This is a genomic window from Dickeya sp. ws52, assembly GCF_007210685.1.
Classification (GTDB): Bacteria; Pseudomonadota; Gammaproteobacteria; order Enterobacterales; family Enterobacteriaceae; genus Dickeya; species Dickeya chrysanthemi.
Window position 1 is genome coordinate 1 of sequence record NZ_SZVX01000022.1, and the last position, 84,121, is coordinate 84,121.

Annotated in this window: 82 protein-coding genes, 1 pseudogene, 1 riboswitch and 1 other annotated feature; of the genes and pseudogenes, 43 read left to right on the forward strand and 40 right to left on the reverse strand. The window is 52.3% G+C overall.

Annotated features, from left to right (window positions below; all coding sequences use genetic code 11):
* The coding region (locus FDP13_RS18115; RefSeq protein ID WP_370512560.1) for a hemagglutinin repeat-containing protein at positions 1 to 2,760 on the forward strand (2,760 nt) is incomplete at its 5' end.
* Positions 2,757 to 3,020: a hypothetical protein gene (locus FDP13_RS18120; protein WP_143840075.1), complete on the forward strand. Its 264-nt coding sequence runs from the start codon at positions 2,757 to 2,759 to the stop codon at positions 3,018 to 3,020. The genes FDP13_RS18115 and FDP13_RS18120, both read left to right, overlap by 4 nt.
* Before the next feature lie 65 nt (positions 3,021 to 3,085).
* On the opposite strand, the gene FDP13_RS18125 is transcribed toward FDP13_RS18120, so the two are convergent.
* The gene (locus tag FDP13_RS18125; protein ID WP_199886354.1) at positions 3,086 to 3,307 is read right to left on the reverse strand and encodes a SymE family type I addiction module toxin; all 222 of its coding nucleotides are present in this window, start codon (positions 3,305 to 3,307) and stop codon (positions 3,086 to 3,088) included.
* 48 nt (positions 3,308 to 3,355) lie between these two features.
* Entirely contained in the window at positions 3,356 to 3,664 is a 309-nt protein-coding gene (locus FDP13_RS18130; RefSeq protein WP_370512562.1) for a hypothetical protein, read from the reverse strand.
* Between FDP13_RS18130 and FDP13_RS18135 the strand changes: the two are divergent.
* The 8 genes and pseudogenes from FDP13_RS18135 to pepT form a co-directional block, all read left to right on the forward strand.
* Positions 3,597 to 4,001, forward strand: a pseudogene (locus FDP13_RS18135) (tyrosine-type recombinase/integrase); the annotation flags it as partial. The gene FDP13_RS18130 and the pseudogene FDP13_RS18135 sit on opposite strands and share 68 nt — an antisense overlap.
* Positions 4,002 to 4,029: 28 nt before the next feature.
* On the forward strand, positions 4,030 to 4,293 hold the full coding sequence (locus FDP13_RS18140) for a type II toxin-antitoxin system ParD family antitoxin (RefSeq protein ID WP_033577905.1): 264 nt from the start codon (positions 4,030 to 4,032) through the stop codon (positions 4,291 to 4,293).
* On the forward strand, positions 4,290 to 4,601 hold the full coding sequence (locus FDP13_RS18145; protein WP_143840077.1) for a type II toxin-antitoxin system RelE/ParE family toxin: 312 nt from the start codon (positions 4,290 to 4,292) through the stop codon (positions 4,599 to 4,601). The genes FDP13_RS18140 and FDP13_RS18145 overlap by 4 nt, the downstream gene beginning before the upstream one ends.
* A gap of 445 nt (positions 4,602 to 5,046) precedes the next feature.
* Complete coding sequence (locus FDP13_RS18150) at positions 5,047 to 5,286, forward strand: FeoA family protein (protein ID WP_012769648.1); 240 nt, start codon at positions 5,047 to 5,049, stop codon at positions 5,284 to 5,286.
* 95 nt (positions 5,287 to 5,381) lie between these two features.
* The gene (locus FDP13_RS18155) at positions 5,382 to 5,609 is read left to right on the forward strand and encodes a FeoA family protein (RefSeq protein WP_012769649.1); all 228 of its coding nucleotides are present in this window, start codon (positions 5,382 to 5,384) and stop codon (positions 5,607 to 5,609) included.
* Between the two features lie 22 nt (positions 5,610 to 5,631).
* Complete coding sequence (feoB, locus tag FDP13_RS18160) at positions 5,632 to 7,956, forward strand: Fe(2+) transporter permease subunit FeoB (RefSeq protein WP_012769650.1); 2,325 nt, start codon at positions 5,632 to 5,634, stop codon at positions 7,954 to 7,956.
* A 37-nt stretch (positions 7,957 to 7,993) separates the two neighbouring features.
* Positions 7,994 to 8,215, forward strand: a complete 222-nt coding sequence (locus FDP13_RS18165; protein WP_012769651.1) for a FeoC-like transcriptional regulator — start codon at positions 7,994 to 7,996, stop codon at positions 8,213 to 8,215.
* 265 nt (positions 8,216 to 8,480) lie between these two features.
* Positions 8,481 to 9,749, forward strand: coding sequence for a peptidase T (gene pepT, locus FDP13_RS18170; RefSeq protein WP_033577530.1), 1,269 nt, complete (start codon positions 8,481 to 8,483; stop codon positions 9,747 to 9,749).
* Between the two features lie 136 nt (positions 9,750 to 9,885).
* Here pepT and FDP13_RS18175 read toward each other — a convergent pair whose 3' ends face one another.
* The 8 genes from FDP13_RS18175 to rluE form a co-directional block, all read right to left on the reverse strand.
* Complete coding sequence (locus FDP13_RS18175) at positions 9,886 to 11,007, reverse strand: cupin domain-containing protein (protein ID WP_033577531.1); 1,122 nt, start codon at positions 11,005 to 11,007, stop codon at positions 9,886 to 9,888.
* A gap of 222 nt (positions 11,008 to 11,229) precedes the next feature.
* The gene (phoQ, locus tag FDP13_RS18180) at positions 11,230 to 12,681 is read right to left on the reverse strand and encodes a two-component system sensor histidine kinase PhoQ (RefSeq protein WP_012769655.1); all 1,452 of its coding nucleotides are present in this window, start codon (positions 12,679 to 12,681) and stop codon (positions 11,230 to 11,232) included.
* A gap of 55 nt (positions 12,682 to 12,736) precedes the next feature.
* Entirely contained in the window at positions 12,737 to 13,405 is a 669-nt protein-coding gene (gene phoP, locus FDP13_RS18185; RefSeq protein WP_012769656.1) for a two-component system response regulator PhoP, read from the reverse strand.
* A 329-nt stretch (positions 13,406 to 13,734) separates the two neighbouring features.
* Complete coding sequence (gene purB / locus FDP13_RS18190; protein ID WP_012769657.1) at positions 13,735 to 15,102, reverse strand: adenylosuccinate lyase; 1,368 nt, start codon at positions 15,100 to 15,102, stop codon at positions 13,735 to 13,737.
* Between the two features lie 203 nt (positions 15,103 to 15,305).
* Entirely contained in the window at positions 15,306 to 15,938 is a 633-nt protein-coding gene (gene hflD / locus FDP13_RS18195) for a high frequency lysogenization protein HflD (protein WP_012769658.1), read from the reverse strand.
* Between the two features lie 384 nt (positions 15,939 to 16,322).
* Entirely contained in the window at positions 16,323 to 17,435 is a 1,113-nt protein-coding gene (mnmA, locus tag FDP13_RS18200) for a tRNA 2-thiouridine(34) synthase MnmA (protein WP_033577548.1), read from the reverse strand.
* Between the two features lie 179 nt (positions 17,436 to 17,614).
* On the reverse strand, positions 17,615 to 18,073 hold the full coding sequence (locus tag FDP13_RS18205) for an NUDIX hydrolase (protein ID WP_033577533.1): 459 nt from the start codon (positions 18,071 to 18,073) through the stop codon (positions 17,615 to 17,617).
* On the reverse strand, positions 18,066 to 18,722 hold the full coding sequence (rluE, locus tag FDP13_RS18210) for a 23S rRNA pseudouridine(2457) synthase RluE (protein ID WP_143840078.1): 657 nt from the start codon (positions 18,720 to 18,722) through the stop codon (positions 18,066 to 18,068). The genes FDP13_RS18205 and rluE overlap by 8 nt, the downstream gene beginning before the upstream one ends.
* A gap of 101 nt (positions 18,723 to 18,823) precedes the next feature.
* Here rluE and icd point away from each other — a divergent pair, with 101 nt between their 5' ends.
* The 14 genes from icd (at position 18,824) to ihfA (ending at position 34,901) form a co-directional block, all read left to right on the forward strand.
* Positions 18,824 to 20,077 (forward strand): NADP-dependent isocitrate dehydrogenase, encoded by a 1,254-nt coding sequence (gene icd / locus FDP13_RS18215; RefSeq protein WP_012769662.1) that lies wholly within the window; start codon positions 18,824 to 18,826, stop codon positions 20,075 to 20,077.
* An 828-nt stretch (positions 20,078 to 20,905) separates the two neighbouring features.
* Positions 20,906 to 23,074, forward strand: coding sequence for an EAL domain-containing protein (locus tag FDP13_RS18220; protein ID WP_012769663.1), 2,169 nt, complete (start codon positions 20,906 to 20,908; stop codon positions 23,072 to 23,074).
* 462 nt (positions 23,075 to 23,536) lie between these two features.
* Positions 23,537 to 24,421 (forward strand): protease HtpX, encoded by an 885-nt coding sequence (gene htpX / locus FDP13_RS18225; RefSeq protein WP_012769664.1) that lies wholly within the window; start codon positions 23,537 to 23,539, stop codon positions 24,419 to 24,421.
* 283 nt (positions 24,422 to 24,704) lie between these two features.
* On the forward strand, positions 24,705 to 25,871 hold the full coding sequence (gene ogl, locus FDP13_RS18230) for an oligogalacturonate lyase (RefSeq protein ID WP_027711949.1): 1,167 nt from the start codon (positions 24,705 to 24,707) through the stop codon (positions 25,869 to 25,871).
* Between the two features lie 212 nt (positions 25,872 to 26,083).
* On the forward strand, positions 26,084 to 26,875 hold the full coding sequence (kdgR, locus tag FDP13_RS18235; RefSeq protein WP_012769666.1) for a DNA-binding transcriptional regulator KdgR: 792 nt from the start codon (positions 26,084 to 26,086) through the stop codon (positions 26,873 to 26,875).
* Positions 26,876 to 27,042: 167 nt separating this feature from the next.
* On the forward strand, positions 27,043 to 27,333 hold the full coding sequence (locus FDP13_RS18240; protein ID WP_012769667.1) for a YebO family protein: 291 nt from the start codon (positions 27,043 to 27,045) through the stop codon (positions 27,331 to 27,333).
* 320 nt (positions 27,334 to 27,653) lie between these two features.
* A complete protein-coding gene (gene thrS, locus FDP13_RS18245) occupies positions 27,654 to 29,582 on the forward strand; it encodes a threonine--tRNA ligase (protein WP_033577535.1) in 1,929 nt (642 codons plus the stop codon).
* A gap of 3 nt (positions 29,583 to 29,585) precedes the next feature.
* Positions 29,586 to 30,128, forward strand: coding sequence for a translation initiation factor IF-3 (gene infC, locus FDP13_RS18250; protein WP_012769669.1), 543 nt, complete (start codon positions 29,586 to 29,588; stop codon positions 30,126 to 30,128).
* A 95-nt stretch (positions 30,129 to 30,223) separates the two neighbouring features.
* Positions 30,224 to 30,421, forward strand: a complete 198-nt coding sequence (gene rpmI / locus FDP13_RS18255; RefSeq protein ID WP_012769670.1) for a 50S ribosomal protein L35 — start codon at positions 30,224 to 30,226, stop codon at positions 30,419 to 30,421.
* A gap of 43 nt (positions 30,422 to 30,464) precedes the next feature.
* Positions 30,465 to 30,821 (forward strand): 50S ribosomal protein L20, encoded by a 357-nt coding sequence (rplT, locus tag FDP13_RS18260; RefSeq protein ID WP_012769671.1) that lies wholly within the window; start codon positions 30,465 to 30,467, stop codon positions 30,819 to 30,821.
* Between the two features lie 160 nt (positions 30,822 to 30,981).
* Positions 30,982 to 31,106 (forward strand) — a sequence feature (Phe leader region).
* Positions 30,988 to 31,032 (forward strand): pheST operon leader peptide PheM, encoded by a 45-nt coding sequence (pheM, locus tag FDP13_RS18265; RefSeq protein ID WP_133845469.1) that lies wholly within the window; start codon positions 30,988 to 30,990, stop codon positions 31,030 to 31,032. It overlaps the preceding feature by 45 nt.
* Positions 31,107 to 31,211: 105 nt before the next feature.
* Complete coding sequence (pheS, locus tag FDP13_RS18270) at positions 31,212 to 32,195, forward strand: phenylalanine--tRNA ligase subunit alpha (RefSeq protein WP_012769672.1); 984 nt, start codon at positions 31,212 to 31,214, stop codon at positions 32,193 to 32,195.
* A 15-nt stretch (positions 32,196 to 32,210) separates the two neighbouring features.
* Complete coding sequence (pheT, locus tag FDP13_RS18275) at positions 32,211 to 34,598, forward strand: phenylalanine--tRNA ligase subunit beta (protein WP_033577536.1); 2,388 nt, start codon at positions 32,211 to 32,213, stop codon at positions 34,596 to 34,598.
* Positions 34,599 to 34,601: 3 nt separating this feature from the next.
* Positions 34,602 to 34,901 carry an integration host factor subunit alpha gene (ihfA, locus tag FDP13_RS18280; protein ID WP_012769674.1) on the forward strand — a complete coding sequence of 100 codons (300 nt, stop codon included), beginning with the start codon at positions 34,602 to 34,604 and terminating at the stop codon, positions 34,899 to 34,901.
* Between the two features lie 18 nt (positions 34,902 to 34,919).
* Here the strand turns inward: ihfA and FDP13_RS18285 are convergent, their stop codons facing one another.
* The 3 genes from FDP13_RS18285 to nadE all read right to left on the reverse strand — a co-directional run bounded on the left by FDP13_RS18285 (position 34,920) and on the right by nadE (position 37,208).
* Positions 34,920 to 35,354, reverse strand: a complete 435-nt coding sequence (locus FDP13_RS18285) for a nitrous oxide-stimulated promoter family protein (RefSeq protein WP_143840079.1) — start codon at positions 35,352 to 35,354, stop codon at positions 34,920 to 34,922.
* Positions 35,355 to 35,402: 48 nt separating this feature from the next.
* Positions 35,403 to 36,296 carry an aromatic amino acid DMT transporter YddG gene (yddG, locus tag FDP13_RS18290; protein ID WP_081979818.1) on the reverse strand — a complete coding sequence of 298 codons (894 nt, stop codon included), beginning with the start codon at positions 36,294 to 36,296 and terminating at the stop codon, positions 35,403 to 35,405.
* An 87-nt stretch (positions 36,297 to 36,383) separates the two neighbouring features.
* A complete protein-coding gene (gene nadE, locus FDP13_RS18295) occupies positions 36,384 to 37,208 on the reverse strand; it encodes an ammonia-dependent NAD(+) synthetase (RefSeq protein WP_033577537.1) in 825 nt (274 codons plus the stop codon).
* A 223-nt stretch (positions 37,209 to 37,431) separates the two neighbouring features.
* Between nadE and osmE the strand changes: the two genes are divergently transcribed.
* Entirely contained in the window at positions 37,432 to 37,761 is a 330-nt protein-coding gene (gene osmE / locus FDP13_RS18300; RefSeq protein ID WP_012769678.1) for an osmotically-inducible lipoprotein OsmE, read from the forward strand.
* A 60-nt stretch (positions 37,762 to 37,821) separates the two neighbouring features.
* Here osmE and FDP13_RS18305 read toward each other — a convergent pair whose 3' ends face one another.
* The 11 genes from FDP13_RS18305 to kduI all read right to left on the reverse strand — a co-directional run bounded on the left by FDP13_RS18305 (position 37,822) and on the right by kduI (position 50,190).
* Positions 37,822 to 39,213: an L-cystine transporter gene (locus FDP13_RS18305; protein WP_143840080.1), complete on the reverse strand. Its 1,392-nt coding sequence runs from the start codon at positions 39,211 to 39,213 to the stop codon at positions 37,822 to 37,824.
* Between the two features lie 142 nt (positions 39,214 to 39,355).
* On the reverse strand, positions 39,356 to 39,934 hold the full coding sequence (locus FDP13_RS18310; RefSeq protein ID WP_012769680.1) for a metal-dependent hydrolase: 579 nt from the start codon (positions 39,932 to 39,934) through the stop codon (positions 39,356 to 39,358).
* Between the two features lie 84 nt (positions 39,935 to 40,018).
* On the reverse strand, positions 40,019 to 40,945 hold the full coding sequence (gene paeX / locus FDP13_RS18315) for a pectin acetylesterase PaeX (protein WP_370512561.1): 927 nt from the start codon (positions 40,943 to 40,945) through the stop codon (positions 40,019 to 40,021).
* A gap of 336 nt (positions 40,946 to 41,281) precedes the next feature.
* Complete coding sequence (kdgM, locus tag FDP13_RS18320; protein ID WP_143840081.1) at positions 41,282 to 42,001, reverse strand: oligogalacturonate-specific porin KdgM; 720 nt, start codon at positions 41,999 to 42,001, stop codon at positions 41,282 to 41,284.
* Between the two features lie 251 nt (positions 42,002 to 42,252).
* Entirely contained in the window at positions 42,253 to 43,545 is a 1,293-nt protein-coding gene (locus FDP13_RS18325) for an ABC transporter substrate-binding protein (RefSeq protein WP_033577541.1), read from the reverse strand.
* Positions 43,546 to 43,559: 14 nt separating this feature from the next.
* Complete coding sequence (locus tag FDP13_RS18330) at positions 43,560 to 44,687, reverse strand: ABC transporter ATP-binding protein (protein WP_143840082.1); 1,128 nt, start codon at positions 44,685 to 44,687, stop codon at positions 43,560 to 43,562.
* A gap of 13 nt (positions 44,688 to 44,700) precedes the next feature.
* The gene (locus FDP13_RS18335; protein WP_012769685.1) at positions 44,701 to 45,603 is read right to left on the reverse strand and encodes a carbohydrate ABC transporter permease; all 903 of its coding nucleotides are present in this window, start codon (positions 45,601 to 45,603) and stop codon (positions 44,701 to 44,703) included.
* Positions 45,596 to 46,486 (reverse strand): carbohydrate ABC transporter permease, encoded by an 891-nt coding sequence (locus FDP13_RS18340; protein WP_012769686.1) that lies wholly within the window; start codon positions 46,484 to 46,486, stop codon positions 45,596 to 45,598. Before FDP13_RS18340 ends, FDP13_RS18335 begins: the two co-directional genes overlap by 8 nt.
* A 44-nt stretch (positions 46,487 to 46,530) precedes the next feature.
* Positions 46,531 to 48,162: a pectate disaccharide-lyase PelW gene (pelW, locus tag FDP13_RS18345; protein ID WP_012769687.1), complete on the reverse strand. Its 1,632-nt coding sequence runs from the start codon at positions 48,160 to 48,162 to the stop codon at positions 46,531 to 46,533.
* A 261-nt stretch (positions 48,163 to 48,423) separates the two neighbouring features.
* Positions 48,424 to 49,185: a 2-dehydro-3-deoxy-D-gluconate 5-dehydrogenase KduD gene (kduD, locus tag FDP13_RS18350; RefSeq protein ID WP_012769688.1), complete on the reverse strand. Its 762-nt coding sequence runs from the start codon at positions 49,183 to 49,185 to the stop codon at positions 48,424 to 48,426.
* A gap of 168 nt (positions 49,186 to 49,353) precedes the next feature.
* On the reverse strand, positions 49,354 to 50,190 hold the full coding sequence (gene kduI, locus FDP13_RS18355; RefSeq protein WP_027711963.1) for a 5-dehydro-4-deoxy-D-glucuronate isomerase: 837 nt from the start codon (positions 50,188 to 50,190) through the stop codon (positions 49,354 to 49,356).
* Between the two features lie 321 nt (positions 50,191 to 50,511).
* Between kduI and FDP13_RS18360 the strand changes: the two genes are divergently transcribed.
* Together FDP13_RS18360 and FDP13_RS18365 are read left to right on the forward strand one after the other, a co-directional pair.
* A complete protein-coding gene (locus FDP13_RS18360; protein WP_012769690.1) occupies positions 50,512 to 50,844 on the forward strand; it encodes a cupin domain-containing protein in 333 nt (110 codons plus the stop codon).
* A gap of 232 nt (positions 50,845 to 51,076) precedes the next feature.
* Complete coding sequence (locus tag FDP13_RS18365) at positions 51,077 to 51,625, forward strand: YniB family protein (protein WP_012769691.1); 549 nt, start codon at positions 51,077 to 51,079, stop codon at positions 51,623 to 51,625.
* Between the two features lie 48 nt (positions 51,626 to 51,673).
* Here the strand turns inward: FDP13_RS18365 and FDP13_RS18370 are convergent, their stop codons facing one another.
* Positions 51,674 to 52,531 carry a fructosamine kinase family protein gene (locus FDP13_RS18370; RefSeq protein WP_143840083.1) on the reverse strand — a complete coding sequence of 286 codons (858 nt, stop codon included), beginning with the start codon at positions 52,529 to 52,531 and terminating at the stop codon, positions 51,674 to 51,676.
* A 1,381-nt stretch (positions 52,532 to 53,912) separates the two neighbouring features.
* Between FDP13_RS18370 and FDP13_RS18375 the strand changes: the two genes are divergently transcribed.
* The 3 genes from FDP13_RS18375 (at position 53,913) to rlmA (ending at position 55,172) form a co-directional block, all read left to right on the forward strand.
* Positions 53,913 to 54,029, forward strand: coding sequence for a DUF2627 domain-containing protein (locus tag FDP13_RS18375; RefSeq protein ID WP_071526204.1), 117 nt, complete (start codon positions 53,913 to 53,915; stop codon positions 54,027 to 54,029).
* A 39-nt stretch (positions 54,030 to 54,068) separates the two neighbouring features.
* The gene (cspE, locus tag FDP13_RS18380) at positions 54,069 to 54,278 is read left to right on the forward strand and encodes a transcription antiterminator/RNA stability regulator CspE (RefSeq protein WP_012769694.1); all 210 of its coding nucleotides are present in this window, start codon (positions 54,069 to 54,071) and stop codon (positions 54,276 to 54,278) included.
* Positions 54,279 to 54,359: 81 nt separating this feature from the next.
* Complete coding sequence (gene rlmA / locus FDP13_RS18385; protein ID WP_143840094.1) at positions 54,360 to 55,172, forward strand: 23S rRNA (guanine(745)-N(1))-methyltransferase; 813 nt, start codon at positions 54,360 to 54,362, stop codon at positions 55,170 to 55,172.
* A 243-nt stretch (positions 55,173 to 55,415) separates the two neighbouring features.
* On the opposite strand, the gene mntP is transcribed toward rlmA, so the two are convergent.
* The 5 genes from mntP to manX all read right to left on the reverse strand — a co-directional run bounded on the left by mntP (position 55,416) and on the right by manX (position 59,617).
* The gene (gene mntP, locus FDP13_RS18390; protein WP_012769696.1) at positions 55,416 to 55,988 is read right to left on the reverse strand and encodes a manganese efflux pump MntP; all 573 of its coding nucleotides are present in this window, start codon (positions 55,986 to 55,988) and stop codon (positions 55,416 to 55,418) included.
* A gap of 6 nt (positions 55,989 to 55,994) precedes the next feature.
* Positions 55,995 to 56,178: riboswitch (yybP-ykoY riboswitch) on the reverse strand.
* A 196-nt stretch (positions 56,179 to 56,374) separates the two neighbouring features.
* Positions 56,375 to 56,833, reverse strand: a complete 459-nt coding sequence (locus FDP13_RS18395; protein WP_012769697.1) for a DUF986 family protein — start codon at positions 56,831 to 56,833, stop codon at positions 56,375 to 56,377.
* A gap of 109 nt (positions 56,834 to 56,942) precedes the next feature.
* Complete coding sequence (locus FDP13_RS18400) at positions 56,943 to 57,779, reverse strand: PTS mannose transporter subunit IID (protein ID WP_012769698.1); 837 nt, start codon at positions 57,777 to 57,779, stop codon at positions 56,943 to 56,945.
* A gap of 14 nt (positions 57,780 to 57,793) precedes the next feature.
* The gene (locus FDP13_RS18405; protein ID WP_012769699.1) at positions 57,794 to 58,591 is read right to left on the reverse strand and encodes a PTS mannose/fructose/sorbose transporter subunit IIC; all 798 of its coding nucleotides are present in this window, start codon (positions 58,589 to 58,591) and stop codon (positions 57,794 to 57,796) included.
* Between the two features lie 69 nt (positions 58,592 to 58,660).
* On the reverse strand, positions 58,661 to 59,617 hold the full coding sequence (manX, locus tag FDP13_RS18410; protein ID WP_143840084.1) for a PTS mannose transporter subunit IIAB: 957 nt from the start codon (positions 59,615 to 59,617) through the stop codon (positions 58,661 to 58,663).
* Between the two features lie 595 nt (positions 59,618 to 60,212).
* Here manX and FDP13_RS18415 point away from each other — a divergent pair.
* Positions 60,213 to 61,766 (forward strand): TerC family protein, encoded by a 1,554-nt coding sequence (locus FDP13_RS18415; protein WP_143840085.1) that lies wholly within the window; start codon positions 60,213 to 60,215, stop codon positions 61,764 to 61,766.
* Between the two features lie 198 nt (positions 61,767 to 61,964).
* On the opposite strand, the gene FDP13_RS18420 is transcribed toward FDP13_RS18415, so the two are convergent.
* From FDP13_RS18420 to pabB, 3 genes are all read right to left on the reverse strand, one after another.
* Positions 61,965 to 63,326 (reverse strand): L-serine ammonia-lyase, encoded by a 1,362-nt coding sequence (locus FDP13_RS18420; RefSeq protein ID WP_012769702.1) that lies wholly within the window; start codon positions 63,324 to 63,326, stop codon positions 61,965 to 61,967.
* Between the two features lie 220 nt (positions 63,327 to 63,546).
* Positions 63,547 to 64,200, reverse strand: coding sequence for a CoA pyrophosphatase (locus FDP13_RS18425; RefSeq protein WP_027711971.1), 654 nt, complete (start codon positions 64,198 to 64,200; stop codon positions 63,547 to 63,549).
* 15 nt (positions 64,201 to 64,215) lie between these two features.
* Positions 64,216 to 65,586 carry an aminodeoxychorismate synthase component 1 gene (gene pabB, locus FDP13_RS18430; protein WP_143840086.1) on the reverse strand — a complete coding sequence of 457 codons (1,371 nt, stop codon included), beginning with the start codon at positions 65,584 to 65,586 and terminating at the stop codon, positions 64,216 to 64,218.
* A 153-nt stretch (positions 65,587 to 65,739) separates the two neighbouring features.
* Between pabB and FDP13_RS18435 the strand changes: the two genes are divergently transcribed.
* Both FDP13_RS18435 and FDP13_RS18440 read left to right on the forward strand, forming a co-directional pair.
* Positions 65,740 to 65,925: a YoaH family protein gene (locus FDP13_RS18435; RefSeq protein WP_143840095.1), complete on the forward strand. Its 186-nt coding sequence runs from the start codon at positions 65,740 to 65,742 to the stop codon at positions 65,923 to 65,925.
* 260 nt (positions 65,926 to 66,185) lie between these two features.
* A complete protein-coding gene (locus tag FDP13_RS18440) occupies positions 66,186 to 66,518 on the forward strand; it encodes a hypothetical protein (protein ID WP_143840087.1) in 333 nt (110 codons plus the stop codon).
* A gap of 84 nt (positions 66,519 to 66,602) precedes the next feature.
* Here the strand turns inward: FDP13_RS18440 and FDP13_RS18445 are convergent, their stop codons facing one another.
* Positions 66,603 to 66,950 (reverse strand): RidA family protein, encoded by a 348-nt coding sequence (locus FDP13_RS18445; protein ID WP_143840088.1) that lies wholly within the window; start codon positions 66,948 to 66,950, stop codon positions 66,603 to 66,605.
* 202 nt (positions 66,951 to 67,152) lie between these two features.
* Between FDP13_RS18445 and FDP13_RS18450 the strand changes: the two genes are divergently transcribed.
* From FDP13_RS18450 to rnd, 5 genes are all read left to right on the forward strand, one after another.
* Positions 67,153 to 69,072 (forward strand): ATP-dependent DNA helicase, encoded by a 1,920-nt coding sequence (locus FDP13_RS18450; protein ID WP_143840096.1) that lies wholly within the window; start codon positions 67,153 to 67,155, stop codon positions 69,070 to 69,072.
* 65 nt (positions 69,073 to 69,137) lie between these two features.
* Positions 69,138 to 69,839, forward strand: coding sequence for a tRNA (adenosine(37)-N6)-threonylcarbamoyltransferase complex dimerization subunit type 1 TsaB (gene tsaB, locus FDP13_RS18455; RefSeq protein WP_012769708.1), 702 nt, complete (start codon positions 69,138 to 69,140; stop codon positions 69,837 to 69,839).
* Positions 69,840 to 70,109: 270 nt separating this feature from the next.
* Entirely contained in the window at positions 70,110 to 70,739 is a 630-nt protein-coding gene (locus tag FDP13_RS18460) for a Slp family lipoprotein (RefSeq protein WP_143840089.1), read from the forward strand.
* A gap of 217 nt (positions 70,740 to 70,956) precedes the next feature.
* Positions 70,957 to 72,627: a long-chain-fatty-acid--CoA ligase FadD gene (gene fadD, locus FDP13_RS18465; protein ID WP_143840090.1), complete on the forward strand. Its 1,671-nt coding sequence runs from the start codon at positions 70,957 to 70,959 to the stop codon at positions 72,625 to 72,627.
* Between the two features lie 191 nt (positions 72,628 to 72,818).
* Positions 72,819 to 73,940: a ribonuclease D gene (gene rnd / locus FDP13_RS18470; protein ID WP_012769711.1), complete on the forward strand. Its 1,122-nt coding sequence runs from the start codon at positions 72,819 to 72,821 to the stop codon at positions 73,938 to 73,940.
* 74 nt (positions 73,941 to 74,014) lie between these two features.
* Here the strand turns inward: rnd and minE are convergent, their stop codons facing one another.
* From minE to minC, 3 genes are read right to left on the reverse strand one after another with little or no spacing between them, the layout of a single operon-like run.
* Positions 74,015 to 74,308, reverse strand: coding sequence for a cell division topological specificity factor MinE (gene minE, locus FDP13_RS18475; protein ID WP_012769712.1), 294 nt, complete (start codon positions 74,306 to 74,308; stop codon positions 74,015 to 74,017).
* Positions 74,309 to 74,311: 3 nt separating this feature from the next.
* Entirely contained in the window at positions 74,312 to 75,124 is an 813-nt protein-coding gene (gene minD / locus FDP13_RS18480; RefSeq protein ID WP_012769713.1) for a septum site-determining protein MinD, read from the reverse strand.
* Positions 75,125 to 75,144: 20 nt separating this feature from the next.
* Positions 75,145 to 75,858: a septum site-determining protein MinC gene (gene minC, locus FDP13_RS18485; protein ID WP_143840097.1), complete on the reverse strand. Its 714-nt coding sequence runs from the start codon at positions 75,856 to 75,858 to the stop codon at positions 75,145 to 75,147.
* Positions 75,859 to 75,994: 136 nt separating this feature from the next.
* On the opposite strand from minC, the gene FDP13_RS18490 reads away from it, so the two are divergent.
* From FDP13_RS18490 to FDP13_RS18500, 3 genes are all read left to right on the forward strand, one after another.
* Positions 75,995 to 76,267: a YcgL domain-containing protein gene (locus tag FDP13_RS18490; protein WP_012769715.1), complete on the forward strand. Its 273-nt coding sequence runs from the start codon at positions 75,995 to 75,997 to the stop codon at positions 76,265 to 76,267.
* A gap of 382 nt (positions 76,268 to 76,649) precedes the next feature.
* Complete coding sequence (locus tag FDP13_RS18495; protein WP_012769716.1) at positions 76,650 to 77,306, forward strand: fumarylacetoacetate hydrolase family protein; 657 nt, start codon at positions 76,650 to 76,652, stop codon at positions 77,304 to 77,306.
* 99 nt (positions 77,307 to 77,405) lie between these two features.
* On the forward strand, positions 77,406 to 77,852 hold the full coding sequence (locus FDP13_RS18500) for a YcgN family cysteine cluster protein (protein ID WP_012769717.1): 447 nt from the start codon (positions 77,406 to 77,408) through the stop codon (positions 77,850 to 77,852).
* A 155-nt stretch (positions 77,853 to 78,007) separates the two neighbouring features.
* Here the strand turns inward: FDP13_RS18500 and dsbB are convergent, their stop codons facing one another.
* Together dsbB and FDP13_RS18510 are read right to left on the reverse strand one after the other, a co-directional pair.
* Positions 78,008 to 78,538 (reverse strand): disulfide bond formation protein DsbB, encoded by a 531-nt coding sequence (dsbB, locus tag FDP13_RS18505; RefSeq protein WP_012769718.1) that lies wholly within the window; start codon positions 78,536 to 78,538, stop codon positions 78,008 to 78,010.
* 244 nt (positions 78,539 to 78,782) lie between these two features.
* Positions 78,783 to 79,085, reverse strand: coding sequence for a hypothetical protein (locus tag FDP13_RS18510; RefSeq protein WP_143840091.1), 303 nt, complete (start codon positions 79,083 to 79,085; stop codon positions 78,783 to 78,785).
* 461 nt (positions 79,086 to 79,546) lie between these two features.
* Here FDP13_RS18510 and fadR point away from each other — a divergent pair, with 461 nt between their 5' ends.
* Positions 79,547 to 80,266, forward strand: coding sequence for a fatty acid metabolism transcriptional regulator FadR (gene fadR, locus FDP13_RS18515; RefSeq protein ID WP_012769719.1), 720 nt, complete (start codon positions 79,547 to 79,549; stop codon positions 80,264 to 80,266).
* Positions 80,267 to 80,341: 75 nt separating this feature from the next.
* On the opposite strand, the gene FDP13_RS18520 is transcribed toward fadR, so the two are convergent.
* Entirely contained in the window at positions 80,342 to 81,877 is a 1,536-nt protein-coding gene (locus tag FDP13_RS18520; RefSeq protein ID WP_012769720.1) for a SpoVR family protein, read from the reverse strand.
* 323 nt (positions 81,878 to 82,200) lie between these two features.
* Between FDP13_RS18520 and FDP13_RS18525 the strand changes: the two genes are divergently transcribed.
* A complete protein-coding gene (locus FDP13_RS18525) occupies positions 82,201 to 83,451 on the forward strand; it encodes a D-amino acid dehydrogenase (RefSeq protein WP_143840092.1) in 1,251 nt (416 codons plus the stop codon).
* Positions 83,452 to 84,121: the final 670 nt, after the last annotated feature.

An 84,121-nucleotide genomic window follows, 5' to 3' on the forward strand; every position in this document is an offset into this window, starting at 1 on the left:
AGCACCGGCGGGTCGGTGAGTCTGCGTGCCGGGCAGGACGTGGCGCTGACGGGCACCGATGTGATTGCGGCGCGGGACATTCAGGTGGCGGGCAATACGGTCACCATCGATCCGGGCTACGATACCCGCCGGCAGTCGCAGACGATGGAGCAGAAAACCGCCGGACTGACCGTTGCGCTGTCCGGCGTGGTCGGGTCGGCGCTCAACAGTGCGATACAGGCGATACAGGCGGTACGGGAGCAGAGCGACAGCCGTCTGCAGGCATTGCAGGGCATGAAGGCGGTACTGTCGGGGTATCAGGCGTATCAGGGCACGCAGGTGGATACCAATAACAAGGGTGCCTCGTCGTTTGTCGGCATCAGCGTGTCGCTGGGGGCGCAGCGCGTCAGCAGCAGCCAGACCAGTGAACAGTCGCAGAGTTTTGCCTCGACGCTGAACGCGGGTCATGATATCAGCGTGGTGGCGCGTCAGGGCGATATCACCGCCGTCGGCAGCCAGTTGAAAGCGGCCAACAATGTGGAGCTGAATGCGTCCCGGGCGATTAATCTGCTCTCGGCGCGCAACACCGAGTCGATGACCGGCAGCAACAGCAGCAGCGGCGGGAATATCGGCGTCAGTTTCGGTCTGAGCGGCAACAGTGCCGGATTCAGCGTGTTTGCCAACGTCAATGCGGCCAAAGGCCGTGAGCTGGGCAGCGGCAACAGCTGGTCGGAAACCACGGTGGATGCCGGACAGCAGGTCGGGCTGACCAGCGGCGGCGACACGCGTCTGACGGGGGCGCAGGTCAGCGGCGAGCGCATTGTGGCCAACGTGGGCGGCGACCTGCTGCTGAAAAGTCAGCAGGACAGCAACCGCTATGACTCGAAGCAGACCAGTGTGTCGGCGGGCGGTAGCTTTACCTTCGGCAGCATGACCGGCAGCGGTTACCTGAGCGCCAGCCAGGACAAAATGCACAGCAGCTTTGACAGCGTGCAGCAGCAGAGCGGGCTGTTTGCGGGCACCGGCGGTTACGACATCCACGTCGGCAACCACACGCAACTGGATGGCGCGGTGATTGGTTCGACCGCCGGCGCGGATAAAAACCGGCTGGATACCGGCACGCTGGGCTTTAGCAATATCGACAACCGGGCCGAGTTTTCGGTGTCGCACAGCGGTGTCGGGCTCAGTGCCAGCCCGTCGCTGAGCATGTCGGATATGCTGAAATCGGCCGCGCTGACCGCGCCATCGGCGCTGATGTCGATGGGCCGTGGCGGCAATGCCGGCAGCACCACTTACGCGGCGGTGAGCGACGGGGCGCTGGTCATCCGCAATCAGGCCGGACAGCAGCAAGATATTGCCGCGCTGAGCCGGGATGTGGCGCACGCCAACAATGCGCTGAGCCCGATCTTCGACAAGGAGAAAGAGCAGAAACGCCTGCAGACGGCGCAGAGGGTGGGCGAGCTGGGTGCGCAGGTGATGGACGTTGTCCGTACCGAAGGCGAAATCCGCGCGGTGCGGGCGGCGGAAGCCAGAGGCGATGTGAAACGGCCGGCGGATAACGCATCCGAAAAAGACTGGGATAAATACAAGAAAGACCTGACGGAAACGGCGGATTACAAGGCGGTGATGGCGTCTTACGGCACCGGCAGCGACCTGCAGCGGGCGACACAGGCGGCGACGGCGGCGATTCAGGCGCTGGCGGGCGGGGGTAACCTGCAGCAGGCGCTGGCCGGGGCGTCGGCGCCGTATCTGGCGCAACTGGTGAAAGACGTGACGATGCCGGTGGACGAGAAGAAAGCCACGGCATCGGACATCGCGGCCAATGCGATGGGCCATGCACTGATGGGTGCGGTGGTGGCGCAACTGTCCGGCAAGGATGCGGTGTCGGGCGCGGTGGGGGCAGCCAGCGGCGAACTGACGGCGCGGCTGCTGATCATGAAAGAGCTGTACTCAGGGCGGGACACCAGCGACCTGACGGAAGCGGAAAAACAGTCGGTGAGTGCGCTGGCTTCACTGGCGGCGGGTCTGGCGTCGGGGATTGCGTCGGGGAATACCACCGGTGCCGCCACCGGCGCACAGGCCGGACGCAATGCGGTGGAGAATAACGCACTGGGTGATGGGTTCAGCCTGCCGTCAGGGTTAACGAATTATGGTCAATCTGTGGCATCACTATGGAACAATACCAATCTGACTGATGAAAATGGAAATGTGCTAAATCCTGTTACTGATGCTGAGAAGCAGGATGGAATGCATAAGTTGGTGACGGGCGTTATGCCGGAAGGGCAGGATATTTCTAAGGCTATAGTGAATGGTTATACGAGTGGTGCTCTTATTGCTGGAGGGTGGTATTTCGGGCCAATAGCAGGAACTGCTGGAGTTATTGGTGGCGGAACTCTGAGTGCGGCAACGGATGTAGCCAAACAATTCATGACAATGTCGCCAACGGATAAATATAGTTATAGCGATACGGCTATTGCATTCGGGACTGGGGCATTAACCCAAGGAAGAAATTCAGTGTTGATGAATATGTTCATTAACTCGAGTGGAGCTTATATAGGAAGCATTATTAAAGGAGAAGATCCCACGGCTGCAATGCTTGGTAATGCTGTTGGTACATATGTTGGTGACAAAGTTGGTAGCAAATTTACGCAAAGAGTAATCTCTCATGGTTATTCCAGTGATGCGGCTGACGTAGGTGGGACAGTTATCGGTGGTGTTGCTAGTGCTGCTACTGATTATCAGATTGAAAAAGCAATGAAGCATGGAGGAAGTGAAAAATGAAATGGCATATCAGGCTGAAATTTCTTCTTATGTTTGTTTCTTTTTATATTGTTGTTACACCATTAGTTGGTTTAATCGGTATTCCTATTGGTTTGGCTATTGTCTTTTTTAAAACAGGGGGGGTAGTTTTTGATATAAATAAAGAAATCGATACGTTGATATACATAATAAAAATTGGAACTGTCATCGGTTTTATCCTAGGCGCTGGTTTATGGATTATTGCGGAAATAGATCGCTATCTAAAAAACAGGCGGAAATAAGTTACTTCGGACTATTGGCTAACAGTCGATCCCTGTCTTCGCGTCGGGAGCGTTGTTTTTAACGGTCAGATCCTCAGCTCCGCCTCAATCACCAGCCGCCTGCGCTCGACGGCGACGATAACCGGCTGGCCGGTGTTAAAGCCGAGGTTTTCCAGCCAGCGGCCCTTGAGGGTGGGTTGTGGCAGGGTTGCCCGAAAAAGCTTCAGTAACCGGACAGGAAATGTTTTGTGGCCACCGCCAGTGGGCCGTGCCCCCAAAACCACCCGGTCAGGGCGATGCCCCGACACCCCCGCGTTAAAACAAACACCCCCGGCGCGGGCCGGAGGTGGTGTTGGTTACTCGGCAAACTTAAGGCCGCCGGGATAATGCTTGATCCAGTTGGCCGCCGCGTCCGGGTCAAAGGGTTCAATGCTGAGACCTTCGAGACAGTGCCACAGTTCGCGGGTGTTCTGGGCGGTGATGACCATGCAGCCGGGCATGACCCGTATTTTTAGCGGCATCCCGTCGGTAAGCCAGGCCCCTTGCAGCGACACCGCCTGAAAGCGGGCGCTGCGCTGGCTGGAGTGGTGAGGCCAGCAACTGCGGGTTAATCCGCACTGCAAGGCACTGGATGGCATCGAGGGACTGACGCCGAACGGAATCACCAATCTGGTCAGTCATTACATCAAAGCGTCGGGGATAGCGAAATGGGGAAGCTGCCACCTGTTCCGCCATGCGATGGCGACACAAATGCTGGAGAACGGGGCGGACCTGCGGTGGATACAGGCGATGCTGGGCCATGCGAGCGTGGAGAGCACGCAAATCTACACGCAGGTGAGCATCCGGGCGTTGCAGGCGGTTCATGCGAGTACCCATCCGGCGGAGCAGTCGGACAGTGATGAAACCGGGCTGCTGGCTGACCTGATGGTGGATGATGACGCGCATCAGGACGAAGGGGTTGACGGCGCAGCAAAGGAAGAAAATACTAACAGATATGAATAGATATTATCCTGTGTGGTTGGAGGCAATGATGGCAACCAGTATCGCGTTAAGTCCATACTTCGAGCAGTTTATCCGTGAACAAATCGACAGCGGGCGTTACAACAATGTCAGCGAAGTGGTCCGCGCCGGGCTGCGGGCGCTGGAAGAGCGGGAGCAGCAGATGAAGCTGGATGCGCTGCGGGCGGCGGTAGAGCTGGGCGTGAACAGCGGGCCGGGCAAGGAGGCGCAGGCGGTGTTCGGTCGTCTGACGGAGAAATACCGCCGGATGGCGGAAGGTGAGCAGCCGGAATGAACGTGAGCATATCGCCGCTGGCCGAGCAGGATATCGAGGCGATAGGCGACTATATCGCGCAGGACAATCCGGTGCGGGCGATGAGCTTCGTGGAAAGCCTGTACCAGCAGTGCATCCTGATAGGCGAAAATCCCTGGCTGTACCGTGAACGCCCGGAGCTGGGGCGCAGCATCAGAAGTTGCAGCTACGGGCGTTATCTTATCCTGTACGGCACAACGGAAACGGCGGTGCGGATAGAGCGTGTGCTGCATGGTGCGCGTGATATCGACAGTCTGTTCAGTGTGTTGCCGGACAGCCCGCAAAGTTAGCGCTCTCTGGGCGAGTCCGCCGGGAGCGGCAGACAGCCCGTCGCGCAAGGCTGCGCCTTCCGTTGTCGGCGGTGGTGTGCATTCTTCGGCTTCCTGGCCGCCTTGTGCCGCCGGAAACACCGGCGTCAGCGTTGAGCCCAGACGCCATCCGATATTCCCCCCTCGCGTTATCCTCAACATCTACCCCAAAGAATGAAGTCGGCCCGTTGGGCTTCCGCTGATTGTATTTTAACCAGAGCACTCTATTACGCGGTAAGACTAAATTCAGGGGGCTACAGACACACCTTACTCTTCTGACGTCCCACCCCAATCTTCACCTCCCTTGACGCACGTCAAGAGGCGGCTCGCGGACAGGAATATGATTGATAATCGTTATTACTTTCTTTGATGCATTACCGCCGCTTGGTCGGCGGGGTGCCGCACACTGTCAGTGAAGGAATGTCGTATGGCTCTGAGTCTTCAAACGCTGCTTGATCTCCCTCTTAACGTGAATGCCGTGGTGGCGCGAATTCGTTCAACGGGCGAATACCAGCAGCGGCTGACTGAGCTTGGCATCCGCGTCGGCGGGCAGGTGCGCGTCATTCAGCGTGATGCTAATCAACCGTTGATGCTGGCCGCCGGTGATAGCCGCGTGGCGATCAACTGGGAGATGGGCAAGCTGGTGTGGGTGTCGCCACAGCAATAATCGGCATCAATCGATCTATAACAATCAATCTATAACAACAGGTTCAGACAACAGTCGTTTCTCTGACGCAATCATGGGCATGAGGCTATACAGCGATGACACTGGAAGCATTGGCGGTGGGCACACAGTGGCGTGTGTTGGGGTTTCAGAAAGGATCGGCGGATTACCGTAAGCGTCTGCTGGCGCTGGGTGTGACGCCGGGGGTGGAGTTTTCGGTGTCGCGCGTGGCGCCGTTGGGAGACCCGATTGAGCTGCGTCTGCGCGGTGCCGCGATTAGCGTGCGTAAAGGCGAAGCACAGATTTTGATACTGGAAAAATGTTAATCCGGGCAGGTAAGGATTTTTTATGAGTACGCAACCCGTAATTTGCGTGGTGGGTAACCCGAATTGTGGCAAAACGACGTTATTCAACGTGCTGACCGGCGGTAAACAAACAGTCGGTAACTGGCCGGGCGTCACGGTGGAAAAGAAAGTCGGTAGTTACCGTTATCAACAGCAGCAGGTGACGCTGGTGGATTTGCCGGGGGTTTATTCACTGAACCCGTCTTCCGAGAGTTCGGAAGATGAGCGGGTGGCGCGTGATTACATCCTGTCCGGCGAAGCGAATCTGGTGCTGAATATCGTCGATGCTTCCAACCTGGAACGTAATCTCTATCTCACTGCGCAGTTGCTGGATATGCAGGTGCCGATGGTGGTTGCCGTCAATATGATGGATATCGCCACCGCCCGCAAACTGGACATTGATATCGCCGGTTTGCAGCAGCGATTGGGATGTCCGGTCATCCCGATTACCGCCAGCCAGAAGCACGGTATCGGGATGCTGCACGAGGTGTGTCAGGCGGCGCTGGCGACACCGGTGATTCCACCGGTATCGATTCCTTACGATGCACCGTTGAATCAGGCCGCGCAAGCGATAGCGGCACAGTTGCAGGGGTTGCCGGCCATTCGCAATCCCTACTGGTTGGCGATTCAGTTGCTGGAAGGCGATGTGACGGTGCGTGACCGGGTGCCTGCCGACGCGCTGGCGTTTGCCGATGCGCAGGTAGCCCGATTGGTGGCCGAGTATGAAGATGAGCTGGATATTTTTCTGGCCGATGCGCGTTATCAGTTCGTCGGGGCGGTGGCTCGCGAGGTCATTACCCGCCGCGGCGAAGCCTCTGCGACCCTGACCGACAAGATTGACCGCATCGTACTGCATCGTTTTTTCGGTATACCGATCTTCCTGCTGGTGATGTACCTGATGTTCGTTTTCACCATCAATATCGGCAGTGCGTTTATCGACTTCTTCGACAAGCTGTTCAGCACCCTGCTGGTGGATGGATTCGGCGAGTTGTTGCTGGCGCTGAATACGCCGGAATGGCTGAAAACGCTGTTGGCGGACGGTGTAGGCGGCGGTATCCAGACCGTGTCCACGTTCATTCCGGTGATCGGTTGCTTGTATCTGTTCCTGTCCTGGCTGGAGGACTCCGGCTATATGGCGCGGGCCGCGTTTGTGATGGACCGATTCATGCGCAGTATCGGGTTGCCGGGCAAGGCGTTTGTGCCGTTGATCGTCGGTTTTGGTTGTAATGTGCCGGCGGTGATGGCGACCCGCACCATGGAGCGTCATAGCGATCGCGTGGTCACCGTGATGATGGCGCCGTTTATGTCCTGCGGCGCGCGTTTGCCGGTATACGTGCTGTTTGCTTCGGCCTTGTTCGTCGAAGGGGGGCAGAATCTGGTATTCGGGCTGTATCTGGTGGGGATCGCCGCGGCCATCGCCACCGGCTTTTTGCTGAAAAATACCGCGCTGAAGGGTGATGCTTCCGCATTTGTCATGGAGATCCCGCCTTATCACTTGCCCAGCCTGCGCAGTGTGCTGATCCGCACTTGGGAGCGTTTGAAAGGGTTTTTGCTGCGTGCCGGTCGGCTGATTGTGGTGGTGGTGACCGTACTGGGTTTCCTTAACTCAATGGGCACCGACGGCTCTTTCGGTAACCAGAATACCCAGAAGTCGGTGTTGTCGGCGGTGGGACAAGCGATTGTGCCGGTATTTAAACCGATGGGGATTCGTGAAGAAAACTGGCCGGCGGCCGTGGGGATATTCACCGGGATCTTCGCCAAGGAAGCGGTTGTCGGTACGCTGGATTCGCTGTACGGCGCGATGGCGGCCTCGCAAGACGGCGGTAGCAAGGCGGAGGCCAAAACCTTCAGCCTGAGCGGCGGCATTCATGATGCGTTAGCGACCATCCCGGAGAATCTGGGCAAGCTGGGCGATGCCGTGCTGAATCCGTTGGGGATCAACGTTGGGGATCTGTCGGATACCACCACCATCGCCAAAGACAACAAGTTTTCCGTGACGTCGCTGACGGTGATCACGCAGTTGTTTGATGGGCGCCTTGGGGCATTCAGCTATCTGCTGATGGTGTTGTTGTACATCCCTTGCGTGGCGTCGGTATCGGCTATCTGGCGTGAGGTGGGAACCGCCTGGACGCTGTTCTGCGCCGGTTGGACCATTCAGGTTGGCTATAGCACTGCGGTGGTGGTCTATCAGATTGGGCGTTTTGGTCAGCATCCGCTGTACTCGCTGTGCTCACTGTTGGGGGTTGCTGCAATGCTGTTTATCACGGTCATGCTGTTGCGTCGTAATGGGCTGCAACGTCAGCGTGCTGTGATAGGTGAAGTGAAATAATCAGTCGGGCGGGTTTACCGCCCGCCGAGGAGAGATGATGACGCTACTCGAATTGCGGGATTTTGTCCGCGAAAGAAACAAAGTGTCGCTGCAAGACATTAGCGCGGCTTTTCGGGCAGACCCAGGCGTGGTGGAAAGAATGCTGGCGGTGTGGGTGCAAAAAGGCAAAATCCGGTTTCACGCTGGCGATGCCGCACCCAAATGCGGCGGCTGTTGCGGGTGTGATAAGCGCCTGGGCCAGTATTACGAGTGGTTGTAATCCTCCGAGGGCGGTGCTGAGCCGCCGCCCTCGGCTCCTGCCTTGTGGCGACGTGCCGTCGCCAGTCTCCTGGGATGTTGCCTGTTTATTAACTGCTTGTGGGCTTTTATGGCGAATCCGGCGCATTGCGGGCCTACAGCCCGGTGTCATGGGCGGTGTCAGGCGGTTGTGTCAGGTGGAAAACCAATAAAAACTGACCTGACGCAATATGTGGCATAGGCACCCTCTACATAATGAAACATGTGATCCATCGGAGGGGGTGATGATGGAAAAGTTACTTGATCGTTTTTTGAATTATGTTGCGTTTGATACCCAGTCCCGACCGGGCGTGCGGCAGGTGCCGAGCACGGAAGGGCAGATGAAACTGGCGCAGGCGCTGCAACAGGAATTAATTGAACTCGGGTTTGAACAGGTATCGGTCACTAAACACGGTTGTGTGATGGCGACGTTACCTGCCAATGTTGCCTGGCCGGTGCCGGTGGTGGGATTTATCGCGCATATGGATACCTCGCCGGATTTTAGCGGCAAGCACGTTAACCCGCAGATTGTAGAGAATTACCGTGGCGGTGATATCGCTCTGGGTATGGGCGACGAGGTGTTGTCGCCGGTGATGTTCCCGGTGCTGCACCACCTGTTGGGCCAAACGCTGATCACGACCGACGGCAAAACACTGCTGGGCGCGGATGATAAAGCGGGAATTGCTGAGATCATGACCGCGCTGGTGCGGCTGAAAAAACGGCAGATCCCGCATGGTGAGATCCGTGTGGCATTTACGCCGGATGAAGAAGTCGGTAAAGGCGCGCAACATTTTGATGTTGACGCATTCCGGGCCGAATGGGCTTACACGGTAGACGGCGGTGGTGTGGGCGAACTGGAGTATGAAAACTTCAATGCCGCATCGGCCGTTATAAAAATTGTCGGCAACAATGTGCATCCCGGTTGGGCCAAAGGGGTGATGGTTAATGCGTTGTCGCTGGCGACGCGGTTTCACCAACTGGTGCCGGCGGATGAAGTTCCGGAGCATACCGAGGGGTATCAGGGTTTTTATCATCTGCATAGCGCGAAGGGAACGGTAGAGCGGGCGGAGCTGCATTACAGCATTCGCGATTTTGAGCGCGACAGCTTCGAGCGACGCAAAAAAACGCTGCTGGATATCGCCGAAACGGTGGGCAAAGGGCTGCACCCGGATTGCTACATCGAGGTCACGATTACCGACAGTTACTACAACATGCGCGAACAGGTGGAGCAATATCCGCATATTATCGCACTGGCGCAGCAGGCTATGCGTGATTGCGGAGTGACACCGCTGATGCAGCCGATTCGTGGCGGCACGGATGGCGCACAACTGTCTTTCCGCGGGTTGCCCTGTCCTAATCTGTTTACCGGCGGCTACAATGCCCACGGCAAGCATGAGTTTGTGACGCTGGAAGGGATGGAAAGCGCGGTCTCGGTGATCATGCGTATTGCCGAACTGACGGCGATGCGGGCCAAAACCCGGCAAACTCACAGTGATAGCTTGTCGGTTAAAGCCTGATGACATCAATGTGAGCAACCGATGTTAGTAACAGACGTGAGTAACAGATGTGAGCAAAAAGAGACGCCGAACGGCGTCTCTTGGTTTTAGGGGGTGGGGATGACGATAATCAGTTCGTAACGCCTGCAATCAAGCATCAGTCAACAAAATACCAATAACCGCTGTTGACCAGTGCGGTTAATTGAACGAGGAAAGAAGGGTCGTCCAACGTATCGCCAAGACGTTCGGCATTCAGCACATCGTATTGCGCCAGTGCGGCGATGGCTTGCGGCGGGTGATTCCCCAACCGCTCGCCGTTGACGAAGCACTCGGCGCCGATACGTAATACCCGCAACCCGCCAAGACGACGCAACGCTTCGCCCTGTTGCAACAAGTCGTATACCTCGCCTGGTTGATAGGGCGGTTCCGGCGGCGCCAGATCCAGCTCATGACGTGATTGAGACACGAATTCGCCGAACCATTGATGGAACGCCTCTTTATGCTGAACCAGCTCCAACATCATGTGCTGGAGTTTATCCAGCTCCTGCGGCAGCACATCCGCCGGATGAGCGCGAGTGGCAATATTAGGATCGCTGTAACGCTGCCCGCCCAGCTCCCGAGACAACACATAGTCGGCAAAGCCGCTGACCAGCTCACGGGCGCTGGGCGCACGAAAACCTACCGAGTAGTTGAGGGAGTTCTCCAACGAGTAGCCTTCATGTGGAAAACCGGGGGGAATGTAGAGAATATCCCCAGGCGCCAGCTCTTCGTCAATAATGGCCTCGAACGGTTCAACCTGTAGTAAATCCGGGTGAGGGCAATGCTGTTTCATCGGCACTTTGTCGCCAACGCGCCAGCGGCGACGGCCGGTGCCCTGAATGATAAATACGTCGTATTGATCGAGGTGCGGGCCGACGCCACCACCCGGAACAGAGAATGAAATCATCAGGTCGTCAATGCGCCAGTCGGGCAACCGGCGAAAAGGACGCATCAGCGCGGCGGAAGGCTCATGCCAGTGGTCGACGGCCTGCACCAGCAGAGACCAGTTGCTCTCTCCCAGGTGATCGTAGCTTTCAAACGGACCGTGGCTGACTTCCCAACGGCCGTCACGGTGGCTGACCAGACGGCTGTCCACCTCGTTTTCCATCGCTAACCCGGCCAGTTCATCCGGACTTATCGGATCGATGAAATGCCGGAACCCCCCTTTGATGATGAGCGGTTTTTGTTGCCAGTGCCGTGTCAGAAAATCCTGCCAGTCGAGATTAAGTTGGTAGTCCATAACGCATTTCCAGTAATAGGGAGCTATCGGCAATTATAACGAAGTCGCCGTGCCGATGTTCACACTCAATTCACAAATGAAACGCACAAATGAAACGGCAGGTGGCAAAGGGCAGCCGTTTCAATCGGCTGTGAGCGGTTCGGCTGTGGGTGATAATGGTTGAGTATTGCCGGTGATGACATCGTCAATAATGTCATTGTAGGCGATGGGCGGCAGAGTGCATTACCCCTCATTCTGCCCGAGATGCTGGAGGCCAAAAATCGCTTCTACTTTGGCGCCGCCGAGCGCACTGCTACCGATCAGAATCTCTCCCTGATATTGCTCGATGATTTCTGCCGCGACCGACAACCCGATGCCTTGACCGGGACGCAACGTGTCCGCCCGTTGTCCGCGCTGGAATATCACTTCCCGTTTACTATCGGGGATACCGGGGCCGTCATCCTCAATCACCAGATGCAGTTTTTGGCCGGAATAACGCGCGCTGATCTCTACGAACTCCAGACAATACTTGCAGGCGTTATCGAGAATATTACCCATGACTTCCATAAAATCATTTTTCTCGCCGATGAACGTCAGCTCCGGCGCAATATCCATCGTCAGGACTACGCCTTTACGTTGGTACACTTTATTCAATGCAGAACAGAGCGCATCGAGTTGCGCCGGAACGGAGTGCACTTCCCGCGTGATGGACAGGTGTTCTGTTCGTACGCTGGCACGGTGCAGGTAATAACCGATTTGCTGTGAGATACGGCTGATTTGCGTCAGCATGATGGGTTCGGCCTGCTCGATGGTCAGCTCTTTGCCGGTACGCAACGAGCGCAGCGTGGTTTGTAACACCGCCAGCGGCGTTTTCAGACTGTGGGTCAGGTCGGTGAGGGTGGTGCGATATTTGTGATAACGCTGGCGCTCATTGCTCAACAGTGTATTGAGGTTACGCACCAGGCTGTTCAACTCCTGCGGCGGGTTTTCGTCCAGGTGCTCGCGTGAACCGTGCTCCAGTTCGCTAATCTGGTGAACCAAATGCTTGATTGGCCGCAAGCTCCAGTGTGCCGCCAGCCACAGTAACGGTAAAACCAGCACCAGATGCACGATAAACACATAACGAAACCACTCCCAGACTACATCCGCCTGTTGCAGCTCCTGCGGGACCCGGTCTACCACCACGATCACCAGCTTGGGTAAACGCTCCGACGCCGGGTAAACATTGACCGCGATAGAGTGGGTGAACGGCGTTTTGTCTTCCGAACTGTAGGCGTGCAACTTATCCAGCATTTGTGGGTTACTGCCTTGCAATACGGCATTACTGGTGTTGCTGTCGGCATCCAGCTCGTGATAATCCGTTTTTTCCAGCCATTCCGGTTTTATCTGGGATTCCAGCTCCGGGACGGCGCGTTCACGCCACAACAAATTGCCGTGCTTATCGTAGATAAACACCAGCGTAGGGTAATTGATGTCGATTTCTGGTGGCGTGGCGATAGTCAGTTGATTGTCATGCCACTGCGCCAGACTATAAAACAGGTTACTTTCGCCACGTAGCAGGCGGAATGATGTCTTATCAAAACTGACGCTGTATCCCACCACGGCGACAATGCCATAGGACAGCGTCAGCGCCAGTACCACTGCCGCGGTTGCGATCAGAAAACGAAAACGCAGCGAAAAAGGCGATTTTTTCAACTTACTCTCCAGAGTAAAATATATCGTCCAGAGTAAAATATATCGTCAAGAATGATTAGATATCGAAGCGGTAACCCTGCCCGCGCACCGTGGTGATGACATCATGGGAGTTGGCGGATTGCAGTTTCTTGCGTAACCGCCCCATCAGGACGTCAATGGTGTGGCTTTCCCGTAACTCGGCGTCCGGATAGAGTTGCAGCATGAGCGATTCTTTGCTGACGACCTTACCATTATTGCGGATCAACGTTTCGATGATCGTGTATTCAAACGCCGTCAGCTTGACTGCTTCGCCATGTACCAGCAATTCCCGGCGTGACAGGTCGACTTCAAAGGGCGGCAGACTGATGATTTGCGAAGCCAGGCCGCTGTTGCGGCGCATCAACGCCTGCATACGAGCAACGACCTCCTCTATGTGGAACGGCTTAGTGACATAATCGTCGGCGCCGGCTTCCAGTACCGCCACTTTTTCCTGCCAGCTTTCCCGAGCGGTGAGAACCAGAATCGGTAGCTTGACCTGATGCGAGCGCCAGCGACGGATTAAACTGGTGCCATCTTCTATCGGCAGGCCCAGGTCGACAATCGCAATGTCCGGCGCATGTTCCTGAAGAAAATAATCCGCTTCTTTCGCATCCGCTGCGGCATCAACCTGATGCCCCATTTCATTCAACTGGACATTGAGGTGATGGCGTAGCAGAACATTATCTTCAACGACAAGAATGCGCATGACGGTTTTCCTCGGTCATTTTCCTGATGAGAGCGATCCACACGTAGTCACTATTACTACGTAGTCGCTATCACTATGCAGTAACTATCACTATGCAGTAGCTGTCTAAACTTAGTGAACTACCAACGCGTTGTACAGGCTTTGCCGTGTGCATCCATACGCTTTGGCACCAGGTGGGATAGCCAACAATAGCAATGCTCTATTTTTAGCGGTTGCAGCAGCATTATCCACAGTTGTGCTCAACTGAGGTTAAACGGTTGGGCAGGAAATAATAGCCTGTCTTATATAGGCGCTAAGCCGGGCGGCCGGGTATGCCGCCCGAAGTGAGGTTAGAGTTCGTCAACCATGTTGACGGCGCGGCCGATGTAATTGGCCGGAGTCAGGGCTTTAAGACGTGTTTTTTCGTCATCCGGCAACGCCAGACCATCGATAAAGGCTTTCATCCCTTCGGCGTCGACACGTTTGCCGCGGGTCAGTTCTTTCAGTTTCTCGTACGGTTTTTCAATACCGTAACGACGCATTACTGTCTGGATCGGTTCAGCCAGAACTTCCCAGTTGTGGTCCAATTCATCCAGCAGATGGTCACGATTGACTTCCAGTTTGCTGATGCCTTTTAGCGACGCCTGATAAGCGATGACGGCATAGCCGACTCCCACACCCAGGTTACGCAGCACCGTAGAGTCAGTCAGATCGCGCTGCCAGCGTGATACCGGCAGTTTGCTGGCAAGGTGGCTCATTACCGCGTTCGCCAGCCCCAGATTGCCTTCGGAGTTTTCGAAATCGATCGGGTTAACTTTGTGCGGCATGGTGGAGGAGCCGATTTCACCGGCGATGGTTTTCTGTTTGAAGTGGTTAAGGGCAATGTAACCCCATATATCACGGTCAAAATCGATCAGAATGGTATTGAAACGGGCGATGCAATCGAACAACTCGGCAATATAGTCGTGGGGTTCGATTTGCGTGGTGTAGGGGTTCCACTGAATACCCAGCGAGGTCACGAAACTTTCGCTGAACTGGTGCCAGTCAACCGCAGGATACGCCACCATATGGGCGTTATAGTTGCCTACGGCGCCGTTGATTTTGCCCAGGATTTCCACCTGTTGCAGTTGACGGAACTGGCGCTCCATTCGATAGGCGACGTTCGCGAACTCTTTACCGATAGTCGACGGCGTAGCCGGCTGGCCGTGAGTACGGGACAGCAGCGGAATATCGCGATACTGCTGCGCCAGCTGTTTGATGGCATCAATGATATTACGCCAGAACGGTAACAGCACATCGCGACGGGCGGTGTCCAGCATCAGGGCATGGGACAGGTTGTTGATATCTTCGGAAGTACAGGCGAAGTGGATAAACTCGTTTACCGCATTCAGTGCCGGCACCGCCGCCACTTTTTCTTTCAGGAAATATTCGACTGCTTTGACGTCGTGGTTGGTGGTGCGCTCGATGGTTTTAATGCGCGCGGCGTCTTCTTCGCTGAATTCGGCGACAATATTGTCAAGGAAAGCGTTTGCGTCGGCATCAAATGCAGGAACTTCCTTGATTTCTGCACAGGCCGCCAATTTTTGCAGCCAACGTACTTCAACCTGCACACGGAATTTCAGCAGGCCGTATTCGCTGAAAATAGTGCGCAACATGCTGACTTTATCGCCGTAGCGTCCATCAATGGGGGAAACGGCGGTCAGTGAGGATAATTCCATCGCAAGCAACTCCTGGGATTGTTTTCAAATAAGTAACATAGATTGTTGCCATCCTACCGCATGACGAAAAGCATTTCATGGCAGATAACATCTCATAACAGAGCGTATCTGACGGTAGGTCGTATCTCTTGGTAAACAGTATCTCATGATGGCGGCTGAACCGGAATAAGCAGCCGCCGTCAATCAACCGGTGACCGGCCGGGTCAACTGTAACTGTGGGTCAGGATCCCTTGCGCGTGGCGCACCAGCTTGTTGCGGGAGAACATCAGTTGCAACCGACTACCGCCTACTTGTTGCCAGAGTACGGCGGCACGAATGCCGGCCAGCAACACTGCCCGAACCTTCGCCTGAGTCTGCGGGTTTTTTAGCACGTCCTGCGCGCCAGTCACTTGAATGCGCGGGCCGAGTTTGCTGATAACATCAACATAAATACCGGCGAGCACATTGATAAACGTATCCGATAACAAGTCGTAATGATCCAGTTGACGATCCAACTGATTGATGCGGTTGCCTAATTCATCCAGCGCTTCGCGGTTATTGTGCAGGCGACGTTCCAGTACCATCAGGCTGAATGTATAGCGTGAAAGCTCCGCCCCCAGACCTTCGCGTGATGAATTAAGGATCCCCAGCAGAGTTTCCAGCCCAATCTTCAGATTCTGTTCCGCATTGCCAAAGACATCCAGTGTACTGGCGGGGTTAATATTCATGATGCTTTTCAGTGACGTTTTTAATGCATCCATATTGCAACTGCCCTGATGTGCCAATTGTTGCACTAAGTGAGCAGACTGGCAGATTCCTGCCATCGCCAGCGTAATGTCATGATAATTTTTAGCCACAATTACTCCTGTCAACATCATCTGGCCGGCGTGTGAGCCCGGAATAGCCATACTGTCTGCACTTCCGCTGCGGTCCAGAAGAAAAAGCAAAACCGGCAGAAATCTCCGGCTTTTCCACTCACACAGCCTAAAAAGGCGATGATCATGCCATAAAAATCAGGATGAACCCAGCATCAACCTGGCGAAACCCAGTCTGGGCTGCAAATCTGCTGTCCTGATCGTCCGATAATTCAAAGTTTAGTGTCATGACAGCGGAAAAGGTGCCAACGCCGTGTTTTATTTGACATGGCGCACGGTGTAGCCGATAGGGTAAACGGGGAAGCGTGGAGCCTGAAATGCCAGGGGATCACACGGATTCCCCTGGATACGATATGGGTTTGCGGTTTATTGCGCCGCGCGCAGGCGTTCTTCAATGATACCGCCGCCAAGGCACACTTCGCCCAGGTAAAATACGGCGGATTGGCCCGGCGTGACGGCCGCTACCGGTTCGTCAAAACGAACTTCAATGCGGTCGGCGTCCAGCGGCGTCAGCACACAGGGAATATCGGCCTGACGATAGCGGGTTTTGACGGTGCAACGCAGTGGTGCCGCCAGAGGCTCACGATCGACCCAGTGTAACTGCTGCGCGATCAACCCGACGGACATCAGGCGTGGGTGCTCATGGCCCTGAGCGACATACAGCACGTTGCCGGCAACGTCTTTATCAACCACATACCACGGGTCGTCACCGCCTTCTTTCACGCCGCCGATGCCGAGCCCCTTGCGTTGCCCCAACGTGTGGTACATCAGGCCCTGATGCTCGCCCATCACTTTACCATCGTCGACGGACAAGATTGGGCCGGGTTGTGCAGGCAGGTAACGTGCCAGGAAGTCGCGGAATTTGCGCTCGCCGATGAAACAGATACCGGTGGAGTCTTTTTTCCGGGCGGTCGCCAGAGAGAGCTGTTCGGCGATTTTCCGCACCTGTGGTTTTTCCAATTCGCCGACCGGGAACAGGCTTTGGGCCAGTTGCTGGTGACTCAGTGTATAGAGGAAATAACTTTGGTCTTTGTTGCCGTCCAGACCGCGCAGCAGATGGCTTTTTCCATCGATGTCATGACGACGTACGTAATGGCCGGTCGCGATGTAATCCGCGCCCAAATCTTCTGCCGCAAACTCCAGGAAGGCTTTGAATTTGATTTCCTTGTTGCACAGAATATCCGGGTTGGGAGTGCGGCCGGCGCGGTATTCCGCCAGAAAATGTTCAAAAACATTGTCCCAATATTCGGCCGCGAAATTGACGGTATGCAGTTCAATTCCCAACTTGTCGCACACCGCCTGCGCATCAGCCAAATCAGTGGCGGCAGAGCAGTACTCCGTGTCGTCATCCTCTTCCCAGTTCTTCATGAACAGGCCTTCAACCTGATAACCTTGCTGTTGCAGCAGGTAGGCGGAAACCGATGAGTCAACACCGCCGGACATACCGACAATCACTTTTTTCTGGCTGTTATCTGACATGGACATCTCGCGAACTCAAACTCAATGAGGTGGTGTAAAGCGTTAAAGCAAAAAACAGGCGCAACAGGTTAACACATTTATTCTGATCACACATTTACCTGACACCCGATTATTTCTCCCGATAACCGGCCTCATACGGAAGAGGGCTCGCCGCCTGAGCTGGCGCGAGCCGGGCGGCGTCAGGCTGGATCGGGGAAAGGCCAGTTAAATGCTTCCAGCAGGCTCAGCGGGTAACGCTGTCCGCGTTGATAACAGTGCAGGCTGGCGGCGACCAAGGGCGAACGTAAACAGGATGACTGCAGAATATCCTCCGGTTTCAGCCAGTGACAACAGGCGATGTCGCTGTCGTGAGGCGTGGTGGGTAACCGCTCAGGTAAGTCGATAGTGAAACTAAAGCGCAGGAAAGGGGTGCTATCCGGCGCGATCCACTGATGTAATTGCAGAAAACTTTGCGGCGTGGCATGAATGCCGGTTTCTTCGAATAGCTCGCGCTGTGCGGCCTGAATCAGCGTTTCGTCCGCTTCCAGGTGACCAGCCGGTTGGTTCCATAGCCGGCGATGGTTGATTTCTTCCTCAACTACCAGAAAGTAGCCTTCCGCTTGAACAACGCAGGCTACGGTTACATGCGGTTTAAACATGGTCGATTTCCTTCCATTCGCCGGGAGATAACCCATCAAGAGTCTGGTTAGCCATACTGTAACGAATCAAACGCAACGTCGGATAACCAATATGCGCCGTCATGCGCCTTACCTGCCGGTTACGGCCTTCGTACAGCGTGATTTTGAGCCAGCTAACCGGAATGTTTTTTCGCTCGCGGATTGGCGGCTGGCGCGGCCACAGCCATGCGGGTTCCTCCACTCGCTCGGCACCTGCCGGCAATGTCGTGCCGTCGTTGAGTTGCAGGCCGGTTCGAAAAGCGTGAAGGGCCTCGTCGTCGGGAATACCTTCAACCTGAGCGTAATAAATTTTAGGGGTTTTCTTGCCGGGTTGTGTCAGGCGCGCCTGCAATTGACCATCGTTAGTCAGTATCATCAGACCTTCGCTGTCCCGGTCTAATCTGCCGGCAGCGTAGATATCGCGCAAGGGGACATAATCTTTCAGCGTAGCGCGGCTGCCTTCATCGGTAAACTGTGACAGGACATCGAAAGGTTTATTGAACAAAACGATGCGCGCCTGTGCCGCCGCCGTCGGCGCATTTTTTTTTGGCCGAGAGCTGAATCGTTTAAGTCGGTGATTTTTAACAGGGAATTTATTCATCTTATTACTGGCTGTGAATGACAAAACCATTATACTCGAAATGGTTTGTGATTGGCTCAGGCTAAATATTCAAGTAGTATTGACACGCATCTTACAAGTCATTAACAAAATGGCGCTCGAAGGAGAGGTTAATGGAAAGTAAAGTAGTTGTACCGGCAGAAGGGCAGAAAATCACGGTTGACGCTCAGGGTAAACTGGTCGTGCCGGCTAATCCGATCATTCCGTTTATCGAAGGTGATGGTATTGGCGTCGATGTTACGCCAGCCATGATTAACGTTGTCGATGCCGCGGTAAATAAAGCCTATCAGGGTAAGCGCAAAATTTCCTGGATGGAAATTTACACCGGTGAGAAATCCACCCAGGTGTATGGTCAAGATGTCTGGTTGCCGGATGAAACGCTGGATCTGATCCGCGAATACCGTGTAGCCATCAAGGGGCCGCTGACCACGCCGGTGGGTGGTGGTATCCGTTCTCTGAACGTAGCGCTGCGCCAGCAGCTGGATCTGTATATTTGCTTGCGTCCGGTTCGCTATTATGAAGGCACGCCGAGCCCGGTTAAACATCCTGAATTGACCGATATGGTCATCTTCCGTGAAAACGCCGAAGACATTTACGCCGGTATCGAATGGAAAGCCGGTACGCCGGAAGCGGACAAAGTCATCAAGTTCCTGCAAGATGAAATGGGTGTGAAAAAAATCCGTTTCCCGCAGCAGTGCGGCATTGGTGTAAAACCTTGTTCTGAAGCCGGGACCAAACGTCTGGTTCGCGCCGCGATTGAATACGCCATCACGAATGATCGCGACTCCGTGACGCTGGTGCACAAAGGCAACATCATGAAGTTCACCGAAGGCGCGTTCAAAGACTGGGGCTACCAACTGGCTCGCGAAGAGTTCGGTGGTGAGCTGATCGACGGTGGGCCGTGGGTGAAAATCAAGAACCCGAAAACCGGCAAAGATATCATCGTTAAAGATGTGATTGCCGATGCCTTCCTACAGCAGATTCTGTTGCGTCCGGCTGAATATGATGTGATCGCCTGTATGAACCTTAACGGCGACTATATCTCTGACGCGTTGGCGGCACAGGTCGGCGGGATCGGTATTGCGCCGGGCGCCAACATCGGCGACGAGTGCGCACTGTTTGAAGCTACGCATGGTACTGCACCGAAGTATGCCGGCCAGGACAAAGTGAACCCAGGTTCCGTTATTCTGTCTGCTGAAATGATGCTGCGCCACCTGGAGTGGTTTGAAGCAGCGGATCTGATCGTGAAAGGTATGGAAGGCGCGATCAAGAACAAGACGGTCACCTATGACTTTGAACGTCTGATGGAAGGCGCTACGCTGCGGAAATGTAGCGAGTTTGCGCAGGATATCATCAGCAACATGTAATCGATGGCGACATCGAATAAAACCTCACGGTGGCAAGACCGCCGTGAGGTTACTGTTTTGTTGTCTATACTGTTTCTCTAACGCATTATTCCGCAGCAATGTTGGGCCTTTCGGGTTTACTGTTCCGCATGTTTTTCTGTCAACGCTTTTGTTCTGTCAATTTGAGGCATCACTTTACATTCTCTTCTCTTTTATGATGCTTTTTATCCGCATTTGTCATCAGTTACTGTTTGTAATAACGCCAACACGTAAACAGAAGGGGGGGTTCTCCGCTCGTTTCAGCATCGAATTGGAATAGGATTGGTGTCTGATATAACACCAATAAGGTAATTATTATTTTGGTTTTACGTGCCGATTTTCTTAAAGAAAAAGCGTTTTCTTGTATTTAAGTCTGTGGCGAAAAGGTATCTAGCGTATTGGTTCGCGGTGAAAGGTAACAGATTAAAACATCTTATAGCGATAGGTTATCAAGTTTTGATTGATGATTGGGAATAACGATCTATTAGAATAATTAACCACTTGTAATTCCCTTTATTTTTATTGAAATCAGAAAATCTTGGCGGCTAGGTCTTCCTCCGCGTGTGCATTTTGCTATTCTGTTGATGCCGTCCGATAATTTGCATGGCCGATGCGTTCCCTGATGTAGGGAAGAGACAGAGCAAAGAGGGACAGTAGCCAGTTATCGTTTTAAATTTAATCGAAAGATATCGATGGATTTTATTCGTCGGTGATTTTTTTTGCGTGAAAAGTTACGGTAAGCATCATCGCGACAACAGGCTACAATTTTTTCTGATAGAAAAAACAATGGATAATGTGAGGGGAACCCCCATGAGTCGAGCCCCAGCAAATAAAGATGAGAAAAGCCGACTTGCGGCATTACAAGAGTACGGTATCAGCAAACCGCTGTCTGATCCTGGTTTTGACAATCTGATCAATTTGGCTGCCAACGTTTTCAATGTCCCTATTGTATTGATTTCGTTGGTAGAGAAAGAGCGACAGCTGTTTGCTGCTAGCATTGGGATGCCGGTATGTGAAACGTCACGAGACGAATCTTTCTGTGCACATGCGATTCTCAAGAAACGGATCATGGTGATCCCCGATACGCGCAAAGATCCCCGCTTCAAAGATAACCCGTTGGTCATCGGAGAGCCGCACATTCGCTTTTATGCCGGTATCCCCTTACGGACGCCTAGCGGGTTTCCTATCGGAGTGCTGTGCATTATCGATAACAAGCCCCGCGCTTCTCTAAGTGCCCGCGATGCGCATAACTTGCAGGATTTTGCCGCACTGGTGATGGACAAGCTGGAAATGCGGCGTCTGGACCTGGCCCGTCGTGCCAGTCAGGCCCGTTTTGAGAGTATTGCCGAATCGTCGCCTGATGCCATTCTCTGCGTTAATGACAAAGGGACGATCACTTTCTGGAACGAGTCGGCAGAGAAAATGCTGGAGTACAGCCGTGATCAGATCATCGGTGAACATATCAGCAGCATCGTTCCAGATATGTTTGTTGTGCAGTTGCATCACCTGGCAACGGACAAGACCGCGATTTTTAAAGGCAGCTCGATTGAATTAGAAACGCGAGCCTTGCCTGGCACCATGATTCCAACCGAGCTGACGGTATCCATGTGGCATGACCACAATCAGACGCGTTATGGCATCATTTTGCGTGATACGACGGAAAGACAACGCTACGAAGAACGGTTATTCCTGCAGGCGCACCGAGATCCTCTTACTGGGTTGGCTAACCGCACGTTGCTGACGTCTACGTTGGATCAGGTACTGAAAAACGGCGAGCCGGCGGCCATCATGATTATTGATCTGGATGGTTTCAAAGATATCAACGATAGCCTCGGACACGCCAGCGGCGATGAAATTTTGTCCAGTGTCTCCAGGCGGTTACAGGATAACGTCCAGTCCGGCGATCTGGTTGCCCGCATGGGCGGGGATGAGTTCGCTATTTTGTTGCCGAAGCAGAATGATAAAGAGCGGGTAGCGAAACTGGCGGAAAAAATCATCCATGATATTTCGCAAGCCGTGCTTGTCGATAACAAACAAATCAACACCAGCGCCAGTATTGGACTGGTGATGTACCCGACGCATGGGACAACCGTGCAAGACTTACTCACCAGTGCAGATTTGGCGTTGTATCAAGCGAAAGCGGATGGGCGTAACTGCTATCGCTTTTTTACCCGTGAGTTAAGAGAGGTTTTTCAGGCTCGTCACGCTTTCCAACTGGAATTCATTAGGGCGTATGAGCAGGAAGAGTTTGAGGTGTTTTATCAGCCTCAGGTGAGTCTGGTCAACAGTAAGATAGTGGGGGCTGAGGCGCTGCTGCGCTGGCGTCATCCCTATAAAGGCTTACTAGGACCGGCTGCATTTATGTCTGCATTGGAGCGCGGTCCGTGGGCAGAGCGCATTGGCGATTGGGTGGTCCAATCCGCTTGCCAGCAGGCATCTGAGTGGTGCCGGGCCGGGGCGAGAAATTTCCGCATTAGTATCAATTTGTTTGCCGCACAGTTCCGTTCGGGCCGTTTAGCTCAGAAAATTAAAGATGTTCTGATGCAAACAGGGCTTAAACCCGGTGCGCTGGAGCTGGAAATTACAGAGAACATCATATTGCGACATGACGAAAGTATGATGAAACCGCTTAATGAACTGCGTAGCAGCGGTATTAGCATTGCTTTTGATGACTACGGTACGGGGTACGCTTCACTTAGCATGTTGAAGCACTACCCGGTTACCCGGCTTAAGATCGATCAAACTTTTGTTCGAGCGATGTGTGAGTCGGCACCGGATGCAGCGATTGTTCGTGCGATCCTTTATTTAGGGAAAAGCTTTGGTTTAGATGTGATTGCCGAAGGGGTAGAAACGCAAGAACAGTGCGAAAGATTACTCAATAAAGGGTGTGAGCAAGCGCAGGGGTATCTGTTTGGGCGCCCAATGCCGGCCGCGGAGTTTGAGAAATTACTGGAACTGGAGAACGCCCCTTTGGCCTGACGACCTCTTTAACCGGTGTAGCGGGCATCTGTTAACCCGCACAAACGCAATGGATGCCCGAGATATTTTTGTATCGACAGCACGCAACCTGGCGAGAATAATAGGGTTGTGCGACATCATACCGTGCAATCTTTAGCCTATGCCGCGATATAACAGAGAACATGACGCAAACATTACATTAATTATATTTAATTACACCTCGGCCTGTGAGCGTAACGGTTTCTCTGCTTCCTTTTGACATTATGCAGATGAGAATACTGGCGATGGCTACGCTTACAGGCGGCCCGTTTCTTCGTGATGAAGAACCATTCTTTTATCCCCACATTTACCAATAAAAGTGTAAAGTTATGTTAATTTGGTAACATAAAGGTTATGGATGCTTGAAAATGGCCGCGCAACCCATACGATGTGGTTGTTGCAAACACTTTTATTGCTTTTGCTGAAAGAGGAAATCTTAATCATATGATGCGTATTGCGCTTTTCCTGCTCACCAACCTGGCGGTGATGGTGGTATTCGGGCTGGTACTCAGCCTGACGGGAGTTCAGCACAACAGCATGGCAGGCTTGATTATCATGGCTGGTGTGTTTGGTTTCGGCGGGTCGATCATTTCGCTGCTGATGTCTAAATGGATGGCGCTGCGCTCCGTCGGCGGTGAGGTGATTGAACAACCACGTGATGAAACCGAACGCTGGTTGCTGGAGACGGTGCGTGCCCAGTCTCAGCAGGCAGGTATCGCCATGCCGCAGGTCGCTATTTATCATGCGCCCGATATTAACGCATTCGCGACAGGTGCTCGCCGTAATAGTTCGTTGGTTGCAGTCAGCACCGGGCTATTGCAGAACATGAGTCGTGATGAGGCTGAGGCAGTTATTGCTCATGAAATCAGTCACATTGCTAACGGTGATATGGTGACGATGACGTTGGTGCAGGGGGTAGTGAACACTTTTGTGATCTTCATTTCCCGTATCATCGCGCAAATCGTCACCAGCTTTTTGTCCGGCAACCGTGATGATAGCGAGGAAAGCAGCAATGGAAACCCGCTGGTTTATATGGCGGTTTCTATGGTGTTGGAACTGGTGTTTGGCATTCTGGCCAGCATCATTACGATGTGGTTCTCTCGTTACCGTGAATTCCATGCTGATGCCGGTTCGGCAAAACTGGTTGGCCGCGAGAAGATGATTGCTGCATTACAGCGCCTGAAGACCAGCTATGAACCACAGGAAGCAAGCAGCATGATGGCTTTCTGTATCAATGGTAAGTCTAAATCGCTCAGCGAATTGTTTATGTCGCATCCGCCGTTGGATAAGCGTATTGAAGCGCTGCGTTCGGGCGAATACCTGAAGTAATTAACGTGACGATGTTCTGTGCAAAGGCCCTTCGGGGCCTTTGTTTTTTTATCCCTTACCCGGTGGCTACAGCCGTATCCGGCTCAACGTCTGACAAAATAATCTTGCGCTAACGCAAACAGTCCGTGAAAAGAGAAAGAATGTTTTATAAAATAAAACCATGATCACGGAAAAGTGAAACATTGTTTCTACAATACTGGTATAACAAGGCGATTGCCGGGATGACAGGTATCTTTCATCTGGCAGCGTCTGATTTTTCACGATAAGCGCTAAGGATTTACGGATGGCCAAAGGTAAAAAGCTTTCTTTTACGTTCCATACCTACCAGGATTCAGTCACCGGCACCGAAGTGGTGCGTCTCACCCCTCCCGATGTCATCTGCCACCGCAACTACTTCTATCAGAAATGTTTTTCCAATGATGGTAGCAAGCTGCTGTTTGGTGGTGCATTTGATGGGCCGTGGAACTATTACTTGTTAGATCTGAAAACGCAGCAAGCCACTCAGCTGACCGAAGGTACAGGTGACAATACGTTTGGCGGCTTCCTGTCTCCAAATGACGATGCGCTTTATTATGTGAAGAATGTCCGTAACTTGATGCGCGTTGATCTTAATACACTGGAAGAAACCAATATTTATCAGGTACCGGATGATTGGGTTGGGTACGGTACTTGGGTTGCCAACTCTGATTGCACCAAGATGGTGGGTATCGAGATCAAGAAAGAGGATTGGAAACCATTGACCGACTGGAAAAAATTCCAGGAGTTCTATTTTACCAATCCATGCTGCCGTTTGATTCGTATTGACCTGAAAACCGGTGAAGCGACGACGATTCTGCAGGAAAAACAGTGGTTGGGTCATCCTATTTATCGTCCTGGCGATGACAATACGGTCGCGTTCTGCCATGAAGGCCCACATGATTTGGTTGATGCCCGCATGTGGTTTATCAATGAAGACGGCACCAATATGCGCAAAGTGAAAGAACATGCGCCGGGGGAAAGCTGTACTCATGAATTCTGGGTGCCGAATGGCTCTGCGCTGGCTTATGTTTCTTACCTGAAAGGCAGCACTAACCGTTTCATTTGCAGCGTTGACCCCGTTACGCTGGAAAACCGTCAGTTGACAGAGATGCCGCCTTGTTCCCACTTGATGAGTAACTATGATGGCTCTCTGATGGTTGGGGATGGTTGTAACGCACCGGTAGACGTGAAAGATGACGGTGGCTACAAAATCGAGAACGATCCTTTCCTGTATGTGTTCAACATGAAGACCGGGAAACATTTCCAGGTTGCGCAACATAATACTTCATGGGAAGTGTTGGAAGGTGACCGTCAGGTAACGCATCCGCATCCATCTTTCACACCGGATGATAAACATATTCTGTTTACGTCTGATGTCGATGGTAAGCCGGCGTTGTATCTGGCTAAAGTGCCTGATTCCGTGTGGCAATAACCGTACCTGCAGCCGTGCCCATGAAGGGCGCGGTTTTTTTTCGCTTTTACAATAAGACTATTAATCAGGCAGTACTATTGTGATGGACAAATGTTAAGCAGATTGCCAGTAATAGTAATGCCCGATTGCCATGTTCAAAGCGTTCCCTTTATACTAAAACAAGTGTTCTATTTTTTTTAAAACAAAAAATACTGAGTAGGGTAACCACCAAAATGGCTATTGCAGATTTAGATAAACAACCCGATTCCGTGTCATCAGTCTTAAAGGTTTTTGGTATTTTACAGGCATTAGGCGAAGAGCGTGAAATTGGCATTACTGAACTTTCACAGCGCGTAATGATGTCTAAAAGTACTGTTTATCGTTTCCTACAGACGATGAAATCTCTGGGATATGTTGCTCAGGAAGGTGAGTCAGAGAAATATTCGCTGACGTTGAAATTGTTTGAGCTGGGCGCTAAAGCGCTGCAAAACGTTGATCTGATCCGTAGTGCGGATATTCAGATGCGCGAGTTATCGGCGCTGACTCGTGAAACTATCCACCTTGGCGCACTGGATGAAGATAGCATCGTTTATATCCATAAAATTGATTCTATGTACAACCTGCGTATGTATTCGCGTATTGGGCGTCGGAATCCGTTGCACAGTACGGCGATAGGCAAAGTGTTGCTGGCCTGGCGTGATCGTGATGAGGTCAGAGAAATTCTATCCCATGTGGAGTTCAAGCGCAGCACTGTGCACACCATCGCTGATACGGAAGAGCTGTTGCCTCAACTTGATCTGGTTCGTCAGCAAGGGTTCGGCGAAGACAACGAAGAGCAGGAAGAAGGCTTGCGTTGTATTGCCGTTCCGGTGTTTGACCGTTTTGGCGTGGTGATTGCCGGGTTAAGTATTTCTTTTCCGACGATTCGTTTTTCAGAAGATAATAAGCATGAGTATGTTGCCATGTTGCATACGGCGGCGCGTAATATCTCTGATCAAATGGGATATCACGATTACCCGTTCTGATATGGGCGGTGGTCGAGGTATTCTGCAATGAGCCTGTCCTTGCGACAGGCTTTTTTATGCGCTAAACCCGGCTCAGGAGGGCAGAATTACGGTATTTAGTGTCGAATTTTCTGGCGGCACAGTGCTAGAATGCGCGCCTGAGTCAAGTTATGTAACAGGTTTTAGACATGAGTAGTTTTGCTTCAGACATGCTGGAAGTGGTTTTTGTCGCTCTGATTGTATTGCTGGTGATTCTGGTTTGGTTCTTTATCAATCGGGCCAGTGTACGGGCCAATGAGCAGATAAAACTGCTGCACGAGATTGTTGAACAACAGAAACAACAGATCGCATTATTACAATCTTTGGTGCCGATGACGGCACAAGACGCAGAGCCCCTGCCTGAGCAGCCTGCTACATTGCCGGAAACCAAAGAAAATGAGGTGGAAGCCTTATTCAAGGATATGATCCCTGAACGGTGACTGCACGTTCTGCGTCGATTGGCGTGAGTGCGCTCGAGACAAACTACAGGTTATTCTGTACGTTACGTGTTAATTTGCCGCCTGTTTTGAGCTGATGGGTAGCATCCCCTGGTGCATGGTGCTACTCTACGCCGTCGGGTTAAGCATGGCCCATCTTGCTGAACTGTCGCACGGTGCCTTGCCATGTTGCCTGTCAACAGGGCGAAACTGATTTAACAATTGTGGGTTAAATCCTTTTCCTCCGACCATCTAAATCAAACGCAATTATCTTTTGCACGTGAGCTTTCGTGTGGCTCACCACTGCAGATAAGGGAATTTACATGCCTGTTATTACGCTTCCTGACGGCAACCAGCGTCATTATGACCATGCTGTTTCTCCTCTTGATGTCGCGCTGGATATCGGCCCAGGTCTGGCAAAAGCTTGTATCGCCGGTCGGGTTAATGGCGAGCTGGTCGATGCCGTTGATGTGATTGAGTCTGATGCGCAACTGTCGATCATCACCGCCAAAGATGAAGAGGGGATGGAGATTATTCGTCATTCCTGTGCGCACTTGCTGGGTCATGCCATCAAGCAATTGTGGCCTGATACAAAAATGGCGATTGGCCCGGTGATCGACAATGGTTTCTATTATGACGTTGACCTGGATCGCACGTTGACGCAGGAAGACCTGGAACTGCTTGAAAAGCGGATGCATGAGCTGGCGAGCAAAGACTACGACGTCGTCAAGAAAAAAGTCAGTTGGCAGGAAGCGCGTGATACGTTTACGGCGCGTGGCGAAAGCTACAAGGTGGCGATTCTTGATGAAAATATTAGCCGAGACGATCGTCCAGGGCTGTACCACCACGAAGAATATATCGATATGTGCCGTGGGCCGCACGTACCGAACATGCGCTTCTGTCATCATTTCAAACTGCAAAAAACATCAGGCGCTTATTGGCGCGGCGACAGCAAAAACAAAATGCTGCAGCGTATTTATGGCACCGCCTGGGCAGACAAGAAACAGTTAAGTGCCTACCTACAGCGTCTTGAAGAAGCCGCTAAACGTGATCACCGTAAAATCGGTAAGCAACTGGACCTGTATCATATGCAGGAAGAGGCGCCGGGTATGGTGTTCTGGCACAACGACGGCTGGACGATTTTCCGCGAGCTGGAAGCGTTTGTGCGCATGAAGCTCAAAGAGTACCAGTATCAGGAAGTAAAAGGTCCGTTCATGATGGACCGCGTGCTGTGGGAAAAAACAGGGCACTGGGAGAACTACAAAGAAGCGATGTTCACGACGTCATCAGAAAACCGTGAATATTGCATCAAACCGATGAACTGCCCAGGCCATGTACAGATTTTCAATCAGGGGCTGAAATCCTACCGTGACCTGCCGTTGCGTATGGCGGAGTTCGGCAGTTGCCACCGTAATGAACCGTCAGGTTCTCTGCATGGGTTGATGCGCGTACGCGGTTTTACGCAGGATGACGCCCATATCTTCTGTACCGAAGATCAAGTACGTGATGAAGTGAATAACTGCATCAAGATGGTCTACGATATGTATAGCACCTTCGGTTTTGAAAAAATCGTGGTGAAACTGTCAACACGTCCTGAAAAACGTATCGGCAGCGATGAAACGTGGGATCGGGCGGAAGAAGATCTGGCCGCAGCACTGACTGAAAACGGCCTCCCGTTTGAGTATCAACCGGGAGAGGGTGCATTTTACGGGCCGAAAATCGAATTTACGCTGCATGACTGCCTGGATCGCGCCTGGCAGTGTGGTACTGTACAGCTTGATTTTTCATTGCCGGGCCGTCTAAGCGCTTCTTATGTGGGCGAAAACAACGAACGTCAGGTTCCGGTGATGATTCACCGCGCGATTCTGGGGTCAATGGAGCGTTTCATCGGTATTTTGACCGAAGAGTTCGCCGGTTTCTTCCCGACCTGGCTGGCGCCTGTACAGGCTGTGGTAATGAATATCACGGATAGCCAGTCCGATTATGTCAGCGAATTGACAAGAAAATTGCAAGATGCGGGCATTCGCGTTAAAGCGGACTTGAGAAATGAGAAGATAGGCTTTAAAATCCGCGAGCACACTTTACGGCGTGTTCCCTATATGCTTGTTTGTGGCGATAAAGAGGTGGAGGCAGGAAAAGTAGCTGTTCGCACCCGCCGCGGCAAAGACTTGGGAAGTATGGACGTCAGTGAAGTAATCACGAAGCTGCAGGAAGAAATTCGCAGCCGTAGTCTTCATCAGTTGGAGGAATAAGGTATTAAAGGCGGAAAACGAGTTCAACCGGCGCGTCCTAATCGCATCAACAGAGAAATTCGCGCACAAGAGGTACGTCTGACGGGCGTTGATGGCGAACAGATTGGTATTGTTAGCCTGAATGAAGCGTTAGAGAAAGCTGAGGAAGCAGGTGTTGATTTAGTTGAAATCAGCCCGAACGCCGAACCGCCGGTTTGCCGAATCATGGATTACGGCAAGTTCCTCTATGAGAAGAGTAAGGCCACCAAAGAACAGAAGAAAAAGCAAAAAGTTATTCAGGTTAAGGAAATCAAATTCCGGCCTGGTACCGATGATGGCGACTATCAGGTCAAACTACGCAACCTGGTTCGCTTTCTGGAAGATGGTGACAAAGCCAAGATCACACTGCGTTTCCGTGGACGTGAAATGGCGCACCAGCAGATCGGCATCGAGATGCTTAACCGCATCCGTGATGATCTGAGTGAATTGTCTGTCGTCGAGTCGTTCCCAAGCAAGATCGAGGGGCGTCAGATGATTATGGTGCTGGCACCGAAGAAGAAACAGTAAGGCATTCAAGTAACATATTCCGCGTTGCCTTTGTGTAGCGCGGTTTTGTTCGCCTTATCTGATTCATTGTTTAACAATGCGAAGTGGAAATAACAATGCCAAAGATTAAAACTGTACGTGGCGCCGCTAAACGCTTCAAAAAAACCGCCAGCGGTGGTTTCAAGCGTAAGCATGCTAACCTGCGTCATATTCTGACCAAAAAAGCGACTAAACGTAAGCGTCACCTGCGTCCGAAAGCCATGGTTTCCAAAGGCGATCTGGGCCTGGTTGCAGCATGTCTGCCTTACGCATAAGTAACTTTTTTTAACTCAGAATTAAGACTTTAGGAGAGAGCATATGGCTCGCGTAAAACGTGGTGTGGTTGCTCGCGCACGTCACAAAAAGATCCTGAAACAAGCGAAAGGTTACTACGGTGCCCGTTCGCGCGTTTATCGTGTTGCCTTCCAGGCAGTAATCAAAGCTGGTCAGTACGCTTACCGTGACCGTCGTCAGCGCAAGCGTCAGTTCCGCCAGCTGTGGATTGCACGTATCAATGCAGCAGCCCGCCAGAATGGCTTGTCTTACAGCAAATTCATCAATGGCCTGAAAAAAGCCTCTGTTGAAATCGACCGTAAGATTCTGGCTGACATCGCCGTATTCGACAAAGTGGCCTTCAGCGCACTGGTTGAAAAAGCGAAATCAGCTCTGGCGTAAGTCAGATGTAAAGAGGGAGCTGGTCTCCCTCTTTTCGTCTTTGATGCCGGTTAAATGCTTGCAACCTTTCGTTATTGTAGACGAAAGACTTTCAGAACAAGCGAAATTGGTATATTGTCAACGGGTTAGGTAACAGTTAGCCAGTCAACAATAAGGTAACGCAAGTATGAATACTGCTATTTTCCGTTTCTTTTTTTACTTTAGCGCCTGAATCTCGGGGGCTTTGCGCGTAAGAAGAGAAACGAAAAGTAGCGCCTAAGCCTCCTCTGTGGAGGCTTTTTTATTGGTCCGGATGTCTGAAACTGTGGGTCATGTTAACGTCCGGCGCACTGAAAACCGTATCTTTCCAATCATGATTGTCGGCCGTACAGGCAGAAGAAGAGGAATGCAATGCAACATCTCGCAGAACTGGTTGCCAAAGCCAGAACAGCCATAGAGCAGGCTGGAGATATCGCCGCACTGGAAAACGTGCGCGTCGAGTTTCTGGGCAAAAAAGGTCACTTAACCCTTCAGATGACCTCGCTGCGCGAGCTGCCTGCTGAAGAACGTCCTGCCGCGGGTGCGGTCATCAATCAGGCTAAGCAGGAGGTGCAGGATGCGCTGAATGCGCGCAAGCAGACGCTGGAAAGTGCTGAGCTGAATGCCCGCCTGGCAGCAGAAACCATTGATGTCTCACTGCCGGGGCGGACTATGGAGAATGGCGGTCTGCATCCGATTACCCGCACTATCGATCGCATTGAAACTTTCTTTGGTGAACTGGGATTCGCCGTGGCGTCAGGCCCGGAAATCGAAGACGACTACCACAATTTCGATGCGTTGAATATTCCGGGGCACCACCCGGCTCGTGCCGATCATGACACTTTCTGGTTCGATGCCACCCGCCTGCTGCGTACGCAGACTTCGGGCGTGCAGATCCGCACCATGAAAAAACAGCAGCCGCCGATTCGCATCATCGCACCGGGGCGTGTTTACCGTAACGATTACGATCAGACGCATACTCCGATGTTCCACCAGATGGAAGGGCTGATCGTGGATAAAAACATCAGCTTCACCAACCTGAAGGGAACGCTGCATGATTTCCTGCGTAATTTCTTTGAGGAAGATTTGCAGGTGCGTTTTCGCCCGTCCTATTTCCCATTTACCGAACCGTCTGCCGAAGTGGATGTGATGGGCAAGAACGGCAAATGGCTTGAAGTGCTGGGATGCGGCATGGTGCATCCAAATGTGTTGCGTAATGTCGGTATCGACCCGGAAGTATACTCCGGTTTTGCTTTCGGTATGGGGATGGAACGTCTGACCATGCTGCGTTACGGCGTGACGGACCTGCGCGCCTTCTTCGAAAACGATTTACGCTTCCTCAAACAGTTTAAATAAGGCAGGAATATCAAGATGAAATTCAGTGAACTCTGGTTACGGGAATGGGTTAACCCAGCTATCAGCAGCGATGCCTTATCTGAACAAATCACCATGGCGGGCCTGGAAGTGGACGGCGTTGAGCCGGTTGCCGGTGCGTTCCACGGCGTGGTCGTTGGGGAAGTGGTGGAGTGCGGCCAGCATCCGAATGCAGACAAATTGCGCGTGACGAAAGTCAACGTGGGCGGTGAACGTTTGCTGGATATCGTTTGCGGCGCGCCTAATTGCCGTCAGGGCCTCAAAGTGGCGGTAGCCACGGTGGGCGCTGTTTTACCGGGTGATTTCAAAATCAAGGCAGCCAAGCTGCGTGGCGAGCCGTCTGAAGGGATGTTGTGCTCTTTCTCCGAGCTGGGAATTTCCGACGATCACAGCGGTATTATCGAACTGCCGTCTGATGCGCCGTTAGGTACTGACATCCGCGAATACCTGAAGCTGGATGACAATACGATTGAGATCAGCGTGACGCCCAACCGTGCTGATTGCCTGGGAATCCTGGGGGTGGCGCGCGATGTCGCCGTGCTCAATGAGCTGGCGTTGACTTCGCCTACGACGGAGCCGGTGAGCGCTACTATTACCGAGCGTTTCCCGATTCAAGTGGATGCGACCGAAGCGTGCCCGCGTTATCTGGGGCGGGTGGTCAAGGGTATCAATGTGAAGGCTGCCACGCCGCTGTGGATGCGTGAAAAACTGCGTCGTTGCGGTATCCGCTCCATCGATCCGGTGGTGGATGTCACCAACTACGTATTGCTGGAGCTGGGGCAGCCGATGCATGCGTTCGACCTTAACCGCCTGGAAGGCGGTATTGTCGTGCGTATGGCGAAGGAAGGGGAAACCCTGCGTCTGCTGGACGGCACCGATGCGACGCTGAGTGCCGACACACTGGTGATTGCCGATCATCAAAAAGCGCTGGCAATGGGCGGTATCTTCGGCGGCGAGCATTCCGGCGTAAATGCCGAAACGCAGGATGTGCTGCTGGAGTGTGCTTATTTTAATCCGCTGTCGATCACTGGGCGTGCACGTCGTTACGGTTTGCATACCGATGCCTCTCACCGCTATGAGCGTGGTGTTGACCCGGCATTGCAATATCAGGCGATTGAGCGTGCAACGCGCCTGCTGCTGGATATTTGCGGCGGTGATGCCGGCCCGGTGGTAGATGTGACCAGCGAGAAAGATTTGCCGGTACGAGCGACCATCACTCTGCGTCGTGACAAATTGGATCGATTAATCGGCCATGTAATTTCCGATGAGAAAGTCAGCGATATTCTTAACCGTCTGGGTTGCCAGGTGACTAAAACCGCTGATGGCTGGCAGGCGGTAGCACCGAGCTGGCGTTTCGATATGGAAATCGAGGAGGATTTGGTGGAAGAAGTGGCCCGTGTTTACGGCTACAACAACATTCCGAATATTCCTACTCAGGCACCGCTTAAGATGACGCAACATCGCGAAGCGGACCTGACGCTTAAACGTGTGAAAACGCTGCTGGTGGATCGCGGTTTTCAGGAAGCGATTACGTACAGTTTCGTCGATCCCAAGATTCAGTCGTTGATTCACCCTGATGAAGACGCGCTGATGTTACCGAGCCCGATTTCGGTGGAAATGTCCGCTATGCGGCTGTCGCTGTGGAGCGGGTTGCTGGGCGCGGTCGTGTACAACCAAAATCGTCAACAAAGCCGTCTGCGTGTGTTTGAGAGCGGTCTGCGCTTTGTTCCGGACCAAAGCGCCGATCTGGGAGTCCGTCAGGAAACTATGTTGGCGGGGGTGATTACAGGCACTCGCTACGAAGAACATTGGGATCTGGCGCGTCAGGCGGTTGACTTCTATGATTTAAAAGGCGATTTGGAAGCCGTGTTGGCATTAACCGGGAAACTGTCCGCCGTTGAGTTCCGTGCCGAGCATCATTGCGCATTGCATCCTGGGCAGACGGCGGCAATTTATCTGTCAGGCGAGCGCATCGGTTATGCCGGCGTGATTCATCCGGAACTGGAACGCAAGCTGGACCTGAATGGCCGTACCGTGGTGTTTGAGGTGCTGTGGGATAAGCTGTCTGAGCGCGTGTTGCCTGAGGCTGCGGACATTTCACGTTTCCCGGCGAATCGTCGTGATATCGCGGTGGTTGTGGCTGAGAATGTGCCGGCAGGCGATGTTTTAGCCGAGTGCAAGAAAGTTGGCGCAAATCAGTTAGTTGGCGTAAACTTGTTTGACGTGTACCGGGGCAAGGGCGTAGCGGAAGGATATAAGAGTCTGGCTATCAGTCTGGTATTGCAGGATACCGCTCGTACACTGGCAGAAGAGGAAATTGCCGCTACCGTTGCGCAATGCGTAGCAGCACTAAAACAGCGATTCCAAGCATCCTTGAGGGATTAACCTATGGCGCTTACTAAAGCTGAAATGTCTGAATACCTGTTTGAAAAGCTTGGGCTCAGCAAACGGGATGCCAAAGAGCTCGTCGAGTTGTTCTTCGAAGAAGTGCGGCGTGCTCTGGAAAATGGTGAGCAGGTTAAGTTGTCGGGGTTTGGCAACTTTGATTTGCGGGACAAGAACCAGCGCCCGGGACGTAACCCAAAAACCGGCGAAGATATTCCGATTACGGCGCGTCGGGTCGTTACGTTCCGTCCAGGGCAGAAATTGAAGAGTAGGGTGGAAAACGCATCACCCAAAGAGTCTTGATTTGACAAAAAGGCCGCATTAGCGGCCTTTTCCTTTTGCAGAATCGTCTGAAAGTATCGGCGATTTCGGTTCTCTGGCTGTTCGCTCTCGCGGTGGTGCAGCAGGGACAGGCTTGCGATCATCCAGCAGGTGTCGAATGGCCAGTATGGGGTGGTGCAACAGCATTCTTGGTCCAGCCCAGCGCATAATAGCTTTAATGGCTTCCCGTTTCGCAGGTTGGTAACAATGAATCGGGCATTGTTTGCAGGCTGGCTTATTTTCCCCGTAATAGCACTTTTGCAGCCGTTTCAAGGCATAATCCTGCAGCCTGGCATAATAATCCGCATCATCGGCAGGCGCTGGAAATGACCTTTCATACAGCGCGAGCATGGCCCGAATAGTACGAATTTCGCGTTGGATACGTTTACCGGGGGAGGTCATTGTCGTGTTCCCGTGATGATTTTTAAATTGCATTATAAATGCCATTTAATCGGCAAACTTTGTTCTGGCTCAGCTTAACCCTTAACCGACTTCGCGTGTCGCCAACCAGGACAATAGCGACCCCAGCGTTACCATGATTACTCCCTGCCAAAAAGCGAATGTAGGAATAGTTTGCAACCACAGCGTCGCCATCAACGTCGTCAGTATTGGGGTAAAGTAAGAAGCCGTGGCCAGTAACGCCATGTTGCCTCGTTGAATGCCGGTATCCCACGCAGCATAGGCCAGAGCGGTTGAGGCTCCAATAAATAACAGCTCCAATAGGGTTCGCGTTGAAAATGAGAACGGCGGGACATCGCTGAGCAGATATTGCCCCCATAAAACCACGGCGGTAGTGATAAAGAACAACAGAATGCCGCTTTTCCCGTTACCGAAGCGGCGTGAGATATTACAGTACAATGCCCAGACCACAGCAGCGGCTAACGCCATACCATAAGCCGGCGGATTAGCGCTGATATTTCGCCACATCAGTGTGGGCGTCCACTCGCCATTGCCTTTCAGGATCCATAAAATCCCCGCGATCGACAAGGCAAGGCCCGGCCATAGCCACAACCGGCTTTTTTGTTGATTGATAAACAGTGAAAACAAAATGGTCAGGCAGGGCCACAGGTAATTAATCATCCCCAGTTCCATTGCCTGCAGGCGGTTTTGCGCCAAACCAATCGATAACGAAAAGCAAATTTCGTAGCTGACAAACAAGGCGCCGCCAAGCAGCAGGTAGAGCCGTGCATGGGAGCGGAAAACGGGGCGGTGACCAAGCAACAGCAGGCAGAGCGCACTGACGGTGTAAATCATGGCCGCGCCGCCTAATGCCCCCAACGCTTCAGTCAGGCTACGAATCACCCCAACAGAGGTGCTCCAGAGTACTATCGCCAACAAACCGGCCAGCGTTGCACGCCGAGGAGTTATGAGCATCATTAATGGCTATCGACTATCACATGACGAGAAAACGGGCAGGTGCCACCAAGTAGCCTCTGCCCGGAGAAATTGGAGAAATTAAGGCTATCAACGCCAGAAGTCATCAAAGACGGTAATCGGCGGGCGACGTTTGTGCTCGGTTTTGCGATACCAACCTTCGATGATAGCGACATCAATCGGCTCAAGCTGTTTGCCTTCCAGGTAGTCGTCGATTTTCTCGTAGGTGATGCCGAGTGCCGTCTCATCCGGCAGTGACGGGCGATCGTCTTCCAGATCAGCCGTTGGGGCCTTGGTATAAAGGTGTGATGGACACCCCAGCAGGTTGAGCAAGGCTTTGCCCTGTCGTTTATTGAGGCGGAAAATCGGGTTGATATCGGTGCCGCCGTCACCGTATTTGGTGAAGAAGCCGGTGACGGCTTCCGCCGCGTGATCGGTACCGACAACCAGTCCGGCATTCATACCCGCGATACTGTACTGGGCTTTCATGCGCTCACGGGCTTTTTCGTTACCCTTAACAAAGTCAGACAGCTCAATACCGATGGCGCTCAGCGTCGCTTCACTGGCCTCCACCGCCGGTTTGATGTTGACGGTCAGCACCTGATCCGGCTGGATAAACTGAATTGCATCCTGGCAGTCTTGCTCATCGGCTTGTACGCCATACGGCAGGCGCACCGCGATGAAGCGATAATCGGCTTTGCCTGTTTCCTGGCGCAATTCGGTAATCGCCGTCTGGCATAATTTGCCGGTTAACGTTGAATCCTGCCCGCCGCTGATCCCCAAGACCAGGCTTTTGATGAATGGATGAGCCTTCAGATAATTCTTTAAAAAATCAACGCTCACTCGAACTTCCTGTGCTGGATCGATGGTGCTTTTCACCCCGAGAGCCCGAATAATTTCTTTCTGTAATGACATGTCCACCCCTCCTGAACTTATTGATGTGTCAAAACAATTACCCACATCACCAGAGAGTAACGTTAATTCCGACGGAACAAAAGAACAAGAAAAAGCAGGTGGATTTACATCGGATCGGGGGCTTTTTCGTCAACGATCAGCCGCTTGAAATAGAATCGCCGATTTGAAAAAGCGGCATTGACTATCTAGTCTTAGCTGCACCGATAGCGAATGAGGTCATTCCATGAAGAAAAATAATTTATTCATGTGTATCGCGGTAAGTGCCCTGATGCTCTCTGGGTGTGTGGCTTACGATCGTGCCGAAAACTTCTTCACTAAACCGGTGGTGAAGGAGGTGAAAAAGGGCATGAGTCGCCAGGAAGTGAATCGAATTGCCGGGCCGGCATCGACACAGGCTACCATGCTTCATGCCCGGGGCACCTGTAATACCTATGTGCTGGGCACCCGCGACGGTAAGATTCAGTACTATTTCGTCAGCTTTGATGAGACGGGGCATGTATTGAACAAAGGGTTCCAGAGCTGCCAGGAATACGATACCAATCCCAAATTCTGATCGGAAAAAATGCCGGAGGGGAAAACCACTCCGGCATTTTTTATGACGTCGAAACAGAGATTAACGGTGAGTTAATGCCGTATCGTCATTCCGATTGAACACGTCTTTATCGGTTTGTTTTAGCCACTGGCTGGTCAGCGTGCCGGCTGTCATTGACCCACTGACATTGAGTGCCGTGCGCCCCATGTCGATTAATGGCTCAATCGAAATCAACAGGGCAACCAGTGTGACGGGTAATCCCATCGCCGGCAGGACGATTAGCGCGGCGAAGGTAGCGCCGCCGCCGACACCGGCTACCCCCGCGGAACTGAGGGTGACAATGCCTGCCAGGGTGGCGATCCACATCGGATCCCAGGGGTTGATGCCGACGGTCGGCGCGACCATGACGGCCAGCATGGCTGGGTACAGCCCGGCACAGCCGTTCTGACCGATGGTCGTGCCAAAAGAGGCGGCAAAACTGGCGATGGATTCCGGCACACCGATACGGCGTGTCTGAGCCTCAATATTCAGCGGAATAGTGGCGGCGCTGGAGCGACTGGTGAAGGCGAAACTTAGCACCGGCCACACTTTGCGATAAAAACGGGCCGGATTCACGCCGGTCATCGCCAACAATAGGGCATGTACGCCAAACATCAATCCCAGACCGAGGTAGGACGCCACAACAAAACCGCCCAGTTTGAGAATATCCTGCAGATTGGAGCTGGCAACCATTTTCGTCATCAGCGCCATTACGCCATAAGGTGTGAGGCGCATCACCAGCCGAACCAGTTTCATTACCCAGGATTGCAGGGTATCAATCGCTGTCAGGACGCGTTCGCCTTTTACCGCATCGTCTTTTAACAAGTGCAATGCCGCAACGCCGAGAAACGCGGCGAAAATGACCACGCTGATGATAGACGTCGGGTTGGCGCCGGTCAGGTCGGCAAACGGATTTTTAGGGATAAACGACAGCAATAGCTGCGGTACGTTCAGGTCGGCGACCTTGCCGGCATAGCTATTCTGAATGGTCGACAGGCGAGCACTTTCCTGCGCGCCTTGTACCAACCCGGAAGCGGTCAGGCCAAACAGATTGGTTACAAAAATACCAATTAAGGCGGCGATCAGCGTGGTAAATAGCAATGTGCCGAGTGTAAGCAGGCTGATTTTTCCCAGCGAGGAGGCGTTATGCAGCCGGGCAACGGAATTCAGTATCGACACGAACACCAGCGGCATCACAATCATTTGCAATAATTGTACATAGCCGTTGCCGACAATATTGAACCAGGCAATAGACTGTTTGATGACAGGATTGTCATCGCCATAAATCAGGTGTAATACCAACCCAAACAGGACGCCGGTTATCAGACCCAGCAACACCTTTTTCGACAGACTCCAATTTTTATTACCGCAATACCCTAGTGCAAAAAGCAGCACAGCAAAAACAACCACATTTATTATCAGCGGAAAATTCATCCCACTACTCCTTTTTTAATGTTCATCACCGCTACGCCTGAAAAAACGTAGCCAGCGCAGTAGCATAGCAGGTCTTGTATATCGCGGTTATAGAGATAACCAACATGGATGGTCCGGAATGGAATAACGAAACGGGTGGTTATTAAGGTGTCAGTAACTGATGTAACTGCTGCCCGACCTGTTGTAGCCGCCGTGCAGGTTCGCCGTAATGCCAGGATTCAAGTGGTTGCTGCGGTTGAAATAGCATAAACAAAATCAGCCCGACGCACAGTAAGCGTTCCAGTTGATTGCCTTTGTCGCTATTCAGTAAAGGCAGACGAAAGCGCCAGCGGCAAGGCCACAAGAGCGGTACACCCGCTGTTGTCAGCATATCGGCGGCGATATGGCTTAAATACCCAACGATCATCGCGTGATAGACATCGCCCGGTAAGGGCCAGTCTGCCGGCAGTCTAGTGCGGATGACATAGACACCCATCACGATTGCCAGCAAGCTATGCGTAAAACCACGATGCCCACACAGCCTGGCAATGGGGACGGAAATCCATTTCAGGCGTTGGCCGAGAATAGACTTCGGGTGGTCTATGTCGGGCAACAAGGATGTCAGCAAGGCGGCTGGGATAATATGCCACCAGTCGCCTGCTGCCAGGGCAGGCGATAATTCTGCTTTTTTTGCGAAGATTGCGCTGGCTACGGCAAACAGGAGGTGGCCTTCCGCGGTCATGAAACATCTCAAAAACTGTCATTTTATACAGTATAAGAGATTGTCATCAGCGGCGGAAGGTGCATTGCTGTCGGCAGCGATAATTTATCTGCTTGATTCCCCCGCCTTTTTATCCAATTGCAGTGATTTTATCCAGTTATTCAATAGCTGCGGCCAGGCTGCGGCCGGCAGCCCGACGGTACCACGGATACCGAAACCATGTTTTCCTTGTTCGAACAGATGGATTTCAGCCGGAATCTTGTTCTCCCGCAATGCCGATAGCATTACCAGACTGTTGTCTACGGATACGGATGGGTCGTCAATCGCATGGACTAAAAATGTCGGTGGAGTTTGGGCGCTGACTTGTTTTTCTGCGGAATAACGTTCGATTTGGGCTTCACTGGGATGTGACCCCATCAACGCCTTGCGGGAGCCGGCGTGGGCAATATTTTCCTGCATAGAGATAACGGGGTACATCAGCACCATAAAATCAGGGCGGGCGCTTACGTGGTCGATTTCATCCTGAGCGGGATAAACGGTTTGTGCAAAACGGGTACCCAGACTGGCGGCGACATGCCCGCCTGCGGAGAAGCCCATAATACCGATACGTTGTGGGTCAATACGCCACTGCGTGGCATGGGAACGCAGCGTACGTATCGCTCGTTGAGCATCGGCCAGCGGCGCATCGGCACCTTCCTGATGGCCGTCAGCCGGCATACGGTAGGTCATGACGAACAAGGTGTAGCCTTGTTGGGTAAAGTATGGGGCTAAATCACTACCTTCCTTATCCAGTACGACGCGTTGGTAAGAACCGCCAGGGGTAATTAATAGCGCTGTGCCATTAGGGTTGTCCGGTACATAAACCGTGATTTCCGGGCTGCGAATGCCCGTTACGGCGCGATCCGGCCAGGCTGGGTCTTTGCTGCGCTCGACCACTTGCTGTTGTACCGATGACGTGATGGCGCCGGGTGCTTCACCTTGCGGCCATATCGGGAAGGTGGTCTCGGCAAGGCTGAATCCACTGACAGACATAATAAGTGTTCCTGCAATTATCTTTGATAATGACATAACAGTTTACTCATATATTCAGGGTTGATGGTTGGATGGGGGTGGTCAGATTAATAACACTAGTATGAAGGCGAAGGAGATAAAAAAACAGGTAAACATTTCATCGAAGAGAATAAAATGTTTACCCAAAGTGGCGAATAATATGATTCCCGAGAAGGGACATCGACACAGAAATTTAAAAAGACGAATTGATGGTTTGGTTAATTTCCACTGGATATTAACCTGGATAATAAAGATTCCATATTGCAGTCATTTTTATTATCCATTTTGACGCCTTATTTCAGGCGTCACAGACAGCGATTAGAAGCTATATTGCACGCCTACACGGTAACGGGTCTGACGTTCGTCAGTGGTTTTAGAACCAGAAACGTTGCCTAACTCAACATACGGTTTCCAATTCTTATCCCATTTATAAGACAATTTCACACTATGGGTGATGTCATAATTATCGTTGTCAGAAAGGACTGTTTCGCCGGAGGTGCCTTTCTTGTATTCCAGCTCGTAACCGAGGGTATAAACATCCAGGAAGTTATAGTCGATATTACCGGTTAAAGTATAACCTTTGTCCATCGTACTTTTACGATCCTTATCATTGATGTTCTCACTGTTACGTTTGAAATAAGGACGATAGCGTAAAGCGACAGACAAATCATCGGTCACATTAGCCCGGCCACGAAGATAAGGACGGTAGTTGTTGTTGGAAGATCCTGATTCTAAAGAAAACCCTGGTTCGATAGAAAAGACGTCGTTGAATTTATACACGTAACTGGCGACAACTTCGGTGCCGTTGCTGACCTGTTCGCTAAATGGTCTGTTTGGGTTACCGTCCTTGCCGGATTGAGCCCATTTTACTTCGGAGGATAATCCAAAGCCATTCGCAAAACGGTGAGAGATTAACAGACGGTCTTTATGACCAACTTTAGCGTTATCCGTCATTTCATGACGATAATCGATGGATACAGCCAGAGCATTAACGCTAATCAGAGATGCAACAGCCAAAGTTAATAATTTAATCTTCATTGTACTTTCCCTATAGATATACAGATAAAGAAAAAGAATAAAAAAAATAAAAACGATGTGTTCTCATGGAACGAGTTCTATTTTATGGATTATTTAATTTTGTTTTGTGATCTTGATCTTTTAGAATCACAATAACTTCAAAATGATTTCAAATTGTGACGATGATCGGCAATATGATTCTGTTTGTTTCATTTTTAATAAAAAAAGCCCCGGCACAGAGCACGGGGCTTAGAGAAATAACCAGTTGGCAGTTATTCTTTCATGGCGCGTTTCAGAATACGATCAGCCTGACGTTGGAAGTATTTGGCGGTTTCTTCCACTGATTTCTGACCATAATCGATATATTGAATGGCATCACCAAACAGGGCGACGATTTGCGGATCGTCGAAATAAGGCGATGTCTTGGTTTCATGCGGTAAGGACAATGCCTGGTTCAGGCCCGCTACCGACGGGTCGTTGTCTTTGATGACGCCATCGGCACGCAACTGAGCAACGGCTGCTTTGCTTAACGGCACGCCGCGTTCCAGCCCCAGCGCCTGAATGCCTTCTTTACTGTTCAACAGGTAGTTGATCAACATAGCGGCTTCTTTCGGGTGCTTGCTGGACTTGCCGATAGACAACATCTGAGCTGGTTTAAAGAATAATCCCGCTTCTTTGGCACCCGGCAGCATGGGGTAGGCACCCAGTTCCAGTTTGGCCGGCGGCTGCAGGTTATCGGAGTACTTGGTGATGGTGGAGTTCCACATGTACGTGCCACCCCAGTCACCGGCAATCCACGGCTTCATTTCATACATGTTGCTCTTGCCGAACGAAGCGTAGTATTTCGCAGACGGCATGACGTGGCCATCAACCAGCTTCTTGTACATCTCGAAGAACTCTACCCATTGCGCGTCGGTATAAGAGAATTTCTTGTTTTTCTCGTCCACCGCCGGAATGTTGTACTTCTGTACCATGTAAGAATTCAGCAACGCCAACGAGTCCTGATGCTCCAGCACCAGCGGATAGAATTGGTCGCCCAGTTTTTCTTTGAAGACTTTGCCTGCATTCACCAGTTCATCCCAGTTTTTCGGGGCGGTCAGGCCGGATTTCTTCCAGGTTTCGGTGTTGTAATAGAAGACGCGGGCCGTCACGGAAATCGGAATCCCGTTCAGTTTGCCGTCAACCGTCGTCGCCTGCAGTTCTTTCGCATCAAACTGCGACAGATCCAGCACGTCTTTCGTTTTGTTCAGGTCGTAGAAGCCATCACCGGTACGGGAGAATATCGGCAGCCAGTTCCAGTTGGTCTGCATTACATCAGGCTCGGTATTACCCGCGATCTGCGTGGTCAAACGAGACAGATGTCCATCCCAACCGGTGTATTCCGCTTTAACCTTGATATCCGGATATTTTTTCTGGAATTCCTCAATGGCTTTTAGTGTCACCTGGTGGCGACCGTTACCGCCCCACCATGACATACGCAATTCAACTTGCTCAGCCGCAAAGGACTGATGTGCCATCAGTGCAAGAGAAGAGGCAATCAATGTGCGTAGGATCACTTTTTTCATCGGTTATACTCCTGTTAAAGAGAGATATTTTGTTCTGTTTTGGCATCAAAAATATGGCATTTATCCATATCGAACTTGAAATACACCTGACGATTCAATCCATTGTTGATAATCACCCGTGCTTCGTCTGACGGCATACGGCTGGTCAGTTCAAATCCATCAACCTTGATGTACATGAAGAACTCATGGCCCATGTTTTCGGCACGCACCAATTCACCCTGGAAATGACCGCCGTCGAACGGCGATTCAGATACCGTGACATACTCTGGGCGAACGCCGAAGCAGATATCTTTACCAATGTAACCGCGAACTTTGTCTTGCTTCGACTGGTTAAGACCCATGGTGTATTTGCCTACCTGCAGCGAGATCTGTCCATTATCTTCCAGCAGCTTGCCGGGTTTGATATTCATTTCCGGCGCGCCGATAAACCCGGCGACGAACATGTTTTTCGGGAAGTGGTACAGATTATCCGGCGTATCGACCTGCATAATGTGGCCCAGCTTCATGACGCAAATACGGTCACCCATCGTCATGGCCTCGGTCTGGTCATGGGTCACGTAGACGCTGGTGGCCGGATGGCCGCTCTTTTTCAACTGTTTGTGCAGATCCGAGATACGGATACGCATTGAGGCGCGCAATTTCGCGTCCAGGTTGGAGAGCGGTTCGTCAAACAGGAACACATCCGGTTTTTTGACGATGGCGCGGCCAACAGCCACGCGCTGCGCCTGACCGCCGGACAACTGGCGCGGCAAGCGATCCATCAATTCTTCCAGTTCCAGAATCTTAGCCGCTTCGTTAACTTGCGCTTCGATCTTGTCTTTCGGCATCTTGCTGAGTTTCAGGCCAAAGGCCAGGTTTTCGCGAACCGTCATGTGCGGGTAGAGCGCATAGTTCTGGAACACCATCGCGATGCCGCGATCTTTTGGTGCCAGATTGTTGACGATTTTTTCGCCGATGCGAACTTCGCCGCCGCTGATGGTTTCCAGCCCGGCCAACATGCGCAGAGTGGTGGATTTCGCACAACCAGACGGCCCTACGATAACCATGAATTCGCCGTCTTTGATCGTCAGGTCGATACCGTGAACTGCTTTGAAACCGTTGGAGTAAACTTTTTCCAGTTTGTTGAAAATGACTTCAGCCATGATAAATCCTCAATTAACCTTTAATTCCGCTGCTGGTAACGCCCTGAACGAAGTAGCGCTGAGCCATGAAGAAAATAATGATGGACGGCAGAATGGAGATACTCGCCATTGCCAGAATTTCGTTCCACGGTGCGCCTTCTGTTACGTCGATAGACATTTTCAGAGCCAGCGCAATCGGGTATTTGTCCACGCTGTAAACGTAAATCAGCGGGCCGATAAAGTCGTTCATTGACCACATGAACTGGAACAGCGCAACCGAAATGATGGCCGGTTTCAGAATAGGCACGACGACGTACCACAATACCTGCCAGGAGTTACAACCATCGATCTGTGCGGCCTCTTCCATATCACGCGGTACGCCGCGCAGGAACTGGATCAGCATGAATACAAAGAACCCATGCGTAGCGAATGCGACCGGCACATACAACGGCAGATAGCTGTTCAACATGCCCATTTCACGGAACATGATGTACTGCGGAATCAGTAACACGGTACTTGGCAGCAACATGGTGGCGATCAGGGTCGCGAACCAAAAGTTTTTCCACGGAATTTCAAACCGGGCAAAACCATAAGCCACTATGGTGGAAGAGATAACCGTCAGCACCACTTTCGGAATCACATACTGGAAGGTATTGATCATGTAGTGACCGAAGTTGTACTCAGTGCCGGTTTTCCAGCCGTTGATAAAGCCATCCCAGGTGGCGTGTGCCGGCCACAGGCTGAGGGTCGTGAAAATCTCATGGTTCGGTTTGAACGATGCAGAGAACATCCACGCCAACGGGTAGAGCATCAGAATGCCGACGAACAGCAAAATAATGTAGCGGATGGCCGCATTGATTTTTTCACGGCGCAGCGTGCGGCGAACTTCTGCCGCAGCGATACTCTGCGCAGACAGTGGGGAATGAATATCAGCCATTTTTTCCTCCTTTATCGGCGGAATAGAACACCCAGTATTTAGACGATTTAAAGGAGATAGCGGCGAATACGGCTACCACCAGGAACAGCACCCATGCCAGGGCCGCGCCGTACCCCATATCGAAATACTTGAAGGCCGTATCATAGATATAGAGCGAGAACAGATAGGTGTAGTGGGTTGGGCCACCACCGGTAATGACGTAGGGCGCGGTAAATTCCTGAAACGCTTGCGTCGTCTGCATAATAAAGTTGAAGAAAATAACCGGTGTAATCAGCGGTACGGTGACTTTCAGGAACATCTGCCATTTCGATGCGCCATCGATCATCGCCGCTTCATACTGCGATTGCGGTACGTTTTGCAAGGCAGCCAGGAAGATCACCATCGCGGAGCCGAACTGCCAGACACGCAGTAAGGTAACCGACATCAGCGCCAGCGACGGTTCACCCAGCCAGTTGACCGGATCTAAACCAAAGACGCCGATAAAACTGTTCAGCAACCCGTCGATGGCGAACAAGGCGCGCCACAGTACGGCGATAGCCACGCTGCTGCCGAGAATCGACGGTACGTAATAAGCGGTACGGAAAAAACCGATTCCGCGTAACTTGAAATTCAGCACGAACGCAATAAGCAGTGCAAAAATCAGTTTCAGCGGGATAGTCAAAAAGACATAAGCAAATGTTACTCCCATGGATTTCCAGAAAAGATCGTCCTCCATAAACATCCGGTGGTAATTTTCCAGACCGGTGAATGTGGGGGGACTCATTAAATCGTACTCAGTAAAACTGAGCACAAATGATGAAAGAAAGGGGAAAGCAGTGAAAACTATCAACCCTATTATATAGGGAGAGATATAAGCTAACCCCAGCATTCTGTTTTCATTCATAATGCCTACCTACTTTAGTAATGGTGAGTCTGTAAAAAATAAAATTATTGGATTAATTTTTCCGGGTAAATAAATTCCGTGTCATAAATAACTCGGCTTTCTCCATTAATACGGTAGTCGCCATGAATATATCCCCCCTGAGTTAAAATAGCAGGTATCTCTGACCATTTATTTCTGCAGGCGGCTATCAGCGTCAGCAGAATGACCGGGAAAGGATCGTCAAGTCGTACATAGCGATGATGTTCTGATCGTACGAATAAACCGTGATGGAAATAGCGTTTGAATAAAATTTCCGCCATCTGCCAGGCGTATTCCGCCCACTGCGCCGATTGTTTGGCCTGCGCCAACTCGGTAATCGCCAACAGCAAGAACGGCGAGGCGGATTGATGAATACCTTGTTTCTCCAGCCGCGAGAGCATCGTGACGATCAGCGTGTACAGGTCGTCATCATCGCTCAGGCACCAAGCGCGTACCAATGGCAGCAGGTAATCGCCTTCCAGTGGGAAAGGTTGCAGAATGGTGCCTGCTTTACCGTAGTAGCCATCACGTTTGAAGCAGTAGCCGGTCATGTCCTGACCGTCATTCCACATTGGCCGCAAGCTGTTACTATCGACATCGTAAGCATACTGATAGTAGTTTTTCAGGCCGGTGATCACCCAGGTCAGCATGTCCGTGTCGGGATGATGCTGTAAAATATCCAACATAGCCAACGGGTTATCGATCAGTAGCGGGCGCATATCGCGAAACAGTACGTTGGCCTCACGGGCTATCGCGCCAAATTCCGGGCCGAACTGCCGCTGTGCGCGGTCGCCAAACCAGGATTGGGTTTGATTGTCATCGGCGGGTACAGGCTGGCGCTGTAATGGCGAGCTGAATTGATAAACCGGCATACCGGTTTCCGGGTTGCGCGCCAACACATACTGTCGGTAGAGATGCTTACCCCAGTTTGCCGCATGTACATCATCGTTGTGACGAGCATAAACGAATGCGGCGTAGATCAGATCGGTTCCGGCATTAACAAAGGTTAAGCCCTTGGTTAACGGCAGTTCAGGCCATTTGGCAGGGTCTACCACATCATGGCGAGTATGCAGAAAGACATGCGGATCGCGCGGTCTGGCGTAATCGCCATGGCGACCTAAATCCAGGCAGTCCCAATTCTCTACATGCGCATTCCAGAAGCCCTGAATAAAATGATGGGTTTTTTCCGGATTAACCTGATACAAAAATTCGTAATAGGGCAAATGGTGTTTTAATTCATGCACCAATGATTTGGATTCTGGACCTTCGGTGGTCAGCGTATCAAGATTAATAAAACGATGACCGCCCCAATAAAAAAGCCCGCTGTTGTCATCGACAAAATGATCCAGAAAATACTCGCACTGAGAAAAAGCAGACTGGCGATATTTTTCCGTTTCTGTGACGACGCTCATAGATACTAATAATTTCAACCAGTTTTGCTGACTGGCGAAGTTGGATATCGGTGCGTCATGACCATCGGGAAACTGCCAGACAACTGGAGATTGTGTTTTTATCTCAAATCCGTCAACCAATAACGGCGTTGGATTGATCTGACTGTGGCCGCATTGTTGAATTTTTTCAATATGGCTGTTAATCGCCGACAACCATTGGTCGATTTGCCATTTTCTGCTGGTGTTCAAATCAGTAAAAATACTCATGGACTACCTTCTTGCAGAACTGGAGGAAACAGTTCCTTATAAATAGAAACATTGTTTTGATTGATTATATTGTGCAAATTATATTTTCGTCATGTGCTCAATATCGAAAGTGTGATCAAAGTCGGAACGTTGTTTTGAAAATTTTTTATGGAAGATTTGGAAACTATCTGGTGCGGGGATGTTTTAGTAACTTACTGATAGATAAAAGAAAGGCACAACATGAAGTTGTGCCTTTGTCCATAAGTGTTTTTTGTAGAAAAATTAACGAGCCAGCCAGCCGCCGTCAACAGCGATGGTGTAACCGTTCACATAATCGGATGCGCTGGATGCCAGGAACACGGCCGGGCCCTGCAAATCTTGCGGCAGACCCCAACGGCCAGCCGGGATACGGTCCAGAATTTCTTTGCTGCGATCCTGATCCGCACGCAACTGCTGGGTATTGTTGGTCGCCATGTAGCCGGGGGCGATGGCGTTGACATTGATATTGTGTTTCGCCCATTCGTTGGCCAGCAGGCGGGTGATCCCCATGACTGCGCTCTTAGACGCGGTGTAAGACGGTACGCGGATACCACCCTGGAAAGACAGCATGGAGGCGATATTGATGATTTTACCGCCATGACCCTGTTTGATGAACTGACGGGCAACAGTCTGAGACATGAAGAACACGCTCTTGATGTTCAGATTCATCACATCGTCCCAGTTCTTTTCGCTGAACTCGATGGCGTCTTCACGACGGATAATACCGGCATTGTTAACCAGAATGTCCACTTTACCGAACTCGGCAACGGCTTTTTCCACCAGTGCGGCATGACCGGAGATATCGCTCATGTCAGCGGTCAGGCTGAGGAAACGACGGCCTGTGGCGGTGACTTTTTCGATGGTTTCTTTCGGTTCAACAATGTTGACGCCGACGATGTCACAGCCGGCTTCAGCCAGACCGACAGCCATACCCTGACCCAGACCGGTATCACAGCCGGTGATCAGTGCCACTTTGCCCTGTAAATTGAATGAATCTAGAATCATAGCTTTAATCTCTCTGTAAACGACATGTCTTGTCGTGAGCTTGTTACTGTAGGGAAATACCGGTTATACCCGTCATATCTCAGGTTGCTGGTTTTTCGCCCCCTACGATGAAGTAGGGGAGCGCTTATTTACCGCTGTCCTGCAACATGAAATCTGGTGGGTAATTCGTTAGCGCAACTCGCTAACTTTGACGTGATCCATGTCTGAGAAAACCTGATTCTCGCCAACCATACCCCAGATAAAGGTGTAACGCTTAGTGCCTACACCAGAATGAATTGACCAGCTCGGTGAAATCACCGCCTGCTCGTTGTGCACCAAAATATGACGGGTTTCTTGTGGTTGTCCCATCATATGAAACACCGCCGTTTCCTCATCCATATCAAAATAGAAATACACTTCCATGCGGCGTTCATGGGTATGGCACGGCATGGTATTCCAGAGGCTGCCTTCCGCCAGTTTGGTCAGGCCCATCGTGAGCTGGCAGGTTGGCAACACATCCGGAACGATATATTTATTAATGGTACGGCGATTGCTGGTCGCGTCATCCCCGATGGTTTGGGGAGAGGCGTCGGCAGCAGTAATCTTGCGTGTCGGATAAGTGGTGTGCGCCGGCGCGCTGTTATAGTAAAAACGGGCTGGAGCGGAAGGATCTACGCTGGTGAAGCGGATGTCCCGCGCACCTTTGCCAATATAAATAGCCTCTTCGTGACCGATTTCATAACGCTCGCCATCGACGCTGACTACGCCGCCGCCGCCGATATTGATTGCGCCCAGTTCACGGCGCTCAAGAAAATAATCGACGCCCAGTTGTTTCCCCACATCTTCGCCGATAGTCACCGTTTGATGGACGGGCATGACGCCGCCTACGATGATTCGGTCAATGTGGCTATAAGTCATGGTGCAGGCGTCTACATCAAAAATACGCTCGATCAGAAACTCGCGCCGCAGGCCAGCGGTATCAAGCTGGCGGGCATGGTCACTGTGGATGCTCTGACGGACTTGCATGGTTGCTCCTCGCTTTCAGATAGACATCAGGCTATGGCCTGACAGGAAAGCGCCGGGCGGAACAGGTCACCTTGCGTGGCAGTGACAACGTCACCTGAACCTTTTTTGCCCGGTTCTTTCGTGTTATGGCGCGATGATAGTGTGGTTGAGATGTGAATTCAATAAAAATGAAATAATGTTTTATTTATTTCTTGAGAGGCGTCATGGTTTTGCTTATTTTATGTTTCATCTGATGCCGATGTTACTAGAATATCGCCATTAACCTTTTGTGTTACCCTGTTCACATAGGGGTGACGCGCAGTACTACTTTAAGGAGAAACCATGAGAAGGTACTTTATTGACGACGAAACGCCGTGGGAAGAGCTGGGCGGTGGTATTAAACGTAAAATCATCACCTGGAGCGATGAGCTGATGATGGTATGCGTCCATTTCGCCAAAGGCGCCATCGGTACGCCGCACAAGCATGATATCCATGATCAGATAGCCTATGTCGCGGCTGGTAGCTTCGAGGTGGTGATCGAAGGTGAAAAACGTATTCTGAAAACCGGCGATGCCTATATGGCCGTGAAGAATGAAATGCACGGCGTGGTGTCGCTGGAAGAAGGTAGCGTGCTGATCGATACCTTCTCGCCAAAACGCGCCGACTTCCTCTGAATCCTTCTATTTAACAAGGCGTCGGCCATGCTGCCGACCCTTGCTTCTATACCTGTCTGTGTTCTGATGTTTATTGGTTTGGCGCTGAGTGCCGCCGATTGCCGGTAGCGGCCGGCGCGGCAAAGAAAACGTTGACTCTGTTAAAACCTGAAGTACCCTGCTAACGGGTTTCATCGGTCTACATTTTTGCTCACCGTGGTGCTGGGCGTGGCGTCACGCAAAAGGGGAACACATGACGTATCAACAGGCCGGCCTTTTTGCCGTCATTAAGCGTATTACGGGGTGGGTCGTCTTTCTTCCTGCTTTATTCTCGACCATGATTTCGTTGGCTAATCTCATTCACGCGTTTACCGAGAAGAAGCAGGGGATCAATGGCGTGATGCAGGACTTTTTGCATCTGGTGGTGGAAGTGTTGCGTTTCAATACGCCGTTTTTGAACATGTTTTGGTACAACTCACCGGTGCCTGATTTTGGTCGGCTGTCGTCACCGGCTACCGTTATGTTCTGGTTTATCTATATGTTGATGTTTGTTGGCTTGGCGCTACAGGTGTCCGGGTCCCGTTTGTCTCGCCAGGTGAAACATATTCGTGAAGGGCTGGAAGACCAACTGATTCTGGAGAGAGTCAAAGGTGATGAAGGCAAAACCCGCGAAGAGCTGGAGTCACGTCTGGAACTGCCTCGTCACTCTATTCTGTTACAGTTTTTCCCGCTCTATATCCTGCCGGTTGTCGTGGCTGTGATTGGTTACCTGACGCTGAAAGTTGTCGGTATTCTGGGCTGAGCCTGCCGGGGCTGTGTATTGCCCCGGTGTTTGAGCGCCATTCAGCATTCATAGCAACTGATTTTCTATGGCGTGTTGCGCCGTAACCACATGTTTACCGCCAAACAAATTAGCCCGGTTAAGCAGATAGTAAATCTGATAGATCGGCTGGCGTTCAACAAAATCCTTTTCCAGCGGCCAGACGCTCTGGTAACCATCATAAATTTGCGGCGGTAATTCGACATGCAGCGGTAACATCGCCAAATCGCATTCCCGGTCGCCCCAGTAGCAGGCTGGGTCAAACAGGTAATAACCCCGCTCGGTATTCAGGCAATTATTGGACCATAGGTCGCCATGCAGCAACGAGGGTTGGGGTTGATGGCCGGAAAGTCGTTTTTCTGCCTGGGATATCAGGGTGTCGATATCACCAAAGTGCAGCCCTTTCTCGGCGGCCAGTTGCAGTTGCCAGCCAATACGCTGTTCTGCAAAAAAGCTGGACCAGCGGCGTTGCCAGGCGTTGGGTTGCGGCGTTGTAGACAGGTCATTATCGAAATCGAGCCCAAACTGAGGTTGGTCGCTCCATTGATGCAATTGTGCCAGTTGTTGCCCAAGGCACCACGCATCGTGGGCGGAAACCGGTTTGGCCGAGAGATATTCCAGCAACAGAAAACTGTAATCGCGATTACTGCCGACACCATAAACCGCTGGTACTTTTACAGTTTTACTCCGCGTCAGTAGCTCCAACTGTTCGGCCTCCGCACGAAATTTGGTGAGGAGTTCACGGGCATCGCATTTTACGAAGACATCATACTGACCGTACCGTAGATACCAGGCGGAATGTACTTCACCACCGGGTAATTCCCGACGATCCAGAATATCACCGGGGCCAAGATGTTCTTTCAGCAGTTGCTCAACCGTCTGCCACATAGGTCACCTCCCGTTGATGTTGCCGATATCTCATTACGTTAGCGATTTATACAGTGTAAAAACTGAATCTGGCACACAGCTGGCAGCGTTATTAATAGCCACCTGAAATGAAGGAAAAATGGGTTACCGTTATCATGACGGTCATCATTTGTTGGTGTCGCTCAAAAAACACGAACCCGCCGATATGGCGTAATGGAATGTGGCGACAAGACTACAATAACGCGCTCAGCCAGGGTTGTCACGATGGAGATCAATAAATGGGAATGATTCCACAGGAACGGCGGTCATAATGTTAAATTTGATATCTCCGGATGTTTGTTATTCCTAATAGGTATGTCAGCAGGTTTCAGATTAATTTTTTGTTAGAACAAAAATGTGATCATGGCGGATGAATTCCGATTATATAGAACTGGCCGGGTATATCCCCGTCATACTTCAGGTTGCAGGTGTGTTGGCTTTATTACTCGGCCCATCCTTGGGCCTCGCCCTTTTAGGGCCGCAGCAAGCTGCGTTCAAATCTGCTCCCGGCAGATTTGTCGTTCACCCGAATCACTTACCTGAGTAAGCTCATCGGTATTCACTCTCTTGCCGCGTTACAAGGCTCTAATGAGCCTTGCCCTAAAGGGCCAACGCGTTGCGTTGTTCAAAACGCAGCACGTTTTGTCCTGCAACTCGAATTATTTTGGGTATAGCCATTTTTTTAACGGCTAAAAAAAGAAATAACCCCGGAATAAAACGGTGAGTCGCCATTCATAAATCATTTTTTTGTAAAAATAATGTCATTATTATACTAAATACTCGCAATGTAAGCGGTGATGGCGAGGCGTGATATCGCGGATAGGATGGTTTTATTGCCGCCTGGGTGATGTCGCTTGCTCTTTTGCCGCAGCATTAAGCTGCATACTGTTTCTTTGCTTATCAACTTATATTCGATACATATTTGCTATGTTTCATTATTATTGAGTTAGTGGATAGTCACGATTTGAAATAAACGATGTGTATCACCTTGTGCATAAAGGTTTTTCTTTTTGTTAAAACGTAAAAAATAAAGCTTCAATCACATTTCTGGTAAACAGCAGCTGGACAGCCAAGGCATACTGTGATTGATGAGTAATATTATTTTGTTATGATAGCAAGGGTTGGCAATAAGTCGGTCATGCCTGCTTGCGTAATTGAAATACCGTGCACATAATCAAATGGTTGGATGTGGTGTAGAGAATACGCTGAGGCGTCAATATCCTGAGACAGGGTTGAATGGATATTAAAGATACATTAGCGGCTCTAATTTGTGCGACATGTCCACCACTGGTAAAAAATGGCTTGCCAATGATTACATAGTATGTAATAACGCATCTGGGTAAAACGAGGTACAGTTCTGTATATGAATGGCATTTTCAGTAAAGAAGTCTTGAGTACAAACGTTAGCGTTGAATACCACTTCTCTGCCGATCCTTATTTTAGTGCCTCAAGCAGTAACGACTCTGGTTTTTCTGTATAACGCCTTAGTGCGGTTTAAATTATTAAAGGAAACTTTAAAATGGCAAAGATTAAAGGTCAGGTTAAGTGGTTCAACGAGTCTAAAGGCTTCGGTTTCATTACTCCGGCTGATGGCAGCAAAGATGTGTTCGTACACTTCTCTGCAATTCAGGGCAACGGCTTTAAAACATTGGCCGAAGGCCAGAATGTTGAGTTTGAAATTCAGGATGGCCAGAAAGGCCCTTCAGCAGTGAATGTTGTTGCGCTGTAATTTTCAGCTCATGCCATAAAACCCGCCTAGTGCGGGTTTTTTGCTTTTTTCATCATCAAGAGTGCTATGCAAAAATCGTCAGTGCCTTATCAATGTCCCTTATGCCATCAGCCCCTGAATGCCGAGTCTGGCCGTTGGTCCTGTGGACGTCATCATTTTGACTGCGCGCGGGAAGGGTATGTCAATTTACTGCCGGTGCAGTTTAAACGCTCCAGACAACCAGGGGATAGCGCTGAAATGATGCAAGCCCGCCGGACGTTTCTGGATAATGGGCATTATCAGCCGCTACGGGATCGGGTATCAGAGCAATTGGCGCGGGTATTGCGAAAACAGCCGGGCGCGTTGTTGGATATTGGCTGTGGCGAAGGTTATTACACCGCTGCGTTGGCAGATACACTCGCCCCTGATGGGATGCCGGTTTATGGGCTGGATGTCTCCAAAGCGGCAATTCAGCGCGCAGCCAGGCGCTATACTCAAGTCATGTTTTGTGTGGCTTCCAGTCAACGACTCCCTTTCCAGGATCGTTCTCTAGCGGCAGTATTAAAAATCTATGCTCCCTGCAATGGTGAGGAACTGGCGCGGGTTATTCGGCCGGGAGGGGGCGTCATGACCGTGTCGCCGGGGCCTAATCATCTGTTGTCGCTTAAAGCGCGGGTATACCAGGATGTCAGGCCCCATCCTGAGATAGACGAAGTCTTGCCGGGATTTGTGCTGGAAACCGCCGAGCGTTTACAGTACCGCATGTCGATGACAGGCGCGGATGCCGCCAGCCTGTTGCAAATGACGCCATTTGCCTGGCGGGCAACCCCGGAAGTGAGTGATGGGTTGATGGCTGAATCGCAGTTTGAATGCGAAACGGATTTTCTGATTCGCTTTCATCGGCGAGAAGATTAAAGCAGATACGGGCAGAGCGACTGCCCGTTTATACCCGTCATACTCCACGTTGCAGGTGCGTTGGCTTTATTACTCGGCCCATTCTTGGGCCTCGCCCTTTCAGGGCCGCAGCTCGCCGCGTTACAAGGCTCAATGAGCCTTGCCCTGACGGGCCAACGCTTTGCGTTGTTCAACACCCGAGTGTGTTGTCCTGCAACTCGAATTATTTGGGGTATACACTATGAGTGAGTTGAGATCGAATAGTCAGGCAAGATCGAGCAGGTGTTCATAAAGAATATTGCAGCCGATACCGATCAGTACCACACCACCGAGAATTTCCGCCCGTTTGCCAAGAATCGGGCCGACATAGCGGCCAATCATCATGCCTATGGTTACCATAATCATGGTGGCGCAACCAATCACCATCGCCGTGTGGAAGATATTGACCTGCAGGAATGCCAACCCGACGCCAATCGCCATGGCATCCAGACTGGTGGCAACGGCGGTACAGACCAGAATGAACAGACCGTGCCTGGATATTTTTTCACAATTGCAGCTATCTTCGCCTTTCACACCTTCGATAATCATCCGGCCACCTAAGATCAGCAACAGGGTGAAGGCTACCCAGTGGTCCCAGGCGAGAATGAAGCGGCTGGCATAAAATCCCAATGCCCAGCCGATTAATGGCGTTAATGCTTCGATTAGACCGAAAATCAAGCCGGTACGTATGGCTTCGCGAAAACGGGGATTATGCAGGGCGGCACCTTTACCAATAGACGCGGCGAACGCGTCCATGGACATGCCAAAAGCAAGAATAAGAGTAGCAGATAAATTCATATACATAGCCTCGGCTGGGCGGTTCTCCATATCCACGCAACCCACCCCCAACCAGATGGCAGATCACGTGTCTATGGTCTCGCTTGCCAGTCTGGCCGCTCGTACCACGTTCAGTGAAGAACGAGTATGTTGATACGAGCATTCCTGAATTTCAGATGTCAGGAATCAGCTACTCCCCAAGGACGGCGCAACAATACCATATTATTCCTGCAATAAACAACAAGAAATAATATATGGTTTAAGAGTGATATTGATAATTATTTTCATCTTTAATAAATTAAAAACAATTGGCTGGAATTACATCATTAATTATGCGGTTAAAATACCACCATATTTTGTCTGGGAAAGAGGTGTGATATTCGTTCAGTATTCGTGGTAATTTCATATTATTGATTTTCAATCATAAATTGATATATTTTTTCCAGGTCATCCAATTCATTGACTGTAATCAGGAGCCGTCTTTTTTCAAGTGCGATGACCAGAATACCGTCTTCCGATAAATTCATACTTCGAATACGTGGATAAAGAATATACGTATTGGCATAAAAGAACCCCTGATCTTTAAAGAGTAATTTTGGGTAGCGAATCATGCTCAGATATATCGCCATCATTATTAGCGAGAAAAGCAGCATTGTGGTGAGGTGTGAGCCATGTGTGATGACATTTTTATAAATGAGTATCACGACCAGCACGATGAAAATCAGTGCGTCCAGGCGATGGCGGCGACGCAATAACACCTTAAGCCGGGTTTGACCGTGTTGTCGGTCCATGATGAATTCGTCGTAAATGGCATACAGCAGGGACAGGGCGATAGAGATCATCAGAACGACGTCGGTGAAAGTCATGAGCAACTCCGGTGGCGGCGTGAAAACAAGAAATGAAAATGGGTTAGGGTGGTGAAAACGGAGCCGGTATCCGGCATATGAAATGGCCGGGTCGCCCCGGCCAGACGCATTAGAGCCCCAACAGCCCAATCCAATAGCCGATGATGCCGATAACAAAAAAGCCGACGATCAGCCAGAGCGCATTCACCTTGCGACGCAGCAACCACATACAGCCAAATGTCAGCAACAGCGGCACCAACCCAGGCATCAGTTGGTCAAGGATAGACTGCACCGTCGTGACTGTCGTATGCCCATCCTGCCCGGTTACGCGCGAAACGACCAGCGGGATATTAACGTGGGTCCATTTGTTGACCAGCGCCCCCATGACGAATAACCCCAGAATTGAGGCGCCTTCGGTCATTTTTTGCAGCAAACCGCCGCCCATATCGCTTACGATATCCGCGCCTTTACGGTAACCGTAAGCCACGCCGTAGTAACGCACCAGCAAACGCACCAGATTAAACAGCACGAAAAACAGGATGGGCCCAAGCAGGCTGCCGCTCATGGCGATGCCTGCACCGAGTGCGGCGAAGACCGGACGAGCGGTTCCCCAAAAGATGGGGTCGCCAACGCCGGCCAGCGGCCCCATCAGCCCGACTTTCAGACCGTTGATCGCCCCATCGTCGATCGGCGCGCCGTTGGCCCGCTGTTCTTCCATGGCCATCGTTACGCCAAGTACCGGTGCGGCAACAAACGGCTGCGTATTAAAAAACTCGAGATGACGTTTGATCGCCTGTTTCCGCTCTTCCGAATTTTCCGGGTAGAGGCGACGGATCACCGGCACCATGGAAAAGCAGAATCCCAGCGCTTGCATCCGTTCAAAGTTCCACGATCCCTGGAACAGGTTTGAGCGTAGGAATACGGCGCGAATATCGCCGGGGGTCAGTTTCTTTGTGGTATCCACCATGGTTTGCTCTCCTGTTAATCCAGTTCATTATCAAGATCGTTATTTGACGATGCAGCCGCCATACCCTGGGCTTTGTTGTATTTAGGGCTGAGCTGGATATACAGCACGGCCATAACAACACCGATGACTCCCAGTGCGACCAGATTGAAATTGGTAAAGGCGGCGGTGACGAAACCCAAATAGAAAAACGGCATCAGGTAACCGGCACGCATCATGTTGATGACCATCGCGTAACCGACGACCACAATCATGCCGCCGGCGATGTTCAGACCGGTGGTAACCACCTCGGGGATAGAGGAAAGCAGACTGTGTACCGCCTCGGTTCCGACCGAGACCGCAACAATCACCGCCGGAATGGCGATGCGCATGGCTTGCAGCAGCAGCGCGGAGACATGAATCCAACTGATGGCGGAAAGATTGCCGCGTTCAGCCGCACTATCCGCTGCATGTTGGAAAGCAACGGTGATGGTACGAACGATAATGGTCAATACCTGGCCGGCGGCGGCGAGTGGAATCGCCAGGGCTATCCCGGCACCGACGCTCTGCCCACCGGCGATAACCAGAATGGTGGAAATAATAGAAGCCAGCGCTGCATCGGGCGCTACGGCGGCACCGATGTTCATCCAGCCTAGCGCTATCATTTCCAGCGTACCGCCGATGATGATCCCGGTTTTGAGGTCGCCCAGTACCAACCCGATGAGGGTACACGCCACCAGAGGGCGGTGGAACTGAAACTCGTCGAGAATGGAACCCATACCTGAAATACAGGCCACGATAAATATCAGCACGATTTGAAACGTGGTGATCTCCATGGTACTTCTCCTGTGAGAATAGTAATCCGAGTAAATGACGTCGTTACATGGTCCGTTGGTTCGGGTGAACTAACGCGCCGCCTTGGTGATCAAATCCATCATATTGATTTTGCTATCGGTCGATACTTTGCGTACTTCCAGCTCAATGCCACGTGCGTGGAGCTTGTTGAACGCGTCGATATCCTTGTCGTCAATCGAAACGGCATTATTGACCTGGGTTTTGCCTTGCCGATACGCCATACCACCGATGTTGACCGAGGTAATCTTGACGCCGCTTTCTACCAACCGCAGCACGTCCGTCGGATTGGTAAACAACAGCATGACGCGATCAGACGCGTATTTCGGGTTGTCATACACCCTGACGGCTTTGGCGACATCGACCACATGCGCCGTAACGCCGGGCGGAGCCACCTGTGTCAGCAGCGTTTTACGTACGTTATCCGCGGCGACTTCATCACTGACGACGATAATGCGACTGACGTTGGTTTCTTTGGTCCAACGGGTGGCGACCTGCCCATGGATCAGTCGGTCGTCGATGCGCGCCAACCCAATTTTCATGTGTCCGCCGGCTCCCGGCGGCGCAACCGGTTTGGCGCTGACGGGAGCCGTCTGCGCGATTTTTTCCGGTTCATGCGCTTTCAACGCTTTGACGCCGGCCCGGCCGGCCTCCACGGCGATCGCGACCAGTTCGTCGAATGCAGGGTTGTCGTCGCGGGCCATAAATGTTTCAGCCAGCATAGGAATATTGACCCCGGCGATCACGTCGTGATTTTTCTTGTCATTTACCAGACGGCTAGCGGCATTGAATGGACTTCCTCCCCAAGTGTCTACCAGAAAAAGTACACCTGCAGATGTGTCCAGTTCGGCCAGTTTCGCCTGATATTTTTCCATCAGGATCTCGGCGTTTTCGCCGGGAACAAAATCGATCCAACCCACATTACTCTGTTCACCAAGAATCATTTCAGCTGTGTTTAACAGCGGACCGGCAGTGGCGCCGTGAGTGCATAGCATGATGGCAATACTCACTTGCTCCCTCCTTTCATGAATCACCGTTTTGTTGAGAGTGAAATCTGTCTGATAATCCGGATAAATTCGTCACATTTATCCGTGAGCGATATTCAGTATGGCTGCAATACTATTTCTTGCTTGGTTTCTCACCTGATTTCTTACGGGGCATGAAGTAAAAAACGCGTCTGGCACTCGTCATGCCGGGTTATGAATCGATTCAGGCTTGCCGGATAACGGCAGGATTTATTTTAGGGGTCGAATAAATAAATTATGTGATACCGGTCGATAATCAGCGGCAGAATGGCGGCATAGATGTTTGTATCACCGTTGAATGCGAGCTACTTCGCGAAGTAACCGAAAATCGTTGTGAAAAATGGTATTAACTCTGCTAAAGTTACATTCCTTTTAATTACAGAGGAGTTACGGGCAAGCGCCCTTCCTATGGACTGTCACCGACGATTCATCTCTTTTACCCCGGCGCTGGCCGGCGGTGTTCTTTACCCAATAGGCCGTTCGGGCCACACTCAGCGTTGTACTGACCTTTCACTTTTGCTTTCGCAGCGCAATGCCACGGCATTGATGTCGTTTGCTCGTTCATTTTCCGGAGTCTGACATGGAATTTTTGCTGGATCCCTCAATCTGGGCAGGCTTACTGACGTTGGTGGTACTCGAGATTGTTTTGGGTATCGACAACCTGGTGTTCATCGCCATTCTGGCGGATAAGTTGCCGGCCAAACAGCGAGATAAGGCGCGTATCATCGGCTTATCGCTGGCGCTGTTGATGCGCCTTGGCCTGTTGTCGCTGATTTCATGGATGGTCACGCTAACGCGACCACTATTTTCCGTCGGGCAGTTTAGTTTCTCCGGGCGGGATTTGATCCTGCTGGCCGGTGGTGTGTTCTTGTTGTTCAAAGCCACGATGGAACTGCATGAACGGCTGGAAAACCGCCCGCATGACGCGAATGGCAATCGCGCGCACGCCAATTTCTGGGCGGTGGTGGTACAGATTGTTATTCTGGATGCCGTGTTCTCGCTTGATGCCGTGATTACCGCCGTAGGGATGGTCAACCATCTGGGCGTGATGATGACCGCCGTGGTGATTGCGATGGCCGTAATGTTGCTGGCATCCAAGCCGTTAACCCGGTTTGTGAATGCGCATCCGACGGTAGTCGTACTTTGCCTCAGCTTCCTGCTGATGATTGGCTTAAGCCTGGTGGCGGAAGGGTTTGGTTTCCATATTCCGAAAGGTTATCTGTATGCGGCGATCGGCTTCTCGATTGTCATCGAACTGTTTAACCAGATAGCCCGGCACAACTTCATCAAACATCAGTCGCACCGGCCGATGCGCGAGCGTACCGCCGAAGCGATTTTGCGCCTGATGGGGTCGCGGAAAACCGCGCATGACGATCAGGAAGAGCAGCCGCAGCCGCAGCCGGAAGAAACCTTTGCCGAAGAGGAACGCTATATGATCAGCGGCGTGCTGACGCTGGCTTCCCGTTCTTTGCGCAGCGTCATGACGCCGCGAACCGACATTTCCTGGGTGGATTGCGAACGTTCCGTGGACGACATTCGTTTGCAATTGCTGGATACGCCTCACAGTCTGTTCCCGGTGTGCCGCGGTTCACTGGATGAGCTGGTCGGCGTGGTGCGAGCTAAAGATTTGCTGGTCGCGCTGGACGAACACACCGATGTGGAGCAGTTCGCGGCCGCCAACCTGCCGATCGTGGTGCCGGAAACGCTGGATGTCATCAATCTGTTGCCGGTACTGCGCCGGGCGAAAGGCAGCCTGGTGATGATTACCAATGAATTCGGTGTAGTGCAGGGATTGGTCACGCCGTTGGATATTCTGGAAGCGATCGCCGGCGAATTCCCAGATGAGGACGAAACGCTGGATATCATCGAAGACGGTGATGGCTGGTTGGTCAGGGGCGGGACCGATCTGCATTCGTTGCAGCAGGTGCTCAATGTGCAGGACTTGGTCGACCCGAAAGAGGATTATACGTCGCTGGCCGGGCTGCTGCTGGCTCACAGTGACGAATTCCCGAAAATAGGGGACCAACTGGAGTTACAGCGGTTACGTTTTCTGATCGTCGAAGCGACGGACTATCGTATTGAACTGGTTCGCGTGGTTCGGGTTGCAGAACCGACGGTAGAAGATAGCGTGTAACGTTATCTCTGGTGCCCGTCTTAGCCGGCGGGCACCAGAGCAAGAACCCGATGGGATGGCGAGTCAAGCCATGCCGCCAGCCCCATCACATCGACGCGAACCCGAGACGCGTTTTTTTATCTTTTCGCCGGACTGTTGGGTCAATAAGCACCCAATCGCGCTAAAACTCAGCGCGGTGTCTACTGGTTGTATACCGATTCAGTCGCACTGTACCTTGATGGCCAAACCACCGCGGGAGGTTTCGCGGTATTTCGCGTTCATGTCTTTCCCGGTTTCGTACATCGTTTCAATCACCTTGTCGAGCGACACACGGGCCTCCGTCGTACGTCTTACCGCCATGCGGGTGGCGTTGATGGCTTTGACGGCGGCGATGGCGTTACGCTCGATGCACGGCACCTGTACTTGCCCGGCAACCGGGTCGCAGGTCAGGCCCAGATTATGCTCCATGCCGATTTCAGCGGCCACGCAGACTTGCTCCGGGCTCGCGCCCAACAATTCAGCCAGACCGGCCGCCGCCATTGAACAGGCTACGCCGACTTCGCCCTGACAGCCGACCTCTGCGCCGGAGATGGAGGCGTTCATTTTATACAGTGAACCGATAGCGCCAGCCGCCATGAAATAACGCAGATAAATGCCGGGGCCGACCGGCTCGATAAAGTGGTCATAGTAGGCCAGTACGGCAGGCACGATGCCGCAGGCACCGTTGGTCGGCGCGGTGACCACGCGTCCACCGGCGGCGTTTTCCTCGTTGACCGCCAGCGCGAACATGTTAACCCAGTCCACCACGTTCATCGGGTCATTCGAGAGTTTATCCGAGGAGACCAGCATACGGCGAAGCGCGGCGGCGCGGCGCGGTACACGCAGCGGGCCCGGCAGAACGCCCTCGGTATTCATACCGCGATCCATACAGGCACGCATGGTTTGCCAGACGGCGGCGAAATACTCTTCAATCTCCTGACGGCTATGCAACGCTAACTCATTGCGCATCACCATGCCGGAAATCGACAGGCCGCTTTGTTTGCAGTGCTCCAGGATTTCCCGTGCAGAACGGTAAGGATGCGGCACGGTGAAGGTGGATTCCTGAGATTGACCAAAATGCGCTTCATCGACGATAAACCCGCCGCCGATTGAATAATAGGTTTGGCGAAACAGCGGAACATCGGCGGCCAATGCCGTCAGCGTCATGCCGTTTTCGTGTAGCGGTAGATTTTCGCCGCGGAAGATCATGCCGCCTTCGCGGGGAAACGCAACGTCATGCGTGCCTGCCAACGGGAGCCGTTCGGTTTGCTCTACTTTTCGAATAAACGCCGGGATGGCGTCGATATCCACCGTGTCCGGTTGATTGCCCGCCAGTCCGAGAATGATCGCGATATCGGTATGGTGGCCTTTGCCGGTCAGGGCGAGAGAGCCGTAGACCTCCACCGTCACCCGCTCAGTGCGGGACAGCAACTCTCGCTGTTGCAGTTCATCGACAAATTGCTTACCGGCTTTCATCGGTCCTACCGTATGAGAGCTGGAAGGGCCGATGCCGATTTTGAACATGTCGAATACGCTTATCACGATGAAACTCCTTTGAGGGCGCTGCCTGTTACTATGACCGGGAGCGGGGAACACCGTTTGCCCTGTCACCGTTTGCCCTATCACCGGTTATCCGGTGCGATGACGGAGGTATGCCCACGCTCCAGAATAAAACTCGATAGATCGCGCTATTGTAGTGAAGAGTATGCTGTCATATTCGGCTTTTCACATGAAATAAAGTTATGTTATGTCGAAAAATAACTTATGGCAGAAACGATGTCCGGTGGGGCGGGTAAACCGGTTCCGGCATCGCCACATGCAACGCCAACTGGCGGATGATGGCGGCGGTCAACCCCCATACCAGTTGCTGCTGATACCAGGAAAGATAGACGCGGTGGCGCTGATGGTGGTGTTTGATATCCAGTGAATGGTAACGCTGAAGGGTAAAAGCATCGCGCAACGGCATTTCAAATAGCTCTGCGACTTCGTCCGCATTGGGGTGAAAAGGCGTATTTTCCGGCAGCAGGCCGACCACCGGGGTAACCTGATAACCGCTGGAACTATCGAAAGCGGGCAGTGTGCCTAAAATCTGAACCGATGCCGGCGGGATCGCGACTTCTTCCTGCGCTTCACGCAATGCAGTGGCGATGAGCGATAGGTCTTCCGGGTCCGCCGCGCCGCCGGGAAACGCCACCTGTCCGGCGTGCTTGCGCAGATGCGGCGAGCGGCGCGTCAGCAGCAGAGACGGGTCAGGGCGGCGAATAATCGGGATGAGTACGGCGGCCCGCCGCTGGTGGTGTGTGGCAGGCAGCGCCGGCGCCATTTGCAACTGAAAGCGGGTAATAAACGCGTTCAGATCATAAGGAGGGTAGGCGTCCGTGTGGAGCGGGAGAGGCAACAGCGTGGTATCGGTCATGTTGTTCAACCCTGTTCAATTCGTGGTCGATACCGTTAATAACGGCAGAATGCGGCCAATCTTGTCGAATGTTTCCTGGTATTCCGCCTGTTCTTCGCTGTCGGCCACAATTCCGCCGCCGGCCCAGCAGGAAAGTTTACCCTCGGCGGCGATCAACGTACGGATGGTAATGTTGGTATCCATGGTGCCGCAGACGCTGAGATAGCCGATGCTGCCGCAATACGCGTTGCGACGATGCGGCTCCAGTTCTTCGATGATCGCCATCGCCCGCACTTTGGGGGCGCCGGTAATCGAGCCGCCGGGGAAACAGGCGCGCAGCAGATCCGTGGCGTGCTGTTGCGCGGGTAATTGCGCTTCGATAGTACTGACCAGATGATGCACCGCCGGAAACGGCTCGACGACAAACAACTCAGGAACCGTGACGCTGCCCGGCACCGCCACCCGGCCGATATCGTTACGCAGCAGGTCGACGATCATCAGGTTCTCGGCGCGATCTTTCTCGGAAGCAGCCAGTCGCTGCGCCTGCCGGGCATCGTCGTCGGCATCCGACAGCCGCGGCAGCGTACCTTTTATCGGCCGGGTCTGAATCTGGTTATCGCGCAGCCACAGAAAACGCTCCGGAGAAATGCTGAGCACAGCGCTGTGCGGTAAACGCAGGAAAGCGGAAAATGGCGCCCGGTTGCTGGCGGAGAGCGTCAGAAACGCCTGCCATTCGTCGCCGTGATACGTGGCTTGAAAACGTTGCGTCAGATTGACCTGATAACAGTCGCCAGCATGAAGATAATCCTGAATTCGGCGGAACTTCTCGCCATACTGCGCACGACTCATATTGGCCTGCCAGTCGCTGGTCAGGCAAAACGCACCCGGTTCGATGGGTGAGAGGCGGTTTAACCATGCCAGTCGGGTCGTGATATCGCCGTAGCACACGAGGGTCAGGCGCTGTTGGTGATGGTCGGCAATCAACGCCCAGTCGTAAATGCCGACCGCCATGTCGGGCAGGTCGATATCCCGAGCGGCGATGGACGGCACCTGTTCCACTCGGCGCCCCAGATCGTAACCAAACAGGCCCAGCGCGCCCCCCTGAAACGGGTAATCCGGGTGCGGATGTACATCCAGCGCCAGCGCATCAATCTGCTGTTGCAATAACAGGAACGGGTCTGCTGTGGTGGTCTCGCTGCTCTCGCCGTGCTGGAGTGTGGTTAACGAACCGACGGTTTGCAAGGTCAGGCGCGGTTCCGCCACCAGAATATCAAACCGATTGTGAAGATGGTCGGCGAACCCGGAATGAAGCAACATCGCCCAGGGCTGGTGCGATATTGCGCTAAAAAGACGTAACAGCACATCCGGTTGATACGGGAGAGCGTGGTAGACTATCGGTGTCGGCATAGCGGTATGGGTATGGTCTCTCGATGTTGGGTGTCGGTCTTACCGGCAGCCGGGCGTTGAACCGGCGGCATACATTACGGCGTTGCAAGCGTACCATAAACTGCGGCGGATCGCGGGCGCAGTCGGCATAAAAAGGTTTTCAGGAGAAGAATGATGTTTGCAGGTATCCCGGCGCTGAGCCATGAGCAGCAGCAACAGGCAGTAGAAAGAATACAACAGTTGATGGAGGACGGCATGAGCAGCGGCCAGGCCATTGCACAGGTAGCCGAAGAGCTGCGCCAAAATCATCAGGGGGCGCGGGTGGTGGCGCGTTTTGAGGACGAAGAAAATGAAGAGTAGCATGATGAAACGCGGAGTGACTTTTCATAATTTTCAATACTGAACTGACCCCAATATGACATTACTTTTTATTTTGACACATGGCACCTTGTTACCGAGAATTCTCCTCGGTAGGGTGTTTCCTGTGGTTTTTTAGTACACTGTGTAAACACGCTGACTGCCGGGTAGTACTCTGTGCGGGGGATTGAACACATGCTGCAAATTATTAGCTCATGCCATCAGTAAGTTGCCCCCGTCAAAGTGAGATAAAGATATTTGTCATGATATCAACAAAAAATATAGTTGTTCTAATAGTTGTTCTAATAGTTGTTCTGGTTGCTGTTGTGATGTTTATGGATCATCAACAGGAGAAGCGACAAGCACGGCAGTATAAAGCTGGTATTGATTTACAACACTCTTTGATGAGTGATGTAAATTTTCACGTCGTTATGGGGGGCTGCGCTGTTAACAAAATTGATGCTGTTCGCTCCGTATTACATAAGCGTGTTTGGGATTCAGTTAATATTGACGTTATTAGCTCTTCACAGGCAATCAGTTTATCTGATCAAGTTGATTCTGCTCTGCGTAATGCCTGCTACATAGCCAACCACTAATAGTCGTAGATCATAAGCATGATGAGGTTTATGTAACCGTTTTGCCCCATATACGTGTGTATGTGGGGCGAAAAACAGGTTCGATCAGCCGACGGCGGCGATCGCCTTGATTTCTACCTTGAATTTCGGGTTCATCAGTTTGGCTTCCACGGTACAACGCACCGGCGCGCTACCCGCTACCACCCAGGCATCCCAGGCGGCGTTCATGGCCGCGAAATCGGCTTTGTCGGCCAGAAAAATGGTCACGTCCAGCAGACGGCTTTTATCGGCCCCCGCCTGTTGCAGGATGGCATCCAGCGACGCGAGCGCGTTTTCGGTTTGGGCCTGGGCATCGGCATCCAGATTTTCCGGCACACTGGTGTAGTACAGCGTGTTGTTGTAAATCACGGCGTCGGACCAGCGTGCGTCGGGGTTGATGCGGGTAATGGACATGAATCGGGCTCCTCGTTGCAGTCTGCGCCCGTTCGGAACAGGCGTTAAAGACGCAGAGACTAGCACAGTTCCTCATAAATACGAGATTCGTGATCGGTGGGCGGCATCAGCCGAGGTGGTGTCGTGCGTGCAGGCTTGGCATAATCAGCCGCCTTAGTGAGGCCGAAGCGGGGTGACGGCATTGTCAGACAAGAGAGACAGCGTGACGGCAGACAGCGCAATCGACGATTTCGCAACGGATGGCGTATTGGCTCAGGCGATTGAGGGCTTTCAGCCGCGTGAACCACAACGCCAAATGGCCGCGGCCGTGCTGGCGGCGATTGATGCGCAAAAACCGTTGGTGGTAGAGGCGGGCACCGGCACCGGGAAAACCTATGCCTATCTGGCGCCGGCGCTACGCTGCGGCAAAAAAGTGACCATTTCCACCGGTTCACGTGCATTGCAGGATCAGCTGTACAGCCGCGATTTGCCGACTGTGGCCAAGGCACTGAATTTTCAGGGTAAACTGGCCTTGCTGAAAGGACGCGCCAATTATCTTTGCATCGAGCGACTGGAACAGCAATCGCTGGCGGGGGGCGATCTTGGCCGCGACGTGCTGCGTGAACTGGTTCGCTTGCGTGGCTGGTCTGTCGAAACCGAAGACGGCGACATCAGCCAGTGTGGCGATGTGGCTGAAGACAGCGCGGTATGGCCGCTGGTGACCAGCACCAACGATAACTGTCTTGGCAGCGACTGCCCGAACTACAAAGCGTGCTTTGTCGTGAAGGCGCGCCGAAGAGCGATGGATGCCGACGTAGTGGTGGTGAACCATCATCTTTATCTGGCGGATATGGTGGTTAAGGAGAGTGGGTTCGCCGAGTTAATCCCCGACAGTGATGTCGTGGTGTTTGACGAAGCCCACCAGATTCCGGATATCGCCAGCCAGTACTTTGGCCAGCAGCTCTCCAGCCGCCAACTGCTGGATCTCGCTAAAGATATCGTGATTGCTTATCGCACCGAAGTGCGGGATGCCAGCCAACTGCAGAAAAGCGCCGATCGTCTGAGCCAGAGCACTCAGGATTTTCGGCTGGCGCTGGGTGACCCTGGGTTTCGCGGTAATTTACGTGACATTGTCACTGATAACATGCTGCAACGCTCGCTGACGCTGCTGGATGACGCGCTGGAGCTGTGCTGTGATGTCGCTAAGCTGTCGCTGGGGCGCTCTGCGTTGCTGGATGCGGCGTTTGAACGCGCGACCCTCTACCGGGCGCGGTTGAAACGGCTGCGGGATGTGCAGCAACCCGGCTACAGTTACTGGTATGAGTGCACCTCGCGTCATTTTGTGCTGGCGTTGACGCCGCTATCGGTCGCGGACCGTTTTCGTGAGGTGATGAAAGAGAAGCCGGCTTGCTGGGTTTTTACCTCGGCGACGTTGTCGGTCAATGATCGGCTCACGCATTTTATCGAACGGTTGGGGTTGGATCAGGCCCGAATATTGCTGCTGCCAAGCCCATTTGATTATGCACGTCAGGCGCTGCTGTGCGTGCCGCGCTATCTGCCCGAAACCAACCGGCCCGGCGCGGCCAGACAACTGGCACGCCTGTTGCGGCCGCTGATCGAAGCTAATCAGGGGCGCTGCTTCATGTTGTGTACGTCGCACCAGATGATGCGTGATTTGGCCATCGAGTTTCGTGCCTCGTTGACGTTGCCGGTGTTGGTGCAGGGGGAAACCAGTAAGCCACAGTTGCTGGCGCAGTTTTTGGCGGCGGGGAACGCGCTGCTGGTGGCGACCGGCAGTTTCTGGGAAGGCGTCGATGTGCGCGGTGATGCGTTATCGTGCGTGATTATCGACAAACTACCGTTTACCTCACCAGACGATCCGTTGCTGAAAGCGCGTATGGAAGATTGCCGGGTGCGCGGTGGCGAGCCATTCGATGAGGTGCAATTGCCCGATGCGGTGATTACCTTGAAGCAGGGTGTCGGCCGGTTGATTCGCGATGTGACGGATCGCGGCGTACTGGTGATCTGCGACAATCGTCTGGTGACAAGACCCTATGGCGAGGTGTTTCTCTCCAGCTTGCCGCCTGCGCCAAGAACGCGGGATTTGCAGCACGCCATTGATTTTCTGACGCGCAAACCGTGACGCTTACCGGCACCGGCTGTTATGATGCGCGCCGTTGAAATATTCTCTCCCTGCCCGAGGTTGGCATGTCTACGCGAATTTTAGCGCTTGATACCGCAACGGAAGCCTGTTCCGTTGCACTTTGGAATGATGGTGACGTTCATTCCTTGTTTGAGGTTTGCCCTCGCGAACATACCCAGCGGATATTGCCGATGGTGCAGCAGTTGCTGGCCGATCACGGCATTACGCTCAATCAACTCGATGCGTTGGCATTCGGACGTGGGCCGGGCAGCTTCACCGGTGTGCGTATCGGCATCGGCATCGCGCAAGGGTTGGCGCTCGGCGCGGATTTGCCGATGCTTGGCGTATCGACGCTGGCAACGCTGGCGCAAGGCGCCTGGCGTCAACGTGGTGTCGGCCGGGTGCTAACCGCCATTGATGCCCGTATGGGCGAAGTCTACTGGGCAAGCTATGAGCGCGACCCGCAGGGGAACTGGCAAGGCGAGATGACCGAAGCCGTACTGGCGCCGGTTCAGGTGCAGTCACTGGCTGCATCGCTGAGCGGCGACTGGGTGACGGCGGGAACCGGCTGGCAAACCTACCCGGACCTGATCGACCAGCCCGGCCTTGTCCTGAATCACACCGATACGCTGTTGCCGCAGGCGCAGGATATGTTGCCGCTGGCCCGGCAGTTGTGGGCATCGGGCGGGGCGGTGAGCCCAGATCAGGCTGAACCCCGTTATCTGCGCAATACGGTAGCGTGGAAAAAATTACCCGGCCGCGAATAACAGCAACTTATCGCATCAGCTACAGTCTATACCCAAAATAATTCGAGTTGCAGGACAAAACGCGCTGCGTTTTGAACAACGCAACGCGTTGGCCCTTTAGGGCAAGGCTCATTAGAGCCTTGTAACGCGGCAACCGAGTGAATCCCCAGGCGCTTACTCAAGTAAGTGACTGTGGTGAGCGAGGGCAGCCAACGCATCTGCAACTTGACGTATGACGGGTATAATTCAGGTATCTGTCATACATTGACGACGGTAAGCAGGGTGTATGTGATGACAATCCAATCTTTCGGAAATCAAACCTCGAAGCAGCAAACTCCATGGCGGCGTCGAGGGGGGTGGTACGGTCTGTTATTGATCGGCTTGAGTCTGTTGTCCGGCTGCGTCACCGTGCCGGATGAAATCCGCGGCACCTCGGCAACACCGCAGATGGATCTTATCCGGGTGATGAATGCGCCCAATCTCTATACCGGGCAAGAGTCACGTTTTGGCGGGCGGATTGCCGATATTCGCAACGAGGCGGATCGTACCCGGCTGGAGATTGTCGCATTACCACTGGATGGCGCAGGCCGCCCCCGGCTGGACGAGCCTTCCGAAGGGCGGCTGGTGGCCTACGTTAATCGCTTTCTGGAGCCGCTGGAGTTTAAAAGTCAGCTGATTACGGTGGTCGGTCCGATTAGCGGCAGCGAGAAAGGTAAAATTGGTGAACGGCCATACACGTTTGTGGTCGTGAATGTTCAAGGCTATAAACGTTGGCGTGTCGTACAGCAGGTCGTACTGCCGCCGCGGGCTTATGACCCCTGGTGGGATCGCCGCTATCGTCACGCCTGGGGGCCTGGTTGGGGCCCCGGCTGGAATGATGGATATGCACCTGTGCAGGTGGAGTCCGTGGTTACCGAGTAACCGACGTCATCCGTTTGACGATGCGTTGGCAGTGAACAGAGGCGGCGAGGGTCGCCTCATTTTTTTGCAGTAGATGGCAACAAATTGAAATAAGTGATCATCTTCTCAACCTGAGCATTGTGAATCTCACTGTTGTTAATATGCGTTAAAATGTTGTTAAAGATCACTCGGGTTGGGATCAATGATGCCACTTAAAAAATATCTCGGGAGTGACGTTTTGGAAAAAATCTGGTTAGCGCGTTATCCGGCGGATGTCCCCGCGGAAATTGACCCGGATCGCTACGCTTCGCTAATCGAGTTGTTTGAACATGCGGTGGAACGTTATGCCGACCAGCCGGCTTTCATCAATATGGGCGAGGTCATGACCTTCCGACGGTTGGAAGAACGCAGCCGCGCTTTTGCGGCGTACTTGCAGCATCAGTTGAAACTGAAAAAGGGTGAGCGCGTTGCGTTGATGATGCCGAACCTGTTGCAGTATCCGATAGCGTTGTTCGGCGTCTTGCGGGCCGGGTTGGTGGTGGTGAATGTTAATCCGCTGTATACGCCGCGCGAGCTGGAGCACCAGCTAAAAGATTGCGGTGCCTCGGCCATTGTCATCGTGTCTAATTTTGCCCATACGCTGGAAAAAGTGGTGTACAACACCCCGGTAAAACATGTGATCCTGACCCGTATGGGGGATCAACTGGCGCCGGCCAAGGCGACGCTGGTCAACTTCGTGGTGAAGTACGTTAAGCGTTTGGTGCCGAAGTATCACCTGCCGGATGCCATTTCATTTCGCCATGTGTTGCAGCAAGGCAAGCGTATGCCGTATGTGAAGCCGGAGGTCAGCAATCAGGATCTGGCTTTTCTGCAATATACCGGCGGCACGACCGGTATCGCCAAGGGCGCCATGCTGACTCACCGGAACATGCAGGCCAATCTGATGCAGGCTAAAGCGGCCTATGGCCCGGTACTGCAAGAGGGCCAGGAACTGGTGGTCACCGCGCTGCCGCTCTATCACATTTTTGCGTTAACGGTGAACTGCCTGCTGTTTGTCGAGCTTGGCGGCAAAAACCTGCTGATTACCAACCCGCGTGATATTCCCGGTATGATCAAGGAGCTGTCGCACTACCCATTTACCGCGATTACCGGAGTAAATACGCTGTTTAATGCCTTGTTGAACAATGATGCGTTTAGCCGGCTGGATTTCTCCACACTGCGGTTGTCGGTGGGCGGCGGGGCATCGGTACAGCAGGTGGTGGCTGAACGGTGGGAAAAGCTGACGGGCATCCACTTGCTGGAAGGCTACGGCTTGACGGAAAGCGCGCCGCTGGTGGCCGGCAATCCGTATGATTTACAGCATTATAGCGGTAATATCGGCTTGCCGGTGCCATCCACTGATGTCCGTATCATCGATGATGACGGTAAGGATGCGGCGCCCGGTGAACCCGGTGAGTTATGGGTGCGCGGCCCGCAGGTGATGTCCGGTTACTGGCAGCAACCCGCCGCGACGTATGACGTGCTGAAAGAGGGCTGGCTGGCGACCGGTGACATTGTCACGGCCAATGAGCAGGGGTTCCTGAAAATCGTCGACCGCAAAAAAGACATGATTCTGGTGTCCGGTTTTAATGTGTATCCCAATGAGATCGAGGAAGTGGTCGTTCGGCATCCGAAAGTGTCTGAGGCGGCGGCGGTCGGTGTGCCCAGTGAAACCTCGGGGGAGGCGGTGAAAGTGTTCGTGGTATGCCGCGACCCATCGCTGACGGAGGAGGAACTGATCAGCCATTGCCGGCGCAATCTTACCGGATACAAGGTGCCGCGATTGTTTGAGTTTCGCCGTGAATTACCGAAATCTAACGTGGGGAAAATTCTCCGACGTGAGCTGCGCAATGAGCAGTCAGCCGCCTGATGGTTGCCTGTCGGGGGCATGACGGGTATGGTGGGGCCGCCGTGCTGAGCACCACAGGACAACACCACGTTTCGCGTAAGCTATTGCCTGCGCTGATGGACCGGTTAACCCACGTGGTGGTGATGGTCCGCCATGAATATGTTTTATGCCCCGCTTGAGATGATGCGGAGCACAACCAAGAGAATACCGTTTTGAATTATCAGTTGATTACTACCGATGAAGGATTATCAGCGGTGTGCGCGCAGGCGTGCGCGGTTTCCGAGGTAGCGCTGGACACCGAATTTGTCCGTACTCGTACCTATTACCCGCAACTGGGGCTGATTCAGTTGTATGACGGTGACAATCTGTCGTTGATAGACCCGCTGGCGATCCGCGATTGGGCACCGTTTCGCGCGTTGTTGCAGAATCCGCAAATCACCAAATTTCTTCATGCCGGCAGTGAAGATTTAGAAGTTTTTCTGAACGCGTTTGGTTGCCTGCCGTCGCCTTTCATCGATAGCCAGATTCTGGCGGCATTTCTGGGCAAGCCGCTGTCTTATGGTTTTGCTGCGTTGGTGGCGGACTACCGGCAAGTGGCGCTGGATAAAAGTGAATCCCGTACCGACTGGCTGGCGCGTCCGCTGAGCGAAAAGCAATGTCAGTACGCGGCCGCGGATGTGTTTTACCTGCTGCCGGTAGCCAGAACGTTGGTCGCAGAGACGCGCGCCGCGGGTTGGCTGGATGCGGCGCTGGACGAGTGCCGGTTATTGTGTCAGCGCCGTCAGGAGGTGTTGGCGCCGGAGATGGCGTATCGGGAGATCGGTAATGCCTGGCAATTGAGAGGGCGCCATCTGGCTTGTTTGCAAAAACTGGCGGCATGGCGTTTGCGCAAAGCGCGTGAGCGCGATAGCGCCGTCAATTTTATTGTCCGTGAAGAGAACCTGTGGCAGGTCGCCCGTTGCCTGCCGGGTTCACTTGGGGAGCTTGATTCGCTAGGACTGAGCGGGCCGGAAATTCGTTATCACGGTAAGACGTTGCTGGCGCTGGTGGCGGAAAGCGCGTCGTTAAGCGAAGCGGATTACCCGCCGGCGGTGGTCAATTTGATCGATTATCCCGGCTATAAGAAAGCGTTTCGCGATATCAAAGCGTTGGTGCAGCAGAGTGCGGAACAGAGCGGTTTGTCGGCCGAGCTGTTGGCATCCCGGCGGCAAATTAACCGCTTGCTGAACTGGCACTGGAAATTGGTCGTGACGGAATGCGAACCCGAAATGATCTCCGGGTGGCGTGGGCGTTTGTTCGGGCCTGGCTTGAAAACGATTCTGGCGGATTATTGACGTCGGCTTGCCGCCCTTGCAGACCTCTTGTAGACAAAGGCGGCAACTGAAACCGTTTCCTGAGAAAAACGTGATTATTTTTCGGCAGGCGTGACGGGCGGCGGCGTAGGTTCGTCGGCTTCCGGTAGCGTCACGTTGAGCTCCAGCACGGAAATGTCGTCGCCTTTTTGTTCCAACTGTACCGTGACCATTTCCGGGTCAATCTGCACGTATTTACAGATGACTTCCAGAATATCGCGCTTGAGTTGCGGCAGGTAGTGCGGTTCGCTATCCCCACGGCGTCGCTCCGCGACAATAATCTGTAGCCGCTCCTTGGCGATATTGGCTGTCGTTTTTTTGCGGGACAAAAAGAAATCAAGTAACGCCATGATTTACCCCCCAAAGAGTCGTTTCAGGAAGCTTTTCTTTTCTTCCTCAATAAAACGGAAAGCCCGTTCTTCTCCCAGCAGACGATCGACGGTATCCGCATAGGCTTTACCTGCATCAGCCTCCGTGTCCAGAATGACCGGTTCACCCTGGTTGGATGCGCGTAATACCGACTGGTCTTCCGGAATAACGCCGATCAGCGGAATACGCAGAATTTCCAGCACGTCCTCCATGCTCAGCATGTCGCCACGGCTAACGCGGCCGGGGTTATAACGGGTCAGCAACAGATGTTCTTTGATCGGGTCCTGACCTTGTTCAGCCCGGCGAGATTTGGAGGACAAAATGCCGAGGATACGGTCGGAATCGCGCACTGACGAGACTTCCGGGTTGGTGGTAATGATGGCTTCATCCGCGAAGTAAAGCGCCATCAGCGCACCGGTTTCGATACCGGCAGGGGAGTCACAGATAATAAAATCGAACTCCATCTCGGCCAGATCGTTCAGTACTTTCTCAACGCCTTCGCGGGTCAGCGCGTCTTTATCGCGGGTCTGCGACGCCGGCAGAATGTACAGATTTTCGGTACGCTTATCTTTGATCAGCGCCTGATTCAGCGTTGCATCGTTCTGGATGACATTCACAAAGTCATACACGACCCGGCGCTCACATCCCATGATCAGGTCAAGGTTACGCAGACCGATATCAAAGTCGATGACAACCGTCTTCTTGCCTTTTTGGGCTAAACCGGTAGCAATGGCCGCGCTCGAAGTGGTCTTGCCAACGCCCCCTTTACCTGAAGTAACAACAATGATGCGTGCCATAAATAATTCCTTTCAAGGGCCTAGTCTAGAGGTTGTATGGTCAGAACATGGTCAGGCGGACTCAGTTTCAGGCGCGCCGCCTTCCCGAAATAATTTTCCGGTATCTGATCGCTAAGCCAGTAACGTCCGGCGATCGACACCAACTCGGCGGCCAACTGGGTGCAGAAGATCTGGCTGTCGACATCACCAGAAACGCCTGCCAGCGCGCGGCCGCGCATCATGCCGTAAATATGGATATTGCCGTCGGCAATCACTTCGGCACCGGCACTGACATGGCTGGTGACGATAAGATCACAGTCGCGGGCATAAATTTGCTGTCCGGAACGGACGGGCGTGTTGATCACCCGGGTTTTAACCGGTGTGGCAGCCGGTGCCGGAGGCTGAGTTGTCCGGCGGTCCTTGCCTTCGCGTAATTGACCTTCACGCAATTTACCTTCACGTAATAGCGGAAGCCCCGCCTTGGCGATGACGTGCCTGAGTTGCTCGTCATCACACCCACTTACCCCTACGACTATCAGACCCGCATCGGTAATCGCCTGCTGAAGCTTAATCCAGTCAGCATCAGCGGACAGCGTCGAAACATTGACAACGACCGGCGCATTTTTGAGAAACGCGGGCGCTTGTTCGATCTTTTCCCGTAGGGCCTGGTGAATAATATCGGGCTGTGCATCATGCAGATGAACAACGGATAAGGTAAAGTTGCTGCCTTTCAACTCAATTGGCGTTTGTGACATCTGTCCTGACTCAGTTTCAGCATCTTTAAATCCCCAGAGTAACATTTAAGGCATGATATTCCAGAGCGCTCCAAGCATGTTATAGTCACATGAAAATACAGGCAAGACACCATTATCTTAGTTCAGAGTAAAAAACATGTATTGTGTGATCTACAGAAGTTCCAGACGCGAGCAAACATATCTTTATGTCGAAAAAAAAGACGACTTTTCCCGCGTTCCCGAGGAACTGATGAAAAGTTTTGGTCAGCCGCATCTGGTGATGATATTACCGCTTGATGGCAGTAAAAAACTGGCGTCAGCAGATATTGAAAAAGTAAAACAGATGCTTAGTGATCAGGGTTTTTATCTGCAGTTGCCGCCGCCGCCGGAAAATCTATGGGATGAACTGCAGGCAAGTGTAAAAAAATAATACCCGAATTATTTTTCAGATAATGTTTGATGCCGCAACGGGAATTGGCCGCTGTTTTTTAATACAGGGGTGTTAGGAATAAACCGGCCAATGCTTTAATATTATTGATGCTATTTTTTCTGATACTGATTTATATACAGGTGTATTTGTTCCACCTGGTAAATAAACCTATTTTCAACCATCCCGCATAATTCCTTTCTTCGTCTGGTATACCGATGGCGGTCGCAAAAGGTAATGCGGGGGTTATGATAAATTTTGGATACTGTTGTTCATCAATCATGCTTACTTTTTTGATGACGATGCCGGTATGATGGGCTGGCGATGTCCCGCCTGCTACGGCGGGCCGGCGCCATCCGTTAACAGAAAGGTCAGGAGAGGGTACATGTATCAACATAGAGACTGGCAGGGCGCGTTACTGGATTTTCCCGTCAATAAAGTGGTGTGCGTCGGTAGTAACTATTCCGAACATATCCGTGAAATGGGTAGCGCCAAGCCGGCGGAACCGGTTCTGTTCATCAAGCCTGAAACCGCGCTGTGCGATTTGCGTCAACCGGTGGCGATTCCTAAAGAACTGGGTTCGGTACATCACGAGGTTGAGCTGGCGGTGCTGATCGGCACGCCGCTCAAGCAGGCAAACGAAGAGCGTGTCGCCCGGGCGATTGCCGGTTATGGCGTGGCGCTGGATTTAACGCTGCGTGATTTGCAGGCCGGGTTCAAAAAAGCGGGCCAACCGTGGGAAAAGGCGAAGGGGTTTGATGGCTCCTGTCCGGTATCCGGATTTATTCCGGTGGCTGAATTTGGCGACCCGCAGCAAGCGGAATTGGGTATTCACGTCAATGGCGACGTGCGTCAGCAAGGCAATACACGCGACATGATTACGCCGATTCTGCCCTTGATAGCCTATATGAGCCGCTTTTTTACCCTGCGCGCCGGCGACATTATCCTGACCGGCACGCCACAAGGTGTGGGGCCGTTGCAGCCTGGCGATGCATTAACCATCACGCTTAACGATCGTACATTGACGACCCACGTTATTTGACTCTGCCGCCGCCCGCGGCGCTGCTGCGGGTGGTATCCCACCTCATCCCCCTTTACAATACGCAGCCAGACTTCTCTGTTTATCATCGGAATAGCTGTTATGACTCAACAACCCTTTTGGGAAACTCACACGCTGGAGCAAATGTCGGACGAGCAATGGGAGGCGCTCTGTGACGGCTGTGGTCGTTGCTGCCTGCATAAGCTGATCGATGAAGATACGGATGAACTCTATTTCACCAATGTAGCCTGTAATCAACTGAACATTAAAAGCTGCCAGTGCCGTAATTATGCGCGCCGGTTTGAATATGAGCCGGATTGCATCAAGCTGACGCGAGAAAATCTGCTGTCGTTTGACTGGTTACCGGAAACCTGCGCTTATCGCTTAATACACGAGGGAAAAGGGCTGCAACCTTGGCACCCGTTGCTGTCGGGCTCGAAATCGGCGATGCATCAGCAAAGAATCTCGGTACGCTATATCGCCGTGCGTGAAAGTGACGTGGTGGACTGGCAAGACCACATCTTAAACAAACCGGAATGGGCCAGATAGGCGTGGATATCGGCAGCGATGAGCGCGGGTTATCGCGCTAGAGAGGACTGACGGCGGTAACGATGAGGTCGCCCATTTTTTCTTTCGTCGTTACATGATGCGCCGTTACACGACGACAAACCGGGTCAGCAGCCCTGACCCGGTATCATCGCTGTTTAACGGCCGAACAGGTCGCGGCGTTTGGGGCGGAAGGGCTGGGCAATCAGAACCAGCACGGCAACCAGCAGATAAGCGCCGAAAATCACGATCATCCACTGCGGCATTTCCATGCTCAGGAAACTCCACTGGCGCTCGGAGCAATCGCCGGTGGCGGTAAAGATAGCCGGCAGCCACTTATCCAGCGGCAACCAGGAGGGGAAACTGACGAAAAAGTCGCAGGTAACGAACGGCGATGGGTTCAACTGGATATTGGTGTGTTTGATGGCCAGCGACAGCCCTTCCCAGGCACTGTAAATCCATAACCCGATTGCCGGATAGCGCAGTGCAGAACCCGGCGCTATCGCGCCTACCAACCCGGCTGCCATGACGCCGTAGAGCGCCGTTCGCTGGTAAATACAGAGTACGCAAGGTTTCAGCATCATAACGTACTGGAAGTAAAGGGCTACCAGTTCAAAAACCAGCGCCGTGAACGCCATTAAAAGCCAGGCGCCCCGACCACGGGAGCAACGGTTTAAAAATCGCAACATAAAAATATTCCATGCTAAAAACGATAGTATGAGCAGTGATAACCGTGCTCACCGCCCTCATTGAATCTCGGGTCAGTTCTACTGACGCTTTCCGCGACGGCGCGAGTGGCGCCGGTATCCGACGGAGCTTGCATCAGCGCCTGAGCGAAGATTCTGCTGTGCCAACAAATACCCTGCTGTTTTTAACGCTTTCTATGAGGGATAGCCAGTTTCGTGACAAAATCCGCCCTCTACTATACACGATTTATTCCAGAGCATGGGGGTATTGATCAATCATGCCGGTATTGATGAACGATGCATTTTTGCCGGGGGCCGGCTTTTCCGCCCGTGTCGCGGATAGGCGGCAAAATAAGGTGGAACTACGCGGATGAGTGGCATCAGCGTACCCGCCTGCTGGAATGGTTCGGCGGGGGAATACCATGATTTCGAATACGCGCAGAGATAATAACGGTTTGGTATCATAGGCTGCCATTAACATAAGAATCGGCAATAACAAAACTTCAATATGATTAACGGCGACATGCCATACTTGATCTGGGCTGGTCATGCCAGTGAAAATAGCAGGCCGGTGCTGATAAGCCAGCGCGCTACAGCGGTAGGATTCAGGGCGATGCCCAGGGAAAAGTAAACCCCGCGTTTACGGCCAGCCATAAAAAATAGGGCGTCCGGTGAAAACAGCGGGGAGTGATAATTAAAAATAATCGTATGGCAGCGCCGCACTCAGGGGCGGAGCCTGGACATTCGTGCAGAAGAAATACGATATAGGCGTGATGATGTGCTGGTGATGTCTTCTTTAACGTTAATTTAATTTAACAATGAGAGGGTGTTTAAAGAAAATTATCGTAAATCGTGAGGGATATTCGCGTTTGTTTACGGGGAATTGTCTTTAAGTCACAGTTTTTATGTCGAATTGAGATTTTCAGGTCCTGCTATGCTATGTGATGTAGGGTTCGTTTGGTATGATGATGTTGACTTTCACTGGTAAACATCGCTACGGAATATAAACTTATGGTTATAAAGGCGCAAAGTCCGGCGGGATTCGCGGAAGAATATATTATTGAAAGTATATGGAATAATCGTTTCCCTCCGGGTTCAATTTTGCCCGCTGAGCGGGAGTTGTCTGAGTTGATCGGGGTGACGCGTACGACATTACGCGAGGTGTTACAACGCCTGTCCCGTGACGGATGGCTCACGATTCAGCACGGCAAACCGACCAAAATCAATAACTTTTGGGAAACTTCCGGATTAAATATCCTTGAAACGCTGGCGCGACTTGATCACGACAGCGTCCCCCAACTGATCGATAATCTGCTGGCGGTGCGCACCAATATCGCCGGGATTTTCATCCGCACCGCGATTCGTCTGCATCCGGCTAAATCGGTAGAGATCCTTAAACTGACTGAATCTGTTCAGGATACGTCGGATGCGTATGCTGAACTGGATTACAACGTGTTTCGCGGATTGGCTTTTGCATCCGGCAACCCGATCTATGGCCTGATCATCAATGGGCTGAAAGGGTTGTATATTCGGGTGGGACGTTATTACTTCTCCAACCCGGAGGCGCGGAAAACGGCGCTGGCGTTCTATCGTCGTCTGGAGTCGTTAGGCCGCGACGGCCTGTACGAACAAGTGCCCGACGCGATTCGTCAGTACGGCAAAGAGAGCGGGGCGTTGTGGCATAGTATGCAGAACGCCATTCCGCGTGACCTGGCCGAAGGCCGTCGTTGATTGATGTTATGAATCGGTTGGTAAAGAAACGGGTAGCCTGATGGCTACCCGTTTTTCTTGCGGTTAATTGACTGGTTACAGCGCTGGGTTGCGTGGTGGGCAACGATCGATAAGCTCGATGCTGCCGTCTTCATTCATCTGCTCCAGTGTGACGTCGAACCCCCACAGACGATAAACATGTTTCATTACTTCATGGCTGCTTTTATCCAGCGGTGCGCGGTTTTGCGGCACATAGCGCAACGTCAGCGAGCGGTTGCCGCGTAAATCCACATTCCAGACCTGAATATTGGGTTCGATATTGCTCAGGTTGTACTGTGAAGAGAGTTCCTGACGAATTTTTTGGTAGCCTTTTTCATCATGGATTGCGGCTATCTCCAGATAATTGTTGTGATCATCATCCAGTACGGTAAACAAACGAAAATCCCGCATTACCTTAGGCGACAGGAACTGGCTGATGAAACTTTCGTCTTTGAAGTTCTGCATGGCGAAATGTAACGTCGTCAGCCAGTCTTTACCGGCGATGTCCGGGAACCAATAACGGTCTTCTTCCGTCGGCTCCTGGCAGATGCGCTTAATGTCCTGGAACATCGCAAAGCCGAGAGCATACGGATTGATGCCGCTGTAGTAAGGACTGTTGTACGGCGGTTGATAAACCACATTGGTATGGCTATGGAGAAACTCCAGCATAAAGCGATCGGACAGTTTGCCCTCATCATAGAGATGATTAAGGATGGTGTAGTGCCAGAATGTGGCCCAGCCTTCATTCATGACTTGGGTCTGCTTTTGCGGATAAAAATACTGGCTGATTTTACGTACGATGCGCAGGATTTCACGCTGCCACGGCTCCAGCAGCGGAGCATTTTTCTCCATAAAGTAGAGCAGGTTTTCCTGTGGCTCGTTGGGAAAACGACGGGCTTTCTCCGGCGAGGTTTCCTGTTCACGACGCGGCAGCGTTCGCCAGAGTTCATTGACCTGGCTTTGCAGGTAGGCTTCACGGCTTTTCTGGCGTAGTTTTTCCTCTTCCAGCGAGATTTTCTGCGGTCGTTTATAGCGGTCCACGCCGTAATTCATTAACGCATGGCAGGAGTCGAGCAGTTTCTCTACTTCATAGACGCCATGACGCTCTTCGCACTGGGCAATGTATTGGCGGGCAAACAGCAAATAATCGACAATCGAACTGGCATCGGTCCAACTGCGAAACAGATAATTACCTTTGAAAAAGGAGTTGTGGCCGTAACAAGCATGTGCCATGACCAGCGCCTGCATCGGCACGGTGTTCTCTTCCATCAGGTAAGCGATGCAGGGGTTGGAGTTGATGACGATTTCGTAGGCCAGCCCCTGTTGACCATGCTTATACCGCTGTTCGGTTTCGATAAATTTTTTGCCGAATGACCAGTGGGCATAGTTGATGGGCATCCCGATGCTGGAATAAGCATCCATCATTTGTTCAGAGGTAATCACCTCGATTTGGTGGGGATAGGTATCCAGACGATAGAGTTTGGCTACCCGGTCAATTTCATCCAGATAGACCTGCAGCAAATCGAATGTCCAGTCTGGTCCGTCACTCAGACGTTGTGGGCTTGTCACCCGCTCATCAGTCGATATAGCCATCAGCGCACCCCTCACTATAACTGCCGTCACCTCATTGCGTCGGCATATTTAATCGTAGCTTATTTTGGGAAAAGTGATGTGAAATCGGTAGCTTGGATGAAACCTTTGTGTGGCGAACGGGCCACGCGCCGCATTGGGCGGCGGCATGGTGTTATGACGTATCCTACGTTGTTGTGTTCACGCTCTCATAATAAATAAAAGCTATATCTGCAACAGATGACAATTGATACCTGCATGTTAAAGTAGCTTTTTATTTTGGTGTTTAACGTGTTATGCAGCATATTCCGCGGGATTGGCGGAGAGGTCAGGGAGAACAGCAATAAATGAAGGTGGTGATTTTAGGGAGTGGCGTTATCGGCGTCAGTACTGCCTGGTATCTGGCGCAGGCAGGGCATGACGTCACCGTGATTGACCGGCAGGCGGAAGCGGCATTAGAAACCAGCGCCGCCAATGCCGGCCAGATTTCTCCCGGCTATTCTGCGCCCTGGGCTGCGCCGGGCATTCCGCTGAAGGCGATTAAATGGTTATTCCAGCGACATGCGCCTCTGGCTATTCGCCCGGATTTCACTGCTACGCAACTGCGCTGGATGTGGCAGATGCTGCTGAATTGCGATAACGCACATTATCGCGTCAATAAAGCACGTATGGTCCGGTTGGCTGAATACAGCCGCGACTGCCTGCAGGCACTGCGTGTCGCCACCGGTATTACCTATGAAGGGCGTCAGGGCGGTACGCTGCAACTGTTTCGTACCCCGCAGCAGTATGAAAATGCCTACCGCGATATCGCGGTGTTGAAAGAAGCCGGCGTACCTTATGAATTGCTGGAAGCCGATCAACTGTCGGGTGCCGAGCCGGCGCTGGCGAGTGTGCGTCATAAACTGAGCGGTGGGTTGCGGTTACCGCATGATGAAACCGGCGATTGCCAGCTATTTACCCGGCAACTGGCGGCGATGGCGGCTGCGGCGGGTGTCACCTTCCGTTTTAACAGTGTGATACAGCATCTTGATGTGGAAGGGCCGCGAGTCGGCGCGGTGTATTGCAACGGCGAAAAGATCACGGCGGATGCTTACGTGATGGCGTGTGGCTCTTATTCCCGCGGTTTACTGGAAAAATGGTTCGATATTCCTGTCTACCCGCTTAAAGGCTATTCATTGACTATTCCGCTGTCCAGCGAGGCCGGGGCACCGGTATCCACTGTATTGGATGAAACCTATAAGATCGCTATCACCCGTTTTGATCAGCGCATTCGCGTTGGCGGTATGGCGGAGATCGCCGGGTTTGATCTTTCCCTGAACCAGAAACGCCGGGCAACGTTGGAAATGGTGGTGCGTGATCTCTATCCGGATTGCGGCCCGGTCGAGCAGGCAACGTTCTGGACCGGGTTGCGGCCGATGACGCCGGACGGTACGCCGCTGGTAGGGCGCTCGCCGTTGCAGAATTTGTATCTGAATACCGGGCACGGCACATTGGGATGGACGATGGGATGCGGCTCCGGCCAATTGCTGGCCGATATTATCTCCGGTAAAACACCGGCGATTGAATACGACGATCTCTCTTTTTCTCGTTACGCCTGACTCGGCGCACCATGCAACGGCTCACCGCTCCCCTCGGAGCGGTTAAGCTGAAAATCACCACACGCATTCCATGCTGTTCACCCGGTCGGCGGGAAAAAATACATCCTGATGACATTGCCGCTGTTGCGTTGTCAGTAATATTCCCGCTGGTTTTCATTCCCACTCAGTAGGTTGGATAAGTCCGCTGCTGCTTTAATCCATGAAGCCGAAAAGAAAACGTCTGCCGGCTAAGAATAGTAAATAATATCAAAATGTTGGTTTATTTCTTTCTGGTATATTGGTTGGAATTGTTTTGTAATCTTTTGTATTGTTTTTGAAAAGATAGCGAATTAACATAACGCCAATTATTACTGCATGGATGTGATCGGCGTAACAGGACGTGCTCGCGGTTTCCGTAGTGATTCCTCTTTTGCTCCATCCTTTCCTGCTTTTCCTCGCCGTCACTCAGACGGAAATACATAGCAGTCGATACCGCAATCGCGTGTTGGCGCATATATAAAGCACGGCAAATTATCCCGTTCAGCTACGTTCTTTTCATCCGTTCTGAATGTCGGCATGTCGTCACTGATTCGCTTTATTCATTATTTATTAATTTTTCATACAGCAAAACGCAGGAGTTCAGGGATGAAGGCGGTGAAGACGTCGCAGCGGGTGAAGGTGTGGGCGCTGG

Coding starts and splice junctions, on each gene's coding strand:
- FDP13_RS18415 (WP_143840085.1), top strand. CDS start 60,213: ATGGAATTTTTGCTGGATCCCTCAATCTGGGCAGGCTTACTGACGTTG.
- rluE (WP_143840078.1), bottom strand. CDS start 18,722: ATGGTTTTGTCATTCACAGCCAGTAATAAGATGAATAAATTCCCTGTT.
- FDP13_RS18305 (WP_143840080.1), bottom strand. CDS start 39,213: ATGAATTTTCCGCTGATAATAAATGTGGTTGTTTTTGCTGTGCTGCTT.
- FDP13_RS18150 (WP_012769648.1), top strand. CDS start 5,047: ATGGCTCTGAGTCTTCAAACGCTGCTTGATCTCCCTCTTAACGTGAAT.
- FDP13_RS18525 (WP_143840092.1), top strand. CDS start 82,201: ATGAAGGTGGTGATTTTAGGGAGTGGCGTTATCGGCGTCAGTACTGCC.
- FDP13_RS18490 (WP_012769715.1), top strand. CDS start 75,995: ATGTATTGTGTGATCTACAGAAGTTCCAGACGCGAGCAAACATATCTT.
- FDP13_RS18220 (WP_012769663.1), top strand. CDS start 20,906: ATGAGTCGAGCCCCAGCAAATAAAGATGAGAAAAGCCGACTTGCGGCA.
- FDP13_RS18175 (WP_033577531.1), bottom strand. CDS start 11,007: ATGGACTACCAACTTAATCTCGACTGGCAGGATTTTCTGACACGGCAC.
- feoB (WP_012769650.1), top strand. CDS start 5,632: ATGAGTACGCAACCCGTAATTTGCGTGGTGGGTAACCCGAATTGTGGC.
- minE (WP_012769712.1), bottom strand. CDS start 74,308: ATGGCGTTACTTGATTTCTTTTTGTCCCGCAAAAAAACGACAGCCAAT.
- pheT (WP_033577536.1), top strand. CDS start 32,211: ATGAAATTCAGTGAACTCTGGTTACGGGAATGGGTTAACCCAGCTATC.
- FDP13_RS18495 (WP_012769716.1), top strand. CDS start 76,650: ATGTATCAACATAGAGACTGGCAGGGCGCGTTACTGGATTTTCCCGTC.
- kdgM (WP_143840081.1), bottom strand. CDS start 42,001: ATGAAGATTAAATTATTAACTTTGGCTGTTGCATCTCTGATTAGCGTT.
- FDP13_RS18335 (WP_012769685.1), bottom strand. CDS start 45,603: ATGGCTGATATTCATTCCCCACTGTCTGCGCAGAGTATCGCTGCGGCA.
- FDP13_RS18425 (WP_027711971.1), bottom strand. CDS start 64,200: ATGACCGATACCACGCTGTTGCCTCTCCCGCTCCACACGGACGCCTAC.
- ogl (WP_027711949.1), top strand. CDS start 24,705: ATGGCCAAAGGTAAAAAGCTTTCTTTTACGTTCCATACCTACCAGGAT.
- kdgR (WP_012769666.1), top strand. CDS start 26,084: ATGGCTATTGCAGATTTAGATAAACAACCCGATTCCGTGTCATCAGTC.
- paeX (WP_370512561.1), bottom strand. CDS start 40,945: ATGTCTGTCAGTGGATTCAGCCTTGCCGAGACCACCTTCCCGATATGG.
- FDP13_RS18500 (WP_012769717.1), top strand. CDS start 77,406: ATGACTCAACAACCCTTTTGGGAAACTCACACGCTGGAGCAAATGTCG.
- thrS (WP_033577535.1), top strand. CDS start 27,654: ATGCCTGTTATTACGCTTCCTGACGGCAACCAGCGTCATTATGACCAT.
- FDP13_RS18140 (WP_033577905.1), top strand. CDS start 4,030: ATGGCAACCAGTATCGCGTTAAGTCCATACTTCGAGCAGTTTATCCGT.
- pabB (WP_143840086.1), bottom strand. CDS start 65,586: ATGCCGACACCGATAGTCTACCACGCTCTCCCGTATCAACCGGATGTG.
- cspE (WP_012769694.1), top strand. CDS start 54,069: ATGGCAAAGATTAAAGGTCAGGTTAAGTGGTTCAACGAGTCTAAAGGC.
- FDP13_RS18435 (WP_143840095.1), top strand. CDS start 65,740: ATGTTTGCAGGTATCCCGGCGCTGAGCCATGAGCAGCAGCAACAGGCA.
- mntP (WP_012769696.1), bottom strand. CDS start 55,988: ATGAATTTATCTGCTACTCTTATTCTTGCTTTTGGCATGTCCATGGAC.
- FDP13_RS18445 (WP_143840088.1), bottom strand. CDS start 66,950: ATGTCCATTACCCGCATCAACCCCGACGCACGCTGGTCCGACGCCGTG.
- minD (WP_012769713.1), bottom strand. CDS start 75,124: ATGGCACGCATCATTGTTGTTACTTCAGGTAAAGGGGGCGTTGGCAAG.
- mnmA (WP_033577548.1), bottom strand. CDS start 17,435: ATGTCAGATAACAGCCAGAAAAAAGTGATTGTCGGTATGTCCGGCGGT.
- fadR (WP_012769719.1), top strand. CDS start 79,547: ATGGTTATAAAGGCGCAAAGTCCGGCGGGATTCGCGGAAGAATATATT.
- icd (WP_012769662.1), top strand. CDS start 18,824: ATGGAAAGTAAAGTAGTTGTACCGGCAGAAGGGCAGAAAATCACGGTT.
- FDP13_RS18360 (WP_012769690.1), top strand. CDS start 50,512: ATGAGAAGGTACTTTATTGACGACGAAACGCCGTGGGAAGAGCTGGGC.
- FDP13_RS18205 (WP_033577533.1), bottom strand. CDS start 18,073: ATGTTTAAACCGCATGTAACCGTAGCCTGCGTTGTTCAAGCGGAAGGC.
- FDP13_RS18395 (WP_012769697.1), bottom strand. CDS start 56,833: ATGACTTTCACCGACGTCGTTCTGATGATCTCTATCGCCCTGTCCCTG.
- FDP13_RS18440 (WP_143840087.1), top strand. CDS start 66,186: ATGATATCAACAAAAAATATAGTTGTTCTAATAGTTGTTCTAATAGTT.
- minC (WP_143840097.1), bottom strand. CDS start 75,858: ATGTCACAAACGCCAATTGAGTTGAAAGGCAGCAACTTTACCTTATCC.
- FDP13_RS18310 (WP_012769680.1), bottom strand. CDS start 39,934: ATGACCGCGGAAGGCCACCTCCTGTTTGCCGTAGCCAGCGCAATCTTC.
- htpX (WP_012769664.1), top strand. CDS start 23,537: ATGATGCGTATTGCGCTTTTCCTGCTCACCAACCTGGCGGTGATGGTG.
- kduD (WP_012769688.1), bottom strand. CDS start 49,185: ATGATTCTAGATTCATTCAATTTACAGGGCAAAGTGGCACTGATCACC.
- pepT (WP_033577530.1), top strand. CDS start 8,481: ATGGAAAAGTTACTTGATCGTTTTTTGAATTATGTTGCGTTTGATACC.
- FDP13_RS18510 (WP_143840091.1), bottom strand. CDS start 79,085: ATGACCAGCCCAGATCAAGTATGGCATGTCGCCGTTAATCATATTGAA.
- FDP13_RS18365 (WP_012769691.1), top strand. CDS start 51,077: ATGACGTATCAACAGGCCGGCCTTTTTGCCGTCATTAAGCGTATTACG.
- phoP (WP_012769656.1), bottom strand. CDS start 13,405: ATGCGCATTCTTGTCGTTGAAGATAATGTTCTGCTACGCCATCACCTC.
- FDP13_RS18145 (WP_143840077.1), top strand. CDS start 4,290: ATGAACGTGAGCATATCGCCGCTGGCCGAGCAGGATATCGAGGCGATA.
- FDP13_RS18460 (WP_143840089.1), top strand. CDS start 70,110: ATGACAATCCAATCTTTCGGAAATCAAACCTCGAAGCAGCAAACTCCA.
- nadE (WP_033577537.1), bottom strand. CDS start 37,208: ATGTCATTACAGAAAGAAATTATTCGGGCTCTCGGGGTGAAAAGCACC.
- FDP13_RS18375 (WP_071526204.1), top strand. CDS start 53,913: ATGAATGGCATTTTCAGTAAAGAAGTCTTGAGTACAAACGTTAGCGTT.
- FDP13_RS18285 (WP_143840079.1), bottom strand. CDS start 35,354: ATGCAATTTAAAAATCATCACGGGAACACGACAATGACCTCCCCCGGT.
- purB (WP_012769657.1), bottom strand. CDS start 15,102: ATGGAATTATCCTCACTGACCGCCGTTTCCCCCATTGATGGACGCTAC.
- pelW (WP_012769687.1), bottom strand. CDS start 48,162: ATGAGTATTTTTACTGATTTGAACACCAGCAGAAAATGGCAAATCGAC.
- FDP13_RS18405 (WP_012769699.1), bottom strand. CDS start 58,591: ATGGAGATCACCACGTTTCAAATCGTGCTGATATTTATCGTGGCCTGT.
- osmE (WP_012769678.1), top strand. CDS start 37,432: ATGAAGAAAAATAATTTATTCATGTGTATCGCGGTAAGTGCCCTGATG.
- ihfA (WP_012769674.1), top strand. CDS start 34,602: ATGGCGCTTACTAAAGCTGAAATGTCTGAATACCTGTTTGAAAAGCTT.
- FDP13_RS18325 (WP_033577541.1), bottom strand. CDS start 43,545: ATGAAAAAAGTGATCCTACGCACATTGATTGCCTCTTCTCTTGCACTG.
- FDP13_RS18155 (WP_012769649.1), top strand. CDS start 5,382: ATGACACTGGAAGCATTGGCGGTGGGCACACAGTGGCGTGTGTTGGGG.
- FDP13_RS18330 (WP_143840082.1), bottom strand. CDS start 44,687: ATGGCTGAAGTCATTTTCAACAAACTGGAAAAAGTTTACTCCAACGGT.
- FDP13_RS18520 (WP_012769720.1), bottom strand. CDS start 81,877: ATGGCTATATCGACTGATGAGCGGGTGACAAGCCCACAACGTCTGAGT.
- FDP13_RS18370 (WP_143840083.1), bottom strand. CDS start 52,531: ATGTGGCAGACGGTTGAGCAACTGCTGAAAGAACATCTTGGCCCCGGT.
- FDP13_RS18400 (WP_012769698.1), bottom strand. CDS start 57,779: ATGGTGGATACCACAAAGAAACTGACCCCCGGCGATATTCGCGCCGTA.
- pheS (WP_012769672.1), top strand. CDS start 31,212: ATGCAACATCTCGCAGAACTGGTTGCCAAAGCCAGAACAGCCATAGAG.
- rplT (WP_012769671.1), top strand. CDS start 30,465: ATGGCTCGCGTAAAACGTGGTGTGGTTGCTCGCGCACGTCACAAAAAG.
- kduI (WP_027711963.1), bottom strand. CDS start 50,190: ATGCAAGTCCGTCAGAGCATCCACAGTGACCATGCCCGCCAGCTTGAT.
- FDP13_RS18120 (WP_143840075.1), top strand. CDS start 2,757: ATGAAATGGCATATCAGGCTGAAATTTCTTCTTATGTTTGTTTCTTTT.
- FDP13_RS18340 (WP_012769686.1), bottom strand. CDS start 46,486: ATGAATGAAAACAGAATGCTGGGGTTAGCTTATATCTCTCCCTATATA.
- FDP13_RS18240 (WP_012769667.1), top strand. CDS start 27,043: ATGAGTAGTTTTGCTTCAGACATGCTGGAAGTGGTTTTTGTCGCTCTG.
- FDP13_RS18165 (WP_012769651.1), top strand. CDS start 7,994: ATGACGCTACTCGAATTGCGGGATTTTGTCCGCGAAAGAAACAAAGTG.
- rpmI (WP_012769670.1), top strand. CDS start 30,224: ATGCCAAAGATTAAAACTGTACGTGGCGCCGCTAAACGCTTCAAAAAA.
- yddG (WP_081979818.1), bottom strand. CDS start 36,296: ATGATGCTCATAACTCCTCGGCGTGCAACGCTGGCCGGTTTGTTGGCG.
- dsbB (WP_012769718.1), bottom strand. CDS start 78,538: ATGTTGCGATTTTTAAACCGTTGCTCCCGTGGTCGGGGCGCCTGGCTT.
- tsaB (WP_012769708.1), top strand. CDS start 69,138: ATGTCTACGCGAATTTTAGCGCTTGATACCGCAACGGAAGCCTGTTCC.